Origin of the sequence: Massilia paldalensis, assembly GCF_044901715.1 — a bacterium.
GTDB classification, from domain to species: Bacteria; Pseudomonadota; Gammaproteobacteria; order Burkholderiales; family Burkholderiaceae_D; genus Telluria; species Telluria paldalensis.
Genome location: NZ_JBJCIU010000001.1, coordinates 1,483,913 through 1,596,471, shown reverse-complemented (window position 1 = coordinate 1,596,471; position 112,559 = coordinate 1,483,913). Strand labels below are relative to the sequence as shown.

The window sequence follows — 112,559 nt, the reverse complement described above, 5'->3', positions numbered from 1 at the left end:
ACCAGCTGATCAACCGCGAGGAAGGCGTCGAGTACCGCGGCTTCGCCTCGCCCGGCAAGACCCCGCGCGAGAAGGTGCTGGTCGAGGGCAAGGCGCTGGAAGCCACCTTCGATTTCGGCAAGCCGGCCGACAACACGATCCTCGTGAAGGTCGCCATCTCGCCGGTGAGCGAGGACAACGCGCTGGCCAACCTGGCCGAGATGCCGGGCTGGGACTTCGACGCGGAGCGCAAGAATGCCCACGACGCCTGGGAAAAGGCGCTGTCCGCCGTCGAGATCGAGGCGCCCCAGCCGATGAAGCGCATGGTGTACACGAGCCTGTACCATTCGCTCCTGGCACCCACGCTGTACATGGACCGCGACGGCCAGTACCGCGGCCCGGACAACCAGGTGCACAAGGCGGACGGCTTCCGCTTCCACTCCACGTTCTCGCTGTGGGACACCTACCGCGCGCTGCATCCGCTGCTGACGCTGATCCAGCCGCCCCAGCAGAACGCCGACTTCGTGCGCTCGCTGATCGAGTCGCAGAAGGAAAGCCCGTACGGCATCCTGCCCGTGTGGCAGTTCGCGGGCCTGGAAACCTGGTGCATGATCGGCTACCACGCCGTGCCCGTCATCGCCGACGCCTACATGAAGGGCATCCCGTTCAACGCCGACGAGGCGCTGCGCGCAATGACGGCCAGCGCCGAATACGGTCCCTACGGCGGCCTGCAGCACTACATGAAACTGGGCTACGTGCCGATCGACCTGGAGCCGGAAGCGGCGTCGAAGACCGTCGAGTATGCGTTCGACGACTGGACCATCGCGCGCATGGCCGAGAAGATGGGCCGCAAGGACGTGGCGGACAAGTACTTCAAGCGCGCCCAGAACTGGCGCAACGTGTTCGACCCGAAGACGGGCTTCGTGCGCGCCAAGAAGTCGAACGGCGAATTCCGCACCCCGTTCAACCCCGTGCAGTCGAACTTCGGCAGCGACTACACGGAAGGCAGCGCCTGGCAGTATTCGTGGTACATGCCGCACGATAATGCCGGCCTCGTGAAGATGCTGGGCGGTGACGCGGGCCTCGTCAACAAGATCGACCAGGTGTTCGACGCCAAGGTGGACGAGAACGTCTACGCCCACATGGAAGACATCTCGGGCCTCATCGGCCACTACGCCCACGGCAACGAGCCGTCGCACCACGTCGGCTACCTGTACAACTTCGCCGGCGCGCCGTGGAAGACGCAGCAGCGCCTGAAGCAGATCGTCGACAGCCAGTACAAGGATGCGCCGGACGGCCTGGCCGGCAACGACGACCTGGGCCAGACCTCGGCCTGGCTCGCGTTCACGTCGATGGGCTTCTACCCGGTAGCGCCGGGCAGCAACGAATACGTGATCGGCCGCCCGTTCGTCGAGCGCGCCACGCTGAACCTCCCGAACGGCAAGCGCTTCACCGTGCGCGCCGAGAACCTGTCGGACGCCAATGGCTACGTGGGCGCCGTCACCTTGAACGGCAAGCCGCTGGCGAAGAGCTTCATCCGCCACGAGGAGATCATGGCCGGCGGCGAACTCGTGTTCCGCATGCAGGCGACGCCGAACAAGGACTGGGGCAAGGAGCGCAGCGCGCGTCCGTACACCCAGACGGCCTACTGATGCGCGCCCTCGCCTTCTTCATGATGCTGGCCGCCGGCGCGGCCGGCGCCGCCGACAAGCCCGCGCCGCTCGACTACGTGAACACGCTGATGGGCACGCAGAGCAAGGTCGAGCTGTCGAACGGGAACACCTATCCGACCATCGGCGTCCCCTGGGGCATGAACTACTGGACGCCGCAGACGGGCAAGATGGGCAATGGCTGGGCCTACACCTACGACGCCGACAAGATCCGCGGCTTCAAGCAGACCCACCAGCCCTCGCCGTGGATGAACGACTACGGCCAGTTCGCCGTCATGCCCGTCACGGGCGAGAAGCGTTTCAGCCAGGACGCAAGGGCCAGCTGGTTCTCGCACAAGACGGAAGTGGCGCGGCCCGATTACTACAAGGTCTACCTGGCCGACAGCGACGTCACCACCGAGATCGCGCCGACCGAACGGGCGGCCCAGTTCCGCTTTACCTTCCCCAAGACGGACCAGGCCTGGGTCGTCATTGACGCGTTCGACCGCGGCTCGTACATCAAGGTGCTGCCGGAGCAGAACAGGATCGTCGGCTACTCGACGCGGTATGCGCGCGGGCCGCTGCCGAAGAACTTCCGCAACTGGTTCGTGATCGCGTTCGACAAGCCGTTCGCGTCGGCCGAGCTGTGGGACGGCGACAAGCTGCAGGCCGCCGCCGTGAATGAGCTGCAGGCCGGCCACGCCGGCGCCATCGTCGGCTTCGCCACGAGCAAGGGAGAACAGGTGCGCATGCGCGTGGCCTCGTCCTTCATCAGCCTGGAGCAGGCGGAGCTGAACCTGCAGCGCGAGATCGGCGGCGACGATTTCGACGCCACACGCGCCAAGGCCGCCAAGCGCTGGAACGAGGTGCTGGGCCGCGTCGAGGTATCGGGCGGCAGCGTCGACCAGCAGCGCACCTTCTATTCGAGCCTGTACCGCATGGCGCTGTTCCCGAACAAGCTGTACGAAGTCGACGCCGCCGGCAAGAACGTGCACTGGAGCCCGTACAACGGCCAGACGCTGCCCGGCACCATGTTCGCCGGCACCGGCTTCTGGGATACCTTCCGCGCCTTGTACCCGTTCCTGAACCTCGTGTACCCCGCGATCAACCGCGAGATGCAGGAAGGCCTGGCCAACGACTTCAAGGAAGGCGGCTGGCTGCCGGAATGGTCGAGCCCCGGCTACGCGAACGTCATGGTCGGCAACAACTCGGCCTCCGTCGTCTCGGAAGCGTACCTGAAGGGCTTGCGCGGCTACGACATCGACACGCTGTGGCAGGCCCTCGTCCACGGCGCCAACAATGCGGGGCCGATGGAAGCCGTGGGCCGCGCGGGCGTCGAGCACTACAACAAGCTCGGCTACGTCCCCTACGACGTCGGCATCAACGAGAGCGCCGCCCGCACGCTGGAATATGCGTACGACGACTTCGCGATCTGGCAGCTCGGCAAGGCGCTGGGCAAGCCCAGGGCGGAGACGGACGTGTTCGCGCGGCGCGCCCAGAACTACCGCACGCTGTTCGACCCGGAATCGGGCCTGATGCGCGGGAAGAACAAGGATGGCAGCTTCCAGTCGCCGTTCAACCCGTTCAAGTGGGGCGACGCGTTCACGGAAGGGAACAGCTGGCACTACACCTGGTCCGTCTTCCACGACGTGGAAGGCCTGATCCGCTTGATGGGCGGGCGGGACCAGTTCGTCGCCAAGCTCGATTCCGTGTTCACGATGCCGCCGATCTTCGACGAGAGCTACTACAAGGAAGTCATCCACGAGATCCGCGAGATGCAGATCGCCGGCATGGGCCAGTACGCGCACGGCAACCAGCCGATCCAGCACATGATCTACCTGTACGACTACGCGGGTGCCCCATGGAAGGCCCAGTACTGGACGCGGGAAGTCATGAACCGCCTGTACCGCGCCACCCCGGACGGCTACTGCGGCGACGAGGACAATGGCCAGACCTCGGCCTGGTACGTGTTTTCCGCGCTGGGCTTCTATCCGGTGACGCCGGCGTCGAACCAGTACGCGCTGGGCGCCCCGCTGTTCCCGCAGGCGCGCCTGCACCTGGAGAACGGCCGCACCGTGACGATCGATGCGCCCGGCGTCGGCGACGACAAGCGCTACGTCGACCGGCTGCGCGTCAATGGCGCCGCCGTGGACCGCAACTGGCTCGACCACCGGGAGCTGATGCAGGGCGCGAAGATCGACTTCCGCATGTCGGCCCAGCCGAACAAGCAGCGCGGCGTCAAGCCGGGCGCGGCGCCGTATTCGATGTCGACGGATCCGGACGCGCCGCCGGCACCTTGAACGGTTCGCTCACGTAGGGTGGGCACCACGTGCCCACCAGGCGTCGACGCCATGCGAACGTTCGGTGGGCACGTGGTGCCCACCCTACTTTTCCGTGCGCAGCTGCGGCAGCACGGCGCGCCTGCTGACCTCCAGGATCTCCTCCGCCAGCACGGAATCGTCCGGGCACGCCCGCGACAGCACCATCGCGCCCACGATCTGGGACATGGTCGCGATGCGCCGCGCGCGCGCCACCGGCTCCGGGCAGTCCGAGCCGCCATCCGCCGCCGCCAGCACGGCCAGCAGGCGTTCGATGCCGGATGCGAACGCCTCCTTCACGACCTCCGGCTGGCGCGCCGTGTCGCCGGCCAGCGCCGCCATCGCGCAACCGTGGCCGGGCGCGTCGCGGTGCGCGCGCGACAGGTACTCGTCCACGAAATCGGCCGCGTCGATGGCGGCGGCCTTGTCCGCCAGCTCGCCGAATCCCTTGCATGCCGCCTCGGCCATCAGGTCCGTCTTGGCCTCGAAATGCCGGTAGAAGCCGCCATGCGTGAGGCCGGCCGCCGCCATCAGGTCCGCCACGCCGACGCCGTCGTAGCCGTGCGCGCGGAACAGGTCCGTCGCCGCCTCCACGATGCGTGCCCGGTTCGCTTCCACCTTTGCCTTCGTGATCTTCATATCCCGCCTCTCCCGGAACCAACCATTCAGGCCGGATTATACGACGATGATAACCATCATCAAAAATCTTGACATCATTGATGCTGCATATCATCATTAAATCGTGCGGCTGCGCTGGCCGGCAACCTGATGAAAACAAAGGAGGAGTGAACAACATGAAGGCTTTCGTGATCGACCGTTACGGCCAGGACGTCCCCGGCCGGCTGGCGGATATCGCGCAACCGGAACCGGGCCAGGATGAAGTGCTGGTACGCGTCCATGCCGCCAGCGTCAACGTGCTCGACAACAGGATCCGCAGCGGCGCGTTCAAGAAGATCCTGCCGTATCCATTGCCGCTCGTGCTCGGCAACGATTGCGCGGGGACGGTGGTCGCCGCCGGCGCCCGCGCGCAGCGTTTCCAGCCCGGCGCCGAAGTCTATGCGCGGCTCGACCCGAAGCGTATCGGCGCGTTCGCGGAATATGCCGTCGTCCGCCAGGACGCGCTGGCGCGCAAGCCCGCCAACCTCGACATGCGGGAGGCCGCGGCCCTGCCGCTGGTGGGCCTGACGGCGTGGCAGGCGCTGGTGGAGATCGCCGGCTTGCAGGCGGGCCAGCGGGTGCTGATCCATGCGGGGTCCGGCGGCGTCGGCACCATCGCGATCCAGCTCGCCAAGTACCTGGGCGCCTTCGTCGCGACGACGACGGGCACCGACAACGTCGGCTGGGTCAAGGAGCTGGGCGCCGACGTCGTGATCGACTACCGCAAGGAGGATTTCACGACGCAGCTGGAAGGCTACGACGTCGTGTTGAACAGCCAGGACAAGGACGTGCTGGAAAAATCGCTGCAGGTACTCAAGCCGGGCGGCCACCTGGTATCGATCTCCGGGCCGCCGACGCCCGCATTCGCCGCCGAGCAAGGACTGTCGTGGCCGATGCGACTCGGCGTGCGCCTGATGAGCCGGCGCATCCGCGCCCGGGCGAAACGGCGCGGGGTGCACTACAGCTTCCTGTTCATGCACCCGGACGGGCTGCAGCTCGACAAGCTGGCGGCGCTGGCCGAACTGGGCGCGATCCGCCCCGTGATCGACCGCACCTTCCCGCTCGCGCAGGCGGCGGACGCCCTTGCCTACGTCGAACGTGGCCGCACGAAGGGCAAGGTGGTGATCACGGTCGACTGAGCGGCGCTCAGCGCTTGCGCATGCTGGACAGTGCCACGCCCGCGAGGATGATGCCGAAGCCGGCCGCGTGGTACAGGTGCGGCGCTTCCTTCAGCAGCGGCCAGGCGGCCAGCGTGGCGAACAGCGGGATCAGGTAGACGGACATGCTGGCGCGCGCCGGGCCGGCGATCGCGACCAGGCGGTCGAAGCAAAAATACGCGCCGAGGCTCGGCACCACGGCCAGGAAGGCCAGCGCGATGTAGACGCGCACGTCCCCGAAGTGCGGCACGTTGCCCGTCGCCGCTTCCAGCGCGGCGAACGGCGCCAGCACGATGGCGCCGCCGAGGATCATGGCCGCCAGCTTGACGGTGCCCGGCAGTGGCGGCAGCGGCAGGCGTTTGTTGAACACCGTGTACAGCGACCAGCCCGTGGCGGCCAGCACCACCCACAGGTCGCCGCTGCCGAACTGCAGCTGGCCCAGCGCCGTGACGTCGCCCTTGGACAGCACGACGAGCACGCCCAGGATCGCGAGGAACATGCCGCCGGCCTGGCGGCGCGACAGCGGGGCCTTCCAGACCAGCGTCTCGATCATCGTGACCAGGGCCGGGCAGGCGGCGAAGATGATCGCCACGTTGGCGGCCGCCGTGTGGCGGGCGCCAACGTATTGCGGCGCGACGGCCACGCCCATCCCGAGGCCGGCCAGCAGGAACAGGCGCTGCCAGTTCGCGGCCAGCACGTGGCGCTGCGCCCACAGGCGCGGGCCGACGGTGGGCACGAGGATCAGGAAGGCCAGGGCCCAGCGGCCGAAGGCAAGGAACACGGGCGGAATGTCGGCGCCCTGCGCCCAGCGCGCCACCACGAGGTTGGCGGCGAACAGCGCGGGCGTGACGAGCATCAGCGGCAATTCAGACTGCAAGACATCGCTCGAAACGCCTACTCCGGATCGTGAAACTGCTTCCGACACGAGAACTCCTGTTATGAATGCGGCAAGCCCGGCGTGGAACCGTCCTGAATGGGGACGGCGCGCCCGGGGCGGGGTCGCTTGATCAGCGAGCTGCGATGTTAAATGATGCGGCGCAGAATAGGCTTTTGTTTGATAGCGATAACAGCGCCCATTTTCGAAGAATCCTCTTCAGATAACCTATAATGAAGAAGGATTCTCTACATAACCTGGGCACTACAGATGGAAGGCTTGACATGAAAGACGGCCAGCTCGACGAGATCGACCGCCAGATCCTGCGCGCGATGGCCCGCGACGGTCGGATCAGCAACCAGAAGCTGGCCGAGACGGTGCACCTGTCGCCCACGCCGTGCTGGCACCGCGTCAAGGCGCTGGAGGAGGCGGGCTATATCACGGGCTACGCGGCGCTGCTCGACCAGCGCGCGCTGGGCATGCCGGACACGGTGATCATCGAGGTCACGGTCGATCGCCACGACGACGAGATCTTCAAGGCGTTCTCGGACGCGCTGGCCGAGCTGCCGGAAGTGATGGAAGCCTACCTGCTGTCCGGGGAATACGATTACCTGATCAAGGTGGCCGTGTCGGGCACGGAAGGCTACGAGCGCTTCCTGCGCCAGAAGCTGTACAAGCTGCCGGGCGTGAAGCACACCCGCTCGACGTTCACGCTGCGCTGCCTGAAGCGCGCGCCGTCGGTGACGCCGTCGTAGCGGGCAGCGCGGGCGCGCTGCCCCGCCAGGGATTTACTGCGGCGCGCGCTCGTCCGCGCGCAGGGTCAGCACGCGCACGCCGTGGCGCGTCACGGCGACCGTATGCTCGAACTGGGCCGACAACTGCCCGTCGCAGGTGACGACGGTCCAGCCGTCGTCCTCGGTGCGCACGGCGTGACGCCCCTGGTTGAGCATCGGCTCGATGGTGAAGACCATCCCCTCGCGCAGCACCAGGCCGGTCTGCGGCCGGCCCCAGTGCAGCACCTGCGGCGGCTCGTGCATCTCCCTGCCGATGCCGTGGCCGCAGTATTCGCGCACCACCGAATAACCGTGGCGGCGCGCATGGCGCTCGATCGCATGGCCCACGTCGCCGAGCCGGGCGCCCGGCCGCACGGCCTTGATGCCCTTCCACATCGCTTCGTAGGTCACCTGCACCAGGCGTTTCGGCGCCGGCGTCACGCTGCCCACCAGGTAGGTCTTGCTGGAATCGGCGATGTAGCCGTTCTTCTCCAGCGTGATATCGAAGTTGACGATGTCGCCGCTGCGCAGCACTTCCTCATGCGACGGCACGCCGTGGCAGACCACCTCGTTGCGCGAGGAATTCAGCGCATACGCATAGCCGTACTGGCCCTTGCTGGCGGGCCGCGCCTGCAGTTCGTGCACGATCAGCCCATCCACCAGGTCATTGACCTGCATGGTCGACATGCCGATCAGGTCGAGCTTGTCCAGGCGGCCGAACACGCCCGCGAGCAGGCGCCCTGCCTCGGCCATCAGCACGATCTCTTCCGGACGCTTGGTCATGATGCCACTTTCAATCCATGCGGCACCGCGCCCGGCACGCCCACGCCGGCAGAACGCAATTCGCGCGCCACGATCTCGTTGAAGCTGAGCGTCGGATTCATTTCGCACAGCATGCCGATGCGAATCCAGAACGCCGCCTGGGCGTTGATCGACCGGTAGGACACGGTGCTCGCCTTACGGATCTGGTCGTGCAGCTCTTCTTCGATATTGACGATACCCATCATACACTCCATATACTGACCATATACGAAGTATATATTCAGAACCAGCGCGTGCGCAACCACCGGGCACGGCGCGGCCGCCCCAGGAACAGGTGGATGGATGGGATTCGCCAGGGATGCAGCGCGGATCGCCGCTGCCCCGTCCCGCGCTCGGCGGGGGCACGGGCACGGGACGCTTCAGGCAGCGGGGCCGCGCGCGGCCGGCGCGCCGCCGCACACGCGGTTGCGTCCGTCCAGCTTGGCCTTGTAGAGCATCGCGTCGGCGCGCAGGAACAATTCGTTGTCGCTTTTCTGCTCCGGGAATGCCGCCACGCCGGCGCTGAAGGAAAAGTGCCGCACGTCTCCCGGCGCCACTTCGAACGGGATCGCACCGAACGCCTGGCGCAGCGCATCCAGGCGGCGCGCGCCTTCGTCCAGGCCGCAGCCGTCGAACACGACGACGAATTCCTCGCCGCCGAAGCGGCTCAGCAAGTCGCCCTCGCCCTGCTGCGCCTGCAGCACCAGCGACAGGCGCTTGATGACGATGTCGCCGAAGCTGTGGCCCCAGGTATCGTTGATGGTCTTGAACTTGTCGATGTCGATGACGCCGTAGGCGAACGGCCGCCCCTGGCGCGCGGCCTGGGCGACGAGGGCCTGGGTCTTGCGCTGCAGGCCGACCTTGTTCAACAGGCCGGTGGCGCGGTCCTTGCTGATCAAATCGCGGTTGATCCGGATCTTGTCGGCGCGCCGCACCAGCTGCCCGGCCAGCAGCGCGGGATCGCCGCCCGCCAGGATCGCGTCGAAGCCGCTGTCGAGCGCGCGCCGCGCCAGCGCCGGATCGTCGCGCCCCTGCAGCAGCACGATCTCGCGGATGGGATCGGCTTCCATGTTCTTCTTGAGCACGCGCACGAGCGCCTCCGTGCGCGCATACTCGGCATCGGTGATCAGCACGATGCTGGGCTGGCGCTCCTTCACCTGCAGGTGCAGCGTCAGCGGGTCCGCATGGTGGGCCACCTGCACCCGGCCTTCGCGCAGCAGCTCCTCGTCCCAGCCCGGCACGGCGCCGAGCAGGATGGCCTCGACGATCTCGCCGCGCTTCTTCTGCACGAACAGGTTGAACAGCTTGTCGACGAGGACGTCGTTGGCGATGGGCTTTTCCGCGTACGCCAGGCAATGCGTGTCCACGAGGCGCTGCTGCAGCAGGAAACGGCCGCCCTGGCGCGCGCTCTGCAGGTAGATGTAGTCGTGGTCGGCCGGCAGGCTCTGCAGCAGCTCGCCCAGCATCAGCGTGCGGCGCCCGTCGCCCTGGTCGGTCTGCATGTTGTGGATCGCGTCCAGGTCGATCACGAACAGCGCGTTGCCCTCTTCGGCGGCCACCGCCGCCACGAAGGCGCGCGCCTCGTGGAAGAAGCGGATGTCGAAATCGTACTTGTGCGCGTGCAGCTGGAGTTCGGCCTGGTTGTCCTTGATGAAGAAGCTCTGCGACAGCATCAATACGTGGTTCTTGTACAAGGTGGTGCCGCTTTTCATGGTTCCGCCGATCTCCGTGTCAGATGTGTGCCGACTATTGGTTTTACATTACCGCCACCGTGCCCCAACCGCAAGCCGGATCGGCAAGGCGCCGCCAGCCGGGCGATGGCCGCCGGGCGATGGCGGCCGCCATGATAGGGCCCGCACATGACAGGTCGATGTCGCGCGCGGCGGACTCAGTGCTCGTGCACGGCCGTTTCCGCGCCGGCCCGCGCCTTGGCGCGCCCTTCCCAGTAGGCGGCATTCGCGATGCCCAGCCTGGCCGGATCGAATTCCGGCTCCTTGCCCGCCTTCTGCTGCGCCTCGTAGTCGCGCAGGCAGGTAAAGGCGACGTTGCGCAGCAGGACGATGGCGACGATGTTCAGCCACGCCATCAGGCCCACGCCGATGTCGCCCAGCGCCCAGGCCACGTCGGCCGTCTTGACGCAGCCGTACACGGTGGCGGCCATCATGCACAGCTTGAGCACGACGCTCATCCACGGACGGTGCGCCGCGCGGTTGATGTAGGCGATGTTCGTTTCGGCGATATAGTAATAGGCGACGATGGTCGTGAACGCGAAGAACAGCAGCGCCAGCGCCACGAACAGCGAGCCGAAGCCGGGCATCACGTTCTCCAGCGCCGTCTGCACGTAGCCCGGCCCCGCGGCCACGCCATGCACACCCGTGTAGATCGCCGAGCCGTCGGCGCGTTCGACGTTGTACTGGCCCGTAATCAGCAGCATGAACGCCGTCGCGGAGCAGACGAACAGCGTGTCGATGTAGACGGAGAAGCCCTGCACCAGGCCCTGTTTCGCGGGGTGGCTCACCTCCGCGGCCGACGATGCGTGCGGGCCCGTGCCCTGGCCCGCCTCGTTGGAATACACGCCGCGCTTGACGCCCCACTGCACCGCCATGCCGACGATGGCGCCGAAGGCCGCGTCCATGCCGAAGGCGGAAGTGAAGATCAGCTTGAGGACGCCGGGCAGCTGCCCGATGTTGAGGCACACGATGACGCAGGCGACGAGGATATAGGCCAGCGCCATGAAGGGCACGACGATTTCGGCGAACTGCGCGATGCGCTTGACGCCGCCGAAGATGATGACGCCCAGCGCGATCGCCAGCACGGCACCCGTCACGGCCGGGTCGATGCCCGTGGCGGTCTTGAGGCTCTCGGCGATGGAATTGGCCTGCACGCCCGGCAGCAGCACGCCGGTGGCGAGGATGGTGGCGATGGCGAAGGTCCACGCGTACCATTTCATGCCCAGGCCCTTCTCGATATAGAAGGCGGGGCCGCCGCGGTATTCCTTGCCGATCTGCTCCTTGTAGACCTGGCCCAGCGTCGACTCGACGAAGGCGGAGCTGGCGCCCAGGAAGGCGACCGCCCACATCCAGAACACGGAGCCGGGACCGCCGAAGGTGATCGCCGTCGCCACGCCGGCGATGTTGCCGGTGCCGACGCGGCCCGCCAGCGTCATGGCCAGCGCCTGGAACGAGGAGACGCCCTGCTCCGAACTCTTCCCCTCCATCATCAGGCGCAGCATCTCGCGCAGGTGCCGCACCTGCAGGAAACGGGAACGTATCGAAAAGTACAGGCCCACGCCGAGGCACAGGGCAATCAGGGCCGGGCTCCAGATGATCCCGTTGATACTGCCGACCAGCTCTTCCATCGTCTCTTCCCGGGCGATGCGGACGGCGGGATGCCGTTCGCAGAACCGGTAAGATACCTGAGCCGTTGCAATATATCTATCCAAATTTCATAGGAAACCTGCGGGGGCACGGCGAACGCCTGCCACGCACGGACATGGACCGCCGACGCACCGCAGTGATGCCTGCAAGCACGCTCGCGGCGCATCCGCCGCTGCCGTCAGAACTTCGCGCGCAGCGACACCAGCACGTTGCGCGGGTCGCCGTAGTAGTTGCCGATCGTGTTCGGGCTGTACTTGGCGTAGTACACCTTGTCGAACACGTTGTTCACGTTCGCTTGCAGCGACCAGGTCGGGTTGAAACGGTAGGCCGCCATCGCGTTGTACACCGCATAGCCGCCCTGGCTCGCGGTCAGCGCGCCGGCGCGGACGTAGCTGTCGCCCTGGGCCTGCACGCCGCCGCCGAAGGTCCAGCCTGACAGCCTGCCGTCCGGACGCCAGGTCGCGAACACGCGCAGCTGGTGCTTGGGGTCGATGCTGCGCAGCGGCTGGCCGACATTCGACGACGTGCTGTCGCTCAGGTACTTGGTGCGGGTGTTGGTGTAGCCGCCCTGCAGCTCGACGCCCGGCCACACTTCGCCGGACACTTCCAGTTCCCAGCCCTGGCTGCGCTGCTTGCCGCCATCCACGTAGCAGTAACCGGTCGGGTACCACGGCAGGCACGGCATGCCGCCGGACAGGTCCTGGGTAGCCTTGCCCTCGTTATCGATGCGGAACAGCGACAGCGACCCCGTCAGGCGGCCGCCGAAGAACTCTCCCTTCAGGCCCGCTTCGTAGTCCTTACCGGTCACGGGCTTCAGGATGCCGCCGCCGGCGTCCTTGTAGTTCTGCGGGGTGAAGATTTCGGTATAGCTGGCGTAGGCGCTGACGTTACGGTTGATATCGTAGGTGAGGCCGGCATAGGGCGTGGTCTGGCGGTCGATCTTGTAGTTGCCGCTCGGTGCGGCCGGCACGGTGTATTCCCACCAGCTCAGGCGCGCGCCCACCAGCACCGCGAGCGGGTCCGTGATCGACAGTCGCGTGGTGGCGTACACGCCCTTCTGGCTCGTCTTGTTGCCCGGCGCGGAATACGGCGTCGTACCCACCGTGGTGATCGCCGGCTGCAGGTAGCTCGTGTAGGGATTCCAGGTCCGGATGTCGACATTGGTCATCGGGCCCAGGTTGAAGACCCCCGAGGTACCGATGGTGTCGTAGTCCACCTTTTCGGCGCCGACGACGAGCGTGTGCTTGCGGCCGAACGCCTCGAACGGGCCGTCCGCAGTCAGCAAATAGACGCGCTGGTTGCTGGTGTCGCCCGTGTACGCCGACGTGCTGACGTTGAACAAATAGGGGTTGGTGGCGCCCGCCGGACGGGTGAAATAGGACTGGAGGAAGCCCCACGGCTTGATCTTCAGGCCCGTGTACTGGGCGCCGGCCCGGAGGTTCCAGCCGCTCGCGAACCGGTGATTCAGCTCGAGCATCGCCTGGTCGTTGTAGCGGTTCCAGCGGTTCCAGTCCGTGCCCAGGTAGGTGGAGCGAGGGAGGTTCAGCGGGTTGCCGTCGAGGTTCGCCGGCAGGTTGCCCCAGGCCCCCGTGGCGTCCAGGTCGGTGTGCTGCAGGCTGGCGGTGAGCGTCGTGTCCGGCGTCAGGTCTGCATCGACGACGGCGTACAGGACTTCGCGGTCTTCCTTGCGCGCGTCCTGGAAGAAGTCCTTCTTGTCCTTGACGGCGACGACGCGGCCGCGGATCGTGCCCGCCGCGTTCAGCGGGCTGGACACGTCGGCCTCCAGCCGGCGGCGATCCCAGCTGCCCACAATGGCAGAGGCGCTGGCCTGGAACCCCTTCGTCGGACGCTTGCGCACCAGATTGACGGCGGCCGACGGATTGCCCGAGCCGCGCAACATGCCGGAGGCGCCGCGCAGCACCTCGATGTGGTCAAGCACGGCCGTATCGGGCTGGATGAACATGGTGCCGCCCTGCGTCATGGTCATGCCGTCGATCTGCAGCGCGTCGATCTGGTAGCCGCGCGAGTAATAGTTCACGCGTTCGCTGTCTGTATAGTCGACCGTTACGCCGGGAATATTGCGCATCACGTCGTGCAGGTCGGGCAGCAGGCGGTCGTCGAGAAACTGGCGCGTCAGCACCGTGACGGGCTGCGGCACATCGCGGATGTCGTCGATGCCCTTGAACACCGACGCCTTCCTGGCTGCGAAACCGTCCTCCTTTTCCGTGCTGCCCGTGATGGTGACGGTCGACACCGGACGGTCCGTCTCTTCCACCGCGGGCGCAGTTGCCGACGCGGCGTCGCCCGCATGGGCGGCATGCACGGCGAAGGCGGTAGCGCAGCCGACGGCGGCACGCAGCATCGCGGCCCGGGCAGTGCCGCGCAGGGGGAATGAATGGAAGGGAACGGCGGCATCGGCCCGCGTGCAGAACGTCATGGAACTCCTCGGAATAGCAAGAAAAAGCTTGGCAAGGCGAATGGGAATCATTCGCAAATGAGAATTTGTCGCAACTATAGCGATATCACTCAGGCATGTCCATGCTTTTCATTATTCGGTTCGACTATTTCCCGACCGGCGGCCACCTGTCTTGCAAGGCTTTCCAAGATGTTGAACACATGACTATAATGAGAATCATTCTCATTCCTAAGAGCCGACGACCATGCATTCCATTCCATCCGGCGAAGCGCGCGCCGCGCGAACGCTTCCCGCCCATGGCCTGCGCTACCGGGCGGCCGTCGCGTCGCGCGCCGTCGCGGCGATCGGCGGCGGCTACCTGCTGGCCACCCTGTGCACGCGCGCCCTTGCCCTGGGCCTGCCCATGGCCCCCGTCGACAACGTGATCGCGGCCACGCTCACCGGCTTGATCGTGTACGCCGTCGCCGCCATGTGGGCGTTCGCGGCGGCCAGTGCCTCGCGCGCATGGATGGGACTGGGCGTTGCCTGCGCGCTGTCGACCATCGTCGTGCTGGCCCTGCGCGCCGCTGGAGTTGGCGCATGAAGGAAGGGTTCCGCCAATCGATGGCATGGCTGCACACCTGGTCGGGCCTGCTGGTCGGCTGGATCCTGTTCATGGTATTCGCGGCCGGCACGGCCAGCTACTTCCGCGACGAGATGACGCTGTGGATGAAGCCGGAGCTGCATGCGGCCGCGCCGGCACGCGTGTCGCAGGCCGCCGCCATCGACCTCGCCCGCAAGACGCTCGAGGCCAAGGCCGGCACCAGCCGGCGCTGGTTCATCACGATGCCGACGCGCCGCAACCCGGCGCTGGAAGCGGGCTGGATCCCGGCACCACCCAAGGGTGCCGACCCCAACGCGCGGCCAAAGCGCCGCAACTTCGGCAGCGTGACGATCGACCCGGCCACGGGCCAGGAACTGGCGAAGGCACGCGCGACCCGCGGCGGCGACTTCTTCTTCCGCCTGCACTTCGACCTGCACTACATGTCGGCCCTGTGGGGCCGCTGGATCGTCGGCTTCTGCGCCATGTTCATGCTGGTGGCCATCCTGTCCGGCATCGTCACCCACAAGCGCATCTTCAAGGATTTCTTCACCTTCCGGCCGGGCAAGGGTCAGCGCTCCTGGCTCGATGCCCACAACGTCAGCGCCGTCCTGGCCCTCCCCTACCACCTGATGATCACGTATACGGGCCTCGTGACGCTGATGTTCATGTACCTGCCGGCCGGCGTGCAGGCCGTCTACCATGACCGGTCCGACGCTTTTTACGCGGACCTGAACGGCGGCCCGGCCGGCACCACCAAGCCTTCGAAGGAACTGGCGCCGCTCGCGCCGCTGGGCCCGATGGTGGCCGAAGCGAGCCGCCTGTGGCGGGGCGCGCCCGTGGGACGGATCACGGTCACGAATCCCGGCCATGCGAACGCCACCGTCAACGTCGTGCTGCAGGAAGGTCGCGACATGACGCAGGACCTGCCCAGCCTCGTCTTCGACGGCGCGACCGGCAAGCTGCTCTCCGACCCGGCGCACGCGAGCGGCGGCGCGGTGCAGACGCGCGGCGTACTGTACGGCCTGCACGTGGGCCGCTTCGCCGACCCGTTCGTGCGCGCGCTGTTCTTCGTTTCCGGCCTGGCCGGCTGCGCGATGGTCGCCACCGGCCTGTTGATGTGGGCCGTGAAGGAGCGCCCCAGGCACCTCAAGATGCGCAAGGACGGCAGCATCGGCTTCGGCCTGCGCCTCGTCGACGGCCTGAACGTGGCCGGCATCGCCGGCCTGCTGGCGGCCATGCCCGTCTTCTTCTGGGCCAACCGCCTGGTTCCGGTGGGCGACGTCGGCCGGCCGGAGGTGGAAATCGCCTGGTTCTTCGGCGCCTGGGCCCTCGCCGCCGTCGCCGGCCTGGCTTTCCCCGCGCGCTGGATGTGGCGCCTGCAGCTGGCCGTCGGCGGTGCGCTGTTCGCCCTGCTGCCGGTGCTGAACGCGGCCACCGGCGGCGCCGGCCTGGCGACGAGCCTGTCGCAGGGCCTGTGGGCCATCGCGGGCTTCGATCTCGTGAGCCTGCTGCTGGGCGTGCTGCTGCTGGCGGCCGCGTACCGGCTGCGCGCACGCACGGCGGCGGCGCCGCGTCTGGCGGAGCGCGCGGCATGAGCGGCATGCATGAATGCCTGCTGGCCCTGGCGGGCCTCGGCGCCGCGCTGGCCGGTTTCGTCTCCCTCAGCCTCGCGATGGACCGTCACTGGGAACAGCTGCACGGGCGGGGCTCGGAACCGCGGCCAGCGTTGAAGCGCTGGCTGCACGTGGGCGGGATCGCGGGCCTGGCCGTGTCGCTGCTGGCCTGCATTGCCTTGCGCGGCGCGGGACAGGGATGGGTGGCGTGGGCGGGGATGCTGACGGTGGCCGCGGTGGCAATGGCCATGATGCTGACGTACGCGACGCGCGGCGTGGCGAGACTGGGGATGGGGGCGGCGGCGGTGTCGCTGCTGTCCTTGATCGGAACGGCAGCAACCTGACATCGCCGCCGCCCAGGCAGGTCACCCCTGCCTGCACAGGGATGGCGCCGCCATGCTGCGGACCGGCGTTCAGATGTCGGTGAACAGCACGTCCTCCGCCAGGCGCGACTTGGGCAGCTTGGCATTGAAGTCGTCGTCGCCGCCATACCCCAGCGACACGATCACCGTCGCCGTGAAGCCCTTCTCGCGCAGGCCCAGCTCGCGGTCCAGGACGGCCGCGTCGAACCCTTCCATCGGCGTGGCGCCGACGTCCAGCGCCGCCGCGCCCAGCAGCAGCGTGCCCAGGGCCAGGTAGGTCTGCTTTTCGTGCCAGTGCGCCACGTCCTTGCGCTCGAAGCGGTGCAGGTTCGTGTACGACTTGCGCGAGCCGTCCTGGGATGCCTTCGCCGCGTCGTTGATGAAGCGGCCGTCGCGCTCTTCCTGCGCCAGCACCGCTTGCAGGTGGGCGGCATCGGGCTCGACGCGGCTGGCCAGCACGATCACGTGCGAGGCGTCGCGGATCTTGGGTGCGTTGTACTGGTAGCCGGCGTCGGCGGCCTTGGCGATGCGCTCCTTGCCCTCCGGCGTGGCCGCCATGACGAAGTGCCAGGGTTGCGAATTCACCGACGACGGGGCCAGGCGCAGCAATTCGCGCAGGCGTTCGACGATGCCGGCCGGGATGCGGCGCGCGCTGTCGTAAGCCTTGACGGTACGGCGCTCGCGCGCGAGGTGGACGATATCCATGGTGTTCTCCTTGTTGGACTGACTTCGGGCTTATTTGGTGGGGGCCGGCGCGCTGCCGATCTTCACGCGCAGCAGGCGGTACGGCTGCTGGCGCAAGTCCTTGCCGCCGTTGAAGCCGGCCTGGCGGTTCAACTGGTTGGCGGTGAAGTACAGGTAGCCGTCCGGACCGATGGACAGCGTGTCCGGCCACACGATGTCCGGCCCCTGCGCGATGGTGCTCCACTTGCCGTCCGCGGACAGCTTGCGGATCGCATTGTGTTCGTAGTCGCCGCCATAGACGTTGCCGGCGGCGTCGGCCTCGAGACCATCCGAGGCGCCCTTCTTGCCGAGGTTCTTGACGGCCTTGGCGATTTGCGCGTCGGTGACGGCCGGGTCGCGCAGCAGCGCCGTCGGCACCGCGTATAGCGTGCGCGCCGACAGCGCCGAGAAGTACAGCGTCTTGCCGTCGCCCGACAGGGCGATGCCGTCGGAGGCCACGTTGAACGGCTGCAGCTTGCCGTCCGGGCCCGTCGACGCCAGCGGCTTGCCTTCGACGCGCGCCATGAAGCCCTTTTCCGGGGCCGTGAGCGGGCTGCCGCTCAGGCGCCGCAAGGCCTTGCCCGACCCCAGGTCGAGCACGATCAGGCCGCCCGGCCCCTTGATCGACGAGTCGGTGACGTAGGCCACGCCTGCGCTGCCGACACGGAAGTCGAAGCGCATGTCGTTGACATAGGTGGTCGGCAGGATCACGTCGGCGGGGAACACGACCGTCTTGACGACCTTGTTCGTCTTCAGGTCGACGGCGACCAGCTTCGCGCCGCCGGCCTTGGGTGCCGCGAACCCCGGGGCGGCCGTATCGAGGATCCACACGCGTCCCTGGCCATCGGCGACGACGCTCTGCACGCTGATCAGGCCCTTGGCCGGGTCGGCGTTCTCCTGGTTGAAGGCGGCGTCCGGATAAGCGACCCGCTTGCCGTCCACGATTTCGGCCACGCTGAACTTCACGTCGTCGCCCCATTTCGGGTAATTCACGAAAATGCGGCCCGTCTCGGTGACGGTGACGCCGGTCGGCATCGCGCCGGTGAACTCGGCGACGCGCTCGACGGCGGCAGGCTTGCCGTCCGCGGCCCGGACGTGGCCCGTACCGGCGGCGACGAGCGCGGCGGCGGCCAGGATGGATAGATGCGAGCGTTTCATGGTGGACTCCTTCTCTATGGATGGGGTGAAGCATTGTTTTGTTGTACGTTCGCTCCGCCGTGTAAACTAGTGCTTTCTTGCGGATGCCACACGAAGGAGCCGGGTGCCATGATAGGAAGTGCCGAACTGATGAAAAACCGGTGGAATCGGTTAGCACTTTCACTCGCGGAGTGAAAATGGTCCGCTTCGACGATCTGGACCTGTTCGTCCGCACGGCCGCCTGCGGCAGCTTTTCCAAGGCGGCGCGCGAAGCGAACCTGCTGCCCGGCCAGGTCAGCGCGGCCATCATGCGCCTGGAGCGCGACCTCGAACTGCGCCTGTTCGCCCGCTCCACGCGCAGCCTGCGGCTCACGGACGAAGGGGAACGCTACCTGCCGTACGCCAGGGAAGTCATCGAACTGCTGCACAGCGGCCGCGAAGTGCTGCGCCGCGACGACGCCGAACTGACGGGCACGCTGCTGCTGGCCGCGCCGTCCGACTTCGGCCGCAACCTGCTGCTGCCGTGGATCGGCGAGTTCCGGCGCCGGCATCCGCGCCTGGAAGTGCGCCTGCAGCTCTCCGACCAGGTGACGGACGTGTTCCGCGACCGCGTCGACATCGCGCTGCGCTACGGCCAGCCGGAGGACGCCAGCTACGTCGCCCTGCCGCTGGCGCCGGACAACCGGCGCGTGCTGGTCGCCGCGCCCGCCTACCTGGAGCAATGCGGCATCCCCGCTTCGCTGGACGACCTGCAGCACCACAGCTGCCTGCTGTGGCAGCTGCAGGGGCGCGTCTACGACAAATGGGTGTTCCCGATCGGGAAGGCACGCCGGATCGTGCAGGTAAAAGGGGCGCTCGTGTGCGACGACTCCGACGTGGTGCGGCGCTGGGTACTGGCCGGCGAAGGGATCGCCTACCGCTCCTGGCTGGACGTCGGCACGGACGTGCGCGCGGGACGCCTGGTCGTCATCCTGCCCGACCAGCCGGGCGAACCGGCGCCGCTGAACATGGTCTGCCCGCACCGACGCCAGTTCTCGCCCGCCGTGCGCCAGCTGCATGCGCTGCTGGCCGAGCGCTGCGCGGCGCTGGCGCCCTGACGGCCGCTGCGATCGCACGGCGGGCACACCGTGCCCACCCTAGGCGGCAAGACTGCGCAGCGCTCCCAGCTTGTCCGGATTGCGGACGATGTAGACGGCGGCGATCCGTCCGTCCTCGACCAGGAAGGACGTGATGGAATCGGGCACGCCGCCGAGCCAGGTGAGGATGCCCGGCTCGCCGTTGACGTCCACGATGTCGCGCCGCACGTCGATCCCCCACTTGCGCTCGATGCCGACGACGAGGCGGGCGATGCGTTCGGCGCCGACCACGGTGCGCACGACGGTGGTCGCCTTGCCGCCGCCGTCGCCCGTGAAGGTGGCGTCGTGGGCGAGCAGCGCCTGCACCTTGGCCGGGTCGCCCGAGCGGCTCGCCTCGATGAAGCGCGCCAGCAGCGCCAGGTGGGCCTCGCGGTCGACGGCGAAGCGCGGACGTTCGGCGCGCACCCGCTCACGCGCCCGCTGCAGCGTCTTGCGGCATGCCGCCTCGCTCTTGCCCACCATGGCCGCCACCTGCGCGTGGTCGAACTCGAATACCTGGTGCAGCAGGAACACGGCACGCTCCTCCGGCGCCAGCCGCTCCATCATGACGAGGAAGGCGGTCGAGATGTCGCCGGCGGCTTCCAGCGCGCTTTCCGGCGATTCCACCGCCGCCTCGACGGCGCCGCCCACGAGGGGTTCGGGCAGCCACGGCCCGAAATAGTGTTCGCGTTCGGCGATGGCGCTGCGCAGGCGGTCGATCGACAGGCGCGTGACCACGGTGACGAGCCAGGCCTCGGGGTTCCTGGCGTCCGTGCTGCCGCCGCCCTGCCAGCGCAGCCAGGCTTCCTGGACGATGTCCTCGGCGTCGGCGCGGACGCCGAGCATGCGGTAGGCGATGCCGAACAGGCGCGGGCGCAGGCGCGTGAAGATCGCGACGGGGTCGGCGACGGCGTCGCCGGTGGGTGGAATTCGGGTGTCCATGTCCATAAGACGGCCATCAATGCCGTTGCGTGACAGGTGCCGGCAAAAAAACCGGCGCCACCCGATTCTACGACGTCAAACCGCCTCGCAGCGCATATCGGCCGCCAGCAAGTCCGCATCCATGCCCGGCTTGATCCGCCCGTGCGAGCGTCCGGGCCGCACGCGCAGCGGTGCGCGCGGCGTGTTGGTACGGGTCGGGGTCAGCGCGCCATCGTAGGACGGCATCTCCGCATCGATTTCGACGATGCCGTCGTCCACCTCCGCCAGGAAGCGGGCCACGGCGATCCGCACGATCGCGCGATTCGGCAGCTCGGCCTTCAATTGCACCTTGCGGTTGAAATACAGGTAGCTGTGCACGGTGCCTTCCGGCGTGGCGATGTCGACGCGCTTGGGCAGCGAGAAACCGTAGCGTCCGGTCGCCCAGAGCTTGACGATGCAAGTGCCGTGCAGTGGTGACGAGAAAGTGAAGTTCATGCATCGATGCTAACGTCCGCTACGGATGAGCACGCTTCGAAATTGTTTCACGCCGTAACGGCTGGAACACCTGTTTCCGTATGCATATATTAAGAGTGTCTTGCGGCAGTATCCGATGCTATCCACTAAACCCACGGCTGAAGGCATTGGCTCAGGACACCCGCCAGCTCGCCTGCGTTGGACAAGCGAGACAGCCGCGTGCCGACAACCGTCAGATCACGGCATAGACACTTGATTTTACGCAAGATTGCTAACCATCAAGCTATAATCGGCAGATTCCATCGAGGACACCCGCTGCCACCCTGCCATGCCGTTGCGCCGCCCGCCTTCCGTGCCGCTCTTCCTGCTCACGCGCCTGCTCGTGTTCATGCTGCTGTGCGCCGGCGGCACGGCGGCGCGCGCCGGCGACACCTACACCTTCGCGGGCAATGGCGTGACGGGCTGCTCCCTGTCCGGCAAGACCTATACCTGCCCGGCCCTGCCGCTGCCGAACTGGGACGACAAGGTGGTCATCGCCAACGGCTACACGGTCACCGCCAACGGCGACGTCAATTTCGGCTACGACCAGGGCCTGTCCATCAGCGGCGGCGGCACGCTCAAGATCAGCGGCAACCTCAACATCGGCAACATCCGTACCTCGCTGCTGCAGGTCAACGGCGCCACGCTCATTGCCGGCAAGACCTTCTCGATGGGCGCGCAGATCCAGACGATCGTGGCGGACATCTCGGCGGCATCGATGAACCTCGGCACCGGCTCGCAGACCAAGATCACGGGCAAGGTCACGTCGACGGGGGCAGTGAACATCGCCTCGTACACGACCATCGTCGGGCCGGTGAGCGGCACGACCATCGTTACCAATTCGCCGGTGACGCTGACGGGGGACATCACGGCGACGACCTCGCTGTCCCTCGCTTCCTACAGCACGGTCAAGGGCAATATCGTTGCGCCGACCATCACATCGGGTTCGCCCATCACGGTCGAGGGCAACGTCACCGCCAAACAGAGCTTCCAGATCGCGTCCGGCAGTTCCGTGACGGGCAACGTCACGACGGGCGAACGGACGCTGGACGCGTCGGAGGCGATCATCAACGGCAGCGCCACCGTCAACCACGCAACGCTGAACTGGCACGGCAGGGTCACGGGCACGATCGTCTGCACGGGCGGCACCGCGCCGGGCAAGTGCGATTGCGTGACCAACGAGAGCGGCTACGACATCCGCAAGAACGCCAACAGCAAGGCGGAAGGGCCGTATTGCGAAGGGAAGGCGCAGCCGGCGCCGGCGCTGGACCATTTCGTCATCAGCCACGACCAGAATGCCAGCATCTGCGCGCCGTCCACCGTCATCATCACGGCCTGCGCGAACGCGAGCTGCACCAGCACCTACACGGGAGGCGCCACCGTCTCGCTGCAGCCGCTGAACCAGTCGATCACCATCGACAGCAGCGGCACCGCAAAGGCGGCCGTCACGATGCAGCCGCTGGGGAACATCACGCTCTCGCTGTCCAGCAACGGCGTGCGCCAGTCCGCAACCTGCCGCGTCAGCGGAACGACGACGGCATCGAATTGCGGCGTTCAGGTCAGCGATATCGGCCTGTCGCTATCTGCTGGCACGGGCAATGCCTTCATCGCCAGCCGGGACAATGCCGCGACCCGCAGCAGCCTGACGGTCAGCGCGCTGCGCCATGACGGTACAACGTGCAGACCGCTGTTCACCAACGCCAGCCAGGACATCAACCTGTCCTTCGCCTACGACAACCCGGCATCGGGAACCGTCGCGCCCATCGTCGCCGGCAAGAAGCTCACGGCCCAGCCCCAGGCGATCAGCCTGTCCTTCGACGACAAGGGCACGGCGACGCCGTCGCTCGCCTACGCCGATGCGGGGCGGTTCACGCTCGCGGCGTCCTATGCGGGACAGGGCTCGCAGGCCAAGGGCAGCGTCACTGCCGTCGCGGTGCCGGCGCGGTTCGATGTCGCCGTCACCCTGCCGGCAAAGAAGATCGCGGGCAGCGCCATCACGGCGACGGTCACTGCCAGGAACGCCGACGGGGATGCCACGCCGAATTTCGGCGCGGAGGCGCAGGCGGTGACTCCTTGGCTGGACGGGCAAAAGTGCAACCCCATGAGCGGTGAGCACGGGTTGAAGTTCGCGGCCGACAACAACGCGGTCGTCAAGCCGAACCCGGTAAACAATGCCCTTCCCGTGAAGCCGACGACGAGCAAAGCCGGCGTGCAGACGTTCGCGCTGCGCATGGACGAGGCGGGCGGCGCCAACCTGGCGGCGAGCGTGGATAAGTATCTCGACACGCTTCCGATCGCCGGCGCCTCCGGCAGCGCCCCGTCGTGCGCCATCGCGACGTTCGTCCCGGCGTATTTCGAGATCGGCGTCGAATCCGTACCACGCACGACCCTGCAGGACGGCGTCAAGCTGCCCCAGTACTATTCGGGCGAGCGCGCCATCGAGCTGAAGGTAACCCCGAAGAACCTGCGCGATCAGCCAACGCTCAACTATACCAAGGACGCCAAGGACGTCGTCCACGACGTGAACCTGACCGTACTGGACGCCGCAGGCAATGTGGTGCCTTCCACCATCGGCAAGCTCGTGGGCCCAGAAAAGACTTGTGCGTCCAGCGCGACCTCGGCGTCGGTGGTCTGTGCCGAACAGTTCGGGGCCGAGCCGTTGAAGCCCGGTGTCGCGCGCTGGACCGGCGGCTATCAATTCGCGGCCCAGAAATCCGCCCCGCTGACCGCGACGCTACGCGCGACGGAGGCCGTCGCCGTCGATCCCGTGAGCTCGTCGGCGCATGCGCCGGAACCGCGTGTCGTCATCCGCACCGGCCGCGTGCGCCTGTCGAACGTCTACGGCAGTGCCAACAAGCCGCTCTCGATGCCGGTGAATGTCGAATACTGGAGCGGCAATGCCTGGCAGCGCAGCGTGGAGGACAGCACGCCCTCGTTCGAGCAGCCGGCGTTCGCGCTGGCCAGCGAGGCCCTGAAGGCGACGACGCGCACCTTCACAGCGGTCAAGAACGGCGTGGGTACCCTCCTCCTGCAGCCTCCTGCCGGTTCCGGACCGGGCACCGTCCTCGTCGCCCTGAACCTGGGCAGCGACGACAAAACGTTCTCCTGCCTCGCCAACGGCAGCACCGCGCCCGGCGCGCAGAAAGATTTCCTGCGCGCCGTCGATCCATCGTGCGACGCCACCAAACCCAAGGATCCGTCGGCGCGTGCGACCTTCGGCATCTTCGCGCCGGAGCGGCGCCGCGTGATCCACATGCGCGAGGTATTCCGTTGAAGCGCGGGGGCTTCACCATGGTCGAATTGATCGCCGTGCTGCTGGTGATCGGCGTCATGGCGGCCGTCGCGGTACCGCGCCTGGCGAACCGCAGCGACAGCGCGGCGCTGTCCTACGGCGACCAGGTCGTGAGCGCACTGCGCCTCGCACGGGCCACGGCCATCGCCCATCGCCGCCTGATCTGCGTGAGCGCCGGCCCCGACGCCATGGTGCTGAGGATGGCGACGGCGCCGGGGGCCACGGCGTGCGACGCCGCGCTGGCCGGCGTCGGCGACGACGATTACCGCAGCAGCGCCGACACCGTCGTCAGCGGCGGCCTGGCGGGCCTGGCGAACGGACAGCCCAGGCGCATCCTGTTCCAGCCCGACGGCACGATCACCGATGCGGGCGGCGCGATCCTGAACGGCGCCGTCACGATCCAGGTGGACGGGCTCGCCGCCCGTACCATCCAGCTGTTCGGAGCGACCGGTTATGTGGAATAAGCGCATGGAGACCGCGCGCATGCGGAACCGGCGCTGCGCCGGCGTCACCCTCGTCGAACTGATCGTCGCCCTCGTCATCGTCGGCGTCGCCCTCGCGGGCGCCGTCGCCGCGTTCACACGGACGGACCGCGCAAGCGTCGAACCCGTGATCGTCCGGCAAATGGCCACGATCGCGGACGGCATGATGGAAGAAATCCTGCTCAAGCCCTTCTCCAACGACGCGGATACGCCGGCGCAACGGATCGACTTCGCGAAGGTCGCCGACTACAACGGCTATGGCAAAGACGTGACGGGCATCCTTGACGTCGAGGGCGTCGCCGTGCCCGGTCTGGAGAAGTATCGCGTCGAGGTCACGGCCAGCAAGCCGCCTGCGGGCGAACTGCTGACGGGCGTTCCAGACAACGACACGTTGAAAATCATCGTCACCGTGTCCCACGATAGTGTCGACAAGCCGCTCACGCTGACCGGCTGGAGGACCAGGCCATGAAGCGCACCCATGGTTTCACCCTCGTCGAGATGATCATCACCATCGTGCTGGTGGGGATCGTCGGCGCCATCCTGACCCTGCAGATCAAGCCGGCGCTACAGTCCTACCAGTCCGTCGCCCGCCGCGCCAACCTCGTCAACCAGGCCGATACGGCGATCAAGCGCATGGTGACCGACGTGCGCTCGGCCGTGCCGAACTCGCTGAACATGACGGCGACGCCTGCGGGCATCTGCATGGAGATGGTGCCGACCGTCGCGGGCGGGCGCTACCGCGTCGAACCGGATACGACGAACCCGGACGCCAGCCGTGCCTACGACCCCGGCGCGACCGACAAGGTCTTCGACGTGCTGACCGCGCTGCCGAACGTCGCGCGCGGGGACATCGTCGTGATCGGCAACCAGAGTACCGACGATCTGTACAAGACGAGGAGCAATATGGCCCCCATCAAGGCCATGACCGCGCCCGACGCCAGCATCGGCGTGGTGCGCGTCGAGCTCGAGACGAGCGCCCCGTTTTCTGCCCGCGACGACGGCGCCCGCTTCGTCGTAGTGCCGCAGAACCAGCAGGTCGTCGGCTACCTGTGCGCGGGGGGCAACGGCCGCCTCGCCGGCGGCGACGGCAAGGGCACGCTGCTGCGCACCGTCCGCAAGCTCACCGATCCCGGCCAATGCCCAACGGCTGGCACGCCGGCCGTCGTCGCCAGCAAGGTGGCGGACTGCGGCTTCGTCTATCGCGAGAGCGAAGGCGCCACGCAGCAGAGCGGCTACCTGCAGTTGCGGCTGGGCCTCGCGAACGGGGACGAATCCGTGACCCTGACGGCTGGCGCCCACGTGGAGAACGTGCCATGAAGCGCGCGTCGCAGCAGGGCTTCGCCTACATCGCCGCCATCGTTTTCCTGCTGGTGCTGGCCGCGTTCGCGCTCGCCGCGCTGCGCCTGCAGACGGCGCAGCAGGCCACGGTCGACGGCAGCGTACTCGGCATGCGCGCCGAGCAGGCCGCGCGCGCGGGCCTCGAATGGGCGCTCTACCAGATTCGCGACAGCAAGGCCCAGTCCTGTACTGCCATCGCCACGCGCACGCTGAACGACTTCGTGACCGACACGGGGTTCAAGGTCACCGTAACCTGCACGGCGAGGACCTACAACGAGGGTCTCGACTACAACGGGGGCACGCCGCAGGCGCAGAAGAAGAACGTCTTCGAACTGACGGCGACCGCGTGCAACGGCACGGGCGCGAGCTGCCCCGACGCGGGCAGCGTGACGGCACGCGATTACGTCGAGCGCAAGCGTTCGGTGTCCTTGTGCGGCATCGAGGGGAATGCGTCGGACTGCTAGGCGCCGTCTATATCGCGTTTACGGCGGTCCACGCGCTTTTTACGCCGTCTTTGTCGCGCCGGTCCTAGACTGGCCGGGTTCCAACAGCACAAGGAATCCCATGCACCCCGACCCCGTCCCCCTTCCCTCGCGTCCTGCCCCCTCCGCCATCGGAGGTGCACGATGATCGTCGCCATCGCCGGCGGACATCCCGATCCGCTCCACGGACTGCTCGGCAAGACCCTCGCCGACCTGCGCCGGCAGCACGGCTGCCGCGTGCTCCTCGTCGACGCCGCCTGCGGGCAGCGCCTCGACTGCGCCGCCGACTGCTTCGACGACGTGCTGGTCGCCGCCGGCGACTGCGGCTCCGACGCCTGCCGCTCGGCGCTGGCCGCGGCCCAGGTCGCGCTCGTGCCCATTGCGCCGGAAGAAGCGGATGCGGCGCGCCACTACGCGTTGATCGCGCGCCTGAACGCGGCCCGCATGTTCAATCCGGGGTTACGGGTGCTGTTCGTCGCAACCCCTGACGGGGAAGGCACGGCGGCGGAGGATGGCGTGCATGCCGTGCGTGCCTACGCTGCGGAAGTCATGTCCGGCCACGTGGCCGCGACGGTGCTGGATCGCCGGGCCTTGCTGGCTGGCCCCGCCGTCGGCGTGGATGGCGGCCTGGCCGCGCTGAGCATGGAGGTGTTCGGCGGCACGCACGCGCGCCACCACGCTGCCCATCACTGAGTGCCGCCCCGCCATCGCGTGTCGCGCTCGCGCGTGCCGGCCGTTACGATCCGGCACGCTCGCGGCGATGGCTGCGGAGGGAAGTTTTGGAGAAAAGACACGCTGTGCCCCGGCTGCCGCCGATGCGCACGGGCGCGTCAAAGGGGCGTGGCGCGTGCCACGGCGACGCCGGCCTTGGCCAGCGCCACGGCGACGGGCAAGGCGCACAGCACCAGCATCACGCCGATGCGCACGCGGCGGGCGCGCTGTTTTTGTTCTGCCAGGCGCGAAATACGGATTCCTGCATCATGGTTCATGGACGCCTCGTTGCTGTGTAATGTTTATGTATGATGAATGAGTCAATCATAATACGGCCTGGCCGGAACCGACGACACGAATGGCCCGAGCGCCATGCGTACCATCTCTAATATTTACGCATGGAAAGTATCAGAGTACATCCGGCGTCATGACAAATCCATGCGCTACAATCAGGGGCTGGCAAGTTTTGCCGAAAATGTCTGTTTTTTCCAACGCCCCCCTGGTACCCGACCATGCCCACGCCGCAGGAACGCCTGAAATTCGATAGCCTCAAGGACGTCCTGTCCCGCGCGGTGCGCGGCGCGCCGTTCGACGACCTGCTGTCCGGGCTGCTGCAGGCCGCCCACGCGCTGACGGGCCCGGATACCCAGGCCGCCATCTACGTGGTCGACGACGCCGGGGCGCTACTGCACCTGAGTGCCGCCGCCGGCCTGGCACCGGGCTTCATGGAGGCCCTGCGCATCGTGCCGGTCGATGCGGACCAGGCAGCCTGCGGCCGCGCCGCCGCGTTGCGCACCACGGTGGTGGTGCCCGACGTGCTCGCCGAACCGCGCATGGCGCCCTACCTCGACCTGGCGCGCGAATACGGCGTGCGGGCCTGCTGGTCGTTTCCGCTGCATGCGCCGGACGGCCACGTGCTGGGCACCCTTGCCTTCTACCACGGCCATCCGCGCAGTCCGGACGCCCGCCTGTGTGCCGACCTCGGCTACTTCGCCGACATGGCGGCGCTCGTGATCGAACGCCACCTGCGCGAACAGCGCAACGCCCGCGTCCAGGCCGAGGCCGACCGCCGCCGCCGGCTGTACGAGGCCGTACTGGGCACCACGCCGGACCTCGTCTACGTGTTCGACCTGGAGCACCGCTTCACCTATGCCAATGCCGTGCTGCTGCAGATGTGGGGCCGCACCTGGGACGAGGCGATCGGCAAGAACTGCCTGGAGCTGGGCTATCCGGACTGGCACGCGGCCATGCACGGGCGCGAGATCGAGCAGGTCAAGGCCACGCGCAAGCCCATCCGAGGCGTGGTCCCGTTCGACGGCGCCTTCGGCCTGCGCTACTACGACTACATCTTCACGCCCGTGATCGGGCCGGACGGCGAGGTGGAGGCGGTCGCCGGCACCACGCGCGACGTCACCGAGATCAAGCAGGCCGAGGACGCGCTGCTGGCCAGCCGCCAGGAAGCGCTGGCGGCCGCGCGCGCCGCCGAGGCCGAGCGCCAGCGCCTGGACGCGTTCCTGCAGGCCGTGCCGGTCGGCATCGTGTACTGCGATGCGGACGGCAAGGTCGTGCTGGTCAATACCGCCACGCGCGAGCTATGGGGCAGCTGGGGACGCGACGACAAGGGCGCGGCGCGCGGATGGTGGGCCGACGGCTCCACGCGCGACGGCCAGCCGATCGGCGCGCACGAATGGGCGCTGGCGCGCGCGCTGGGCGGCGAGGACGTGGACGGCGACCTGGTCGAGATCGAACCGTTCACGCCGGCTGCCGCGCGCCGCCGCCTGCTGTTGCGCGCGACGCCCGTGCGCGACGGCGCCGGCGCCATCACGGGCGCCGTCGTGGCCCAGACCGACATCACGGAGCGCGTGCGCGTGGAAGCCGCGCTGCGCGAGAGCGAGCGGCGTTTCCGCACCATCACGAATGCGATGCCGCAGATGGTCTGGACGGCGCGCCCGGACGGCAGCATCGACTACCACAACGCCCAGTTCTACCGCTTTGCCGGCCTGGCGACGGGCGAGGCCGAGGGCCACGACTGGGCCGAGCGCGCGCTCCATCCCGACGACCACGCCGCCGCGCGCGCCGCCTGGGTCCACAGCGTGACGACCGGGAACCCGTACGAGATGACCTACCGGCTGCGCCACGCGACGGGCGACTACCGCTGGATCCTGGCGCGCGCGCTGCCGCTGCGCGACGACGACGGCGCCATCGTGCAGTGGCTCGGCACCGATACCGACATCCACGCCAACAAGCTGGCCGAGGACGCGCTGCAGGCGGCCAACCGGCGCAAGGATGAATTCCTGGCGATGCTGGCGCACGAACTGCGCAATCCGCTGGCGCCGATCAGCGCCGCCGCCCAGGTGCTGCGCATCGCGCCGAACGACCCGGCCAAGGTGCGCAACTTCGCGGAACTGATCGGGCGCCAGGTCAACCACATGACGGCGCTCGTCAACGACCTGCTGGACGTCTCGCGCGTCACCCGCGGCATGGTCCAGTTCGACAAGGCGCTGGTCGACCTGCGCGGCGTCGTCGCCAGCGCCGCCGAGCAGGTGCAGCCGCTAATCGAGGCCAGCCGACACTCCCTCGCCATCGATACCGGCGCCGCCACCCCGGCCGTGCACGTGTGGGGCGACCGCGCCCGCCTGATCCAGGTGGTGGCCAACCTCCTTGCCAATGCCGCCAAGTACACGCCGCCGGGCGGGCGCATCGCACTGGAGATGAGCGTCGAGCGCGACGCCGCGACCATCCGCGTGCGCGACGACGGCAGCGGCATCGAGGCGGGCCTGCTGCCGCACGTCTTCGAACTCTTCACCCAGGGCAAGCGCACGCCGGATCGCGCGCAGGGCGGGCTGGGACTGGGGCTGGCACTGGCGCGCACCATCGTCGCGGCGCACGACGGCAGCATCGCAGCCGACAGCGCCGGACCGGGCCAGGGCAGCTGCTTCACGGTGACGCTGCCGGTGTCCCTGCAGCGGGAGGCCGACGCACCCCTGCCCGCCGGCGCGGCCGCCGCCAACGCAGCGCCCATGCACATCATGCTGGTCGACGACAACGCTGATGCCGCCGCCACGCTCGCCGCGCTGCTGCACGCGGGCGGCCACCGGGTCGCCGCCATCGCCGACCCGACCCGGGTCGTCGCGGCCGCCCTGGCCGATCCGCCCGACGCCTTCATCCTTGACATCGGCATGCCGGGCATGGACGGCCACGAGCTGGCGCGCCGCCTGCGCCGCGAAGCGCGGCTGGAACATGCCCTCTACATCGCCCTGACGGGCTATGGCCAGCCGCACGACCGCGAGCTATCGCGCCAGGCCGGCTTCGACCATCACCTGGTCAAGCCGGTCGATGCGGACGAGCTGCTCGGCTTATTGCGCCAGCGCGCCGTCCCCCAGCCGGTGTCAGCTGCGGTCGACGATACGCACGATGCGTCCGCCGGCGAATCCGAATTCCGATTCCCCGCTTAGCGCCAGCTCCGTACCCGCCTGCGGGCCGCCGGGAATGTCGACCGCCAGCGTACCGCGCCAGTCGATGCGCGCCAGCAGGCCATCGCCGGCAACGGCCAGGCTGGCGATGCGCTGTTCGCGCTGCGAGAACATCTCCTTCGCCTGTTCCGCCAGCGCGCGGAAAGCGTCGATACCGTCGGACGATGCCGTCATCTCTCCACCGGCCCAGTTCTCGAAGCGGACATCGGGCGCGAGCACGGCCAGCATGCCGTCGATGTCGAAGGCGTTGTAGGCATCGATGTAGCGCGCGACGAGGCCGCGCTCAAGGCTGTCGTTCATGTTCCCTCCGTCCAGCTCGAACCGAAGCGCCAGGCCACGGCCGACGCATCGTCGGCGCGCTTGGCGGTGAGGCCCGCGGCCGCCACGGCTCCCGCCTCGAATGCGCGCAAGTCGTCGACCAGCGCGTCGAGGCCCCGCTCGCGGCAGGCGGCGGCGAGCGCGGCGTCGTCGTACAGGCCGTAGGTGTCGACCAGGCGGTAGAAGCCGTCCGTCATCGCCAGCAGCTGGCCCTGCGCCGGCGCGTCCAGCGCGTGGATGCGGGCGGCGAACGGCCCCCGCGGCGCGAGGCACAGGACCTGCGGGTGGGAGGCCGTGTTCTGGTCGTGGCGGCGCGCCTGCAGCATGGGCAGCAGCCGTTCCCAGCGCGCCGCGGCGTCGGTCACGCCTTCGGCCACGAGCGCCGCCACCGCCGCCTGCACTTCCCGTTCCACGGGATTGTCGAACGGGTCCAGGTCGCGCACGCCAGCGGCGTCCTGCAGCAGGATCTTGCTGTCGCCCAGGCAGTAGAGTTCGAGCCGGGCTGGCGCCGTGCGGCCGCCCTGCGCCCGTCCGCGGCGTGCGCGCACCCACGCGAGCGTCGCGACGGGCCAGTCGTGCGGGGGAACGTTCGTCGCGGCCGCCACGGCGCGGTACGCGGCGCGGGTGCCGACCAGCGCCTGCGCCACCAGGCTCTCCTGGCTGCCGGTCCGGTGCAGTACGGCCGCCAGGTCGGCAGCGAACTGCTGCACGAACCAGGAGGGGTCGCTGGCGCCGGCGCGCACGTGGCGCTGCGCGGACAGCGGCGTGGCACCGTCCATCACGATGATGTCGAGGACCCCGTCCCGCTCGTGCACGGTGACCAGGTCTTCGTTGATGTGGCCCTTGCCGGCCGATGTCACGAGGCTGTAACGCAATCCGCCCTCCTTGTCGAGAAGTCGTCGACTACTATAACCCGAGCGCGGCGGAAAGTGGCCGAATGCGGTCGCAAGCCGGCCTTACAGCAGGTCGATGCCGGGCAGCGTGCGCAGCGACGTCTCGCGCATCACCTGCACGAAGTCCGCAAGGTGGGTGTCGTCCGCATTGCGCTTGCGGGTCACCGCGTACAGCCGTCCCGTCAGGCCGGCGGCGCCGATGCGCTGGCGCGCCACGTAGCCGCGTTCCAGGTAGGTATGCACGGCCCATAGCGGCAGCGCCGCGAACCCGCGCCCGCTCGCCACCAGCTGCAGCATCGCGACCGTCAATTCCGTCGTACGCCGCGGCGGTTCGACGCCGGCCGGACGCAGTACCTGGCGCACCAGGTCCAGCATCTCGTCCGGCACCGGGTAGGTGATCAGGGTCTGGTCCGCGAAATCGCGCGCTTCCATGCAGGGCTTGTCCAGCAGCGCGTGGCCGCGCGGCAGGATCGCCACGATCTCGAAGCCGAACAGCGGGTGGAACACGACGTCCGTCTCGTCCTCGTCGATGTCGGACACGATGGCCACGTCGGCCCGGTCCTGGTGCAGCAGGCCGACCGGGTCCGACTGGAACCCGGATACGATGTCCTGCTCCACGTCCGGCCAGCGCAGGCGCAGCGCGTCCATCGACGGCATCAGCCAGTCGAAGCAGGTATGGCATTCGACGGCGATGCGCAGCTTGCCGCCGCCGTGGCCCGCCAGGCGCGCGACGTCGCGCTCGGCCTGCTCGACGGCCGGGATCGTGGCGGCGGCCAGCGCCAGCAGACGCCGTCCCGCGGCGGAAAACGCCACCGGCGCGGACTTGCGCTCGAACAGCGTCATGCCATAGAACTCTTCCAGCGTCTTGAGCTGGTGCGACAGTGCCGACTGGGTCACGTTCAACAGCGCCGCGGCGCGCGAGACAGTGCCCGCCTCCTGCAGCGCGAGCAGCGTACGCAGGTGCCGTAGTTCGAGGATCGAAGTGCTCATGAGGGAAATTCATCTGATCAGAAAAATAATTCGTTTGAATTATGACGCCTGGCCGCCGATGATTACAAGCATCTTTCATCCAGAACCAGAAACATCATGATCAAATCTCATATCCTCGGTTATCCCCGCATCGGCGCCCAACGCGAACTGAAATTCGCCCTGGAGAGGCATTGGCGTGGCGAGGTCGATGCCGGTGCGCTGGAAGCCGTCGGCGCCGCGCTGCGGGCGCGCCACTGGGCCGAACAACGGGACGCGGGCCTGGACTACGTGACCGTCGGCGACTTCTCGTTCTACGACCAGGTCGCCGACCATGTGCTGCTGTTCGGCTGCGCGCCGTCGCGCTTCCGTTTCGACGGCAGCGCGACGGCCCTCGCGCGCACGTTCACGCTGGCACGGGGCGTGGAGAGCGAGGCTGCAGCGGCCGCCTGTGGCTGCGGCCAGCCGCACGGCGGCGCCGCCGCGCTGGAGATGACCAAGTGGTTCGACACCAATTACCACTACCTGGTGCCGGAATTCGATGCGGCCACGCGCTTCACGCTGGACCCGGAACGGCTGCTGGGCCAGGTGGCCGAGGCCCGCGCGCTGGGCCATCCCGTCAAAGTGGCGCTGCTCGGCCCCTTGAGCTTCCTGTGGCTGGGCAAGGCGCAGGGGGCGGGCTTCGACCGGCTGTCGCTGCTCGACGCCCTGTTGCCGCACTACGCCGCGCTACTGGCCCGCTTGAAGGACGCGGGCGCCGAATGGGTGCAGCTGGACGAGCCGATCCTGGGCCTGGATTTGTCCGCCGCATGGGCGCTGGCCTACGAACGCGCCTACCACGTGCTGCACGCGGTTGGCCTGCCGATCCTGCTGGCCACGTATTTCTCGCCCCTGCAGGAACACCTGAGCATGGCCTGCAAGCTGCCCGTGGCGGGCCTGCATGTCGATGCCGTGCGCGCCCCCGAGGAACTGGCACCCGTGGCGGACTGGCTGCCGGCCCACAAGATCCTGTCGGTCGGGATCGTCGACGGCCGCAATGTCTGGCGCGCCGACCTGGACGACTGCCTCGCCCGCCTTGCGCCCCTGCTCGCGCGCCGCCCCGGTGCCCTGTGGCTCGCACCGTCCTGCTCGCTGCTGCACGTGCCGCTGACGCTGGCGCACGATGCCGCCGTCGATCCGCACGTGCGCCCGTGGCTCGCCGGCGCCGTCGAAAAGCTGGCCGAGGTGCGCACGCTCCAGCGCGCGCTAACCGAAGGCGAAGAAGCCGTCGCCGCTGACCTCGCTGCCGCCCGCGCCGCACGCGCCGCGCGCCGGGCCAGCCCGCGCGTGCACCGTCCCGAGGTCGCGCAGCGCCTTGCCGCCCTGCCGTCCGACGCCGACCGCCGCGCCTCGCCGTACGCGACGCGCATCGACCGCCAGCAGGCGCGCCTGCGCCTGCCCGCCTTTCCCACGACGACCATCGGTTCCTTCCCGCAGACGGCGGCGATCCGCGCCGCGCGTGCCGCCCATCGTCGCGGCGAGCTGGATGCGGCCGCCTACGCCGCCGCCATGCACGCCGAGATCGAACACGCCGTCCGGCAGCAGGAGGAACTGGGCCTGGACGTCCTCGTGCACGGCGAGGCCGAGCGCAACGACATGGTCGAGTACTTCGGCGAGCAGCTGGACGGCTTCGCGTTCACGGCGGGCGGCTGGGTGCAGTCCTACGGCTCGCGCTGCGTCAAGCCGCCAATCCTGTACGGCGACGTCGCCCGCCCCGCGCCGATGACGGTGTCATGGACGGGCTACGCCCAGAGCCTCACGCAGCGCCCGATGAAGGGCATGCTGACGGGGCCCGTCACCATCCTGCAATGGTCGTTCGTGCGGGACGACCAGCCGCGCGCCGCCAGCTGCGCCCAGCTCGCGCTCGCGATCCGCGACGAGGTGCTGGACCTGGAGGCGGCCGGCATCGGCATCATCCAGATCGACGAGCCCGCGCTGCGCGAAGGCCTGCCGCTGCGCAGGGCCGGCTGGGACGCCTACCTGGCCTGGGCCGGCCGCGCCTTCCGCATCGCCGCCGCCGGCGTGGCCGACGAGACGCAGGTGCACACCCACATGTGCTATGCCGAGTTCAACGACATCCTGCCCGCCATCGCGGCGCTGGACGCCGACGTGATCACGATCGAGACCAGCCGCTCCGGCATGGAACTGCTGCGCGGCTTCGGCGCGTTCGCCTACCCGAACGGCATCGGTCCGGGCGTCTACGACATTCACTCGCCGCGCGTGCCGGACGCGGGCGCCATGCTGGATCTGCTGCGCAAGGCGGGCGCCGTGATCCCGGCGCGGCAGCTGTGGATCAATCCGGACTGCGGGCACAAGACCCGCGCCTGGCCGGAGACCGTCGCGGCGCTGCGCAATATGGTGGAGGCGGCACGGCAGTTGCGCCTGGAGGCTGGCCGACACGGCGCGGCGGCGCCGGCTTGATCCGGGAGTGGCGGGCCATGGTCGCGCACCCGCGCAATGCGATGGCGCTGGCGAGGTCTGGACGAACGAGCAAATTATCGAGACGCACGGGCCTACCCGCGCGCTTCCGGGCGCCTACAATGGCGGGCATCGATTCCTTCAGCGAGCACACCATGTCCCGCCTCACCGTCCATACCAACGACAGCGCCCCGGAAGCCTCCCGTTCCTTCGTCGAGAAGGCCATTGCCAACAACGGCTACCTGCCCAACCTGATCGGCGTGCTGGCCAATTCGCCGCAGGCGCTCCAGACCTACATGACCGTGTCGGGCATCAATGCCGAGACCAGCCTCACGGTGGCCGAGCGCGAAGTCGTGCAGATTACGGCCGCGCGGCTGCATGGCTGCGACTTCTGCGTCGCGGGCCACACGGCCGTCGCGCTCAAGAAGGCGCAGCTGCCCGTCGAGCGCGTGCGCGCCCTGCAGAGGGGCCAGGACACGGGCGACGCCAAACTCGATGCCGTGCGCGCATTCGCGGAAGCCGTGATCGCGCGCCGCGGCGCCGTCGACGACCGGGTCTACCAGGCTTTCCTGGACGCCGGCTACGGCGAACGCCAGGCGCTGGAGGTCGTGCTGGGCATCAGCCTGGCCACCCTGTGCAATTTCGCCAATACGCTGGCCGGCAGCGCCATCAACCCGGAGCTGCAGCCGTTTGCCAGCGGGGCGATCTGATGGCGGCCGTTACCCCCGGCGCGGCGCTCCTGCCGGCCGGCCTCGCGGACTGGCTCGACGCCCACGCCGAGACGCTCGACACGGATACGGCGCTGGCGTCGGAGGTGGTGCCGCGCCTGGCCGGCGCCGGCCTGTTCGGCATTGGCGTGCCGGCCCGGTATGGCGGCTCGGGCGGCACGGTGGCCGACGCCATTGCGGCCATCGCCGCGGTGGCCGAACGATCCTTGACGGCCGCCTTCGTGTTCTGGGGCCAGCGCGCCTTCATCGAATTCCTGCTCCAGGGAGACAACCAGGCCCTGCGCGCGCGCTGGACGGCGGACCTCGTCGCGGGCGGCCGGGCCGGCGCGACCGGACTGTCCAACGCCATGAAATTCCTGTCCGGGATCGAGTCGCTGCGGATCGCCGCGACCCGCGCAGACGACGGCTGGCGCATCGATGGCGGCATCGCATGGATCACCAACCTGCGCAAGGAAGGCTTCATGGCCGCCGCGGCCGCGGACATGCCGGACGGCGCGCCGCCCGCGGTGATCGCCTTCACGGACGATGCGCCCGGCGTCGTGCGCAGCCCGGACCTCGACTTGCTGGCCCTGCGCGGCAGCAATACAGCGTCCGTTACGCTGTCCGGCGTGCGCATCGGCGAAGCGGCGATCGTCGCGGCCGACGCGCACGCCTGGCTGCCCGCGGTACGTCCCGCCTTCCTCGGCATGCAGTGCGGCCTGTCGATCGGCCTCGCGCGCGCCGCCCTCGGCGCGGCGCAGGCGCTTTCGGGCCGCATGGCCGGCCCGCTGCCGCCGCGCATCGAGGCGGCCCGCGTCGCGCTGGAAGGCCAGGAAGCGACGCTTGCCGAGGGCGTGCTCGACGGCCGCTTCGCGTCGAATGCACCGGACCTGTTCCGGCTCCGCATCGCGCTCGCCGCCAGCGTGCAACAAGCCGTCATGCTGGAGCTGCAGGCCAGCGGCGGCAAGGCCTACCTGCGGCAGCACGACGGCTTCGCCCGGCGCTGGCGCGAGGCGGCCTTCATCCCCATCGTCACCCCGAGCCTGACGCAGCTGCAGGCGGCGCTGGACAAGCTCGACGCGCGCTGACGGCGATCGGTGACGGCATCGCGGCACCCGACGGGCCTGCGCGGCGGCCGCACGCCTCAACCCGCCGTGCGCCAGACTGAGTGGGCCTCCGGCGCCGGCCGGATGGCGCGCGCACTGAAGTACGCCTGCAGCGCGGCCGGCTCGCCGGCCGGCTCTGCCAGCGCCACGTGGCCGTCCGGCCGCACCAGGTAGACGGCGTCGCGCGCCAGCCCCGCCGCGGCGCAGGCCGCATCCCAGTCGAAACGCCGCGCCGTCACGCCTGCTTCGAAGCACGCTGCCTCGAAGCCCGGCTGCGGCGCGCCGTACACGTGCGCCTGCCAGGCGGCCCCGTCGAAGGTCGCGTGGTTGTCCGGTCCCGCGTATCCGGTCCAGGGCAGGCGGTCGCCGCCATGCACCCGGCCCGCCTGGCCTTCGCTCAGGACGCTGTCGCGGTAGTGGATGCCCGTCTGCGACACTATCCGGAACAGCGTCGCGCGCACTGGCTCGATGCCGTAGGCGAGCGAGGCGACCAGCGGCGCGATGCGGGTGCGTACCATGTCGGCCAGGTTGCCCTCGGCCGTCACGACGGAAAACACGCGGTCGGTCGTGTCGACGAGCTTGCGCGCGAAAGCCATGCGCTCCCGTTCGTAGCTGTCCAGCAGCGCCTCGGGCGCGCGCCCCTGCACGACGGCGGCCAGCTTCCAGGCCAGGTTGACGGCGTCGCCGATGCCCGTGTTCATGCCCTGGCCGCCGGCCGGGCTGTGCACGTGGGCGGCGTCGCCGGCCAGCAGCACGCGCTCGACCCGGTAGCGGTTGCTGACGCGGTGGTGCACGCGGTAGGTGGAAAACCAGTTGACGCCGCGGATCTCCACGCCCAGCGCCCCGAGCGCACGCTGGCGCACGTCCTCGAACTGCAGCGCGTGCTCAGGCAAAGAACCGTTCGCGCCTTCCGGCTTGATCGTGCCGATCAGGCGCGCCATCGCATGGCCGTCCTCGGAACGGGTATACGACAGGAGCAGCACGAAGTCGGCGCGTTCGAACGAGGCGTGGATCTCGCCGTCGGCGGGCGGCCCGGCCACGTCGACGTCCGCCACGTAGAAGGTCTGGTCGTAGGTACCGCCCGCGAAATCCGTGCCCAGCAAGTGGCGCACCTTCGAATGGGCGCCGTCGCAGCCGACCAGCCAGGCGGCATCCAGCGGCCACTCGCGCCCGTCCGGTCCGCGCAGGCAGGCGCGCACGCTCCCGTCGCGCGGCTCGACACCGACCAGCTCCGTGTTCCGCTCGACGCGCACGCCAGCCCCTTCCAGGTGGTGCGCCAGCAGGCGCTCGTGGTGGTCCTGCGGATAGATGAGCACGAAGGGAAACGGTGTCAGCGCGCGACCGGCATCGCCGAACGCGAGGCGCGCGCGGCGCCGGCCCCGGGCCCAGACGTTCAGGGCCGGGTTCCGCAGGCCCGCCGCCGCCACCTCGTCGGCCAGGCCGAGCTGCCGGTAGAACTCCAGCGTGCGCGCCTGCACGGCCATGGCCCGCGAGCCGCTGCCCGGCTGCGCCGCGCGGTCGACGATGCGCACCGCCACGCCCTGGCGCGCCAGCCACAACGCGAGCACCAGCCCCGTCGGGCCGGCGCCCGCGATCAATACATCGGCCTGATTCATCATCGCCTCGTCCGTCGTGCCGCCCATCGGTTGACCACGGTGGCGCGGCCAAGTTCATGCCGTATTGATGGCGCGAATGGCGTATTGATGGCGCACGCTTGCGAAAAACGGTTTCGCGTGCCGATCTGTAGAATGGAATTGCCGAATTTAATGAAAGGACCGCCGTGAAGATCGCCTGTATCGCCTGGGGCTCGCTGCTGTGGAACCCGGGACCGCTGAAGCTGGCGTCCGGCTGGCGGCCGGACGGGCCGCTATTGCCGCTCGAGTTCGTGCGCGACAGCGACGACAGCGACGAGCTGGCGCTGGTGCTGCACGAACCGGCACCGCCGATGCCGACCTGGTGGGCACTGCTCGACACCGCCGACCTGGACACCGCGCGGGAGATGCTGCGCGAGCGCGAGAAGATCCGTCCGGAATATCCGCAATGGGTCGGCAGCATCCCGAATCCGCACGGCCCCGTCGACATGCGCGTGTCGGCCTGGATGGCCGATCGGGACATCGATGCCGTCGTCTGGACGGCGCTTCCGGCCAAGTTCGCCAAGATCAGCGAGCGCGCGCCGAGCCCGCACGAGGCGGTCGCCTTCCTGGCGGGGCTGCAGGGCGAGGTACGCGCGCATGCCGAGCAGTACGTGCGCAAGATTCCGAAGGAGATCGACACGCTGTACCGCCGCGTGTTCGAAGAGCGGCTGGGGTGGACGCCGCAGGGATGAACGTGATCGTCGGCCAATCGGCAACGATCGTTGCTTGGGAGATCAGCTGCTGAGGTTGGCCGGAGGTGGCATCGCGAAGTGCTTGCGCGACGACAGCGCGGGTCGGGGAAAACTCGACTAGCCAACTTGCGCGATGTTGGTCCGCTATCGACTGCGCATTCAATCGGTGCTCGCAACACGCTGCTTGAACCGCTGTGCTGGCGTTTCGTAGTTGAGCGTTTTCCGCGGGCGCTCGTTCAGTAATCTCGCTACTTCGACCAGATTCTTCTGAGAGTATGTCGACAGGTCCAGTCCTTTTGGAAAATACTGGCGTAAAAGCCCATTGGCATTTTCGTTCGATCCACGTTGCCAAGGATGGTGCGGATCGCAGAAATAGACTTGGATATGGGTATCCAAGGTGAAATGTTTGTGGTCAGCCATCTCTTTGCCTCGATCCCAGGTCAGCGATTTGTAGAGCTCTTGAGGTAGCTTTCGTGCGTTCATGATGAGCGCATTGACCACCGATTCGGTGTCTTTCCCGCCCACCTTTACCAGCATTACATAGCGAGTCTGGCGCTCGACGAGCGTAGCAATTTGGCTGTTGTGGCGGCTCCTACTAGTGCCCAGGCATCGCGCGATCCTCAACAGTAGCGGGACGTTCGTTGATGAAAACAGTGTCAACAATCCTGCCATGATTACCTGTCTTTTGTGTGTGATGACGCGATCGGCGCATATTTCGGCTACGTCGCAAGTGCTCCAGTAATTCCTTTTTCAGAGCACCGCGGGCCTGAATATAAAGGCTGCGGTAGATCGTTTCATGTGACACGTGATAGTCCTCGTCACTCGGGTATTTCTGCTTGAGCCAACCAGCGATTTGCTCCGGTGACCATTGGACTTGCAGCTTGCTGGCGACGACATCTGCCAGCTTTGGATTCGTAACGAGCTTACATGGTTTGGGACGTCGTGCCCGATCCCAGGCACGCTGGTCGACTTGCATGGCCCGGTAGCCGTCCAGGCCACCGTTACGCCTGATCTCGCGACTGACTGTTGACGGCGCGCGCCCGAGAACAGTCCTTGGCACCAATCTGACCATTACTTGTTGCGCCTCCTGGCAGACTCTTCATCGGCTTTTTTCAAGAACGGCCACACCTCGAAGTCGCCTGCTCCGAGGAAATTTTCCCAATCTCCCTGTTTCTTTTTGCTCCATTGCCCAGCGGTGAACAGGTCAGCTAAGAATCGGTTTAGGCTGGTTTCGCTCCGCCGAAAATCATAGTTTGGCCACGAGTATTCTAGCTCTGTTTGAAGGAAAAGTATCCATCGAGCTACAGACCGCCGGTCGTCTTTCCCTAACGCATGCGGGCCGTCTGCACGATGGCGGTACATGTCATCATAAAGTTGCCATGCCATGTCCTGAATGACCGTAACCCCTCGGTCATCCGATATCCGACCAACGGCATCTTCCAGTTCGTCGTTTGTAATTCTTTTGGCTGCGTAGCGACGAAGTGCTAACGCGAGCTTATCTCTTGCATGGCGGTCAATCACTGGATTTATTAGCGCTGTTTAGGAGTCGTATCTGTCCGCCAGCATTGCCGCTTTTGGCCAAATACAGTCTATGAGCTAACATAGCAGATTGCCGAGCTAAAAAAGTCGCAGACTGTCACAGGGGGGCTGCTTCCGCCCCGAAGCGGACGTAGCGGCGCCGTCGGAAACACCCTCCGGTCCATTGACGAGCGGGCAGGCTGGGCGATCAGATGACGTGGGCCACCGAGGTTATAAGGAGCGCTGCCGGCACGAGCAGCGCTTGCGCCATAACGGTCCCAGCTAGCCGGCTTCCCACCAGCCAGACAACAGCCTTCCTGAACTGTCCTTCTGTGACCTTGCCTTCGATGACATCGTCTGTCATTGCTGACATGTGAGGATCAATGAATACGGCCATCATGATGGTGGCGCCGCCATTGATGATCGATGACAGTGTGCTGGAGGTGACGCGAACCGAAGGATCAAGGACGCCAGCGTACAGCGAAGCGAACACCCCGACCGTCCACAGGGCAGTAGCGCCGACGTTCAACAGCGTAATCCTGCGCGAGACGCCGTGGCCGGATCGAAGGTCCGTCATATTTCGTACAGCGGGTACGGTGGCGACGTCGCGGACATAGGAAAGCCCGCCCTTGAAAAAGCCATGAAGGATCAACTTGGGAACCGAGCGGTGGACCTGAAAGTGCATCACCGCGCGGCAGAACACGCGTTGAAAAGTTGGAATCAATAACGCACCTGACACGGTCGCTAGACTTGCCGATACCAGCAACCAACGAAAATCATTGAGTAGCGACGCGCTTGCAAGACCGCCCAGGCTCGTCTCGACGCGTTTTGCTAGGAAGGGCCCTAGGAAGGAGTTAGAAGTTCGAGACACCAGCACGAGGATGCTGAATAGAGCGAGGGAAACGGCTATCCGCTTCGTTCGGATACCGGCGATGCGCACCGAGTAAGCAAGCGTGCCGATGAGATGGATTACGAACGTAAGGAAGCAGATGAAAAGAAGTTGCGTGTCCAAGTCTCGATTTCCAATAGATCCATCACTGACATTTGCTTGCAACCTTAGGGTATAAGCGCGTAGGCTACGACCGCTTCTGCCCGAACCCAGCCTTTCGCCTCAGATGGCAGGCTGCCGTCCGCGGTAGTCACGAACGGTAAAGACCGGCCCCAACCGACCCCAAGGGGACCTAGCGAGCAGCGACGTGAGGCGTCGACTGACCATTGCTGTCCCATCCATCACGAAAACCGTGGGCGAAATCGCTGCAGACACCCGAAGCGAGCCAGAAGCAAGACGCAAACGTGAGTAGAGCACGGTTATTTTTCTTGAAACCGAAGCTCAGCAGGAAAACACCTGCAGTGAAGAAGAACAGCGTGGTGAACGACATCTTTTCCTTATCTGGACCGATTTGTATTTGTTGAGCGTCTGCCCGTACTTTACAGAGCGCTTCGTGACCGTCTGCTACTGGCCGAATGCGGCCATCGCCTTAGAATAGCAGGTTGCCGCCTGGGAAAAGTCACTAATGGTAACGAACGGCCGCAATCGACCCAAAGCGGACATGCAACTCTTCGATTTCAGGTCTTGATCGTCACACGCTGAAGGTCTGGATATTCCTGGAGTGGAACAAAGTCGACCTTCCACATGTCGAGTTCATACAGCAGTCCATTTGTGTCCGCGTTGAGCGCAATACTTACTGGAACGCCGTCGCAGTCCAGATACTCGGCTTCTACAAGACAGCTACCGAAAGCTCGGCGCTCGCCTCCTGCAAACTGAACGCTACCCATTCCGCCGTCGTCCATGTCGCGGACTTGAGCACGCTCGAGCTGGCCGAGCAGCTGCTCGCCGCCCGTCACACGTTGGAGTAGAGCGCGTACGAGTGATTCCTCTTCGAAGCGGAGAGGACGCCAGTCGTTTTGATTCTGGTCTGACACTGCGTTTCTCCTTCAGCTTATGGGGTGTCAGCTTCTGGCCGAACTCCGCCTCTATTGTTGTCTTTTGTGATGTGGCCGTCATTTGCGGCGCGTCTTCGCGTCCCGGCTGCACAACGCTTTCAACCGCTGTTCGCCGAGCGAGTCTGGGATCACGTCGGCTATGTCCCGCGGTTCCGGGAACTGATACAGCATGCTACCGTCGGGCTGATAGCCCGTCTCAGACAGCGTCCGTTGCGTTCTTGCCCGACAATCCACCTCGACCCTGGCGACCCACCCACTCAGAGACCCGCCGTTGTAGTCCGTTGGTACCGCCTGTTCGACCCTGGTCCATGCGATCCGTCGGTCGCCCTTCACGATCACGGACTTCACGTCGAGGTAGGAGAGTTTGCCGTCATCCGAGGTCGAAAAGTGGACCCACTACGCAGCTCGGGCGGCCCCGTGCCCAACGACCAGCGCCACGAGTAGAAGCACGCGCATGAAAAATCGAATTTGGAATTTGAGCATAGCTTTAAGTGGTTATTCGCTCCATGCAGTTAGCGATCGATGAGTAGCAACCTTTAACCGGCACCACACCCGTGTTGGCTGTTCGGCAACGTCCATGCCTGCTCAGTACCTGAGTTGTATGACGGTCCGCTCCTGGCCGATTGCGGACGGTCGGTACGGCTCAGTGTACTCGGCTGTTGCCTGCTGAGAAACTAAAGGGTTTTGTTAGGCACTCTTAGTCCCACCAGAAGAACCAGACGGGAGCGTTCAGCAGCGTTGCGGCGAGGACCTCGATCGATTCGGTACCCTGATGGACAATGTCGGCGCAGTAGAGAAACTGTTCCTTCGCCAACGCAAGCGCGTCTTCCGTGGTCGTCGGTGGGCGCGCCACCGTCATTTCGATGACGTCGGATGTGATACAGACGACCCTGGCGTCATATTTTTCGCCCCAGTATCGGAAAATGGCGGCATGCTCTTCCGCGCTCGGGCATTCATTCCAGCCACCGATGCGCAGGTAGCACGGCACCATCCACGCTTCGGCAGCGGGGATCATGGCGATGTGCACTTCGGAGAGGGGCTGGCCGGTTCTCATGTCCACGTGCGACGTCACGCTTTGCGGGGTTTCGGGATCGCCATCCGGCCACCTGGTCTCTTCGATTTCGTAGTACTCGGGGTCTGAATCCTGACGCTCTGCAAACCAGCTCGCGGTATTGATTGCGCGCGCAGCTTCGATCAATTCTTCGTCGGATTGGCCGTTGTTCATCTCGAGCGTCTCGGCGACGCGCTCGAATTGATCGGTGTCGCCCAGAATGATCGGGAAGCCCTCGCCAGCCGTTGCAAGTTCACGCAAACTGGCCAATGCCTCGCTGCCTGGGACCTGGTGTACTTCGAAAGGAAATGTCATCTAAACTCCAAATCTGCAGAGAGTCTCGTTGCAAGACTTGATGGGGCCTTGCCCATAAACTCGGGAACGACCGATTCGGACCGAATTCGGCCGGTCGAGTGAGCATAGCATTTCGCTCAGTCGGAAAGCTCACTGACTTTCACGACGGGCTGCACTCGCTCCAAAAGAGACGTTCATGTCACTCAGTAAAACGAGTCAAATTTTGGCGGATACCCTGCCAGGATCTCGCACATTGCCTTACCCGTTTCGTCAACTCGGCGGCAAGCACGTATCCGCGCTGTAAAGCCCATCCAACCGTTTATGTCCGGATCTGCGCCGCACTCTAGGAGCAGAAGCACTATTCCGAGGTGTCTACCTTGCACAGCTAGCGATAGTGGTGTTTCACCAATGGTCGCATCGTCGTTGGCGTTGATGAGTGCGCCACGTTTAATTAGTATTTCAACTGCCTCCTTTTGCTGGCCTTCAACGGCATGGTGTAGCGGTGTGTAACCCATGTCATCGAACAGGTTCACGTCGTATCCTAAGAGGATAAGCCGTCCAATCTCTTGGATGTCGCCATCTCTACCAGCGCGATGCAAACGCTCAGCTTCGAACCAATCTTCGTGATTGTAAGTCGTCATTGTGTAGGCGGTCATTGGTATCGAACCCTAGAACATCATTGAAGCCACAGCCAACAACTGTTACTGCTGTCGAAGGTCCGGCTCTGGCCGAACCCGGCATTGCAACTCAGCTTAGCATTTTGTCGAGCGGGAAGAGTCACGAACAATCACGACAGGCCGAAATCGACCTGAAGCGGGCCTAACCAAGCTTATAACAGAGCGTTAGCGAGTCTGGCTCAACCATTTTTCGACCACCGTCGGAATGACGGTTGTAGCATTTCCGCGTAAAAAATTAAATCCGTACGGGACCTTGCCGATATAAAGACAGTTAAGGATCTTTTCAGCGCGCCCTCGGGCGACCTTGACCAGCGAAGCCGTAGGATAGACGGACAGTGAAGTTCCAACCACCAAGACCTTTGCAGCGGAAGCGACGTGCTGGCGTGCGTCTTCGATATGCTGAACATCTTCCCCAAACCATACGATATCTGGACGGAGCTGCGTACCATCTTCGCAAAGTTGCCCGAGAACGATCGGGGCCGAACCAATGCAATAGCGCTTCGGGGAATCCGATGTACCTCTTGCGTATGAAAGTTGACCATGGAGGTGAACTACTTTTGTTGATCCAGCCAACTCGTGCAACTCATCAACATTTTGTGTGAGCACTACGACGTCATATGCCGCTTCAAGGGCTGCGATAGCTTCATGAGCAGCATTTGGTAGAGCCTGCGACGCCTTTGCCCGGCGCTCATTGTAAAACGCCAGTACAGCTTCTGGCCGGGCCTTCCAGCCCTCCGGCGACGCGACTTCTTGCCAAGAGAACTCGTTCCAAAGTCCGTTCGAGTCACGAAAGGTCGGCAGCCCACTCTCCGCGCTCAGGCCCGAGCCAGACAGAACGACGATCTTGTTTGGTTGAATTTCGGGTTTCATTCACATTCCGCTGAGCATGACAGGACTTTGTTTAAAATTGCTGAGAGCCGAAACCGTCCCGTTTTCGGCGGGTGCTGCCGTCCAGTGTACGTCAGGACCCGACCCCAAGCGGACATTTCAACTTAACGACCAAGTTGCTTCATAACCTGGTCTCGCACTTCCTGCCACTCTTCCCATAAGCGAGTAGGATTAAGTCGCCCAATCGGCATCTGTGCATCAAGAGAAGCATAAAACTTCTCCGCTTGTTTCGGGGTCATATCAACCGCAACAGTGGTGTCCCGAACGAGTAAGACCTCAACCTCAGTAAGCGGCGACCCCTTCTTTTTTTCTGCCGCACCTAACATCGCGTGCAGCGGATTTAAGTAGACCCTGACGGTCTTATCATCCGAGTTTGCCCCCTCGTTCCTCCTCCGTCCAAACCATCCGAATACACTCATGCGTGCTCCAATTAGATGTCCGCTCCTGGCCGATCGCAGACGGTCAGCACGGCCCAGTGCGCCTCGCTCTCGCCACCCCAGCAGCCAGGCGGTCTTGCAAGTCGTACTCAACCCCCGGCTTTCAGCTTTTCACTGAGCCGCCGCGCCTCATCCGCCTGCGCGAACTGCATGTCGCCTGCCAGCACCGCATCAAGTTCCTTGCGCGCCGCATCGCGCTGGCCGGCTGCGGCCAGCGCCGCCGCCAGGTGGTAGCGGATCGCCTGGGCATCGGGCGCCATGCCCTGCGCCTTGCGCAGCAGCTCGACGGCGCGCGGGGCCTGGCCCTGCTCCACCAGGATCCAGGCGAGCGTATCGATCACGTTCGGCTGCGCCTGTGCCAGCTTGTAGGCCGCCTCCGCCGTCGGCAGCGCGCGCGCGTCGCCCAGCTTCTGGTAGGCGAGCGCCAGGTTGTTCAGTGCGACGACGTTCCCGGGCGCGCGCTGAACGAGCGCCTCCAGCTGGCCCGCGGCGCGCTTGACGTCGCCGGCGGCCGACCAGGTCTGGGCGCGGTATGCCAGTGCCCGCTGGTCGTCCGGATGGGCGGCCAGCCATGCCGCCAGGCGCTTTTCCGCCTCGGCCTGGCGGCCCGTCAGGCGCAGCGCGTTGTCGATCTTGATCGCCAGCTCGCTCGTCGGCCCCAGCGCCGCGGCACGTTCGAAGGCGGGCAGCGCGGCCGCCGGCTGGCGCTTGGCCATCAGGATGTCCCCCTGCAAATGGTAGCCGGCGGAGTCCTTCGGATGCAGGCGCTGCATGCGCTCGGCCTGCATCAGCGCCAGGTCGTAGGATCCCTTGCGCACATACAGCTCGGCCAGTTGCAACTGGGCGGCGGGAAAGTCCGGCTGCATCGCCAGCACGCCCTTCAGGTCCGCCTCGGCCTGCGCGGGATTCTTCATCAGCACGCGCAGCGCCGCCACCTGCATCAGCGCCTGCGCGGAGCGCGGCAGCGCCGCCGCCAGGGTCTTGTAGGTTTCCAGGGCGCCGTTCATGTCGCCGTTCGCCAGCTGGGCCTTGCCGAGCAGGTCGAGCAGGTCGACGTTCTCTGGATTGCTCACTTGCAGCTTCCTGGCCAGGTTGAGCGCCTTTTCCTTCTGGCCCGTACGCAGGTACTGGGCGCTCAGGTTGACGTTCGGGCCGATCGCCCGCGGGTCGATGGCGGCGGCCTGTTCCAGCCAACGCGTCGCGGCGGCGCTGTCGCCCTGGTGCTCGGCCAGCGTCGCCAGCGCCGACAGGCCGGACACGCTGTCCTTGTTGTGGCTGGCGAAGTCCAGCATGTGCTGGCGCGCGCGGTCCTGGCGGCCGGCCTGCAGCTCCAGGTCGACCAGGCCGGCGGCCGCCTCGAAGCTGCGCGCATCCAGCACCAGCGCGCGCTCGAAAGCGGCGCGCGCCCCCTCTTCCTTGCCGTCGGCAGCCAGCACGCGACCCTTCAGGGTCTCGACGCGGGCGTTGTCGGGATGGCGGCTTGCCAGGTCCTGCACGGCCTTCATGGCGGCACCGACGTTGCCCAGCTTCAGCTGGGCACGCACCAGTGCTTCGCCGGCGTCGGTCGTGTTCTTTTCGAGCGCGGCTGCAGCCTCCAGCTCGCGCAGCGCCTGGCCGGTGGCGCCCGTCTGCAGGCGCGACAGGCCCAGCGCCGTGCGCAGCGAGGCGGAGCCCGTGTCGAGCGCGCTGGCCCTGGCGTACAGGTCCGCTGCCTCGGCGTAGCGGCGCGCGCGCATGTTCGCCTCGCCCGCCAGCGCCAGCAGCTGCGGGTCGTCGCTGTCCGCTTCCAGCTGGGCGCCGATCACTTCGCGCGCCTCGTCCGCGTGGCCCGTGCCCAGCAACGCCGATGCCAGCATCTTGCGTGCGTGCAGGTTGTCCGGATTGCGCTCGAGGTAGTGGCGCAGGTGGTGTTCGGCCAGGTAGTAGTTTTCCAGGCGCAGGTCGACCGCGCCCGCCAGCAGCACGCTGGGCATGTGGTTCGGCGCGGCCTTGAGCAGCTTGTACAGCCCGTCGCGCGCGGCCTCGGGCTTGTTGCGCGAATAGTCCAGCAGCGCCTGCGTGTACAGGACCAGCAGGCTGCCCGGCTGGGCCTTGGCCGCCTTGTCCAGCTCCGCCTGGGCTTCGGCGTAGCGGCGCAGGCCGATGGCGAGATAGGCCTTCTCCACGCGCGCGGTGCGGTGCTGGGGACTGATCGCGAGCACCTGGTCATACAAGGTCAGCGAATCTTCCGGATGGGCGCCGGCGCGCGCCAGGTCGGCCTTGAACATCAGCGCGTCCGTATTGCGCGGATCCTTGTCCAGCACCTTCGCCGCGTACTCGGCGGCCGCCGCGGCGTCGCCCTGCACGTAGGCGAGGCGGCCAAGGCCGATCGTCGCCTGGGCCTGGCCCGGGGCGGCCTGCAGCGCGGCCTCGTAGGCGGCCCTCGCCTCGTCGCGCCGGCCCAGCGCCAGCAGCGCATCGCCGCGCGTGGCCAGCAGCGCCGGCGGCGGGTTGGCCATGACGGCATCGTCCAGCGCCTTCTGGTGCTGCCCCTGCAACACCAGGCTGGCCGCCAGCACGGGCATCGCATCGGCCGGAGGCCAGCCCAGGCGCAGCGCCTGGCGCGCCTCCTTTTCCGCCGTGATGCTGTCGCCCAGGTCGAGGTGGGTGCGCGCCAGCAGGTAGCGGGTCTGCGCATCGTTCGGCGCCGCCTGGGCCGCATTCTTCAGCACGATCAGCGCTTCCCGGAACTCGCCCTTGCGCTGCATCTCCGTCGCCTGGGCACGCGCGGCCTCGGGCGATTGCTGGCTGCAGGCGGCCAGCGTTCCGGCCAGGCAGGCGGCGAGGAGGCGCGAGGCGACGGGACGGGAACGCAGGATCGACGGGATGGGCATGGAAAACATCGCTTATAAGAATGCGACATTTTCAGTTGGCAATAGCAAATCTGCAAGTGGAATGTCGGCAACAGGACGGGCCTTCCTGCCGCGGTCGGTGACACGGACGAAAAAACGACAGGAAACCTGCAGTTTGCTAATTTATTTACAAGTTGCATTTATTCATGGCATGATTCTGCACAAACACAAGTACGTAAAATTAGAAATCGAAGAACGACTCGTCCAAAAGGGATTCCCATGAAACCATTTAGCATGTTTGTGGCGGCAGCGATGCTGGCGCTGGGCTTCGGCCAGGCCAGCGCTGGCGAGATCAGCGACACCGGCGCCAACGCCTACTGGGGCGGCAAGGGCTATGGCGCCGACGTCATCGGCAGCAGCATGTACGACATCCAGAACGCGGCCATCTCACGCGTGGGCTCCGTCCTGACGATCGTCATCAACACCAATTTTGCCGGCCACGCCGGCGCCGACGCGGGCGTCGTCTCGACCAGGGGCATCGGCTACGGCGACGTGTTCCTGTCGGACGTCTGGAACCCGTACGGCAGCGATGCCCACCACCAGTACGACAAGGCGTCGAACGGCACCAACTGGGATTACGCACTGTCGCTCGACAACCGCTACAGCAACACGGGCGGCACCTTCAGGCTGCTGTCGCTGGACGGCACCAACGCGAACGACATCCTGACGCCGAGCAGCTTCCTGAACAAGTGCACGCTCGACCGGACCTGTTCCTACCGCGACGGCGCCGCCGTCGCCGCCAACACCGCCTCCAGCACCGTCAAGGCGACCGGATTGACGGGTACCTGGAGCGTCTACAAGGACAGCGCCCTGACCTTCAAGATCGACCTGTCGGGGTCGGAACTGCTGAACTGGAACGCGTTCGCGATGCATTGGGGCGAGACCTGCGCCAACGACGTCATCGAAGGCATGACGTCGGCCAGGGTGCCGGAGCCGGCCAGCCTGGCGCTCGTGCTGCTGGGCCTCGGTTCCTTCGCCGCCCTGCGCCGCCGACGCGGCTGATTCCCCCTGCTCCAGCACGACGCCCGCCGGCCTGCCAGGTCCGCGGGCGTCGTCGCTTTCAGCGCCATCATGCTTAGGTATGAGTCGCTATCCCTTTGTATAACTAGACTGTCAACGCTGCTTTCCCGACAATGCAACCATGACGCATACGGCCGCAAGGCCGGCGCGGACACGGTTTCAACGCACGAGGAGCCCACATGAGCAGCCATCCATTCCCCTTCGTCCCCGGCCCCGCGCCCATGGCGCTCGGCCAGTTCGCAGCCTCCGTCGCGCACGAGGTCGACCAGCCGCTGGCCGCGATCGCGCTGCACGCGCAGGTGGCGCTGCGCGCCATCGAACGCGCCCAGGCGCCGGTACAGGCCCAGGTCGGGAATGCGCTGCGCGCCGTGCTGGAAGCGTCGGCACGCGCCAGCGACATCGTGCGCAGCATGCGCTCGCTGGCCAGCCAGGGACACGACGCGCCGCAGGACGCGCGCAGCGAGTGCCGCGTCGACCACGCCGTCGACGAGGTGCTGGACGCGCATGCGGCCGTCATCGAACGCCTGGGCGTGGCAGTGGACGTCGCGATCGCGCGCCCGGCGCGGCGCGTGGCGGCCAGCCCCGTGCAGCTGCACCAGCTGCTGCGCAACCTGGTGGCCAATGCGCTCGACGCCCTCGCCGACGCCCCGGCCGACCGCCGCCGGCTGCGCATCGCGGCGGCGCTGGACGACGCCGGCATGCTGGCTATCACCGTCGAGGACACGGGCAGCGGCCTGGATCCCGAACAGGCGCGCCGCGCGTTCGACCCCATGTTCAGCACCAAGCCGCACGGCATGGGCCTGGGGCTGGCGATCTGCCGCGCGATCGTCGCCGCGCACGGCGGCCGGATCTGGCTCGAGGCCACGCCCGACCAGGGGTGCGCCGCCCGCTTTTCCCTGCCCTGCGGCGCCGTCCGTCGCGCCGCGCCGGCTACCGTCCACCACCATGCCCTGGAGACCTGCCATGATTGACGAACGCCCGATCTCGCTGCTGATCGCCGACGACCACCCGCTAATCCTGGCCGGCCTGGCCGCGATGATCCGCGAGGAACCCGGCCTGGCGCTGGCCGGCCAGGCCACCGACGGCCCCACCGCCGTCGAACAGTACCTGCGCCTGCGCCCGGACGTGATGCTGATCGACCTGAACATGCCGGGCGGCGGCGGCGTGGAGGCGATCCGCCGCGTGCGGGCCGCCGTGCCCGACGCCCGCATCGTGATCCTGACCACCTGGGAAGGCGACGAGGACGTGCACCGCGGCCTGCTGGCCGGCGCCAGCGCCTATCTGCTCAAGCAATCGACGCTGGATCAGGTCGTGCACTGCGTGCGCCAGGTCGCCGCCAACCGCCGCTACCTGGCCCCCGGCCTGGCCGAGAAGCTGGCGGCGCGGGTTCCGGCCAACCGGCTGTCGCGGCGCGAGCTCGAGATCCTGGCGCACCTGAGCTCGGGCCTGTCGAACAAGATGATCGCGCGCACCGAGAACATCGGCGTGGGCACCGTCAAGTACCACGTCAACAACATCCTGTCCAAGCTGAACGTCTCGTGCCGCACCGAGGCCGCCTGCGTGGCCCTGCGCCGTGGACTGATCCACCACCACTGAAGGCCGCCAGTCGGCCGCGCGTACGCAGCGCATGACCGCGACCATCCGGCGGCACGCGGCACGGGAGCCCGTACGGCCCGTGCCGCGGTTCCGTTTTCCGTCAACCGTCGACCAGGTAGCGCGACAGCTCCGACTGGGGCAGCCCCGGCACGGCATTCGGCGCCAGCGCCGCCGCCCCCTGCGCCATCGACTTGAACAGGCGCCGCACCACGCGGCTGAGCGACATGTGGCAGCGCCCCTTGCGCAACAGCTCGTGGCAGCCGCGCAGGCGGTAGCCGTCGTAGAACAGTACTTCGTAATCGACCTGCAGGTCGCGCTGGCGTTCGGGCGCGGGCGCCGCCTGCGCGGCCTGGTCGGCCCAGTCGGCGAGCACCCGGTTCGCCATGCGGAATTCGCTCACCACCACGGTGGCGCGCGTGGAGCGGGTCAGGCGGATGCGGACGACGTCGATCGGTTCGGCCGCGCAGCTGGCAGCGAGGGCTTGGATGGTCATGGCGGGCTCCCGGTGGCGGTGGATGGATGCCGGTTGGATGGATAAAGCGGCGACTTTCCTCGATACTAGCGAAGCGCCTTGCGGCGCGCATATCCCATTGGACAGGGACGGTCCGCGGCCGATCGCGGACAGGTCCGCGGAACGCGCCCGGATGTTGTATGATTTTCAGTGTTTATGGCCCAAAAAGTTGTTTAGCATGGCAAGAGCCACTCCCAGCACGCCGATCCGCGTCATGATCGCCGACGACCACCCCATGATGCGCGAGGGGATCGCGGCCACGCTGACTGCCCACGGCGGCATCGAGATCGTCGCCCAGGCCAGGGACGGCGACGAAGCCATCCACTGCTTCTGCGCCCAGCGTCCCGACGTCGCCCTGGTCGACCTGCAGATGCCCGGCAAGGACGGCCTGGAAGCGATCCGCGCGATCCGCAGCCTGCATCCGGACGCGCGCCTGATCGTCCTGACCACCTATGACGGCGACGCCCGCATCGCCGCCGCCCTCAAGGCCGGCGCCTCGGCCTACCTGCTCAAGAACGTGCCGGGCCGCGACCTGGCGGCGGCCGTGCGCGAAGTGCACGAGGGCTCGCACGTGCTGTCCCCGGCGCTGCGGCGCGAAGTCGCGATCCACTACGCGGGCGACGCGCTGTCGCCGCGCGAGCTGGACGTGCTGCGCCTGGCCGCCAGCGGCCATTCGAACCGCGAGATCGGCGCCAGCCTGTCCATCGGCGAGACCACCGTCAAGACCCACATGAGCGCCATCCTGGTCAAGCTGGGCGCCAACGACCGTGCGCACGCCGTCACGCTGGCCGTGCAGCGCGGCTTCATCGACCTGTGACGATGGCCGCCCCGCGCGCCCAGCGACTCGTCCACCTTGCCGCAGCGGCGGCAGCACTGTGCCTGGCGTTGCCGGCCGGCGCCGCGCTGCCGCAGGAAGCCCCCGGCGGCTACCTGCATACCCGCTGGACGGCGAGCGAAGGCGCGCCGCTGCAGATCCTCGCCATGGCCCAGACCATCGACGGCTGGCTGTGGCTTGGCACCCACGACGGCCTGTACCGGTTCGACGGCGTGCGCTTCTACCGCTACCCCTTGCCTGCCCGCCTGGGCCTGAACCGCAACATGGTCAGCGAGGTCCACGCCGGCCCGGCCGGCGAACTGTACCTCGCCTATGCGGGCGACGGCCTGTCCGTGATCCGCGCCGACGGCCGCATCGAGCGCCTGCCGCATCCGCCCGCGTCGCCCCCGGTGCACACGATGGCGGTCGACGCGGACGGCAGCCTGTGGGTCATGGCCGGCGGCATCCACCGCTACAAGGACGGCGCCTGGCGCACGGTGGACACCGACCCGGCCTGGGAAGACACGCGGCGGCGCGGCTTCGCGGTGGACGGGCGCGGCCGCCTGTGGGCATCCAACGACGCGGGCACCTGGCGCCTGGACCGTGCTCGCGGCCGCTTCGAGCGCGTGCTGGACAGCGGCGGCGAGCTGGCGCTGGCCCCGGACGGGCGCCTGTGGACCGTGTCGGACCGCGGCGAGGTCCGGCTCGCGGCCGATCCGGGCACGGGGTCGCGCCCCGCCCTGCAGGCCCACGCGGAGGGCCGCTATTCGGCGCAGTTCGCGCCCGACGGCACACTCTGGTTGCTCGGTTGTCCGGAACGCGCCTGCCTCGTCCCGGATGCGGCGCGCAGGCAGGACGCGCGCTACGACATCGCGCGCGCTGCCAATTTGCGCTTCGGCGCGGCGGCGCCGATGGCGGGCGACGATCCGCGCAGCATCCTGGTCGACCGCGAAGGCAATGTCTGGGTCAGCACCGAACAGGGCCTGAACCGCTACGCCCGCAATGCGTTCGTCCCGTCGGGGCTGCCCGGCACCGGCGAAGACTACAGCCTCGCCACCGACGGCAACGGCCAGGCATGGGCCGCCAACATCGTCACGGGCAAGCTGTGGCGGCTGCGCACGGACGGCCCGCCCGAGCCGCAGCCGGGGCCGTACGCCGGCATCGTCGAGCCGGGCCGCGACGGCACGCTGCTCGTCGGCGGCAAGCGCACGATCCAGCGCCGCGGCGCCGGCGCCATCGAGGAAATCCCTCTGCCGCCGGGGCGGGATGGCAAGCCGGCCGACCTCACCATGCTCGGCATCCGCGACGACGGCAAGGTGCTCTGGACCGCCACCCTCGAAACGGGGCTGATCGGCTGGCAGGGGAGCCGCTGGCAGCCCCGCGCCGCCTTCCGCCTGCCCGCCAAGATCTACCAGTCGGCGTCCGGGGCCAGCGGACAGCTGTGGCTGACCACGGGCGACGGCGGCCTGTATGCCTACGACGCCGAGCACGGCGCCGGCAAGCCGCTGGACGTGAGCGTGCTGGGCATGGTCGGCGCCATCTTTCCCGGCCCGGAACTGGTGCTGAGCGGCGACGGCGGCTCCGGGGTCGTGCGCGACCGTAGGCTGCACCTGCTGGGCGCGGAAGAACCCGAGGTGCTGCGCAACGTCAGCGGCCTGGTCGCGACCGCGGACGGCGACCGCTGGCTGAACGGCAGCGCCGGGCTGGTGCACGTCCGCGCCGAGGACTGGCGCCGCAGCGTCGCCGATGCCCGCGTGCCGCTGCGCTACGAACTGTTCGGCCCGCTCGACGGCTATCCCGGCAAGGCCGCGGCCGAGCGGCGCTGGCCCAGCGCCTGGAGCGGCGACGGCCGCCACCTGTGGCTGGCCGCGTCGGGCGGCGTGGTGCGTTTCGACACGGCCGCGGTGCCCCGCAATCCGGTACGGCCGACGGCGGCGATCCTGGGCCTGGACACGGACGACGCGCACCATGCGCCGCAGCACGGCCTGCGCCTGCCCCCGGGGTCGGCGCGCTTTCGCATCGACTATACGGCGCCGGCGCTGCGCAAGCCCGAGCGGGTACGCTTCGAATACCGGCTCGATGGCGTCGACGCCAGCTGGCAGGACGGCGGCACGCGGCGCGCCACCACGTACACGAACGTGGGGCCCGGCAGCTACGTGTTCCGCGTGCGCGCCATCAACGAGGACGGCGTCCCCAGCGCCGCCGACGCCGAGCTGGCGTTCGACGTCGCGCCCACGCTCGTGCAGACCACCTGGTTCCGGGTGCTGTGCGGGGCCGCGCTCGCGTTGCTGGGCATGGGCGCCTACCGCTGGCGCGTGCGCTACCTGACGGGGCGCGTGGCCGAACGCATGCGCGTGCAGACCGCGGAACGCGAACGCATCGCGCGTACGCTGCACGACACCTTCCTGCAGACCGTGCAAGGCCTGATCCTGCGCCTGGATGCCGTCGCCGCCAGCCTGCCGCCGGGCGAACGCGCCCGCAACCAGCTGGAAGCCGTGCTGGACGACGCCGGCAAGGCGATCGGCGAAGGCCGCGACCAGCTGCAGGAACTGCGCGCGGGCGATGCGCTGGTACTGGAAGACGTACTGCAGGATGCCACCGCGCGTCTTGCGGCGGCCGGCGCACCGGCGATCGAACTGCAGGTGGAAGGCGAGCGCCGCGCGCTGCGCGCCGCCGTCGCGGCGGAAGTGGCCGACCTGGCGCGCGAGGCGCTGCGCAACGCCTGCCGGCATGCCGGCGCGACGCTGGTGCGGATCACGCTCGCCTATGGACGGCGCGCGCTGGTGGTGACCATCGCCGACGACGGCAAGGGCTTCCCTCCGGACGTGCTGCGCGACGGCGGGCGTGGCGGCCACTGGGGCATGGTCGGCATGCGCGAGCGCGCGGCCAGGATCGGGGCCCGGCTGGAATTTGCCAACGGCACCCGGGGCGGCGCCGTCGTGCTGCTCGACGTGCCGTCCGGGCGCGCCTACGCTGCGCGCTGAGTGGCGTGCCGAATGGCGTGCCGAGTGGTGTGCCGAGGGGCGTGCTGAGTTGCGTGCTCCGTTGCGTTCTGAGGTGCGCGCCAGCTCAGCGACGCGCCCGTAACGCGGGTCAGCGGTGCAGGACCGCCGCCTGCACCATCGGCCTTGCCCCCACGTCCGTCCCACGCAGCGCGAACTGGCCGCTCAGCAGGTCGTCCTGCGGCCGGTAGCCGCGCGCCTGGATGTCAAGCAGGCCGTACAAGGTGTGGTCGAGCACGTCGGTACGGTAGGAGCGCGCTTCCACGGCGGCCTGGTCCATGTGCGCCAGCTTGTCGGCACGGTTGGTCCAGACCAGCAGCGGCACCTGGTAGCCGCTCGCATCGAGGGACGAATGGCCGGCGAAATCGCGGTTGTGCCCCACTTCCTGGCCGTGGTCGGACACGTACAGCAGCGAGGTCGGATGGCTGGCCGCGCGCCGCGCGCGGGCGATGATGGAGGCGATCACGTGGTCGCCGTAGAGCATCGCGTTGTCGTACTGGTCGCGCGCCTTGACGATCCAGAACGGCCGGCCGGCGCCGCGCAGTGCGGCGTCGACGCCGTCCTCGGTGCGGGTGAACCGGTCGTACGCCTGCGGGTAGCGCAGGTCGTAGCGCAGGTGCGCGCCCTGCATGTGGACGACGACGAGCTTGCGCGGTTCCGGACGGGCGAGGATGCGCTCGATGTGCGGCAGCATGCGCTCGTCGAGGCTGCGCGCCTCGCGCCCGCGGCCCTCGTTGACGAACACCTGTTCGTGGGCATGGGCGGCCAGGAACTGGATCGGGCCGTCGGCGCGCTCCTGGTTGGACACCCAGAACACGCGGTAGCCCGCGGTGCGCGCCAGCGCCAGCACGTTGGGCTGGTCGTGCCACGCTTCCGGATCGTCCCTGGTGGCCGGCGTCAGCATCTTGAGCAGCGACTGCGCGGTGGCCGCATCGGCCGAATCCACGTTCTTGAACACGAGCAGCTGGTCGCGCATCGTCGCGCGCAGGCGTTCCAGTTCCGGCGTCGTGCGGCGCGGATAGCCGTACAGCGACCAGTTGCTGCGGTTGACGCTCTCGCCCAGCACCAGCACGACGGTCTGCTCGGCCGGCCCGGCGTAGCTGGCCTGGTCCTCGCGCGCCTTGTCCAGGTCGCGCTCGACCTTCAGGCGCACCTGTTCCATGAAGGCGCGCTGGTCGAGGTAATCGTCGACGTAGCGCGGCCAGAACACGAGCGGATTTTCCTTGGCCATGGTCGGATTGAAGTGCAGCGCGCCGAACAGCGCCGCCAGCGCCAGCCCGGCCCCGCGCATGCGCCGCGACGGCACTGCGGCAGGGCCGCCCGCGCGCGCCCAGCGCCGCTCGCACCACGCCATCAGCGCCACCAGGCCCGCGGGCACTGCTGCCACCAGCAGCATGTGGATGCCGTAGGTAGCGACGAATTCGCGCGCTTCTTCCGGATTGCTGCCCAGGATGGCGTCGGCGACGGCGATGTGCTTCGGGTTCAGGCCGTACAACCAGAACAGGAAGCCTTCGATGGCGGCGGTGGCCAGCACCAGCCCGTTGAGCAGCAGCGCGGCACCGGCGAGCAGCCGCGGCCGGGGCAGCAGCAGCGCCAGGCCGCCCAGGCCCAGGTTGGCGATGAGGACGAAGCCCGCCGCCTTGGTGAAATTGTGGGCATCCTGCATGCCGAGCTGCCAGAACGTGGCCAGGCCGGCGGCGGTAAAGAAGGCGCGCACTGCGGCCTGTCGCAATGCGAGCGGCATACGGGACTGCAAGGCATGCCGCAGCGCATGCGGCAGCGCGCCTCTGATACGGTCGATGGACATTCTCTCTCCAGTGGACTCGGCCGGGGGAGGCCGTTGGCGGCGCACGGATTCTGCGTCCGCGCTGCGCGCCAGCCCGCGGCAATGGCCACAGGCATGAACCGGACGAGCCCGCCGCGAATTGCTTGGCCGCGCCCTGTGCTCGTCAATACCGTGAGATTATGGCATACGGATCAGTTCCGACCAAGATGGCAAATCGATAGCGGCCGTGCGACCGCTCAACCGTTCACATGGAACCAAGCCGCTGTTCCTTGCGATACATGCGGCACTCGGCGGCCAGGGCCAGCAGGTTAGGGTCGCGCTCGCGGCTGCGCGGGAACAGCAAGGTGATCGCCTGGCGCGAGGCGTAGCGGGCGTCGAGCGGGATCAGGTCGACACGCGTGGAAAATTCGGCGATGCGTCCGGGCAGCAGGCTGTAGCCCATGCCACCGCCCACGAGGTTAATGAGCGAAAAGATATCGCTCACCCGCATGATCGTTTCCGGTACGTAGCCGGCCTGGCGGAATGCGTGGTCGAAGCTGTCGGACGTGACGAAACCGTCGTTCAGGGTAATGAATTTTTCCCCCTTCAGGTCGCGCAGGTCGGCCTGCGTGCGCCCCGCATACGGCGAGCCGAGCGGCGCAGCCAGGTGGACCTCGTCCTCGAACAGGGGCACCGCCAGCAATTGGGGATCGTCGAGCGACGCCTGCAGGCCGATCACGATGGCATCCAGGCGGCCGTCGTCCATGCTGCGCAGCAGTTGCTGGTTCGACCCCAGCGTCAGGTCGATCTGCAGCTCGGGACGGCGCAGCTTCAGCCCCATCAGCAGTTGCGGGATGCAGCGCAGCGTCAGCGAATACAGCGAGCCGATCTTGAGCCGGTTGGCATTCAGGCCGGCCAGGTCGCGCACCTTGCGCACGCCTTCTTCCGTCTCGCTGACGGCGCGCTGCGCATGCTTGGCGAAGGCATAGGCGGCCGGCAGCGGCGCCAGGTTGCGGCCCTCACGCCGGAACAGCGGGCAACGCAGGCCCTGCTCCAGGGAGTGCAGTGCGCGATGGATACTGACTGTCGATTGTCCCAGCTCGTCCGACACCCGGGCCAGGCTGTTCAAGCGCATGAAGGCGAGGAAAACTTCCAGTTTCTTTAGCGTAATTTCTTCATCGATCATGACAGCCTCAATCGCCTCTCTCATTCGGAAAGGATACCGCAATCGTTAGCCTGAGAGTAAACGTTCGCCGGCGGGGTTGATTGAAGCATCGTGTCTCGCTTCTTATGCTGGGTGAAACGGTTTCGATAACAAGGAGACACTATGGACACTACGACGTCCGCGCCGCGCCGCTGGGACACGCGGCGCCAGGAGAAGCGCCGCCGCCTCGATGCCGTGCGCCACCTGGCCGACGGTGCCGTGCTGCGCAGCGATCGCCTGGTCGAGGCGCTGGAATCCCTCGTCGTCAGCGGCGACCGCGTCGTCCTGGAGGGGAACAACCAGAAGCAGGCGGATTTCCTCGCCCGCGCCCTGGTACAGGTCGATCCCGGTCGCCTGAACGGCCTGCACATGATCATGCCCAGCGTGAGCCTGCCGGAACACCTCGACCTGTTCGAGCGCGGCATCGCCAGCAAGCTCGATTTCGCCTACGCGGGCGCCCAGAGCCTGCGCATCTCCCAGTTCCTGCAGGAGGGCTCGCTCCAGGTGGGCGCCCTGCACACCTATATCGAACTGTATGCGCGCCTGTACGTGGACCTGGCGCCGAACGTCGTCATGGTGGCCGGCTACAAGGCCGACCGCCAAGGCAACCTGTACACGGGTCCCAGCACCGAGGACACGCCGGCCCTGGTCGAGGCCGCCGCCTTCCGTGACGGCATCGTGATCGCCCAGGTCAACGAGATCGTGGACGACCCGAAGGACCTGCCGCGCGTCGACGTGCCGGGCACGTGGATCGACTTCGTGGTGCAGTCGGACAAGCCGTTCTACATCGAGCCCCTGTTCACGCGCGACCCGCGCCTGATCAAGCCCGTGCACATCCTGATGGCGATGATGGCGATCCGCGGCGTGTACGAGCGCCACCAGGTGCAGTCGCTGAACCACGGCATCGGCTTCAACACGGCCGCCATCGAGCTGCTGCTGCCGACCTACGGCGAGCAGCTGGGCCTGAAGGGCAAGATCTGCCGCAACTGGACGCTGAACCCGCATCCCACGATGATCCCCGCGATCGAATCGGGGTGGGTCGAGAGCATCCACTGCTTCGGCGCAGAGCTGGGCATGGAAGCCTACACGGCGGCGCGCCCGGACGTCTTCTTCACGGGCCGCGACGGCTCCATGCGCTCGAACCGCGCGTTCTGCCAGCTGGCCGGCCAGTATGCCGTCGACCTGTTCATCGGCGCCACGCTGCAGATGGACGGCCTGGGCAACTCGTCCACCGTCACCCACGGGCGCCTGACGGGCTTCGGCGGCGCCCCGAACATGGGCCACGACCCGCACGGCCGCCGCCACGCCACCCCGGCCTGGCTCGACCTCGTCGAGACGGACGATCCGCTCGCGCGCGGCAAGAAGCTCGTCGTCCAGATGGTGGAGACCTTCCAGGACGGCACGGCGCCGACCATCGTCGAGTCCCTCGACGCCGTCGAAGTGGGCAAGGCTTCCGGCATGCCGCTGGCGCCCGTGATGATCTACGGCGACGACGTGACGCACGTGCTGACCGAGGAAGGCATCGCCTACCTGTACAAGGCGCGCTCGCTCGAGGAGCGCAAGGCGATGCTGGCGGCGGTGGCCGGGGTGACGCCGATCGGCATGCGCCACGACCCGAAGCAGACGGCGCGCATGCGCGAACAGGGCCTGATCGCGCTGCCCGAGGACATGGGCGTGCAGCGCGCCCAGGCCACCCGCTCGCTGCTGGCTGCGAAGAGCATCGCCGAGCTGGTCGACTGGTCCGGCGGCTTGTACGACCCGCCGGCCAAGTTCAGGAGCTGGTGATGACGGCGCTGAACCCGGATCCGTTGCTGCCAGACCGCACGACCGCAAGCGCGAATGCAAACGCGGCGGCCGACAGCCTGCTCGCCCACGTGGCGGCGGACGCGCTGGCGCTCAATGCCGTCCAGGCCCTCGTCGACGAAGCCATGCTCACCCCCAAGCCGGGCCTGGTCGACATGCGCGGCAGCGGCGCCCACCACGACCTCACCTGGCCGCTGATGTGCGCGTCCGCGTGGGCGCTGCGTCCCGCGTTCACCGACATGGCGGTGGCCGGACGGACGCTGGCGGGCCAGGATACGCTGCTGCGCCGGCGCATCGGCGCCATCGGTCGCGAGGCCGAAGCCGCGATGCTGGCGGCGACGGGCGGCGTGAACACGCACCGCGGCGCGATCTGGGCACTGGGCCTGCTGGTCACGGCCGCCGCCGGCATCGAGGGCGCCTACGACGCCGCTGCGGTGGCCGCCCGTGCCGGGCTGCTGGCCCGCATCGACGACCCGGACGCGCCGCGCCGGACGGGCAACAAGGGCGAGCGCGCCTGCCGCCGGCACGGCGTGGGCGGCGCCCGCGGCCAGGCCCGCGCCGGCTTCCCGCAGGTAATCCAGCATGCGCTGCCGGCGCTGCGCGGCGCCCGCGCCCGCGGGGACACGGAGGCGCAGGCGCGCGTGAACGCCCTGCTGGCCGTGATGTCCACGCTCGACGACACCTGCCTGCTGGCGCGTGGCGGAGTGCCGGCCCTGCAGGCCACGCAGGACGGCGCGCGGCGCGTGCTGGATGCCGGCGGCGTGGCGACGCCCGTCGGCCGGCGCCTGCTGGCCGCACTGGAAGCGCAGATGGCGGCGCAGCACGTCTCGCCCGGCGGCGCCGCCGACCTGCTCGCGGCCGCCCTGCTGCTGGACCGGCTCGAAGGCCGACGGTAGCGCCGATACGCGGGCCAACGAACAACGACGATGGAGACGAACTAATCATGGAAAAACTGGAATTCGAGTTCGGCGCGGGCCAGAGCGCGCCGGGACGCACCGTCAGCGGCGTCGTCAGCTCGGGCGACCTGGAGGTGCTGCTGGAGCCCGCGGCCGCGGGCCGCACCACGGTCGCCGTGCAGACCTCGGTGGACGGCTACGGCGCCACCTGGACGGCGCTGCTGGAACGCGTGTTCGGCACTGGCCTGCTGCCGGCCGCGCGCATCGAGATCAACGACAACGGCGCCACGCCCGGCGTGGTGCGGATGCGCATCGAGCAGGCCTATGAGCAAGTCAATGCGCAGGCCAATACGCACGTCAATACGCAAGCGAACCACCAAGCCAAGGGAGGACAGCCATGAGCATCGAAGCCCTGCTCCAGCGTGACAGCTTCATCGAACGCGGCGCCCGCAGCCGCGCAGAGGCGCTGCTCGACCCCGGCACCTTCCGCGAACTGGTGGGACCATTCGAGCGCATCACCTCCCCCTGGCTCGCCATGCAGAACCTCGTGACGCAGGCCGACGACGGCGTCGTCGTCGCCAAGGGAAAACTGGATGGCCAGCCCACGGTGGTGCTGGCGATCGAAGGCGCGTTCCAGGGCGGCAGCATGGGCGAGGTGGGCGGTGCCAAGATCGCCGGCGCGCTCGAACTGGCGGCGCGCGACAACCGCAACGGCATCCCCACGCAGGCCGTCATCCTGTTCGAGACGGGCGGCGTGCGCCTGCAGGAAGCGAACCTGGGCCTGGCAGCCATCGCCGAGATCCAGTCCGCCATCGTCGACCTGCGCCGCTATCGACCGGTGGTCGGTGTCAGTGCCGGTACCGTCGGTTGTTATGGTGGCATGTCGATCGCGGCGGGGTTATGCTCCTACCTCGTATTGACGAGGGAGGCCCGCCTGGGCCTGAACGGACCGCAGGTGATCGAGCAGGAGGCGGGCGTGGCGGAATTCGACGCGCGCCAGCGTTCCCTGATCTGGGGCCTGACGGGCGGCGAGCAGCGCGTGGCCGCCCACCTCGCGGACCTGTGCGTGGCCGACGATACGCAGGAAGTGCGCAGCGCCGTCGCCGGCCTGTTCGCACGCGGCGTGCCGGCCGTGCACCGCAGCGAGCGCATCGACGATTTTCTTGCCTGCCTGGAGCGCGTGGACACCAGCGCCCAGCCCACGCCGGCGCAAGCCCGCGACCTGTTTGCGAAAGGACTCGAATGATGGATGCCGCTACCAACACCAGTGCGGACAAGCACGGCAAGGGCGCCATGTGGCTGCGCCTGCTCACGGGCGGCGCCCAGCCGGCCCACGACTGGGCTGCCGTGAAGGCGGTCGACGCCATCCTGGCCGGCCAGGACGCGCGCTACATCGCCGTGGTGCCGGACCCGGACAACCGCTTCCCGCGCGCCCGCAACGGCGAAGCGGGCCTCGTCGAGGGCTGGCAGCTGGCCCGTGCCGTGCACGAGGTCATGCAGCTGGACCGCGCCGCCGCCGTCAAGCGCCCGATCGTGGCGATCATCGACGTGCCCAGCCAGGCCTACGGCCGGCGCGAGGAAGCCTTCGGCATCCACCAGGCGCTGGCCGGTGCCGCAGGCGCCTATGCCCAGGCGCGCCAGGCCGGCCATCCGGTGATCGGCCTCGTCGTCGGCCTGGCCATGTCCGGCGCCTTCCTCGCGCACGGCTACCAGGCCAACCGCCTGATCGCCCTGGACGATCCGAACGTGCAGGTACACGCAATGGGCAAAGCGTCGGCCGCCCGCGTGACGCTGCGCTCCGTCGAGGCGCTGGAAAAGCTGGCGGCCAGCGTGCCGCCGATGGCCTACGACGTGCAGAGCTTCGCCTCGCTCGGCATCCTGTGGAAGATCCTGCAGCTGACCAACCTGGCGCTGCCGGACGAGCAGGACCTGGCCCTCGTGCACGGCGCGCTCGAGGCGGCGCTGGCCGACATCCTGGACGACCCGGCGCGCGACCTCTCGGGCCGCCTGCAGGGCCGCCACCGGCAGGCATCGCGCCGCGTGCGCGAACTGCTGCAGTCCGAATGGGAGGCCGCCGACTGACCAGACCCTGACCCCAAGCGGATGCTGCCGACGCCGCAAGACCAAGACACCAGAAGCACGCGGCGCGGCCTGCCAAATTTTTTCGGAAAGTTGGACACATAGAGGAGACAGCCATGATTATCTATGGAACCGCATTACTCGCAGTCTGCCACCTGCTCGGGATCTTCCTGGGCGACCTGCTGGGCGCCCTGCTCGGCGCCAAGACCAACGTCGGCGGCGTGGGCATCGCCATGATCCTGCTGATCTGCGCCCGCCTGTGGATGCACAAGCGCGGCCTGATGCCGCCCCAGACCGAGATGGGCGTGGGCTTCTGGGGAGCGATGTACATCCCCGTCGTCGTCGCCATGGCCGCCCAGCAGAACGTCGTCTCGGCGCTGCGCGGCGGCCCGGTGGCGCTGATCGCGGCGCTGGGCACCGTGCTCGTGTGCGCGCTGTGCATCAACCTGATCAACCGCAGCGAACGCAACGCGCCGGAGTGGGAGCCGGAAGCGGACGCCAAACGCGGCCAGCCGCAATCGATCTGAGGAGACCACCATGCTCGACCTCCTGGAAAAAACCGCGAAACACAATGGCCTCGTGCTGGCCTTCGCCCTCGTCGGCCTCGTGATGCTGGTATCGATGTGGATGTCCAAGCGCCTCACCATGGGCCGCGTGCACGGCTCGGCGATCGCCATCGTCATCGGCCTCATCCTCGCCTACTGGGGCGGCATCCAGACCGGTGGCCAGAAAGGCCTGGCCGACCTGTCGCTGTTCGCCGGCGTGGGCCTGATGGGCGGCGCCATGCTGCGCGACTTCGCCATCGTCGCCACCGCCTTCGAGGTGCAGGTCGTGGAAGCGCGCAAGGCCGGCTTCGTCGGCGCCGCCGCGCTGATCCTGGGCACCATCCTGCCCTTCATCGTGGGTGCCTGCGTCGCCTGGGCCTTCGGCTACCGCGACGCCGTGAGCATCACCACCATCGGCGCAGGCGCCGTCACCTACATCGTCGGTCCCGTCACGGGCGCGGCGATCGGTGCGAGTTCCGACATCATGGCCCTGTCCATCGCGACGGGCCTCGTGAAGGCGATCATGGTGATGGTCGGCACGCCGGCCGCGGCGCGCTTCCTGCGCCTGCGCACCCCGCGCTCGGCGATGGTGTTCGGCGGCCTGGCCGGCACCGTCAGCGGCGTCTCGGCGGGCCTGGCGGCCACCGACCGCCGCCTCGTGCCGTACGGCGCCCTCGTCGCCACCTTCCACACGGGCCTGGGCTGCCTGCTCGGCCCCTCGCTGCTGTTCTTCGCCACGCGCGCGCTGGTGGCCTGATGTACTACGGCGCGCACGACCTGCTGTTCCTGGGCGAGCCCGGCGCGTTCGAGCCCGTGGGCCCGCGCCCGGACTGGCTCGGCGGCGCCTGGCAAGCGCGGGCGCCGCTGGTCGTGCGCAGGGAAGCGACGTCCCATGGCCGACTCCCCGTCGGTGCCCGCGGCCCCCTGCGCAACCAGCGGCTCGCCGGCTACGTCGACGGCGCCGTGGTACAGCAGCGGGTGACGCCGGAAATGCTCGCGCAGGCGCCGGTCCCCGCCGGCCCGCCCTGCCTTGCCGCCCTCGCCCGCCTGGCCCCGCGCCTGGCGGGCCTGGGCCTGGCCTGGGGACCGATCGGCGGTGTGGGCTTCCAGCTCGCCAGCGGCCTGCCCGTGCTGCGCGAGACGAGCGACCTCGATCTGCTGGTGCGTGCGCCGCGCCCCCTGCCCGCCGGCACGGTCGCCGCCCTGGCCGCCTTGCAGCGCGATGCCGATTGCCGCATCGACATCCAGGTCGACACGGGCAGCGGCGGCTTCGCGCTGGCCGAGTACGCGCGCGGCGGCCGCGTGCTGCTCAAGACGGCGCACGGCCCCGTGCTGCTGGACGATCCGTGGCAAGGTCGGTGGCAGCAGGATCGGTGGCAGAAGGACGAGGCCGCATGAGCGTCCTGTTCACCTTCCCCGGCCAGGGCGCGCAAAAGCCGGGCATGCTGCATGCGCTGCCCGATCATCCGGAAACGGCGCGCACGCTGGCCGAAGCGTGGGAGGCGCTGGGCCGCGACGTGCTGCCGCTCGACACGGAGGCGGCGCTCGCGTCGACCGTGGCCGTCCAACTGTGCGTGCTCGTCGCCGGCGTCGCCATGGCGCGCGTGCTGGCCGCGCAGGAGGCGCGGCCGCAGATGGTCGCCGGCCTGTCGATCGGCGCCTGGCCGGCCGCCGTGATGGCCGGCGTGCTCGGATTCGCGGATGCCGTGCGCCTCGTCGCCCTGCGCGCCCGCCTGATGGAAGAGGCCTACCCGCGCGGCTACGGCATGACGGCCGTCGGCGGCCTCACGCGCCAGCAGCTGGAGCCGCTGGTGGCGCGCGTGCACGGCCCCGCCAGCCCCGTCTACCTGGCCAACCTGAACGCGGCGCGCCAGATCGTCATCGCCGGCAGCGACGCCGCGATGGCGGCCGTGGCCGACCTGGCGCTGCAGCACGGCGCCCAGCGCGCCGAACGCCTGGCCGTCGCCGTCCCTTCGCACTGCGAACTGTTCGACGCCCAGGCCCGCGTGCTCGCCGACGCCGTCGCCGCGGTCGCGCTGGCCCGCCCGCGCATCACCTACGTCAGCAGCAGCGCGGCGCGCGCCCTGTTCGACGGCAAGGCGATCGGCGCCGACCTGGCCGCGAACATGGCCCGGCCCGTCCTGTGGGCCGACACCGTGCGCCATGCCTGGGAACGCGGGGCCCGCCTGGCCCTGGAGATGCCGCCGGGCGCCGTGCTGACGCGGCTGGCGGAGACGGAGTTTGCCGGCGGATCCGCCATCGCGGCCGACGGGCAGCGCGTCGACAGCCTCGTGGCGCTGTTGCAGGACAGCCCGTATGGCGGATGAAGGGGAAACGCGCGGCGGGCGCTAGCCGCGCTCGGCGCGATGCCCCGGCCACGTGATCTCGAGCTCGTAGCCGATCGAGCGCGCCAATCCGTCCAGGTCGGGAAACAGCGTCGCGTGCGTGATGTTCATGCGGTACAGCGACAGCATCGCCTCGGCGCGCACGCTCGCCGGCAGCACGAACTTGCGCAGCAGCGGCGTGCCCCGCTCGTACTGCGTGATGATCTCGTCGAGCGGCTTGTCCAGCACGCCGGGCACGACGAAGGTACCCGATTGCGCCACCAGGCGCCGGTCCATCTCTTCCGGTTCGCCGACCCAGATGATGTCCTTGTTGTTGACGGCGAAGTGGCGCTCGAAGTTGCCGCGCACGCGCGGGTCGATCGCCTCGCGCCGCAGCGTCACGTCGTGGCGCGGCGCCGCGCTCCACAGCGTGGGCGTGTCCAGCGCGAACACGGCGGCGCTGCAGTTCGTGTTGTTCAGGGCGAAAAAGGCCGCCACGAACGGCGACTTGGTGAAGTCGATCATGCGCGTCGGGGCGCCGTGGTGCTGCATCAGCGCCAGGCAGCGAATGTCGTCCACCAGCAGGTTCGCATCGGCGAGATAGACGTGGGCCTTGCGGCGGAAGATGCGCAGCGCGCGCTCTTCGCGCTGGCGCCACGACGCCCTGTCCGGCACGAAGCTGTGCAGGTAGCGCGACAAGGCGCTCATCAAGTCCCACCCCGCGTCCGGCAGGCCGCGGAAGGCCCAGCCGTCGCATTCCGAGGTCAGGGCGACGAATTCGTTCCAGCTCTTGACGTGTACGATGTCCATTGCACGGCGCCGCGGCGCGGCGATTGGCTTGAGGTGAAAAATGCTCTCACAGGGGGCCGCCGCGCGTCAATCGAATCGGGAACCGTCCACGATCGCCAGCCGGTCCAAGCGCACCGCCGTGCCGTCGTCCAGCCGCGCATACTCGACACCATCCTGCGTGAACAGGTCGCGGATGCGCGTGTCCACCGTGCGCCGGACACCGTCTTCCCCCGTCACCTCTAGCCGCACGACGCGCGCGCGCGTGGCTGCCGCCTCGAACGCGTCGTAGAGCGCGCAGGCGATGGGCTGGTAGGGCGCGGTCATGCCTCCTCCCGGGCGAAGAAGGCGAGATCGGCATCGGCGTGGCGCTCGAAGTGCACGCGGTCGTGCCACGTGCCGCCCAGCTCGAAGCTGCGCCGCGAGCGTCCGTATTCGACGAAGCCGTTGCGCAGCAGGACCCGTTGCGAGGCCAGGTTGGCGACGCTGGCATCGGCTTCGAGGCGGCGCAAGCGCAGCTCGCCGAACGCGATGGCGAGCAGGCGCTGCACGGCGGCGCCGGCGATGCCCCGCCCGCCGAAGTCGGCACCGATGCGGTAGCCCAGCACGGCGCTGTGGGAGTGGGCGCGCTTGACGTGGCTTAAGTTGATGCGGCCGACCAGCGTGCCTTGCCCGTCGCGCACGAGGAACTGGTAGCCGCGGTCCGCCAGCGCATCCGCCTGCGCCGCCGCGATGGCGCGCGCCACGCCGTCGCGCGCGTAGTAGGCGGCTGGACGGGCATTGATGTGGGCCTCGAAAAAGGCGCGGTTGGCCAGCTCGAAGGCCAGCAGCGGATCGAGGTCGGCGGCGACGGGCGCGGCAAGGGTGACGGTCATCGGTGCGGAGCGGAGCGGTGGATAACGCATGCTGCCACGGCGGGGCCGGGCCGGCAAGGCCCCGCTCAACCGACGCGCTTGGACTTGGCCACGTTGTCCAGCTCGGCCATGATGTCGGCCGCCTTGACGGGCTTGACGAAGTGGCGGTCGAAGCCCGCCTCCAGCGCCTTTTCCCGGTCCTGGGCCTGGCCGTAGCCGCTCACGGCCACGAGGGGCACATGCTGCATGCCGGGCTGCATGCGCAGCCGGCGCGCCAGCTCGTAGCCGTCGAATTCGGGCAGGCCGATGTCCAGCACGCACAGGTCGGGCCGCTGGCGCGCCGCATGTTCCAGCGCCCTGCTCGGGCTGTGGCACACGGTGCAGTGGTGGCCCACGGCCTCGATGTACATCGCCAGGATCTCGGCCGCGTCGACGTTGTCGTCCACGATCAGCACGTCCAGCGCATCGGCCGGCGCCACCGTGCCGGCGCCGGCAGCCGTGTCGGCCGCGCCCTCCTGCCGTTCGTGGTAGCGCGGCAGCACGACAGTGAAACGGCTGCCCGCGCCCGGCCCGGCACTGTCGGCGGCCACGCTGCCGCCGTGCAGCTCGACGAGGCTCTTGACCAGGGCGAGGCCGATCCCCAGGCCGCCCTGCGAGCGGTCGGCGCTGCGCTCGCCCTGCGAGAACAGCTCGAACGCGCGCCCCGCCAGCTCGGCCGACATGCCGATGCCGTCGTCGCTCACCTCCACCTCGACCTCGTCCTCGGCCAGCCGGATGCGCACGTCGATGCGGCCGCCGTCGGGCGTGTACTTGGCGGCGTTGCCCAGCAGGTTGGCGAAGATCTGCACGAGGCGCTTGCGGTCGCCGTGGATCAGCGCCTCGTCGGGCGGCATGTGCAGTTCCAGGTGGTGGTCCTTCGCCTTGACGAGGGGGCGTACCTGCTCGACGGCCTCGCCGACGACGGCGGCCAGCTGCACGGGCCCGCTCTCCAGCGTGATCAGGCCGCGGGTGACGCGCGAGACGTCCAGCAGATCGTCGATCAGGCCCGTCATGTGGCTGGCCTGGCGCGCGATGATGGCCGTCACCTGGCGGATGCGGGCATCGTCGGCCTTGCCGATCTTGAGGAAGTCGGCCGCGGCGGCGATGGGCGCGAGCGGATTGCGCAGCTCATGCGCGAGCATGGCAAGGAATTCGTCCTTGCGCCGGTCCGCCTCGCGCAGCGCGTGCTGGGCGTCGCGGATCGGCGAGATGTCGACCACGTAGGCGATGCCCTCGCCGCCGCCGGCCGTGGCCGCGCCGATCTGCACGCTGGCGCGGCTGCCGTCCTTGCGGTAGTACTCCTTGACGTAGTTCTCCATCCTGCCGACGGTGCGCAGCCGCTCGATCACCTCGTCGTTGGACGGGCGCCACTCCGCCGGCGTGAGCCGCTGCGAAGTCATCTCGCCGCGCTCCATTTCCTCGCGCGTGTAGCCCAGCATGTCGAGGAAGGCCTGGTTGGCGTCGATGATGGTCCCATCGAGGCGGTAGCGGATGATGCCGATGACGTTCGACTCGGCCAGGCGGCGGAACCGCGCCTCGCTCTCGCGCAGCGCTTCCTCGGCTTCCTTCTGGCGCGAGACGTCGAGCACGATGCCCGGCAGCCAGGCCGCCCGGCCGGCCTCGTCGCGCGCGACCTTGCCACGGGCGAGCAGGTGGCGCCAGCCGTCGCCGGCCCGCACGCGGTAGTTGCACTCGTAGCCGTCGCCGCTCGTCACGGCCAGCTCGATCGCGGCGCGCGTCTGCGCCACGTCGTCCGGATGGATACCGGCCAGGTAGGCGCCCAGCTTCCCGCCCGCCGCCTCGCGCGGGTCGACGCCGAAGATGCGGGCCAGGTTACGGTCGGCATACACCCGGTCCTGCTGCAGGTCGTAGGTCCAGGTGCCGATGTCGGCGGCCACCAGTGCCGCCTCCTGGCGCAGGCGCGCGTCGAGCAGGATCTCCTCGTTGCGCTTGTGCTGGTCGATATCCGTGCAGGTGCCCATCCAGCGCACGATGCGGCCGCCTTCGTCGCGCACGGGCAGTGCCCGCCCCAGCACCCAGCGGTACTCGCCGCTGTGGTGGCGCAGCCGGTACTCCACCTCGTACTGTTCTCCCGTCTCGAGCGCATGGCGCCACAGCGACCAGGCTCGCTCGCGGTCATCCGCGTGGAACATCGTAGCCCAGCGCTCGCCGTCGGTCTCGCCCTCGTGCATGCCGGTGAAGTCGTACCAGCGCTGGTTGTAGTAATCGTGGTAGCCGTCGGGCAGCGTCGACCACACCATCTGCGGCATGGCATCCGTGATGGCGCGGAACTTGGCCTCGCTCTCGCGCAGCGGCGTGAGGTCGGCGATCGTGCAGGTGAAACCGTGGATGGTGCCGTCCAGGCCGCGCAGCGGGGCGAACGCCAGGTCGAGCCAGGCGTTCGCGTGCACCCCGGCGGCGCGCGGCAGTTCCAGCGCCGCCTGTTCGACGTGGAAGGACTCGCCGGCCAGCGCGCGCCGGATCGGCCCCTCCAGCGCGGCCCACGCCTGCGGCCAGGTCTCGCGCATGGGCTGGCCCAGGATGCCGGGATGACGGCGTCCCACGAGCGCCAGCGTGGCATCGTTGTACAGCTGGCACAGCTGCGGCCCCCAGCCGATGAACACGGGCGTGGCGGCATCGAGCATGAAACGTACCGCATGGCGCAAGGCCGGATCCCAGGCCTCGGGGGCGCCGAGGACGCCCACGGGGCGGCCCGGCGCGTTCAGCAGGCCTTCGACGCCATCGTGGATCATTACCCGGGAGATCTCGTTCATATTGCTCTTTCTGTAACGCGGCGAGGGAATCGCGTCCCACATTCTAGTCGCTTACGGAAAGAGCGTGCTGGGCCGCATTACTCCTTGACGCCGGAACCCGGCCTGGCCTGGCCGGCGTGCAAATCCGCCTTTACAGTATCGGGCGCCACGTTGTTGATGACGTTGCCGATGAATTTGCTACTCATCATGCCGGCGACGATGCGGTCCTTGCCATCCTTCATGGCGTCGTAACCCTCCTTCGCCACGTCGTCCGGCTTCGCCTTCTCGCCTACCCCCAGCTTGTTGTCGAGCATGCCGGCGCGCGGCCAGAAGTTGGTGTCGACCTGGCCAGGCATCAGCAGCGTGATCGACACGCCGCTGTCCTTCACCTCGGACTTCACCGCCTCCGCGAACGAGATGAGGAAGGCCTTGGTCGCGCCGTACACGGTTTCGTACGGGGTGGGCATCGTGCCGGAGATCGACGCCGTGTACAGCAGGCGCCCGCTGCCGCGCGCCACCATGTCCGGCAGCAGGCGCTTGGTCAGGTGGACCTGGGACACGGCGTTCAGCTGGATCATCGACAGCTCGCGCTGAAGGTCCGTGCCGCCGACGAAGTAGCCGCCGAGGCCGACGCCGGCATTCAGGGCGGCGGCGGCCAGCGGGCGGCCCGTCGCCTGCACTGCGGCGTACAGCGCCTCGACGCCGTCGTAGTCCGTCAGGTCGGCCTCGACGATGATCGCCTCGGCCCCGGCCGCGCGCAGCTCGGCGGCCGTGCGCTCCAGGCCGGCCCGCTGCGTGGCCGTGATGACGACGTCGTGACCGTCGGCCGCGAACAGCTTCGCCAGCTCGTAGCCGATGCCGCTCGAGGCACCCGTCACCAGGGCCAGCGGGCGGCCCGTCGTGCTCATCGTACTTGCCGTACTTGTGGTACTCGTTGCGCTCATGGCGATTCCTTTGTTCAGGCCGACTGCGGCATCTTCGGCAGCAGCTTGTCGAGCGTCACCGGATAGTCGCGCACGCGCACGCCGGTGGCGTTGTAGATCGCATTCGCGACCGCCGCCGCCACGCCGCAGATGCCCAGCTCACCCACGCCCTTGGCCTTCATGGGCGAGGAGATCGGGTCGGTCTCGTCCAGGAAGATCACGTCCTGGTGCGGGATGTCGGCGTGCACGGGCACCTCGTAGCCGGCCAGGTCGTGGTTGACGAAGAAGCCGACGCGCTTGTCGACGACCAGCTCTTCCATCAGCGCCGCGCCCGTGCCCATCGTCATGGCGCCGATCACCTGGCTGCGCGCCGACTTCGGGTTCAGGATGCGGCCCGACGCGCACACGGCCAGCATGCGGCGCACGCGGATCTCGGCCGTGTAGGCGTCGACGGCCACCTCGACGAAGTGGGCGCCGAAGGTCGACTGCTGGAACTTCTTGTCCAGGTCGCCGTACTCCATCTTGTCCTCGCCGATCACATCGCCGTCACGCGCCGCCTGCTCGAGCGCGACGGACTTGCCGCCCGCGCTCACCTTGCCGTCCGTGAAGTCGGCATTGGTCGGGTCCAGGCCCAGCTTCTTCGCCACGTTCTCGCGCAGCTTGACGCAGGCCGCGTACACGCCCGCCGTCGAGCTGTTGCCGCCCCACTGGCCGCCGGAACCCGCCGACACCGGGTATTCCGAGTCGCCCAGGCGCACGTCGACGCGTTCCAGCGGCACGCCCATCATCTCGGCCGCCGTCTGCGCGATGATCGTGTAGCTGCCCGTGCCGATGTCCGTCATGTCCGTCTCGACCGTCACGCGGCCGTCGCGGCCCAGGCGCACGCGCGCCGCGGACGGGGTGTTGATGTTGTTGCGGAAGGCCGAGGCCATGCCCATGCCGATCAGCCACTGGCCCTCGCGCACCTTGCCCGGCGTCGCATTGCGCTTGCTCCAGCCGAACTTTTCGGCGCCCAGGCGCAACGTGTCGACGAAGCGGCGCTGCGAGAACTTGCGCTCGCGCTTTTCCGGATCGACCGTCGTGTCGTTCACGATGCGCAGCATGACCGGGTCCATCTTGAGCTTTTCGGCCAGCTCGTCCATTGCGATCTCCAGCGCCATCATGCCCGGCGCCTCGCCCGGCGCGCGCATCGAGTTGCCCTCCGGGAGGTCCAGCGTCGCCAGGCGCATGCGCGTCATGCGGTCCTGGCCCGCGTACAGCAGGCGGGTCTGGTTGACGGCGGTTTCCGGCTGGCCGTCCGGCAGGTCGCCGGACCAGCTCTCGTGGGCGATGGCCGTGATGCGGCCCTCGCGCGTGGCGCCGATGCGGATGCGCTGGATCGTGGCCGGGCGGTGCGTGGTGTTGTTGATCATGATCGCGCGCTGCAGCGTCACCTTGACGGGACGGCCGGCCGCCTTCGCGCCCAGCGCCGCCATCAGCGCCTCGGAACGCAGGAACAGCTTGCCGCCGAAGCCGCCGCCGATGTAGGGCGAGACCAGGCGCACGTTTTCCTCGGGGATGCCGAGCGTCTTGGCCAGGTCCTTCTTGCCCCAGTTGATCATCTGGTTCGACGTGTACAGCGTGAGCTTGTCACCGTTCCAGACGGCGATCGACGCATGCGGTTCCATCATCGCGTGCGACTGGTCGGGCGTCGTGTAGGTCGCGTCCAGCTTCACGGGCGCGTTGGCATAGCCCTGCTCGAAATTGCCGGCCTTGGTGTCCGGCTCGTCCTTCTCGTCGGGCTTCTTGGCTGCGTTCTTGGCCGCCTCCAGGTCGTAGACGCCATTGACCTTGGCGTAGTCGACCTTCAGCAGCGAGGCCGCGGCGCGCGCCTGCTCGAAGGTCTCGGCGACGATCACGGCGACGGCCTGGTGGTAGTGCTGCACCTCGGGGCCGGCCAGCAGCTTCGCGGTGTTCTTCTCGCCCTTGCCCAGCTTGCCGGCATTCTCGTGGGTGACGACGGCGAGCACGCCGGGCGCCGCCTTGGCGGCGGCGGTGTCGATCTTCGTGATGCGGCCCTTGGCGATGCTGGAACCCACGACGTAGCCGTAGGCGGCGTTCGGCGCGGCCTTGTGCTGCTCGTAGGCGTAGGGAGCGGTGCCCGTGGTCTTCAGCGGACCGTCGATGCGGTCCGTGGGCTTGCCGACCACCTTCAGGCGGTCGATCGGATTGGTGGTGGCGGGTGTGGTGAATTTCATGTCGTCGGTCTCCTCGTCAGCCGGTGCGCTTGGCGCCGCGCGCGTCGGCCAGGATGGCGTCGAGCGTGCGCTGGACCAGCGGGACCTTGAATGCGTTGTCGTTGGTGGTGCGGGCATCGGCCAGCAGGCGGGCCGTCACGGCCTTGCCGCCCTGCGCCATCGCCTGCTCGGCGGCCGGCACGCGCCACGGCCGGTGCGCCACGCCGCCCAGCGCCACGCGGCCGCTGCCGTCCGGCTGCACGACGGCAGCCACGGACACCAGCGCGAACGCGTAGGACGCGCGGTCGCGCACCTTGCGGTAGTAATGCTTGCCGCCCAGCGGCTTGGGCAGCGTGACGGCGGTGATCAGCTCGCCCGGCTGCAAATTCGTCTCGATGTGCGGCGTATTGCCCGGCAGCCGGTAGAAGTCGGCGATCGGGATCACGCGCTTGGCGCCGTTCGGCGCCACCGTCTCGATCTGCGCGTCGAGCAGCTGCATGGCCACGGCCATGTCGCTCGGGTGCGTCGCGATGCACATCTCGCTCTGGCCGACGATGGCCAGCTGGCGCGAATAGCCGCCGATGGCGGAGCAGCCGCTGCCCGGCTTGCGCTTGTTGCAGGCCTGGTTGGTGTCGTAGAAATACGGGCAGCGGGTGCGCTGCAGCAGGTTGCCGGCCGTGGTCGCCTTGTTGCGCAGCTGGCCGGATGCGCCGGCCAGCAGCGCGCGCGACAGCACGGCATAGTCGCGCCGCACGCGCGCGTCGGACGCCAGGTCCGTGTTGCGCACCAGGGCGCCCACGCGCAGGCCGCCCTCGGGCGTCGGTTCGATCTTGTCCAGGCCCAGGCCGTTGACGTCGACGAGGTGGGCGGGCGTCTCGATCTCGAGCTTCATCAGGTCGAGCAGGTTGGTGCCGCCGGCGATGAAGCGGGTGTTCGGCTGGCGGCTGGCCGCCGCGGCCGCCTCGGCCGGCGTCGTCACGCGCTGGTAGGTAAATGCCTTCATGCCTTGCCTCCCACTTCGGTGATCGCCTCCATGATGTTCGAATAGGCGCCGCAGCGACAGATGTTGCCGCTCATGCGTTCGCGCAGCTCATCGACGGACAGCAGCGGCTTGGTGTTCAGGTCGCCCGTCACGTGGCTGGGGATGCCGCGCTTGATCTCGTCGAGGACGGCGACGGCCGAACAGATCTGTCCCGGCGTGCAATAGCCGCACTGGTAGCCGTCGTGCTTGACGAAGGCCGCCTGCATCGGGTGCAGCTTGCCCGGCTGGCCCAGGCCCTCGATCGTGGTGACCTCGTCGCCCTCGTGCATCACGGCGAGGCTCAGGCAGGAGTTGATGCGGCGGCCGTTGACCATCACCGTGCAGGCGCCGCACTGGCCCTGGTCGCAACCCTTCTTGGTGCCGGTCAGGTGCAGGTGCTCGCGCAGCAGGTCGAGCAGCGTCGTGCGGGTGTCGACCTGCTGCTCGTAGCGCTGGCCGTTGACGCGCAACGCCACCTTCGCCTTCACGGGCGCCGGCGTCGTGGCCGCGCCGCCTTGCGGGGACTCGACCTGCGCCACGGCCGGCAGCGCGGCCGCCGTCGCCGTCACGGCGCCGGCGACGAGCACGTCGCGCCGGCCGCGGTTGATGTTCTTCGAATGGTCCATTGTCGCTTCCTTTATTGGATGGGGGCCGGCGCTGGGGACGTGCACCGGGCGTTGTCGTCATGATAAGCGAATTATGGAACACCCCTGAACACTGTTCGGTCAACGCGACCACGCACCAAATATGTGCAATTCCTTCCGGCAATTAGTGCAAACAAGCATTGGTGTTGCTGCGCACAAATCGAAAAGCAAGTTTGTTATAAAAAGTTTACGATTGGCCTAAATCAAACAGTCGTTTAACTAAATGAACCCAGACGATCAGTTGCCCGTGCGACGGCAGCGCAGCGACGGCATCCAGGCGCGCGAACGGATCCTCGCTGCGGCACTGCGCCTGTTCGTCGAACGCGGCTACGCCAGCACGCCCGTGCGCGACATCGCCCAGGCCGCCGATGCCAACGTGGCCGCCATCGCCTACTATTTCGGCGACAAGGCCGGCCTGTACCGTGCCGCCCTGTATGAACCAGTCTGCGCGCTGGCCGGCGACGATGCCCTGTCCGCGGCCACCGACCTGCCCTTGCGTGCGGCCCTGGCGGCGACGATACGGGCGTGCCTGGCACCATTGGGCCAGGGCCGCAATGCCCTGCTGTGCGTGCGCCTGCGCCAACGTGAGGCCTTCGAGCCGACCGGCATGCTCGACGACGAGCGCCCGCAACGCGAGCGGCTGCAGCGCCACCTCACCGCCATCGTGGCGCGGGCGCTGGGTTTCGAACCGGGCACGCCCCCCGACCCGGACCTGCACGCGCTGGCGTTTTCCATCCGGGCGCTGGTCGTCTACCCCTACATCGGCCACGAACATATCCACGCGGCCGAACCCAGGCTGTTCGATGCCCCCGGCGCCCTCGACGCCTGGGTCGAGCGCCTGACCGCCTATGCCGCCGCCATGGTCGACGCCGAACGCGCGCGCCGGCGTCCCTGATTGCAGCCCGATTTATCAACCCTCCTCCACATCGCAAACGACAGAAAGAACGACATGAGCGACCAAGCCATCACCGACAAGGAAGAAGACAGCACCGACGACAGGCCGGACGACAACGACAAGAACAAGGACCCCAAGGGCGGCGACAAGAAGGACGACAAAAAAGACGACAACGAGAAGGACGGCAAGGACGACAAGAAGGACGAGAAGATGTCGCCCGAGCGCAAGCGCAAGATGCGCATCGTGCTCGTCGTGGTCGGCATCCTCGTCCTGCTGGGCGTGCTGGGCTGGGTCCTGTACTACAACCTGCACGGCAAGTTCTTCGAGAAGACGGACGACGCCTACCTGCAGGCGGACGCCGTCACCATCTCGCCCAAGATCGGCGGCTACGTCGAGGAAGTGCTCGTCCGGGACAACCAGGACGTGCAGGCGGGCCAGCCGCTCGTGCGCATCGACCCGCGCGACTACCGGGCCCAGGCCGAGCAGTACCAGGCCCAGATCGACATCGCCCATGCGAACGCGGACGCGGTGCGCGCGCAGATCGCCGAGCAGGAATCGGCCGTCGACCAGGCCCGGGCCCAGCTGGCGGCGGCGCGCGACAATGCCGCCTTCGCCGCGGGCGAGGCGAGACGCTATGCGCCGCTGACGGAGATCGGGGCGGAAAACGCCCAGACGCTGGCCGCGCGCCGCAACGACGCCGACCAGAGCGCGCGCCAGGTTGCGGCGCAGCGTGCGGCGCTGGCCAACGCCCAGAAGCGCATCCTCGCGCTGCAGGCCCAGGTGCGCCAGGCCGAGGCGCAGGCCGGCGCGGCCCAGGCCCAGCTGAAGGCGGCCGACGTCAACCTGCAGTCGACGACGCTCACGGCCAGCGTGGCCGGCCGCGTGGGCGATTCCAGCGTGCGCGTGGGCCAGTTCGTGCAGCCGGGCACGCGCCTGATGAGCGTCGTCCCCCTCAACACGATGTACGTGGGGGCGAATTTCAAGGAAACGCAGATCGGCCGCATGCGCGTGGGCCAGCCCGTCGAGATCGAGGTCGATGCCCTGCCCGGCCTGAAGCTGCACGGCCACGTGGACAGCGTGTCGCCGGGCACGGGCGCCCAGTTCTCGCTGATGCCGCCGGAGAACGCGACGGGCAACTTCACCAAGATCGTGCAGCGCGTCCCCGTGCGCGTGGCGCTCGAAGCCGGCCCCGATGCGCGCCGCGTGCTGGTGCCTGGTCTGTCGCTGAAGGTCGTCGTCGATACGCGCAACGCCAAGGACGCCATCAAGGACATCAAGAAGAAGGAAAAGGAGCGCACCGAGCGCCGCGAAGACGGAGCGCAGCAATGAGCGAACAGAAAGCCGATACCGGCGCCTGGCTCGCCGTCGCCGCCGGCACGCTGGGCGCGCTGATGGCGACGCTGGACATCTCGATCGTCAATTCCTCGCTCCCCACGATCCAGGGAGAGATCGGCGCCTCGGGCACGGAAGGCACGTGGATCGCCACCGGCTACCTGGTCGCCGAGATCGTCATCATCCCGCTGTCCGGCTGGCTCGAGCGCGTCTTCGGCCTGCGCACCTTCCTGCTGGTGGTGGCGGCGCTGTTCACGGGCTTTTCCGTGCTGTGCGGCCTGTCGACCACGCTGGGCATGATGATCGCCGGCCGCGTGGGCCAGGGCTTCACGGGCGGCGCCATGATCCCCACCGCCCAGACCATCATCGCGACCCGGCTGCCGCGCAGCCAGCAGCCGATCGGCACGGCGATGTTCGGCGCCACCGTCGTGCTGGGGCCCATCATCGGCCCCCTGATCGGCGGCTGGCTGACGGAAAACCTCAGCTGGCACTATGCGTTCTTCCTGAACGTCCCGATCTGCCTGGGCCTCATCATCCTGCTGCTCGTCGGCCTGCCGCACCAGAAGGCGGAACCGGACGAGCTGCTGCGCGCCGACTGGATCGGCATCCTGGGCCTGGCGGCCTTCCTCGGCGGCCTGACGGTGGTGCTGGAAGAAGGCCAGCGCGAGCAGTGGTTCTCCTCGTCGACGATCGTCTGGCTGTCGGTCGTGTCGGCGTGCGGTTTCGTGCTGCTGATGATCGGCCAGTGGACGGCACGGCGGCCCGTGATCCGGCTGAAACTGCTGATCGACCGCCAGTTCGGCGCCGTCGTCATGATGGGCATCGTGGTCGGCATGGTCATCTACGGCACCTCCTACGTGATCCCGCAGTTCCTGTCCCAGATCTCGCACTACAACGCGCTGCAGTCCGGCAAGATCGTCGCCCTGATGGGCATCCCGGCGCTGACGCTGATGGGTTTCGTGCCTCTCCTGATCCGCTACGTCGACATCCGCGTGGCCGTGGGCTTCGGCCTGTCGATGCTGGCCCTGTCCGCCTGGATCGACACCGACCTGACGTCGCAGGCGGCCGGCGGCGACTTCGTGGCCGGCCAGCTGATCCGCGGCGTCGGCACCATCTTCGCGATGATGTTCCTGAACCAGGCGGCGATCCAGTCGGTGGGCCCGGAGCACGCCAGCGATGCCGCCGGCCTGTTCAACGCGGCCCGCAACCTGGGCGGCTCGTTCGCGCTGGCGGGCATCACGGTGCTGCAGGACAAGCGCCAGTGGTTCCACGAACGCCGCATCGAGGAAACCCTCAGCGCCAACCGCGGCGCCGTGCAGGATTATCTCGCCGCCCAGGCGCACGGCCTGGACGGCCTGCCGCGCGCGCTGCGCAGCCTGGGACAGATGATCCAGGTCCAGGCGCTGACCATGACCTACAGCGACCTGTTCTGGGTGCTGTCCGTGTTCATCGGCTGCGCCATCCCCCTGGTGCTGTTCCTGCGCCCGCTGGGCAAGGGCGCGCCCGTGGCGACCCACTGAGTATGGAGAAATGCACATGAAAACCAAGACTTCCGCCATGCTGCTCGTGCTTGCCGCCCTGGCCGGCTGCAAGACCGTGGGCACGGATTACACCGGCCCCAGGCCGGCCGTGCAGCCGGGTGCGTTCGCGCGCGGCGCCGGTCCGGACATGCCCTCGCCCGGCCAGCCCGTGCTGGCCCACTGGTGGACGGCGCTCGACGATCCGACCCTGGACCGGCTCGTCGACCGTGCACTGCGCGCCAGCCCCAACCTCGCGGTGGCGCGCGCGCGCCTGCGCCAGGCCCGCGCCGCACTGCGCAGCGAACGGGCGAACCGCCTGCCGAACGGCAACGCGACGCTGCTGGCGGCCCATGCCCACCTGCCGCCGCTGGGCGACCTCGCCGGCCAGGCAGGCCAGGCCGGCCAGCAGGACGCACAGGCGGGCGCCGCGGGCGGCGGCCAGGGCCTGAACCTGCCCTCCAGCCTGAACCTGTACAGCCTGGGCTTCGACGCCACCTGGGAAATCGACCTGTTCGGCGGCCAGCGCCGCGCCACCGAGGCGGCCGCCGCCGCGGCCGACGCCGCCGAGGCGCAGCTGGCCGACGCCCAACTGAGCCTCGTGGCCGAGGTGGCGCAAGCCTACGTGAACCTGCGCGCGACCCAGGCCCGGCAGGCGCTGAGCGCCGCCGCCGTCGAGCGCCAGCAGCGCTCCGTCGACCTGACGGCGCGCCGCGTCGAAGGCGGCACGGCGTCGCGGCTTGACCTGGAACGCCTGCAGGGGCAACTGGAATCGACGCGCGCCGATGCGGAACCGCTCGCCGCCCAGCTGGACGGCTTGCGCGACGAGCTGGCCGTGCTGGTCGGCGTGGCGCCGGGCGCACTCGATGCCGACCTGGGCGCGCCGGTGCAGGATGCGGCTGCCGTCCCGCTGCCGCCGCCCAGCGTGGCCGTCGGCGACCCCGCGGCCATGCTGCGCCGCCGGCCGGACATCCGCGCCGCCGAACGGACACTGGCGGCGCGCCATGCGCAGGTCGGCCAGGCCGAAGCGGCGCGGTTCCCGCGCCTGACGCTGCTGGGACTGATCGGCATCGGCGGCACCCACCCGCGCGACCTCACCCACCTGGGCGACTATTCCGCAATCGCCGCGCCGCAGCTGAGCTGGAACGTGCTCGACTTCGGCCGCATCAACGCCGGCATCGAGCGGGCCGAAGGGGTGCGCGACGAAGCCGAGGCGCAGTACCAACTGGCCGTGCTGGGGGCGCTGCGCGACGCCGAGGATGCGCTGTCGCGCTTCCGCCAGCGCCGCACGACGCTGGCCACGATCGCCCGCGCCAAGGCCACGGCGGACCGCGCCGCCGCGCTGACGGTGGCGCGCCAGAAGGCCGGCACCGCCAGCCTGATCGACGTGCTCGACGTCGAGCGCCAGCAGCTGGCCGCCGAGCAGAACCTGGCCCAGGCGCAGGCCGCGCTGACCAATGACTTCATCGCCCTGCACAAGGCGCTGGGGCTCGGCTGGGAAGACGCGGGCGAGCGCACGGCGGCGCGCTGACGCCGCCCGCTCCCATCCGTCACTTGGGACGGCTGGTCTCGTACGCGATCCGGTGCGCCGTGATCTCGCGGTTGATCGTTCCCGGCGCGTGCAGCTCGCGCTCGGCGAGCGCACGCAGTTCCGGCGACTCCAGGCCGTCGAGCAGCGCGGTCCGCAGCGCTTCGGCCTCGTCCGCGCGGCCCAGGCCGCGCAGGACGGCCATGCCGATGCGCACGTCGTTCGTCAGGTTCATCATGTCCGCCGCCAGCCGCGGCGCGCCGCCGGCCGGCGGGAACAGGTGCAGCGTGCGTGCGTCCAGGTTCACGCCGTCGAGCAGGCGCAGCGGATCGCCCCGATACCGGTCGGCGCGGGCGAAGTCCCCGGTGTCGACCAGCGCCTTCATCACTTGCCAGGAGCGCCGCGCCGCCCGTACCGGATCCTGGCGCTCCAGTTCGATGAACATGGCGCGGGTGGAGGCGGGGTCGCCGAGGATCTCGTTCATGTCGACGACGATGGCAAACCGCTCGCGCATGTGCGCGTAGCCGGAATCCCCTTCGGCATCGACGCCGAAGCGCTCGTCGCCGGCCAGCAGCTTGCGCACCTGCTCGTCGCGCAGCGCCGCCAGCGCGTCGCGCGCGGGGGCGTAGTCCGGCGCCAGCCGGCTCCACATGAACATCGTGAAGAACACGCTGATGCCGGCCGATGCGCCGGGACCGTCCAGTTCCGCGAACACCTCCAGCAACGCCGCCAGCGCCTCGTCATGGCGTCCCGCCTCGCATGCGTCGGCCGCGCGTTGCAGGCGTGGGTCGGTCTTCCTCATCGAAGTATCCCTCCCTCGCTGCCCGGCGCGACGCCGTGGCACGCCCGCTTCGCGAAGCGGTACGGCGGCTCCGGCAGGCAGAATCCGTAACGGGTGAACGCGGCCTCGCGCCCGTCGCGCAGGGCGAAGGCGACGGTGAGCCGGTAGGGGTCGCCGACGGCGCCGAAGCGCTGCAGGTTGGCCGGCGGCGCGGCGTCGAAGGCGATGCGCACCTCGGCTGCCGCCATGCGTTCGAGCGGCAGCGCCAGCTTCGCGAGCGCCGCGCGCACGTGGTCGCCATACTTGCGGGCCAGGGCGTCGGCATCCGGCGACGCCGGCACGGCCTGGCCGTCGAGGAGGCGCAGGACGACGGTGTTGCTCTCCGGGTCGGCCAGCGCATACAGGATGCCGAGCGCCCAGCTGCCGCGCACGTCGTTTTCGCGCGCAACGAAGGCATCGCGCAACCCGGCCGCCACGTGATGCAGCTTTCCCATCGTCCGCACGCAGGTTCCCCTCATTCGCTGTCAAAAAGGCGAGTGTGCCACAGCGGGAACCCCTGCAAATACGCGCTTTGTCACGCGTCGGTGGAAAAGGCGAGCTCCTTCTGCGCGTCCAGCGCGGCCAGGCGCTCGGCCAGCTGCGTGCGCATGGCGTTGAAGGCGTCGCCGCCCAGCGCCAGGCGCAGCGGGGCCGGCTGCTGGTCGACGCTGGCGATCATGTGCGCGACCATCCTGGCCGGGTCGCCCGGCGGCACGCTGGTGCCCTCCTCGATCATGCGGCGCGCGTGGCTGGCCGGCGACGCGTCGTAGGCCGCGATGCGCGGCGCCAGGCGCGAGCCGCCGTAGCGGAAATTGGTGCGCGCACCGCCCGGCTCCACCAGCGTGCAGCCGATGCCGAAGGCCGCCACTTCGCGCGACAGCGAGTCGATGAAGCCTTCGATGCCCCACTTGCCCGCGTGGTACAGCGAGGCGCCCGGGAACGCGGCCTGGCCGCCCACGGTCGACAACTGCAGGATGCGTCCGCCGCCCTGGGCGCGCAGGTGCGGCAGCGCGGCGCGGATCAGCTGGATCGGTCCCAGGAGGTTGGTGGCGATCTGGTGCTGCACGTCCTCGTCGCTCGTTTCCTCTGCCGCGCCGAACAGGCCGTAGCCGGCATTGCTGACGACGACGTCGATCCGCCCCAGTTCGGCGAAGGCGCGGTCGACCACCGCACGGATGCCCGCCATGTCCGTCAGGTCCAGTTGCGCCAGCCACAGGCCGGCGCCATGCCGGGCCTTCAGCTCGGCCAGTGCCGCCTCGCTGCGCACCGTGCCGGCCACGCGTTCGCCGCGCGCCAGCAATTGTTCCGTCATTTCCTTGCCAAAGCCGCTGTTCACGCCGGTGATCAGCCAGGTCCTTGGTGCGTTCGCTTGTTCCATTGTCTGCTCCTGTTGGTGAGCGGGCACGCTGGTGCTGCCCGACGAACGAGAGCATAATCGGGCTAAGGCAGACTTTGAATGCATGAAATTCGGAAAACCATGATCGAAAATCCAGACGCCATCGATGACCTGTTTTCGGACTTGCTGGAACTGGTGCGCGCCCGCTCCGCCCTGTCCGGCGGTTTGCGCGCGGGCGGCCGCTGGGCCGTCGCCTTCCCGGCCACGTCCCGGGTGAAATTCTGGGGCATCCGCAGCGGCGCCGCCTGGATCGATCTCGGCGACGGCGCGCCGTTGCTCGCCCAGGCCGGCGACGTGTTCCTGTTCCACGCGCCGGGCCCGCATGTGCTGCGCACCGACGGCGCCGGCCTGCCCGTCGCCCTGGACACGCTCGCCGCGGGACGCCGCGGCGCCATCCTGCAGCTGGGCGACGGGGACGATTTCTTCATGATCGGCGGGAAGGTCGACCTGGACGAAGGCAGCGCGCCGCTGCTGTTCGGCGGCCTGCCGCCCGTGCTGCGCCTGCCGGCCGCGTCGCCACGCGCGCCGGGCGTGCACTGGATCCTGGACCGCCTGGTGGCCGAACGCGAGGCCGGCCTGCCGGGCAGCGGCGCCGCCAGCGCCCAGCTGGCGCAGCTGATGCTGATCGAGATCCTGCGCGCCCACATCGCCGAGCCTGCGCTGCTGGGCAGCGGCTATTTCAAGGCGCTGGCCGACCGGCGCCTGGCACCGGCCCTGCGCCTGATGCACGGCGAGCCGGGACGCGCCTGGCGCCTGCCGGAGCTGGCCGCGGCCTGCGCCATGTCGCGCGCCGGCTTCGCCGACCATTTCAAGCGCGTGGCCGGGGCGTCGCCGCTGCACTACCTGACGGAGTTGCGCATGCGCCTGGCGCGCCGGCGCCTGCGCCAGGGCGGCGTGGGACTGGCGCGGCTGGCGGGCGAATACGGCTACGGTTCCGAAAGCGCGTTCAGCCACGCATTCAAGCGCGTGTTCGGCGAATCACCGAAGGCCTTCCGCGACGGCGCCGCCGCGTGACGCGTCACGCCAGCTTGCCGCGCACGCGGGCGCGGTCCAGCGGCAGGTCGCGCAGGCGCTCGCCGCAGGCATCGAACACGGCGTTCGCGAGCGCCGCCGCGGCCGGACCCTGGGCCGCTTCGCCCGTGCCCAGGAAAGGCTGGCCGGGACGGTCGAGCAGGTGCACCTCGACCCGGTCCGGCACCTGGTCGAAGCGCAGGATCGGGTAGGCGCCCCAGTCGCGCGTGAGTACTCGCGCCGGCTCGAAGCGCACCCTCTCCAGCAGCGTCCAGCTGCTCGACTGCAGGATGCCGCCCTCGATCTGGTTGCGCACGCCGTCCGGGGTCACCACCTCGCCGCAGTCGACGGCGGCCACTGCCCGCACGATGCGCACCCAGCCCGTCTCGCGCGCCACTTCGACTTCTAGCGCCAGCGCGCAATACGCGGCCAGGTTCTTGTAGCGGGCGAACGCGAACCCGCGTCCGCGCCGCGGCCGGCCGGGCGCGGGCTTGCGCCACGCGTCCCAGCCGAAGCGCGTTGCCGCTTCCTTCACCACGGCGACGGCGCGCGGATCGTCGAGGTGGCGCAGCCGGAACGCCACCGGGTCGGCACCGGCGGCATGGGCCAGTTCGTCCATGAAGCTCTCGATGGCGAACACATTGCAATAGGCGCCCAGCGAGCGCAGGGCGGAACTGCGCAGCTGGGGCACACCCAGGAAATGGTGGTCGACGCGCGCATTCGGCAAGGCGTAATACGGTATCGCGTTGCGATCGCCCGCGCCTTCCGGCTGCGGCGCCGGCCTGGCGGGCGGCGGCACGAACGGCCGTTCCAGCAGCGTGCCCGCCAGCAGGTTGCCGGCCTTGCCCGGCCGCGTGTTGTGCGTGGGGCTGTGCACCGTGTAGCGCCAGTCGGCGATCCGGCCGTCGGCACCCAGCGTTGCCTGGGCCTCGCACAGCATCGGCGGACCGGCCGGCTCCCAGCCGTGTTCGTCCTCGCGCATCCACTGCACGCGCACGGGCCGGCCCGGCAAGGCGCGCGCCAGCAGCGCCGCGTCGGCGGCCACGTCGTCGGCGCCGTTATGGCCATAGCAGCCGGAACCCTCGACGTGCATGCAGCGGATCGCTTCCTTCGGCGCGCCCAGCAGCTCGGCCAGCGCCGCGCGCAGCGGGAACACGCCCTGGGAATGGGTCCACACGGTGTACCGGCCGCCGTCCAGGCGCGCGATGGCGCAGGACGGGCCGATCGAGCCGTGCAGCTGGTAGGGCTTCGTGTAGGCGGCGCGCAGCGTGCGTCCGACGACGCCGGCGCCCGGGTCCACGCTGCCGCGCGCCAGGATCGTGTCCGTCTCGCCGGAAAGCGCCTTCACCAGCGCCACCGGGTCGTTCGTGGCGGGCAGCGCCGCCGGCACCTCCCAGCGCGCGGCCTGCTCGAGCACGGCCGCGGCCTTGATCGCGCGCCACTCATGGTCGGCGATCACGGCCAGGAAGCGGCCGTCGCGGACCACCTTCAGCACGCCCGGCAGGCGCGCGACGGCCGCGACATCCAGGCCGACGAGGCGCGCCGCCGGCGCCGGCGGGCGCACCACCCGCGCATGCACCATGCCGGGCAGGCGCAGGTCCTGGACGTAGGCGGCGCCGCCCGCGACCTTGGCCGGGATGTCGAGCCGGGCCAGGGACTTGCCCGCGATGGTGTGCGCAGCCGGGTCGCGCGGCGGCGCCTTGCCGTCAGCTTGCAGGTGCAGCTGGCGGCCGGCCAGCAGTTCGCCGTAGGTGGCGCGGCGCCCGTCGGGGGCCAGCATCGACCCGCCGGCTGCCTTGACGGCGCTCCGGTCGATGCCGAAACGCCCGGCCGCCAGGTCCGCGAGCACCAGCCGCACCTGGGCCGCGGCGTGGCGCAGCGCCGTGCCGCTGTCCTGCATCGAGTGGCTGCCGGCCGTGTAGCCCTCGTCGGGCGTGCGCGCCGTGTCCGCCGTCACCATGCGCACGGCGCCGGGCGCCACCATCAATTCCTCGGCCGCCACCTGCAGCAGCGCCGTGCGGATGCCCTGCCCCAGCTCGGCCTTGCCGGTGAACACCGTGATCGTGTTGTCGGCAGCGATACGGATCCAGGCGTCCAGCCACGGCGCCTTGTCCAGGCTGCCGGGCAGCTTGCCCTTGCCCGGCGCGGTTTCGGACTGCGCCCAGGCCGGGCGCAGCGCGAACGCCAGCGTCAGGCAGCCGGCGCCGAGCAGGCGGCGGCGGGCGGGATCGCGCGGGCCCGTACTCACGCCTTGCCTCCGGATGGACGGGCGCCTGATGTTCCGGCGCCCAGCGCAGCGGCGGCGCGACGCACGGCGCGCAGGATGCGCATGTGCGTGCCGCAGCGGCACAGGTTGGTCTGCATGTGCTGGCGGATCTGGGCATCGGTCGGTGCCGGGTGCCGCGCGAGCAGGCTGTCGGCGCGCATCAGCATGCCCGCGATGCAGTAGCCGCACTGGGCCGCCTGCTCGTCGATAAAGGCCTGCTGCAGCACGCCCGGGCGGCTGGTGCTCCCGAGCCCCTCCACGGTGCCGACGGGGCGCGCGCCGACGGCGGACACGGGTACGAGGCAGGACATGACGGACGCGCCGCCCAGCGTCACCGTGCAGGCGCCGCACTGCCCGAGACCGCAGCCGAACTTGGCGCCGTTCAGGCCCAGGTCGTTGCGCAGCACGTACAGCAGGGGCGTGTCCGGGTCGGCATCGACGGCATGCTCGGCGCCGTTCACGCGCAGGCGGTAGGTGGTCATGGCTCGCTCGCTTTCTTGACGCTCTGTTCGAGATGGTTCCAGGGGGCCTGGCCCGCGGCGTGGCGCAGGTAGGCGGCCAGCGCCGTGGTCTGGCCCTCGTCCAGGATCGCGGCAAAGCCGGGCATCCAGCGACCCGGCTCGCCGTCCGGCGGGTGGATGCCCTCGCGCACGATGCGCACGAGGCTGCGCGGGTCCGGGTCGTACAGGGCCACGGCCTTCTGCAGCGGCAGCGCGCCGCCCGAGGTGGACGCACGGCCCGCTTCATGGCAGCGGGCGCAGGCGCCGGCATACACGGCGTAACCCGCGCGCACTTGCGCCGGCGCGTCGGCGCCCGGAACCGGCAGGCTGCCCGCGCGGGCAGCATTGCCTTTCGGCGCGGCGGGCGCCTTGGCCAGCCAGGCATGGATCCAGGTCGCCAGCGCCTCGACGTCGGCCGGATCGGCCTTGGCCAGGCCCTGCACGACACCCTGCATCGGCCCGCCCGCCGCGGCGTGGTCCGGGGCGATGCCCGTGCGCAAGTAGGCGGCCAGCTGCGCTTGCGTCCACGGCAGCGGCGACGGCGCGTTGCGGTTCAGCGCGGGCACGTACCAGCCCTCCGCCTCGCCGCCATCGAGGAAGCGGCGCCGGTCTTCGCCGCCCAGCCGGGTGCGCGGCGAATGGCAGGCGCTGCAGTGCGCGAGGGCGTCGGCCACGTAGGCGCCGCGGTTCCAGTCGGCCGGGCGCGCCGGATCGGGACGCCACGGCGTGCGGTCCAGGTACAGGACGTTCCAGAAGCCCACCAGGGGCCGGAAGCCGAACGGGAAGGTCATCGCGTTCGGGCGCGCCGGCGCATCGAGCGGGGTGCGCGTCATGACGTAGGCGTACAGCGCCTGCACGTCGGCCTGCGTCAGGCGTGTGTAATGGTCGTAGGGGAAGGCGGGATACAGCAGGTGGCCGTCGCGCGACACGCCTTCGCGCAGGGCCCGTGCGAAGGCCGCTTCGCTCCAGTTGCCGATGCCGGTACGGCCGTCCGGCGTGATATTCGTGCTGTGGACGGTGCCGAACGGCGTCTGCATGGCCAGTCCGCCCGCGTGGGGCCTGGCCGGATCGACCGTATGGCAGCCCGCGCAGTTGCCCAGGGCCGCCAGGCGCGCGCCCTTCTCCACCAGGGCCGGTTCGAAGCGCAGCGCCTGCGCTTGCGGCGCGATCGCGGGCCGCCACATGATCGCGACAGCGGCGCCGGCCAGCAGCACGATGGCCAGCGCCGCCAGCCACGGCACGATGGTGCGGCGGCGGGCTGGCTGTCGGGGGCGGATCGGATCCATGCGCATGCTCCGGTTGGGATGGCGCGATGATGGCGCCGGGGCGCCCGTTCCCTCTGTACGGCAGCGCGCATTGTGCGCGTCAATACTACTGAAAAGGCGTTGTTCGCGTTAGTTATGTGAGGTGCCGGCAGCCTGGCGGCAGCGCAGCGCCGCGCGCAGTAGCAAGGCCGGTGTCGTCAGGCACATGTCGTCCAGGATGCGCTGCCATCCGGAGTAATGGACCAGATAGCGGCTGGCCACGCCACGAAAGCGCAGCAGCCACGTCTTGAAGCGGCTGTGCCATCCGTTCACGTTCTGGATGTGAAGCGCGCCACGTGCGCGGACGCCCGCTTTGACGTTCACCGCTTCATGGCTCAATCCTGCCTTCGCCGCGAAGGTCCGGTAGGCCAGCGCCGCATCGCTGACGAGCAGCACATCCTGAGCCAAGACCGGTCCGAGGCACCGCGCCAGCTGGCTTGCCGTGACGGGGCCCCGGCCCGTATGAAAATCCAGCGTGTGGCCGCTGCGGTCGCGCGCCACCAGCAGGCAGTCGTGCTCGCGATTGATTCCGCGATGCCGGGCCACGCCACCCCGTCTCCTCGGCGGCCGAGTCAAGTGGCGCGAGCCCTTCTGAGATTCGAGCAGGTACGTTTCATCCGCTTCGACGATGGCCGACAATCGCACGGGTCGCTCGTGCATGGCACCCGGCAGAAAGCGATGACGCCAGCGAAAGCTGGTCGTACGGTGTACGCCGGTGACCGTGGCGGCATCGCGTACCGTGCGCGACTCCAGCAAGCACTGCAGATATGGCAGCCATTTCTCCTTCTTGCGCAGCCGCGCGAGCGGCGTTCCCGTCAAGGCGTTATAGCTGCGCCGGCAGCGGCAACAACGAAAGCGTTGCAAGCCGCTGGCGTGGCCGCAGCGGTGTACGCGGGGGCAGGCGCAATGGGGACATGGGGGCGTGCCGGCCGCGCCTGCGATCACGGCCAGGCACTCGCCCGGATGCGCGATGGAGGCCAGCCAGTGGCGCAGCCGCGCCAGCTCGTCGATACCTAGTGACAAGCGCTCCAGGGCAGCGAACAAGTCATCGAACGGCATGCTGCGCATTGCGTTCTCCCCATGAGTTACCTCGACCGTGGGTAAGACCGCAGAGATAGCGTCCGGTTCACATAATTAATGCGAACAACGCCACTGAAAAACCGACCTCGCCTTCCCGAGCGGATTTATACTCGGCATTTCGCCCAACCACCGCCAAGGAACCATGATCCGCCGTCCCCTGTCCTCGATCGCCCTGCTGCTCGCGCTTGCCCATGCCGGCGCGCCGGCCCTCGTCCACGCCGCCACCGCCGACCATGCCGCCGCCGACGCCGCCCCGGCCGCGCGCGACCTGCGCGAAACGTACACCAAGTACGAATACCGCATCCCGATGCGCGACGGCACGCGCCTGTTCACCGTCGTCTACGTGCCGAAGGATGCGTCAAAACGCTATCCCTTCCTCGTGCAGCGCACGCCGTACAGTGCCGGCGTGCAGGCCGACGGCGAGCTGCACTACGGCCAGGACTGGTACCCGAAATCGATCGGCCCGTCGAAGGAATTCGAGGACGCCGGCTACATCTTCGTCAAGCAGGACGTGCGCGGCCGCTACATGTCGGAAGGTAAATGGGTCGAGGCGACCCCGCACGTGAACCCGCAGCGCGGCCCCGGCGAAGGCCAGGAAAGCCAGGACATGTACGACACCATGGAATGGCTGCTCAAGCACGTCCCGAACAACAACGGCAAGGCCGGCATCCTGGGCATCAGCTACCCGGGCTTCTACACGTCGGCATCGATCATCGATTCGCACCCGTCGATCAAGGCCGCGTCGCCGCAGGCGCCCGTGACGGACCTGTTCATGGGCGACGATTCCTACCACGGCGGCGCGTTCATGCTGGCCGCGAACTTCGGCTTCTATTCCAGCTTCACGGAACAGCAGAACCCGACGCCGCTGCCCAAGACCTGGTCCGCGTTCGACTACGGCGCGGCCGACGGCTACGACTTCTTCCTGAAGCACAAGACGCTGCAGAACATCCTGTCGACCCTGACGCCGCAGCAGCGCGCCCTGCTGCAGCCGACGATCGAGCACGACACCTACGACCAGTTCTGGCAGATGCGCGCCATCGCGCCGCACCTGAAGAACATCAAGGCCGCCGTGCTCACGGTCGGCGGCTGGTTCGACGCCGAGGACCCGCAAGGCCCGCTCACCACCTACCACGCCGTCAAGAAATACAACCCGTCGATCTTCAACGGCCTCGTGATGGGACCATGGGTCCATGGCGGATGGGCGCGCTACGACGGCAAGCGCCTCGGCAACGTCTCGTTCGACAGCAGGACGGGCGAGTACTTCCGCACCCAGATCCAGTTCCCGTTCTTCGAGGAGCACCTGAAGGGCGTGAAGCCGGCGCGCGCGATCGCCCCCGTGACCGCGTTCGAGACGGGCTCCAACGTCTGGCGCCAGTACGACGCCTGGCCGCCCGTCCAGGCCAAGCCGCGCACGCTGTACTTCGGCGCGGGTGGCACCCTCACATGGCAGCAGCCGGCGGCGGCAGCGGCGCCCGCCTATGACGAATACGTGTCCGATCCGGCCAAGCCCGTCCCCTACATCGCCTACCCGGCCACCGGCGTGCCGCAGGAATACATGGTGTCGGACCAGCGCTTCGCCAGCACCCGTCCGGACGTGCTGACCTACCAGAGCGAGGTGCTGGAAGACGACGTGACCGTCGCCGGCCCCGTGCAGCCGAAGCTGTTCGTGTCGACCACGGGCACGGACGCCGACTGGGTGGTCAAGCTGATCGACGTGTACCCGCAGGAGTATCCGGCCGGCGAACGCGCGCCGCGCGGCAACGACGTGGGCGCGCCCGGCACGACGCTGGCCGGCATGCAGCAGCTGGTGCGCGGCAATCCGCTGCGCGGCAAGTTCCGCCACGGCTTCGAGAAACCGGAACCCTTCGTGCCCGGCAAGGTGGAAGCGGTCGACTTCCAGCTGGGCGACGTCAACCACACCTTCCGCCGCGGCCACCGCATCATGGTGCAGGTGCAGAGCTCCTGGTTCCCGCTGGTCGACCTGAACCCGCAGACCTTCGTCTCGATCCCGAAGGCCAGGCCGGAGGACTTCCAGAAGGCGACCCAGCGCGCTTACCACGCGCCGGAGACGCCGTCCGGCCTGCAATTGCTCGTATTGCCGCAGCGTTGAGTCTTGGACGCGGCCTCCCGAGGCCGCGTCCAGGCCCCCTCATGCCGCGTTGAGCAGCGCGGCAGCCTCGGCGCGCGTCGGCGTCACGTGCTCCAGGCGCACGCTGGTGATGCCGGCCGCCGCCAGCCGCCCGTCGACGAGGAAGCCGCAGTGCCGTCCCGCGTCCTTCGCACGGTACAGCGCGTGGTCCGCGAACACGAGGGCCTGCTGCCAGTCGAGCAACGCGGCGCCGTCCGCCGGCATCGACAGAGCGCCGGCGCTGATGGTGACGTGCGCCACCGCGTCCTCCGCGGCCACGACGGGACACGCCGCCACCGCGTCGAGCAGTTCGCGCACGACGCCCGCGTGCCGCGACGGCGCCATGCCGTCGAGGTGCACGAGGAACTCCTCGCCGCCCCAGCGCAGCACCGAGCCGCGCGTGCCGACGGCCGCCTGCAGCCGCCGCGCCACTTCGACCAGCACGGCATCGCCGGCGGCGTGGCCGTGGCGGTCGTTGATCGACTTGAAATGGTCGATGTCGAGCAGGACGAAGCACTGGTCGGCCCGGGTGCCGGCCCGGGCGCGCGCCGTCATGGCGTCGCGGAAGGAGCGGCGGTTCAACAGGCCCGTCAGCGTGTCATGCGTCGAGTGGAAGGCCAGTTCCTCGTTGAGCACCTGCAGGCGCCGCGCGCCGCGCGCCGAACGGCGATACAGCACGCATGCCACGGCGCACAGCAGCAGCGCCGCGGCGGCGCCGGCCGATGCGACGATCTGCCACAGGCGGCGCTTGCGCAATTCCGTGTCCTTGGTCGCATTCTCGCGCCGCAGCGCATCGTTCTCCGCGGCGCGGCGCTGCACGTCGAACTGCTCCTGCAGCACCGTCACGGCATTGGCCCGCTCGGCGGCGCTGAGGCGGTCGCCGATGTCCTGGCGTTCCCGCAGTGCCGCCAGGGCCTGGCGGTAATCGCCCGCCTCCTGCAGCAGGCGGCTCTTTTCCTCGAGGGTGTTGACCAGGTCAGGCCAGGACGAGTCCGCGCGCATCGCGGTCGCGGCCTCGTCGATCTGGACCATGCCGTCCGCCAGCCTCCCCTGGCCGACCAGCGCGATGCCCAGGTTGACTTTCGCCATGCGGGCGATGGGCACGTTGCCGGCGCGCTGCGCGGCCGCGAAACCGGCGCGGGCGCTGCGCTCGGCGTCCTGCCAGCGCTTCTGCAGCAGGTAACCGTCGGCCATGTTCGCCAGCGCGCTCGCTTCCAGCATCGTCAGGCCGTTGGCGCGCGCGATCGCCAGCCCGTGTTCATAGGCCTGGAGGCTGCGTCCGGCATGCCCGAGCATGCCTTCGGCGATGCCTTCGATGACATGCTTGCGCACCTGCCGCCCCGGCGACAGCGTGCCGCCGGCGGGCACGATGGCGTGCAGCGCGGCCAGCACCTGCTCGGGCGATCGGGTATAGACCTTCAGCTTGGCGATCGCCAGCCGCAGGGCGTTGGGCGTCGGGCCCGCCAGGCCGGGCCGGCGCATCGCCATGTCGAGTGCGCGCAGGTAGTGGCTGAGCGCGAAGTCGTACTGGCCCAGTGCCAGGTAGATGTCGCCGTAGGCCTGCTGCAGCGATGCCGTGAACTCGGGCGCGCTCAGCATCGCTTCGCGGCTGTCGAGCGCATTGAGCGCGGTGAGCGCCGCCGCCGGCTGCGAGTCCGCCATGCTCGCGATGCGCGCCAGCGCCCCGTAGGCGGCATTCGCCTCGTCGCCCTCCGCGCTGGCCAGACGCTCGATCTGCGTGGCGGCATCGGCTGCCGCCGCGTTGTCGCCCACGTCGGCCTTGGCCTGGCGCAGCTGCTTCAGGTAGGCGATGCGGTGCGCGTACGGGGAGCCGGCTTCGTAGCCGCCTTCCGGCTCGGACGCCGCCGGCGCGGCATGGCCGTTGCCGGCCAGCGCGATCGCCGCCGCGACGAGGGCGGCCGCGCACAGGCGCAGGCTTCGGGGGGTGCGTGCTTCGTTGAACCGCTTCATGTCCGTGTCCCTTCGTCGGTTGGCAGACGGCGTTGCTAATCGAGCTTGAGCGTGGCGTCGAGCACGCAGGCCGCGGGGTCGAGCGGGCGCCCGAACCAGAACCCCTGCATCTCGTGGCAGCCGTCTTCCAGCAGCAGGCGCGCCTGCTCCGGCTGTTCGATGCCTTCCGCCACCACGCCCAGCCCCAGGCAGCGTGCCGCCGTCACGATCGCCTGCACGATGGCGCGCGATTCGGCGCTCTGGCCGAGATCGGACACGAACGCGCGGTCGATCTTGACCTTGTCGATCGGCAGCCTCTTGAGATACGCGAGACTCGAGTACCCCGTGCCGAAATCGTCGATGCTCAGCACGACGCCCGCTTCCTTCAGCCGGTTCATCACGGTGACGCTGCGCTGCACGTCCTGCATCGATGTGGACTCCGTCAGCTCCAGTTCCAGCGCGCCGCGCGGCAGGCCGTGGCGCGCGAGCGTGGCCACGACGCGCGCCGCGACGTCCTCGTCCAGGAACTGGCGCGCCGACAGGTTGACCGCCATCGTCAGGTCCGGATGGCCCGCGTCGCGCCAGGCGCGCAGCTGCGCGCAGGCCTGGTCGAGCACCCAGGCGCCGATCGGGATGATCAAGCCGCTTTCCTCGGCCACAGGAATGAACTCGGCCGGCGACACGGGTCCGTAGCACGGGTGGTGCCAGCGCAGCAGCGCCTCGAAGCCGGCGACGCGGCCGCTGAGCAGGTCCACCTTCGGCTGGTACACCAGCGTGAGCTCGGAACGTGCCAGCGCCCCGCGCAGATCATGTTCCAGGTTGCGGCGCTGCGGCTGCCACTGGCTCGCCTCGAATTCGCGCGCCATCCCGTGCCCCTGGGTCTTGGCGTGGCGCAGTGCTGCCTGCGCCTTGCACAACAACGACTCGGCATCCGTGCCGTCGCGTCCGAAGACGCTCCAGCCCAGCGTCACGCTGCCGTGGATGGCCTGCACGCCGACCTGCACCGGTTCGTTGAGCACCTGCTGCAGCGTGTGCAGGCGCGCGCAGCAGCCTTCCGCGCCGGGACGGAGCCACAACAGGAAGGTGCTGCCCCCGGCCCGGGCCACGACATCGTCTGCACCGGCATGACCGCGCAGGCGGTCGGTGATCTCGACCAGCACGGCGTCGCCGCAGGCATGGCCGTCCTGTTCGTTGATGGCGCCGAGCGCATCGATGTCGATCGCCACCAGCAAGGCGCTGGCGGCCGCGTTCCCGCCCTCATCGGCCTCGGCGCCGGCATGGCGACCGATCGCCTGTTCCACGGCCTGGCGGTTGGGCAGGCCCGTCAGCGGGTCGCCGGCCAGGCGAGCGCCGCGCTGCCGGTGCTCCGTCCGCGCACCGTGCGCGTTCAGCCGGTTCAAGGTCGACAGGGCCGCCTCGCGCAAGGCGACCAGCTCCTCGACGGCGCGCGCCAGCTGGCACAGCAGGTCGAGTTCCTGGAACGTGGGCACGCGCGGCACCGTGTCGATCACGCACAGCGTCCCGATGCGCCGGCCGTTGGCGCAGATGGGCATCCCCGCATAGAAGCGGATGCCGGGCGTGCCGGAGACCAGCGGATTCGTGGCGAAGCGCGGATCGGCGCTCGCGTCGGCGACCACGAACGGCTCGTCGCCAAGGATCGCGTAGGCACAGAACGAGATGTCGCGCGAAATTTCCCGCCCTTCCAGGCCGCAGCGCGCCTTGAACCACTGGCGTCCGTCGTCCAGGAACGAGACGAGGGCGATGGGCGCGGCCAGGCTGGCGCAGGCGATGCGGGTGATGCGGTCGAACAGTTCGTCCGGCTCGCTGTCCAGCAAGCCCGTCGCGCGCAGCACGCGCAGGCGTTCCGGCTCGTCGGGCGGTAGCGGTGCAACGTGCGCGCACGACATGCTGGATGCCACCGCCTGCGCCTGGTACACGACGACACCGCCGTTCTCGGTGCGCATTGCCTCCTGCAAGGCCATGCCGGCTTGCGCCAGCAAGTCTGCGCCGCACATGCCGTGGCGGTGCACGGCGATGCCGATGCCGGCCGGGGCTCGCGCGTCCAGGCCCGGCGCGGACGCCGCCAGTTCGGCCAGGATGCGTCCCGCCGCCGCGCGTCCGGCCTGCCGGGCAGCGTTGCCATCGCCACCGTCGACCAGGGCCACCAACTCGCCGTCGAGACGTGCCGCATAGCCGGCGGGGCCCAGGACGGCCGAGATACTTGCCGCGGTTGCCCGCAACTGCGCCTCGTCCCTGCCCGCGTCCGCCAGTCCGACGTGCAGCACCGCCACGCCGCCGTACGGTCCCTCCACTCCCGCGGCGGCGATCCGGCGTTCGAGCTCGCTCACGAACGCGTAGCCGTTCGGCAGGCCCGTGAGCAGATCGTGCGTCGCCTCGAAATGCATGCGCCGCTCGATCGACTTGCGCGCCGAGATATCGCGCAGGAACAGCGCGAAGCCCGTGCCTTCCGGGCGGTGGATGGGACCGACCCACAATTCGACCTCGCATTCGGCGCCGTCGCTGGCGAGCATGGCAAGCTGTGTCGGGCAATCCGAGACGCCACCGTCCACGTCGAGGAAGCGCTCGATGCCCGTTATGCCGCCGGAACCGGGCGTCCGCGGCGCCAGCAACGCCGAGAAGTCCTGGGCCAGCGCCTGCGCGCGAGTCCAGCCGAACATCGTCTCGGCCTGGGCGCCCCAACCGGTGATGCGCCCGCGCGCATCGACCTCCACGAAGGCATCATGGGCCTGGTCGAGCAGCTGGCGCAAGCGGCGCGCCTCCGCGCAGCGCCGGTCCGCCTCTTCGCGCTCGGCCGTGATGTCCGTCATCAGCCCCGTATAGACGACACGGGTGGGCGAGGCGACGGTGCGCGTGGTGCGCATGCGTACCCACACGATGCGGCCATCCCTGCGCAGCAGGCGGCAGCTATGACGCCAGTCGGCGCCGGTGGCCACGGCTTCCTCGATCGACGCGGCCCAGGCAGCCCTGTCATCCGGATGCACCGGCATGACGGTCCAGTCGGCACGGATCGCTGCGGCGCTGACGCCCGTCATCTGTTCCCATCGCTCCGACAGGTACAGCAGGCCCCGGCGGCCGTCCGCATCGACGAACCACTGGTACACGGCGGCCGGCTGGCCCGCCGCGCGGCGCCGTGCCGTATCCATGGCTGCCGTGGCGGGATGGTGCTGGTCTGCAAGACTGAATATCATCGATGTTTGCCTGTCGCGAAGTAGCGGTGCCCAGAGCACCGGGGAGGCACGCCAGGCTTGGTCGGCCCGTGACTCGACTATAGCACCGTTTTTACTGAGTTTCCTACTGGAATTATTGCGGAATCCTCGTTTTCATCATTTTGTATCCGGCAAAACACATGCAGGTTTTCGTATTTGATGATGTTCAGTATCGTTTTTATCGTTTCAACTGGTATTCGGTAGCGATGCACCCCAGCTGACATCCCTAACACTGCATGTTAGTCTTGCCAAACTTGCCATAGCACTGGAGAACTGCCTTGTCCATGATCCGCCGTCTCACCGCCCTCCTCCTGTCCGCGGGCCTCGCGTCGGGCACGCAGGCGAACGCCCAGTCCCCTGCCGGCGCCGCCCCGCTCAAGCAGCAGGTTGCCGCACGCGTCGACGGCATGTACCCCTGGCTGGACGGCGTCTACAAGGACTTGCACGCGCATCCCGAGATCTCGTTCCAGGAAATCCGCACGGCCGGCAAGCTGGCCGGCGAGATGCGCAAGCTGGGCTTCACGGTCACGGAAAAAGTGGGCAGGACGGGCGTGGTGGCGGTGCTGCGCAACGGCGCCGGGCCGACCGTGCTGGTGCGCACGGAACTCGACGGCCTTCCCATGGAGGAAAAGACGGGCTTGCCGTATGCGAGCCGCGCGCGGGTCCAGTCCGGCGGGCGCGAGACCTATGCCACGCACAGCTGCGGCCACGACGTCCACATGGCCAGCTGGCTGGGCGCCGCGCGCACGCTCGTCGAATTGAAGGGGCAGTGGCAAGGCACGCTGGTGTTCATCGCGCAGCCGGCCGAGGAAACCGTGTCCGGCGCGCGCGCCATGCTCGATGACGGGCTGCTGACGCGCTTCCCCAAGCCGGACTATGCGTTCGCGCTGCATTCCTGGCCGCTGGCTTACGGGAAGGTCGGCTTCGAGGCCGGTCCGGTGTCGTCGAACTCGGATGCGATCGAGATCGTGTTCAAGGGCCGCGGCGGCCATGGCTCGGCGCCGGACAAGGCCATCGATCCCATCGCCATCGCGGCGCGCTTCGTCGTCGACGTGCAGACGGTCGTCAGCCGGGAAAAGGATCCGAAGGAATTCGGCGTGGTCACGATCGGCGCGATCCAGGGCGGCACGGTCGGCAACATCATCCCGGACAGCGTGCAGGTGCGCGGCACCATCCGCTCGTACAGCCCCCAGGTGCGCGACAAGCTGCTGGCCGGCGTGCGCCGCGTGGCCGAGGCGTCCGCCCTGATGGCCGGCGCGCCCGCGCCCGACGTGGAGCTGGTCAGCGGCGGCAAGGCGATCGTCAACGATGCGGAGCTGGTGCGGCGGACGGAAGCCGTGTTCCGCGACGCGTTCGGCGCCGAGAACGCGAAGCGCATGCCCGCCATGACGGCCAGCGAGGATTTTTCCGCCTACGCCGACCAGGGGATTCCGTCGATGTTCTTCTTCACGGGCGTGTACGACCCGAAGGACGTGGCGGCCGCGGAGGCGCCGGGCGGCAAGCCCCTCGCCTTCAACCATTCGCCGTTCTATGCGCCGGTGCCGGAACCGTCGATCAAGACGGCGGCCCAGGCCATGAGCCTGGCCGTGCTGAACGTCGTGCGCAAGTGAACCGGAAATGAGCCGGAAGTGAGCCGGAAGTGAGCCGGTTCAGCGGCCCCGCTTGAGGCCCGCGACCATGTCCAGCAGGCTGGCGCGCGCCGCCGTCCACGGCGTGCCGGCCAGTTCCGCCGCGCAGGTGGCGCAGGGCTCGAAGGGATTGCAGTCGTGCGCCAGTTCCACGTAGTTGGTCCCGACGGCCAGCTTGGCCGCGGCGCTATCCTTGCGGCCTGCGCCCGCGCCGGCCGGGGCGCCGTCCTTGGCCAGCCACTTCTCGAACGGCTCGAGCGCGACGCCGGCCGGCACGTACCAGCGCTTGCGGCCGGGGTTCCAGCGTGCGCCCAGGGCGCGGGCTTCGTCTTTTTCGGCGTAGGGGACGTTCAGGAAGGTCATCGGTGGCGGCGCGGCGGGATTGCTGGGGGCACCGATCCTAACCCATCCGCATCGGATGCGCAATCGCGCCCGGCCGCCGAAAAAAAAGGTCCCGGGCGCCTTGCGGCGACCGGGACCAGGCACAACCCCCTTGAAAAGCAAGCCCCTAGCGTTGCATGCCCCAGCGGCGCACGGTCAGGCGCTCGACGTACTGGAACACGATGTTCTCGAACAGCAGGCCGATCAGGATCACGGCGGCCAGGCCCGCGAACACGCGGTCGGTAAACAATTCGTTACGGCTCTGGAAGATGTACCACCCGAGCCCGCCCTTGCCGGACGTGGCGCCGAACACGAGTTCGGCCGCGATCAGCGTGCGCCAGGCGAAGGCCCAGCCGATCTTGAGTCCCGACAGGATCGCCGGCAACGCCGCCGGCACCAGGATCTGCGTGACCATGCGCACGCCCTTGAAGCCGTAGTTGCGGCCGGCCATGCGCAGCGTCTCGGGCACGGCCCGGAAGCCCGCGTACGTGGACAGCGCCAGCGGCCAGGTCACGGAATGCATCAGCACGAAGACGAGGCTGCCCTTGCCCAGGCCGAACCACAGCAGCGCCAGCGGCAGCAGCGCGATGGCCGGTAGCGGGTTGAACATCGCGGTCAGCGTCTCCAGCAGGTCGCGCCCGACGCGGGTGGAGATCGCCAGCGACGTCAGGACGAAGGCGGTGGCGACCCCGGCCAGGTAACCCTGCACCAGCACCCACAGCGACACCCCGACGTAGCGCGGCAATTCGCCCGAGACGAGCCCCTCCACGAAGGCGCGCGCCGTCTGCAGCGCGCCGGGCAGCAGCAGGTCGTTGTCGGTCCAGCGCGCCGCCAGCTCCCACACGACGGCAAGCACCAGCAGCAGCACGGCCTTGCGCAACCAGCCGGACTGGCCGAGCCGCTGCGCCGCCGTGAACGGCTGGACGGCGTCCGGGGCGGCCGTGAAGGCCAGCGCCGCCGCCGGCAATTCGATCTCGGGACGGATCGGCGGATCCCATTGCGCGCTCATGACTGCACCGCCAGCGTCGCTCCCGGTCCTGCGCCGGGCAGGCCAGGTTCGCCATCCGCGCCGAACAGCAGCCGGTGGATGCGCGCGGCCGCGGCCTGGAATTCGGTGCCGCCGGCGCTGTGCAGGCCGAACTGGTGGCTGTTGATCTCGGCGCGCACGCGCCCCGGATGCGGCGACAGCAGCAGGATGCGGTTGCCGACCACCAGCGCCTCCTCGATCGAGTGGGTCACGAACAGCATCGTGAAGCGGGCTTCTTCCCACAGGGCCTGCAGCTCTTCCTGCATGCGCCGGCGCGTCAGCGCGTCAAGCGCCGCGAACGGCTCGTCCATCAGCAGGATCTCGGGCTGCATCGCCAGCGCGCGGGCGATGGCCACGCGCGCCTTCATGCCTCCCGACAGCGTGTGCGGATAGGCGTCGGCGAAGCGGGCCAGGCCCACCTTGCCGATCCAGTGCAGCGCGCGCGCCTCGGCCTCCCGTTTCGGCACCTTGTTGGCCAGCAGCGGAAACATGACGTTCTGGCGGACGGTCTTCCACGGCGGCAGCTGGTCGAATTCCTGGAACACGACGATACGGTCCGGCCCCGGCCCCGCGATGGGTCGGCCGTCCAGCGCCAGGCTGCCCGCGCGCGGCGCGATGAAGCCGCCGACGGCCTTGAGCAGCGTCGACTTGCCGCAGCCGGAGGGTCCGAGCAGCACGAAGCGGTCGCCGCGCCAGACGTCGAAACTGACCTCGTGGGTGGCGCGCACGGTGCCCTTGTCGGAAGGGTAGTCGATGGTGACGCCGCGCGCGCGCAGCAGCGGTTCGTTCTGCACCACCTGGAACGGTAAGACGGTCATGGAAGCCTCCTGTCCTTGCACCTTCGGTTCAACTGCCGGAGGCGAGCGCCGGGTGCGCGAAGAAATAGTCGCGCCAGCTCGCCGGCTTGTTGCGGATCGCCCCGGCCTGGCCCATGAACTGCGCCAGGCCCAGCGTGTTCTGCGGCGCGACCTTGAACTGGTTCTTCGGGTCGCTGATCACTTTCAGCAGTAAGGCGCGGTCGATCTTCGCCTTCGTCACGCGCAGGTAGGCGTCGGCGGCCAGGGCCGGGTTCGCGGTCACCAGCTTCGCGGCCTCGTCCAGGGCGTCCACGAAGGCACGGTAGGTCTTCGGATTGTCCTTGACGTACTTCTCGGTGGCGTACAGCACTGTCGACGAGCTGGGGCCGCCCTGCACGTCATAGGAATTCAGCACGATGTGGGCGGCCGGGTTGCCGGCCAGTTCCTGGTCCTGGTACGGCGGCGTGGCGAAGTGGCCATTGATCTCGGTGCCGCCCTTGATGATCGCGGCGGCGGCGTCCGGATGGGGTACCGCCTGCGTCAGCCGGTCCAGCTTCGCGAATTCCCCGGCGCCCCACTGCCTGGCCGCCGCCATCTGCAGGATGCGCGCCTGCACGGAAACGGTAACGGCGGGCAGCGCGATGCGGTCCTTGTCCGTGAAGTCGGCGATCGTCTTGACGTTCGGGTTCGTCGAGACGAGGTAGTACGGGAAGTTGCCGAGCGACGCCACGCCCTTGACGTTCTGGCGCCCTTTCGTGCGGTCCCAGATCGTCAGTAGCGGACCGACACCGGCGCCGGCCACGTCGATGGCGCCGGACAGCAGCGCGTCGTTGACGGCGTTGCCGCCCGAAAGCTGGATCCACTCCACCTTGATGGGCACGCCCTGCTTCTGGCCGTGCTTCTCGATCAGCTTCTGGTCCTGGGCCACGTTCAGCAGCAAGTACACGACGCCGAACTGCTGCGCGATGCGCAGCTGGCCCTCGGCCCGCGCCGAGGCCGGGGCAAACGCGGCGGCGAACATGGCGGCCAGTGCCGCGGTGGCGCCCAGCTTCTTGAAAATCACACGCATTGGTATCCTTGTCGTTTCGGTGTCAGAAAGGCGCGTCGCCTTCGATCGTCGTGCGGTACAGCTTGCGGCGCTGGTCGTCCGGGCAGCCGGCCGCCAGATGCATCAGCGAGCGGTTGTCCCAGAACACCATGTCCTGCGGCTGCCACTGGTGGCGGTAGATGTGTTCGGGCCGCGTGCTGTGGTCGAACAGCTGGTCGAGCAGGTCGCGGCTCTCGTCTTCGGGCAGGCCGACGATGCGGGTCGTGAAGTGCTCGCTCACGAACAGCGCGCGGCGGCCCGTCTCCGGATGCGTGCGCACGACCGGGTGCACGACGGGCTTCACTTCGTCGATCTGCGCCTGCGTCAGGTTCGGCCGCCATGGATTTTTCTTCTGCAGGTCGGCATAGCGGCACAGGTAGCTGTGCTCGGCCTGCGCGTGTTCCACGGCGCGCTTCAGGTGGCCCGGCAGGCGGTCCCAGGCCGTGTGCTGGTTGGCAAACAGCGTGTCGCCGCCGTCGCGCGGCAATTCCTGGGCATGCAGCATCGAGCCCAGGCTCGGCTTTTCCTTGTACGACAGGTCGGAATGCCAGAAGTGGCCCGCATCGCCCAGGCCGATCGGCTGGCCGTTCTCGCGGATGTTTGACACGACCAGCACTTCCGGCTGGTTCGGCAGCTGGAACTGGCGCAGCACGTGGATCTGCAGGGGACCGAAGCGGCGGCTGAACGCGACCTGCTGCGCGGGCGTGATGTGCTGCTCGCGGAACACCAGCACGTGGTGCACGAGGTGGGCGCGGTGCAGGCGTGCGAAATCGGCGTCGTCGATGGGCAGCGACAGGTCGAGGCCGAGGACCTCGGCGCCCAGCGGCGCATCGAAGGGCCGGATGGCGAACTGCTGGCGGGTGTTCAGTACGGCGGACATGGGTGCTCGCGGATGAGTCTTGGAGCGCCCAGAGTAGTCAGGCGTGGCCAGGCCGACAACGAAGGTTTTCGAGGATCGACATGCGAAATTCCGCGATGGCGGTCGATCGCGGGGCATGCAGGGGGCATGCGGCCCCCTGCTGCGGCCCCGGGGTTATATCGATATCATCAAACTGTCTGATGAAGACGGCGTCTCAGCGGCAGAGCTGCCCGAAGTCGCCGACGGGAGGGACGGTGGGCACGCCGTCCAGGTCGGTGCGCCGCTCCTGTGCCTTGCGCTCCATGAGCGCGCCGTTGCCGGCGCCGGGGCTGTCGTCGCGGTAGGCCGCATCCGCCTGGGCCTGGGCCAGCGTCACGTAGCGCGCGCCGGCCGCGTCGAGCCGGTCCAGCACGGTCGGCAGCGTCGCCGCGCTCCAGGCGCCCAGGTGGGTCAGCAGCACCTGCGGCACCACGCGTCCGTACAGGCGCTCGGACAGCGCCTTGTTGCGGGCGATCTGCGCGTCGATGCGCGCCAGGTAGCCCTCCTTCATCCGCGCGATGGCCGCCTCGTCGCCCTTGTCCAGGCAGCGCGCGTAGGCGTCCGTATAGGCCCAGTCGTCGAAGCCGAGGGCGACGTCGGCCACCCGATAGCCTTGCGCCTTCAGGCGCGCGAGCGCCTGGTCGTGGCGCTCGCCCTTGCCGCCCGCGTCGAGGAAGGGATAGCGCAGCCAGTGCCAGTCGTCCTCGCCCATGCGCTCGCCCAGCAGCGCTTCGTTGGCAGCCGCGTCGTCCAGCCAGGCCTGCAGCGACGGCGCCTGGGACAGGCCCAGGTGGCTGAACGTGTGGTTGCCCAGCGGGTAGCCGGCCTGACGCCAGCGCACCAGCACCTCCGAGCTGTCGGGATGCTCGCGCAGTCCCTTGCCGTTGACGAAGCCATAGGCCTCGGGCACGCCATGGCGCTTCAGCGTCTCGATATAGGACCGGGCGATGCCGGCGCGGGTCAGGCCGCGCGGCAGCGGGCCGTGCACGGGCAGGTCGTCGACGGTGACGGCGACGTCGAAGCGGTCGGCGGCAGTGTCGGCCGCAGCGTCGGCGGCGGCCGAAGGTCCCGCGGCGAACAGCGCGCCGCACAGCAGCGCAAGCAAACGAAGGGTTGGTTTCAAGCGTCGGTCTCCCGTGATCGGATGCCTCGATTATTCCCCGAACCATGCCGATCATGCAATCGGCACACTGGATGAGCGGGCACGAATGGCCGTATCATGGACGCATCGCCAACCGACCGGACCTTCCCGCATGCGCCAGCTCCTCGCCCTCGCCGTCCTGACGGCATCCGTTTCCCTGGTCGTCCACGCCGCGCCGGCCGCGTCGCCCGCCACCCCGCGCGCCGTGGTCGCCGATCCCGCCTTCGACGCGACCTACCCCGCGTCGAACCGCCAGGTGCTGATCCTGAACCAGGGCAGTGGCATGAACGCCCTGTTCCTGCTGGCAGCCGGCGGCGGCCCGAAGCCCACCATGCTGCTGCTGCACGGCCTGCCCGGCAACGAGCAGAACCTGGACCTGGCGCAAGCCGCACGCCGCGCCGGCTGGAACGTGTTGACAATGCACTACCGCGGCAGCTGGGGGTCGGCCGGGCGCTTCTCGCTGGCCGGCGCGGGCGCCGACGTCGATGCGGCGATGGCCTTCCTGAAGCAGGACGAGAACGTGCGGCGCTTCCGGATCGACACCGGGCGCCTCGTCGTCGCCGGCCACAGCATGGGCGGCTTCTTCGCCGCGCGCTACGCCGCCACCCACGACGACGTCGCCGGCGCCATCCTGCTGGATCCGTGGAACATCGGCGCCTCGGGCAAGGAAGTGCGCGCGCATCCGGAAACGCGCCAGGACCGCATCGCCGCCATGGGCGAGGATTTCGGCACCAGCCTCGCCGGCACCGATGCCGCCGCCCTGATGCGCGAAGTCGAGGCGCATGCGGACGACTGGGACCTGGCGGGCTTCGCCGACGGCCTGGCGCGCAAGCCCCTGCTCGTGATCGGCGCCCAGCGCGGCCTGGCGCCGGGCCTCGTCCCCGTGGTGGCGGCCGTCAAGGCCAGGCCAGGCGCCCAGCTGCAGTCGATCACGCTGCCGTCGGACCACGCGTTTGCCGACCACCGCATCGCGCTGGCCGCCGCGACCGTGCGCTGGCTCGATGCGCGCGCCAGGCCTGCGAAGGGGCGCTGAGGGACCGCCTGGCGTGCGACGGTTGACCATGCCGCACGCCGTCGGTATCGTCCGTGGACGAGTGACACCCATTCCAACAAGACGATGACCGGAGACCGCATGACCCGCATGACCCGCATGCTTACTACCCGCCCGCGCCTGCTCGCCGCCTGCGCGCTGCTGCTCGCGGCCACCCAGGCAGTCCAGGCAGCCGACATCATCCAGGTCAACCAGCTGGGTTTCCTGCCCGGCGCCCGCAAACTGGCGCTGGTGCCGGCGACGGCGGCCGACCGCTTCCAGGTCAAGGATGCCGGCGGCAAGGTGGTATTCGAGGGACCGCTGGGCAAGGCGGCGACGTGGAATGCTTCCGGCCAGGCCGTGCGCGTGGCCGATCTGTCGGCCCTGCGCGCGGGCGGCACTTACCGCATCGCCGTGGCCGGCCTGCAGGAGTCCACGCCCTTCCCCATAGCGCCGGACGCCTACCGGCTGCTCGACGCCGGCGCCATCCGCGCCTACACGCATAACCGTGCCGGCATCGCGCTGGATGCGCGCGTGGCCGGCGCCTGGGCCCGCCCGGCGGGCCATCCGGACGACCAGGTGCGCGTGCATGCCTCCGCCGCCTCCGTCACGCGACCCGCGGGCACCGTCATCGCCAGTCCCAAGGGCTGGTACGACGCCGGCGACTACAACAAGTACGTGGTCAATTCCGGCATCAGTACCTACACGCTGCTGGCCGCCTACGAGCACTTTCCCGCTTGGTTCGACGGGCTTGCCGTCAACCTGCCCGAAAGCGGCAACGGCCTGCCGGACCTCGTCAACGAGACGCTGTGGAACCTGGACTGGATGGCCACCATGCAGGACCCCGAGGACGGCGGCGTGTACCACAAGCTGACGAACCTGTCGTTCGACGGCATGGTCATGCCGGACAAGGCGACGGCGCCGCGCTACGTGGTGCAGAAGACGACGGCAGCGGCCCTCGATTTCGCCGCCACGCTGGCCGCAGCCAGCCGCGTGCTGGCGCGCTTCGACGCCCAGGCGCCGGGCCGTTCGCAGCGCTGGCTCGCGCAGGCGGAAAGCGCATGGCGCTGGGCCCTGGCGCACCCTGCCGTGCGCTACCGCCAGCCGGCCGACGTCAGGACGGGAGAGTACGGCGACGACAAGCTGGACGACGAATTCGCCTGGGCCGCGGCCGAACTGCTGGCCGCCACCGGCAAGGCCGCGTACCGGAATCCGGCACAGGCTTCCGGCGACGCCCGCAAGACGGAACCCGACTGGGGCGACGTGCGCGCCCTGGGCTGGATCACGCTCGCCGGCCAGCAGGGACGGCTGCCCGACGAAGCGGCGGCGGCGCGGTCCCGCATCGTGGCGGCCGCCGACACGCTGCTGGCGCGCTGGCAGGCATCGCCCTACCGCCTGGCGATGGCCGACAAGGACTTCACCTGGGGCAGCAATGCCGTCGTGCTGAACCAGGGGATGATGCTGGTGCAGGCCTACCGCATCACGGGCAAGCGCGACTACCTGGACGCGGCCCAGTCCGCGCTCGACTACACGCTGGGCCGCAATCCGCTGGGGGTCTCGTACGTGACGGGCTTCGGCACGCGATCCGCCATGCATCCCCACCATCGCCCGTCCGTGGCGGACGGCGTCGCTGCTCCGGTGCCGGGCTGGCTGGTGGGCGGTCCGAACCCGGGCCAACAGGACGCGAAGGATTGCAAGGCCGCGTACGGCGCGAAACAGCCGGCGCTGTCGTGGCTTGACGACGCGTGCAGCTATGCGAGCAACGAGGTGGCGATCAACTGGAATGCGCCGCTCGTGTACGTGGCGGCGGCCTTGCAGGTGCTGGAGCGCTGACCGAAAGAACAACGTTCACCAAGAAATCGTCGTCCCTGCGGAGGTAGGGACCCAATGTGGCTGGCGCTGCGTTGACGCATACAACAATTGGGTCACTGCCTGCGCAGGGGCGACGACCTTACATTACCAACCCATCTTCTGCTTGATGAACGCCGTCAGCTTCTGCGCGTTCTGCTGGTGATGGAACACGCGCGGATGGTGAGTGTAGCCCGTGAACGGGAAGAACACCGTATCGATCCGCTTGTCGCCGTCTTCCTTGCGCATGCGCTCCACCGCCGTCGTCACGTAACCGGGCCAGGGCGACCCGGGGCGCGTGGCATCCATGCTGCCCAGCGCGCACACGATGTAGGCGTTCGGATACAGCGCGCGCACCCGCGTCACGAACTTCCGGTAGGCGGCGATGCGGCCCTCGTCGTCGGGCTCCGGCTGCAGCTTGTGGTCGCGGCCGATGAGCCAGGAATCGTTCTGCATCAGGTTGACGACGACCACGTCCGGCGTCCAGCGCTTGAAATCCCAGTGCGTGTCGTTGTCGCCGACGGCGCTCAGCTGGTCGTAGAAGTCCGGCATCGTGAACGGGAACCAGCTGATCATCACGCCGATGCCGCTCTGCGTGGTCATGTGCAGCTCGGCGTTCAGCTTGCGCGCCGTGATCGCCGCGTAGGACAGGTAGCTGTTCTTGTCGCGCTTGACGGCGTCGTCGCCGTTGAATGGCGCCTCGTTCCCCATGCCGCTCGAAATCGAGTCGCCGAAGAATTCGATGTGGCGCTTCGGGCGCGGCGGCGGCGGCAGCAGCGACGCGCCGTCGTCGAGCGCCAGGCCGCGGAAGGTCGTGGTGCCCTCCTCGCCCTCGGTGCGCTTGAAGATCAGGAAGCTGTGCTTGCCGGGCGCCAGGCCCTGCGCGACCTCGTAGGTCTGGCTGCCCTTCGCGGCCTGCAGGATCAGCGGGCTCGCGTCCTGGCCGTCGATGATCACGTTGAAGTAATTCAGGCCACGCTCGTCGTCCAGGGTGACGGACAGCGACGTGCCCGTGAAATTGCCGGCGATCTGGGTCGCGGGCCAGGAGATGACGGGCGCCTGCGGGTCGGCGAAATCGACGCGGCCCGTATATTGCAGGTGCTTGTCGCTCGGTGCGATCTGCGTGGCCGCGAATGCGGATCCGGCGCACAGCAGGCCCGCCAGCAGCGCCGCGCAGGTGTTCAGGGTAGTCTTCATGCGTTTCCTTCCAAATAAACATCCGGCCGCCTGGGCGGCCGGGCTGCATTAGCGTCGTGCAGATGATCTCGCGATTACAGCTTGATCGTCACGGCCTTGCCATCATAGTCGACCGTCTTGTCGGCCGCGTCCAGGTCCGCCGCCGGCACCACGCCCTGGCGCAGCACGCGCACCTTGAACTGGCGCTTGGCGACCATGCCCTTGTACTGGCCGGCGCGCGCGCCGATCGTCACCGTGCCCGCCTTGTCGTCATAGCGGATCGGGATGCGGCTTGCCTCGCCGCGCTCGTAGGCGTTGCTGACGCCATCGTCCTCGTACAGGCTGGCCTGGCCGCTCGCGCCGGCGACGACCTGCAGCACGATCGGAGCATCCGGCTTCTCGTCGACGTATTGCGTCACGGGTCCCGTCGTCACGATGCTGCCCACGCGCATGAACAAGGGGATGCGGTCCAGCGGGGCGTCGACCGTGGCCGTCGTGCCGCCCTTGTGGCGCATGCCGGTGTCGAAGTCGACCCAGTCGGCGCCGGCCGGGAACACCACGGTGCGGCGGCGCGCCTCGTAGGCCGTGACGGGCGCCACCATGAAGGCATGGCCGAACAGGTACTGGTCCTTGACGTCCTTGACGCGCTCGTCGTGCGGGAAGTCCATCACCAGTCCCCGCATCATGGTACCGGACGCGTAGTGCGTGTCGGCCGCCATCGTGTAAATGTACGGCATCAGCTGGTAGCGCAACTTCAGGTAGCGGACTAGGTTGTCGCGCATGGCCGCATCGTCGCCGGCGATATTGTAGATCTCGCGCTTGACGACCTCGCCGTGCGAGCGGAACAGCGGGGAGAACGCGCCGAACTGGAACCAGCGCCAGTTCAGTTCGCGCCATTCGCGCATGTCTTCCGGCTTGCCCTGGTTCGAGGTGGTGGCGCGGTTTTCCTGGGCCGATCCCACGTCGCCGCTCTGGAAGCGGTTCTCCTGCGCATAGCCCCCGATGTCGTGGGTCCAGTTCGGGATGCCGGACATCGACATGTTCACGCCTGAGGCGATTTGGTCGTACAGGTTGTTCCAGCGGCCCGCCGTGTCGCCGCTCCACACGGCCGTCGAGTTGCGCTGGATGCCGGCGAAGCCGGAACGCGACAGGATGAACTGGCGGGTGTCCGGCTGGTCGCGGCGCAGGTGTTCGACCATCCCACCCGAGTGCACGAGGCTGTAGGGGTTGAAGGTGATCTCGCCGGGGCCGTAGACCGTGGGACCGATCAGCTTCTTAAAGTCCTCCAGGCGCGAGTTCGACAGCACGTCCGGTTCCGTATTGTCCATCCACCAGGCGTCGAAACCAAGGTCCACCACCTTCTTGATCTGGCGGTAGTAGATGTCGCGCGCTTCCTGGGTGTACGGGTCGTAGTGGCTGTTCTTGTAGCCCGGGCCGACCCAGTCCAGCGCGCCGTCCTCGACGTTCTTGGTCCACATGTATCCCTTGGACGCCAGTTCCTTGTAGTTCGCCGTGTTGGCGTAGAACTTGCCCCAGATGGAGATCATGATCCTTGCGTGCTGCTTGTGGACGGCATCGACCATGCCCTTCGGATCCGGGAAGCGGACCTTGTCGAAGTCGTGCGAACCCCAGCCGTCTTCCGGCCAGTAGAACCAGTCCTGCACGATGTTATCGAGCGGCCAGCCGCGCTTGCGGTACTCGGCCACCGTGTCCAGCAGCTGCTGCTGGGTCTCGTAGCGCTGGCGCGATTGCCAGAAGCCGTACGCCCATTTCGGCATCATGGGCGCCTGGCCCGTGAGGTGGCGGTAGCCGGCGATCACGCGGTCCATGCTGTCGGCGCTGATCACGTAGTAGTCGATCGCCTCGGCGATCTCGGACGACATCGTCAGCGAATGGCGTTCCGGCGCCGGCAGCGGGTCGTTGTGGGTCATGGCGACCATGCCGCCCGAGGCCTTCCATTCCAGGTGCAGCTTGACCGGCTTGTCCTTCTCGAACTTCACTTCGAAGTTGTGATACCACGGGTTCCAGCCCTGGCGCCACACGTCCATGACCTGCTTGCCGTCGATCGACAGCGTCGCGTAGTCGGACGAATACAGCTGCATCTTGTGCACGCCGGCCTTCGGGCTCGCCATCGCGCCGTCCCACACGACCTTCACGTCCTTGCCCGCCAGGTCCTTCATGGGCGGCAGTTCCTTCGGCCAGTACTCCGTCAGGTCCTTCAGGTACTGGTAGCGGATGTCCTGCTCCTGGCGCGTCAGCGCCAGCTTGCCGTCGATGTAGTAGCGCGCCGTCAGGCCGCCCGGCTTGCCGTCGGCATCCGTCAGCGCCAGGTCGCGCGACAGCCAGGCATACGGCCTGGGATCGCCGAAACGGCTGATGCCGTTGTTGTCCCACAGGACGCCGTAGTTCTTGTCCGAGACGACGAAAGGCACGGCGGCGATCATATTGTGCTGCTGCAGCAGCACATCCTCGCCGTTGTAGTTCATCTGGGCGTTCTGGTGCTGGCCCAGGCCGTAGTAGGCGTCCTTCGTGCCGTGGTTGAAGCCCTGCCTGATCGCCAGGTAGGGCTTGCCGCCCACGGTGACGGGCGCCATGGTTTCCGACGCCTGCACCAGGAAGGCCTTGCCGGCCGCGTCGAAGAAGCGTACCTGGCCATCCTTCAGCGACACCTCCGCGGCGATCTTCGCCGCCTTCAGGCGCACGGTGCCGGCGCTGCCGCCCTTCGCATCCACGCTGAAGCTGCAGCCGCACGGCTTGGCCACCGTCATCAGCGATGGCGTCAGCTTCTTGCCGGCCTGGTCGAGTTTCAGCACCTGGACGATGTTATCGCTCATCAGGTTCAGGCGCACCACCTTCGCGGCGCCCGCGTCCGGGGTCACCTCGATGCCGGTGGCGGTCTTCTGGTAGCTGCCGGCCAGTGCCGGGCTGCCGGCCGCCAGCAGCATCACGGCTGCAGCGAGTCGGGTTATTTGCATATGTCTTCCTCCAAATGGTCGGCTGCGCGCACAGTACGCTGCGCCTGCACCGTCGCCCCTGCGCAGGCAGGGGTCCAATGTCGTGCCGCTCTCGAAAAATCGGGTCCCCGCCTGCGCAGGGACGACGTAACATCCGTATGTACTGAACGTGTCAATACGTTCCCATCCGGACCTTCAGCACCGTCGGCGTCGCCGGCAGGTTCAGCCCATAGTCGGTCTGGTCGCCATTCCAGTTGCGCTCCATGACCCAATTGCCCCTGGCGTCGAAGTGTCCTTCTTCCACGCGCGCAAACATCGCAGGCTTGCCGGCATTGGCGCCCGTGCCGGACAGCTTGACGCGGATCTGCTGGCCCACCAGCACGAATTCGTTCGGCCCCGTCTGCGCGATCGCGACGCCGCCGGACGGCTGCTCGGTGCCGGCCATGTACTCGTTCTTGTCGCGCAGGTATTCGCGCTCGCCGAACTGGAATTCGCGGAACGACAGCGTCGCCTTCCAGCCGTCCATCTCCACGTGCTGGGCCGCGCGGTCGTCCCCTTCGGACACGCCGTACGTGCGTCCTTCGAACGCCCACTGCGCCCACTGGCGCTGCAGCGGCGCGAACACGCCGTAGATCCTGGCGAACGGTTCGACCATGCGCTTGTCGGTGAACTTCGATCCGAGCGGATAGTTGCTGTACTCGGCATAGTCGATGCCGAACGGCGCGACGCCCAGCGCGCCCTTGCCGATGATCTGGTAGACGTAGCGCGCGTACTGCGCGGCATTGCCCATCTCCGGCACCATCAGCGCGTTGTCCGGACGCTGGAACTGGCGCAGGATGGCGTCGACCTTGTTCGACTCCGGCATGTAGATGTCCGGGCCCGCGAACGCGATGTGTGGGGCCGCCGCGCGCCAGATGCCGAGCACGTCGTGCGTCGGACCGCCGCTGGCGAAGTCCTTCTTCCACGGCGCCGCCTGCTCGCCCGGCTGCACGCCGGCCGGGTCGCGCAGCGCGTTGTTGACGAACATCGGCAGGTCGTAGACGGCGCGGCCGGCCTTGGCGATCTCCTCGATGTAGCTGGCGATCGCCCAGGTGTGGAAATACTGGTCGGCATACTCGCCGTAGACGTCGGACCACGTGCCGGACGTGGGATGCGATGCGGGCGGCTTCTGGCGCGCCAGCACGGCGGCCGGCACCGGCTGGCGGAACGCGCTTTCCGCGCGGGCCCCGTAGTCGCGCGCGACGCCATAGGTGCCGACCTCGTTCTCGACCTGCACCATGATGATGGTCTTCTTGTCGGCGTCGATGCGCTTGATGTGCTCCATCAGCGCGACGAAGGCCTTCTTGTCGGCGGTCAGCGTCGCTTCGCCGTGCGGCGAATGGCTGTAGCTGGTCTTGCCGTCCTTGTCGATCATGCGCGGAAAGCGCGCGTTGTCGAACTTGACCCATTCCGGGGTATAGGCGGCGCCCGTGTTCTTCCAGGTGCCGAACCACAGCAGCACGAGCCGCATGTCGTTCTTGCGCGCCTCGCGCACCAGGGTGTCGACGTAGGAAAAGTCGAACGTGCCCTCGCGCGGCTCGATCTGTTCCCAGGCGACGGGGATCTCGAGCGTATTGGCGTGGAT

General features: G+C 68.6%; 97 protein-coding genes and 2 pseudogenes (2 of these 99 running past the window's edge). 43 read left to right on the top strand and 56 right to left on the bottom strand.

The window, feature by feature from the left end; all coding sequences use genetic code 11:
* Positions 1-1,631, top strand: the 3' portion of a protein-coding gene (locus tag ACI1V7_RS07035; protein ID WP_404531031.1) for a GH92 family glycosyl hydrolase. The gene continues 727 nt to the left of window position 1, outside the view; only the last 1,631 of its 2,358 coding nucleotides appear in the window; its start codon lies beyond the left edge, outside the window; it ends in the stop codon at positions 1,629-1,631.
* A complete protein-coding gene (locus ACI1V7_RS07030) occupies positions 1,631-3,928 on the top strand; it encodes a GH92 family glycosyl hydrolase (protein ID WP_404531030.1) in 2,298 nt (765 codons plus the stop codon). The genes ACI1V7_RS07035 and ACI1V7_RS07030 overlap by 1 nt, the downstream gene beginning before the upstream one ends.
* Before the next feature lie 84 nt (positions 3,929-4,012).
* Here ACI1V7_RS07030 and ACI1V7_RS07025 read toward each other — a convergent pair whose 3' ends face one another.
* On the bottom strand, positions 4,013-4,585 hold the full coding sequence (locus ACI1V7_RS07025) for a TetR/AcrR family transcriptional regulator (RefSeq protein ID WP_404531029.1): 573 nt from the start codon (positions 4,583-4,585) through the stop codon (positions 4,013-4,015).
* Between the two features lie 155 nt (positions 4,586-4,740).
* Between ACI1V7_RS07025 and ACI1V7_RS07020 the strand changes: the two genes are divergently transcribed.
* Positions 4,741-5,742: an NADP-dependent oxidoreductase gene (locus ACI1V7_RS07020; protein ID WP_404531028.1), complete on the top strand. Its 1,002-nt coding sequence runs from the start codon at positions 4,741-4,743 to the stop codon at positions 5,740-5,742.
* Positions 5,743-5,749: 7 nt separating this feature from the next.
* Here the strand turns inward: ACI1V7_RS07020 and ACI1V7_RS07015 are convergent, their stop codons facing one another.
* Positions 5,750-6,637: a DMT family transporter gene (locus tag ACI1V7_RS07015; RefSeq protein ID WP_404531027.1), complete on the bottom strand. Its 888-nt coding sequence runs from the start codon at positions 6,635-6,637 to the stop codon at positions 5,750-5,752.
* A gap of 281 nt (positions 6,638-6,918) precedes the next feature.
* On the opposite strand from ACI1V7_RS07015, the gene ACI1V7_RS07010 reads away from it, so the two are divergent.
* Positions 6,919-7,389: an Lrp/AsnC family transcriptional regulator gene (locus tag ACI1V7_RS07010; protein WP_404531026.1), complete on the top strand. Its 471-nt coding sequence runs from the start codon at positions 6,919-6,921 to the stop codon at positions 7,387-7,389.
* Positions 7,390-7,422: 33 nt separating this feature from the next.
* Here ACI1V7_RS07010 and map read toward each other — a convergent pair whose 3' ends face one another.
* From map to ACI1V7_RS06985, 5 genes are all read right to left on the bottom strand, one after another.
* Entirely contained in the window at positions 7,423-8,190 is a 768-nt protein-coding gene (gene map / locus ACI1V7_RS07005; RefSeq protein ID WP_404531025.1) for a type I methionyl aminopeptidase, read from the bottom strand.
* Positions 8,187-8,411 carry a ParD-like family protein gene (locus ACI1V7_RS07000; RefSeq protein WP_404531554.1) on the bottom strand — a complete coding sequence of 75 codons (225 nt, stop codon included), beginning with the start codon at positions 8,409-8,411 and terminating at the stop codon, positions 8,187-8,189. Before ACI1V7_RS07000 ends, map begins: the two co-directional genes overlap by 4 nt.
* Positions 8,412-8,588: 177 nt before the next feature.
* Positions 8,589-9,920 (bottom strand): GGDEF domain-containing protein, encoded by a 1,332-nt coding sequence (locus tag ACI1V7_RS06995; protein ID WP_404531024.1) that lies wholly within the window; start codon positions 9,918-9,920, stop codon positions 8,589-8,591.
* A gap of 176 nt (positions 9,921-10,096) precedes the next feature.
* Positions 10,097-11,566, bottom strand: coding sequence for an alanine/glycine:cation symporter family protein (locus ACI1V7_RS06990; protein WP_404531023.1), 1,470 nt, complete (start codon positions 11,564-11,566; stop codon positions 10,097-10,099).
* Positions 11,567-11,763: 197 nt separating this feature from the next.
* On the bottom strand, positions 11,764-14,022 hold the full coding sequence (locus ACI1V7_RS06985; protein ID WP_404531022.1) for a TonB-dependent siderophore receptor: 2,259 nt from the start codon (positions 14,020-14,022) through the stop codon (positions 11,764-11,766).
* 223 nt (positions 14,023-14,245) lie between these two features.
* On the opposite strand from ACI1V7_RS06985, the gene ACI1V7_RS06980 reads away from it, so the two are divergent.
* Genes ACI1V7_RS06980 through ACI1V7_RS06970 form a run of 3 tightly spaced genes read left to right on the top strand, consistent with a single transcriptional unit; the run spans position 14,246 to position 16,541 of the window.
* Positions 14,246-14,584 carry an iron transporter gene (locus ACI1V7_RS06980; RefSeq protein WP_404531021.1) on the top strand — a complete coding sequence of 113 codons (339 nt, stop codon included), beginning with the start codon at positions 14,246-14,248 and terminating at the stop codon, positions 14,582-14,584.
* On the top strand, positions 14,581-16,179 hold the full coding sequence (locus ACI1V7_RS06975) for a PepSY-associated TM helix domain-containing protein (protein ID WP_404531020.1): 1,599 nt from the start codon (positions 14,581-14,583) through the stop codon (positions 16,177-16,179). The genes ACI1V7_RS06980 and ACI1V7_RS06975 overlap by 4 nt, the downstream gene beginning before the upstream one ends.
* Positions 16,176-16,541 carry a DUF3325 domain-containing protein gene (locus tag ACI1V7_RS06970; protein WP_404531019.1) on the top strand — a complete coding sequence of 122 codons (366 nt, stop codon included), beginning with the start codon at positions 16,176-16,178 and terminating at the stop codon, positions 16,539-16,541. The genes ACI1V7_RS06975 and ACI1V7_RS06970 overlap by 4 nt, the downstream gene beginning before the upstream one ends.
* Positions 16,542-16,610: 69 nt before the next feature.
* On the opposite strand, the gene nfsB is transcribed toward ACI1V7_RS06970, so the two are convergent.
* Both nfsB and ACI1V7_RS06960 read right to left on the bottom strand, forming a co-directional pair.
* Positions 16,611-17,264, bottom strand: coding sequence for an oxygen-insensitive NAD(P)H nitroreductase (gene nfsB, locus ACI1V7_RS06965; RefSeq protein ID WP_404531018.1), 654 nt, complete (start codon positions 17,262-17,264; stop codon positions 16,611-16,613).
* Between the two features lie 30 nt (positions 17,265-17,294).
* Complete coding sequence (locus ACI1V7_RS06960) at positions 17,295-18,440, bottom strand: L-dopachrome tautomerase-related protein (RefSeq protein ID WP_404531017.1); 1,146 nt, start codon at positions 18,438-18,440, stop codon at positions 17,295-17,297.
* Positions 18,441-18,616: 176 nt separating this feature from the next.
* Between ACI1V7_RS06960 and ACI1V7_RS06955 the strand changes: the two genes are divergently transcribed.
* The gene (locus tag ACI1V7_RS06955) at positions 18,617-19,516 is read left to right on the top strand and encodes a LysR family transcriptional regulator (RefSeq protein ID WP_404531016.1); all 900 of its coding nucleotides are present in this window, start codon (positions 18,617-18,619) and stop codon (positions 19,514-19,516) included.
* Positions 19,517-19,555: 39 nt separating this feature from the next.
* On the opposite strand, the gene sigJ is transcribed toward ACI1V7_RS06955, so the two are convergent.
* Positions 19,556-20,476, bottom strand: coding sequence for an RNA polymerase sigma factor SigJ (sigJ, locus tag ACI1V7_RS06950; protein ID WP_404531015.1), 921 nt, complete (start codon positions 20,474-20,476; stop codon positions 19,556-19,558).
* A 75-nt stretch (positions 20,477-20,551) separates the two neighbouring features.
* Positions 20,552-20,950: a hypothetical protein gene (locus ACI1V7_RS06945; protein ID WP_404531014.1), complete on the bottom strand. Its 399-nt coding sequence runs from the start codon at positions 20,948-20,950 to the stop codon at positions 20,552-20,554.
* Between the two features lie 307 nt (positions 20,951-21,257).
* Here ACI1V7_RS06945 and ACI1V7_RS06940 point away from each other — a divergent pair, with 307 nt between their 5' ends.
* The 6 genes from ACI1V7_RS06940 (at position 21,258) to ACI1V7_RS06915 (ending at position 27,255) form a co-directional block, all read left to right on the top strand.
* Positions 21,258-24,242 carry a DUF6701 domain-containing protein gene (locus ACI1V7_RS06940; protein ID WP_404531013.1) on the top strand — a complete coding sequence of 995 codons (2,985 nt, stop codon included), beginning with the start codon at positions 21,258-21,260 and terminating at the stop codon, positions 24,240-24,242.
* Positions 24,140-24,724 (top strand): pilus assembly FimT family protein, encoded by a 585-nt coding sequence (locus ACI1V7_RS06935; protein WP_404531012.1) that lies wholly within the window; start codon positions 24,140-24,142, stop codon positions 24,722-24,724. Before ACI1V7_RS06940 ends, ACI1V7_RS06935 begins: the two co-directional genes overlap by 103 nt.
* A gap of 4 nt (positions 24,725-24,728) precedes the next feature.
* Positions 24,729-25,211 (top strand): type IV pilus modification PilV family protein, encoded by a 483-nt coding sequence (locus ACI1V7_RS06930; protein WP_404531011.1) that lies wholly within the window; start codon positions 24,729-24,731, stop codon positions 25,209-25,211.
* Positions 25,208-26,059, top strand: coding sequence for a type II secretion system protein (locus ACI1V7_RS06925; RefSeq protein WP_404531010.1), 852 nt, complete (start codon positions 25,208-25,210; stop codon positions 26,057-26,059). Before ACI1V7_RS06930 ends, ACI1V7_RS06925 begins: the two co-directional genes overlap by 4 nt.
* Positions 26,056-26,544 (top strand): MSHA biogenesis protein MshP, encoded by a 489-nt coding sequence (locus tag ACI1V7_RS06920; RefSeq protein WP_404531009.1) that lies wholly within the window; start codon positions 26,056-26,058, stop codon positions 26,542-26,544. The genes ACI1V7_RS06925 and ACI1V7_RS06920 overlap by 4 nt, the downstream gene beginning before the upstream one ends.
* Positions 26,545-26,706: 162 nt before the next feature.
* Entirely contained in the window at positions 26,707-27,255 is a 549-nt protein-coding gene (locus tag ACI1V7_RS06915; protein WP_404531008.1) for a hypothetical protein, read from the top strand.
* Positions 27,256-27,392: 137 nt separating this feature from the next.
* Here ACI1V7_RS06915 and ACI1V7_RS06910 read toward each other — a convergent pair whose 3' ends face one another.
* Positions 27,393-27,551, bottom strand: a complete 159-nt coding sequence (locus ACI1V7_RS06910; RefSeq protein WP_404531007.1) for a hypothetical protein — start codon at positions 27,549-27,551, stop codon at positions 27,393-27,395.
* Positions 27,552-27,785: 234 nt separating this feature from the next.
* On the opposite strand from ACI1V7_RS06910, the gene ACI1V7_RS06905 reads away from it, so the two are divergent.
* Positions 27,786-30,728: a PAS domain S-box protein gene (locus tag ACI1V7_RS06905; RefSeq protein ID WP_404531006.1), complete on the top strand. Its 2,943-nt coding sequence runs from the start codon at positions 27,786-27,788 to the stop codon at positions 30,726-30,728.
* Here ACI1V7_RS06905 and ACI1V7_RS06900 read toward each other — a convergent pair.
* The 3 genes from ACI1V7_RS06900 to ACI1V7_RS06890 all read right to left on the bottom strand — a co-directional run bounded on the left by ACI1V7_RS06900 (position 30,663) and on the right by ACI1V7_RS06890 (position 32,947).
* Entirely contained in the window at positions 30,663-31,046 is a 384-nt protein-coding gene (locus ACI1V7_RS06900; RefSeq protein WP_404531005.1) for a nuclear transport factor 2 family protein, read from the bottom strand. The two genes, ACI1V7_RS06905 and ACI1V7_RS06900, sit on opposite strands and share 66 nt — an antisense overlap.
* The gene (locus ACI1V7_RS06895; protein WP_404531004.1) at positions 31,043-31,939 is read right to left on the bottom strand and encodes a hypothetical protein; all 897 of its coding nucleotides are present in this window, start codon (positions 31,937-31,939) and stop codon (positions 31,043-31,045) included. The genes ACI1V7_RS06900 and ACI1V7_RS06895 overlap by 4 nt, the downstream gene beginning before the upstream one ends.
* Positions 31,940-32,020: 81 nt before the next feature.
* On the bottom strand, positions 32,021-32,947 hold the full coding sequence (locus ACI1V7_RS06890; protein WP_404531003.1) for a LysR family transcriptional regulator: 927 nt from the start codon (positions 32,945-32,947) through the stop codon (positions 32,021-32,023).
* Between the two features lie 96 nt (positions 32,948-33,043).
* Between ACI1V7_RS06890 and metE the strand changes: the two genes are divergently transcribed.
* The 3 genes from metE to ACI1V7_RS06875 all read left to right on the top strand — a co-directional run bounded on the left by metE (position 33,044) and on the right by ACI1V7_RS06875 (position 37,175).
* Complete coding sequence (metE, locus tag ACI1V7_RS06885) at positions 33,044-35,383, top strand: 5-methyltetrahydropteroyltriglutamate--homocysteine S-methyltransferase (protein ID WP_404531002.1); 2,340 nt, start codon at positions 33,044-33,046, stop codon at positions 35,381-35,383.
* Between the two features lie 152 nt (positions 35,384-35,535).
* A complete protein-coding gene (locus ACI1V7_RS06880; RefSeq protein ID WP_404531001.1) occupies positions 35,536-36,090 on the top strand; it encodes a carboxymuconolactone decarboxylase family protein in 555 nt (184 codons plus the stop codon).
* Positions 36,090-37,175, top strand: a complete 1,086-nt coding sequence (locus ACI1V7_RS06875; RefSeq protein ID WP_404531000.1) for an acyl-CoA dehydrogenase family protein — start codon at positions 36,090-36,092, stop codon at positions 37,173-37,175. Before ACI1V7_RS06880 ends, ACI1V7_RS06875 begins: the two co-directional genes overlap by 1 nt.
* Before the next feature lie 56 nt (positions 37,176-37,231).
* Here ACI1V7_RS06875 and ACI1V7_RS06870 read toward each other — a convergent pair whose 3' ends face one another.
* The gene (locus ACI1V7_RS06870) at positions 37,232-38,812 is read right to left on the bottom strand and encodes an FAD-dependent monooxygenase (RefSeq protein ID WP_404530999.1); all 1,581 of its coding nucleotides are present in this window, start codon (positions 38,810-38,812) and stop codon (positions 37,232-37,234) included.
* A 161-nt stretch (positions 38,813-38,973) separates the two neighbouring features.
* On the opposite strand from ACI1V7_RS06870, the gene ACI1V7_RS06865 reads away from it, so the two are divergent.
* A complete protein-coding gene (locus ACI1V7_RS06865; protein WP_404530998.1) occupies positions 38,974-39,519 on the top strand; it encodes a hypothetical protein in 546 nt (181 codons plus the stop codon).
* Between the two features lie 159 nt (positions 39,520-39,678).
* On the opposite strand, the pseudogene ACI1V7_RS06860 reads toward ACI1V7_RS06865, so the two are convergent.
* The 11 genes and pseudogenes from ACI1V7_RS06860 to prsT form a co-directional block, all read right to left on the bottom strand.
* Positions 39,679-40,564, bottom strand: a pseudogene (locus ACI1V7_RS06860) (IS30 family transposase); the annotation flags it as partial.
* A 26-nt stretch (positions 40,565-40,590) separates the two neighbouring features.
* Positions 40,591-41,040 carry a hypothetical protein gene (locus tag ACI1V7_RS06855; protein WP_404530997.1) on the bottom strand — a complete coding sequence of 150 codons (450 nt, stop codon included), beginning with the start codon at positions 41,038-41,040 and terminating at the stop codon, positions 40,591-40,593.
* Between the two features lie 205 nt (positions 41,041-41,245).
* Complete coding sequence (locus ACI1V7_RS06850) at positions 41,246-42,049, bottom strand: lipid II flippase Amj family protein (protein ID WP_404530996.1); 804 nt, start codon at positions 42,047-42,049, stop codon at positions 41,246-41,248.
* Positions 42,050-42,218: 169 nt separating this feature from the next.
* Positions 42,219-42,416 carry a hypothetical protein gene (locus ACI1V7_RS06845; RefSeq protein ID WP_404530995.1) on the bottom strand — a complete coding sequence of 66 codons (198 nt, stop codon included), beginning with the start codon at positions 42,414-42,416 and terminating at the stop codon, positions 42,219-42,221.
* Positions 42,417-42,603: 187 nt separating this feature from the next.
* Positions 42,604-42,960 carry a DUF6984 family protein gene (locus tag ACI1V7_RS06840; protein ID WP_404530994.1) on the bottom strand — a complete coding sequence of 119 codons (357 nt, stop codon included), beginning with the start codon at positions 42,958-42,960 and terminating at the stop codon, positions 42,604-42,606.
* 78 nt (positions 42,961-43,038) lie between these two features.
* Positions 43,039-43,365: pseudogene (locus tag ACI1V7_RS06835) on the bottom strand (surface-adhesin E family protein); the annotation flags it as partial.
* A 313-nt stretch (positions 43,366-43,678) separates the two neighbouring features.
* Entirely contained in the window at positions 43,679-44,347 is a 669-nt protein-coding gene (locus tag ACI1V7_RS06830; protein WP_404530993.1) for a DUF4253 domain-containing protein, read from the bottom strand.
* Positions 44,348-44,529: 182 nt separating this feature from the next.
* The gene (locus tag ACI1V7_RS06825) at positions 44,530-44,982 is read right to left on the bottom strand and encodes an ankyrin repeat domain-containing protein (protein WP_404530992.1); all 453 of its coding nucleotides are present in this window, start codon (positions 44,980-44,982) and stop codon (positions 44,530-44,532) included.
* 186 nt (positions 44,983-45,168) lie between these two features.
* Entirely contained in the window at positions 45,169-45,873 is a 705-nt protein-coding gene (locus ACI1V7_RS06820) for an SIR2 family NAD-dependent protein deacylase (protein ID WP_404530991.1), read from the bottom strand.
* A 122-nt stretch (positions 45,874-45,995) separates the two neighbouring features.
* Positions 45,996-46,310, bottom strand: coding sequence for a hypothetical protein (locus ACI1V7_RS06815; RefSeq protein WP_404530990.1), 315 nt, complete (start codon positions 46,308-46,310; stop codon positions 45,996-45,998).
* Between the two features lie 107 nt (positions 46,311-46,417).
* Positions 46,418-49,201: an XrtA/PEP-CTERM system TPR-repeat protein PrsT gene (gene prsT / locus ACI1V7_RS06810; RefSeq protein WP_404530989.1), complete on the bottom strand. Its 2,784-nt coding sequence runs from the start codon at positions 49,199-49,201 to the stop codon at positions 46,418-46,420.
* Here prsT and ACI1V7_RS06805 point away from each other — a divergent pair.
* The 4 genes from ACI1V7_RS06805 to ACI1V7_RS06790 all read left to right on the top strand — a co-directional run bounded on the left by ACI1V7_RS06805 (position 49,200) and on the right by ACI1V7_RS06790 (position 51,835).
* Entirely contained in the window at positions 49,200-49,442 is a 243-nt protein-coding gene (locus tag ACI1V7_RS06805; protein ID WP_404530988.1) for a hypothetical protein, read from the top strand. The genes prsT and ACI1V7_RS06805 overlap by 2 nt on opposite strands.
* Entirely contained in the window at positions 49,439-50,221 is a 783-nt protein-coding gene (locus ACI1V7_RS06800) for a PEP-CTERM sorting domain-containing protein (RefSeq protein ID WP_404530987.1), read from the top strand. The genes ACI1V7_RS06805 and ACI1V7_RS06800 overlap by 4 nt, the downstream gene beginning before the upstream one ends.
* 197 nt (positions 50,222-50,418) lie before the next feature.
* Positions 50,419-51,210: a sensor histidine kinase gene (locus ACI1V7_RS06795; protein WP_404530986.1), complete on the top strand. Its 792-nt coding sequence runs from the start codon at positions 50,419-50,421 to the stop codon at positions 51,208-51,210.
* Entirely contained in the window at positions 51,203-51,835 is a 633-nt protein-coding gene (locus tag ACI1V7_RS06790) for a response regulator (RefSeq protein ID WP_404530985.1), read from the top strand. Before ACI1V7_RS06795 ends, ACI1V7_RS06790 begins: the two co-directional genes overlap by 8 nt.
* 100 nt (positions 51,836-51,935) lie before the next feature.
* On the opposite strand, the gene ACI1V7_RS06785 is transcribed toward ACI1V7_RS06790, so the two are convergent.
* Positions 51,936-52,328, bottom strand: a complete 393-nt coding sequence (locus ACI1V7_RS06785) for a hypothetical protein (protein ID WP_404530984.1) — start codon at positions 52,326-52,328, stop codon at positions 51,936-51,938.
* 196 nt (positions 52,329-52,524) lie between these two features.
* Here ACI1V7_RS06785 and ACI1V7_RS06780 point away from each other — a divergent pair, with 196 nt between their 5' ends.
* Positions 52,525-53,163 carry a response regulator gene (locus tag ACI1V7_RS06780; protein ID WP_404530983.1) on the top strand — a complete coding sequence of 213 codons (639 nt, stop codon included), beginning with the start codon at positions 52,525-52,527 and terminating at the stop codon, positions 53,161-53,163.
* A 2-nt stretch (positions 53,164-53,165) separates the two neighbouring features.
* Positions 53,166-56,144: a sensor histidine kinase gene (locus tag ACI1V7_RS06775; RefSeq protein ID WP_404530982.1), complete on the top strand. Its 2,979-nt coding sequence runs from the start codon at positions 53,166-53,168 to the stop codon at positions 56,142-56,144.
* 109 nt (positions 56,145-56,253) lie between these two features.
* Here the strand turns inward: ACI1V7_RS06775 and ACI1V7_RS06770 are convergent, their stop codons facing one another.
* On the bottom strand, positions 56,254-57,969 hold the full coding sequence (locus ACI1V7_RS06770; protein WP_404530981.1) for a phosphoethanolamine transferase: 1,716 nt from the start codon (positions 57,967-57,969) through the stop codon (positions 56,254-56,256).
* Between the two features lie 223 nt (positions 57,970-58,192).
* Positions 58,193-59,113, bottom strand: a complete 921-nt coding sequence (locus tag ACI1V7_RS06765; RefSeq protein ID WP_404530980.1) for a LysR family transcriptional regulator — start codon at positions 59,111-59,113, stop codon at positions 58,193-58,195.
* 141 nt (positions 59,114-59,254) lie between these two features.
* On the opposite strand from ACI1V7_RS06765, the gene mdcA reads away from it, so the two are divergent.
* The 9 genes from mdcA (at position 59,255) to mdcH (ending at position 66,781) form a co-directional block, all read left to right on the top strand.
* Entirely contained in the window at positions 59,255-60,916 is a 1,662-nt protein-coding gene (gene mdcA, locus ACI1V7_RS06760; RefSeq protein ID WP_404530979.1) for a malonate decarboxylase subunit alpha, read from the top strand.
* Positions 60,916-61,830, top strand: a complete 915-nt coding sequence (locus ACI1V7_RS06755) for a triphosphoribosyl-dephospho-CoA synthase (protein ID WP_404530978.1) — start codon at positions 60,916-60,918, stop codon at positions 61,828-61,830. Before mdcA ends, ACI1V7_RS06755 begins: the two co-directional genes overlap by 1 nt.
* 47 nt (positions 61,831-61,877) lie before the next feature.
* Positions 61,878-62,231 carry a malonate decarboxylase subunit delta gene (locus ACI1V7_RS06750; protein WP_404530977.1) on the top strand — a complete coding sequence of 118 codons (354 nt, stop codon included), beginning with the start codon at positions 61,878-61,880 and terminating at the stop codon, positions 62,229-62,231.
* Positions 62,228-63,076, top strand: a complete 849-nt coding sequence (locus ACI1V7_RS06745; RefSeq protein ID WP_404530976.1) for a biotin-independent malonate decarboxylase subunit beta — start codon at positions 62,228-62,230, stop codon at positions 63,074-63,076. Before ACI1V7_RS06750 ends, ACI1V7_RS06745 begins: the two co-directional genes overlap by 4 nt.
* A complete protein-coding gene (mdcE, locus tag ACI1V7_RS06740) occupies positions 63,076-63,912 on the top strand; it encodes a biotin-independent malonate decarboxylase subunit gamma (protein ID WP_404531553.1) in 837 nt (278 codons plus the stop codon). The genes ACI1V7_RS06745 and mdcE overlap by 1 nt, the downstream gene beginning before the upstream one ends.
* A 113-nt stretch (positions 63,913-64,025) precedes the next feature.
* A complete protein-coding gene (gene madL / locus ACI1V7_RS06735) occupies positions 64,026-64,436 on the top strand; it encodes a malonate transporter subunit MadL (protein WP_404530975.1) in 411 nt (136 codons plus the stop codon).
* Between the two features lie 10 nt (positions 64,437-64,446).
* Positions 64,447-65,211 (top strand): malonate transporter subunit MadM, encoded by a 765-nt coding sequence (gene madM / locus ACI1V7_RS06730; protein ID WP_404530974.1) that lies wholly within the window; start codon positions 64,447-64,449, stop codon positions 65,209-65,211.
* The gene (locus tag ACI1V7_RS06725; RefSeq protein ID WP_404530973.1) at positions 65,211-65,852 is read left to right on the top strand and encodes a malonate decarboxylase holo-ACP synthase; all 642 of its coding nucleotides are present in this window, start codon (positions 65,211-65,213) and stop codon (positions 65,850-65,852) included. The genes madM and ACI1V7_RS06725 overlap by 1 nt, the downstream gene beginning before the upstream one ends.
* Positions 65,849-66,781, top strand: coding sequence for a malonate decarboxylase subunit epsilon (gene mdcH, locus ACI1V7_RS06720; protein WP_404530972.1), 933 nt, complete (start codon positions 65,849-65,851; stop codon positions 66,779-66,781). Before ACI1V7_RS06725 ends, mdcH begins: the two co-directional genes overlap by 4 nt.
* A 21-nt stretch (positions 66,782-66,802) precedes the next feature.
* Here mdcH and ACI1V7_RS06715 read toward each other — a convergent pair whose 3' ends face one another.
* The 8 genes from ACI1V7_RS06715 to paoA all read right to left on the bottom strand — a co-directional run bounded on the left by ACI1V7_RS06715 (position 66,803) and on the right by paoA (position 75,996).
* Positions 66,803-67,588 carry an FRG domain-containing protein gene (locus ACI1V7_RS06715; protein ID WP_404530971.1) on the bottom strand — a complete coding sequence of 262 codons (786 nt, stop codon included), beginning with the start codon at positions 67,586-67,588 and terminating at the stop codon, positions 66,803-66,805.
* A 66-nt stretch (positions 67,589-67,654) separates the two neighbouring features.
* Positions 67,655-67,891, bottom strand: coding sequence for a hypothetical protein (locus tag ACI1V7_RS06710; RefSeq protein WP_404530970.1), 237 nt, complete (start codon positions 67,889-67,891; stop codon positions 67,655-67,657).
* Positions 67,888-68,439 (bottom strand): GNAT family N-acetyltransferase, encoded by a 552-nt coding sequence (locus tag ACI1V7_RS06705; protein ID WP_404530969.1) that lies wholly within the window; start codon positions 68,437-68,439, stop codon positions 67,888-67,890. Before ACI1V7_RS06705 ends, ACI1V7_RS06710 begins: the two co-directional genes overlap by 4 nt.
* 65 nt (positions 68,440-68,504) lie before the next feature.
* Positions 68,505-71,231, bottom strand: coding sequence for a hybrid sensor histidine kinase/response regulator (locus ACI1V7_RS06700; protein WP_404530968.1), 2,727 nt, complete (start codon positions 71,229-71,231; stop codon positions 68,505-68,507).
* A 77-nt stretch (positions 71,232-71,308) separates the two neighbouring features.
* The gene (locus ACI1V7_RS06695; RefSeq protein ID WP_404530967.1) at positions 71,309-72,154 is read right to left on the bottom strand and encodes an SDR family NAD(P)-dependent oxidoreductase; all 846 of its coding nucleotides are present in this window, start codon (positions 72,152-72,154) and stop codon (positions 71,309-71,311) included.
* A gap of 14 nt (positions 72,155-72,168) precedes the next feature.
* Positions 72,169-74,370, bottom strand: coding sequence for an aldehyde oxidoreductase molybdenum-binding subunit PaoC (paoC, locus tag ACI1V7_RS06690; protein WP_404530966.1), 2,202 nt, complete (start codon positions 74,368-74,370; stop codon positions 72,169-72,171).
* A 16-nt stretch (positions 74,371-74,386) separates the two neighbouring features.
* Complete coding sequence (locus ACI1V7_RS06685; RefSeq protein WP_404530965.1) at positions 74,387-75,352, bottom strand: FAD binding domain-containing protein; 966 nt, start codon at positions 75,350-75,352, stop codon at positions 74,387-74,389.
* Positions 75,349-75,996: an aldehyde dehydrogenase iron-sulfur subunit PaoA gene (paoA, locus tag ACI1V7_RS06680; RefSeq protein ID WP_404530964.1), complete on the bottom strand. Its 648-nt coding sequence runs from the start codon at positions 75,994-75,996 to the stop codon at positions 75,349-75,351. The genes ACI1V7_RS06685 and paoA overlap by 4 nt, the downstream gene beginning before the upstream one ends.
* A gap of 241 nt (positions 75,997-76,237) precedes the next feature.
* Here paoA and ACI1V7_RS06675 point away from each other — a divergent pair, with 241 nt between their 5' ends.
* The 4 genes from ACI1V7_RS06675 to ACI1V7_RS06660 are packed head-to-tail and all read left to right on the top strand — an operon-like array spanning position 76,238 to position 81,289.
* Positions 76,238-76,909, top strand: coding sequence for a CerR family C-terminal domain-containing protein (locus ACI1V7_RS06675; protein WP_404530963.1), 672 nt, complete (start codon positions 76,238-76,240; stop codon positions 76,907-76,909).
* A 54-nt stretch (positions 76,910-76,963) separates the two neighbouring features.
* Positions 76,964-78,238: an HlyD family secretion protein gene (locus ACI1V7_RS06670; RefSeq protein WP_404530962.1), complete on the top strand. Its 1,275-nt coding sequence runs from the start codon at positions 76,964-76,966 to the stop codon at positions 78,236-78,238.
* Positions 78,235-79,761: an MDR family MFS transporter gene (locus tag ACI1V7_RS06665; RefSeq protein WP_404530961.1), complete on the top strand. Its 1,527-nt coding sequence runs from the start codon at positions 78,235-78,237 to the stop codon at positions 79,759-79,761. The genes ACI1V7_RS06670 and ACI1V7_RS06665 overlap by 4 nt, the downstream gene beginning before the upstream one ends.
* Before the next feature lie 16 nt (positions 79,762-79,777).
* The gene (locus ACI1V7_RS06660) at positions 79,778-81,289 is read left to right on the top strand and encodes an efflux transporter outer membrane subunit (protein ID WP_404530960.1); all 1,512 of its coding nucleotides are present in this window, start codon (positions 79,778-79,780) and stop codon (positions 81,287-81,289) included.
* 19 nt (positions 81,290-81,308) lie between these two features.
* Here the strand turns inward: ACI1V7_RS06660 and ACI1V7_RS06655 are convergent, their stop codons facing one another.
* The 3 genes from ACI1V7_RS06655 to ACI1V7_RS06645 form a co-directional block, all read right to left on the bottom strand.
* On the bottom strand, positions 81,309-82,088 hold the full coding sequence (locus ACI1V7_RS06655; RefSeq protein WP_404530959.1) for a hypothetical protein: 780 nt from the start codon (positions 82,086-82,088) through the stop codon (positions 81,309-81,311).
* Positions 82,085-82,561 (bottom strand): hypothetical protein, encoded by a 477-nt coding sequence (locus ACI1V7_RS06650; protein WP_404530958.1) that lies wholly within the window; start codon positions 82,559-82,561, stop codon positions 82,085-82,087. The genes ACI1V7_RS06655 and ACI1V7_RS06650 overlap by 4 nt, the downstream gene beginning before the upstream one ends.
* A gap of 80 nt (positions 82,562-82,641) precedes the next feature.
* The gene (locus tag ACI1V7_RS06645) at positions 82,642-83,484 is read right to left on the bottom strand and encodes an SDR family oxidoreductase (RefSeq protein WP_404530957.1); all 843 of its coding nucleotides are present in this window, start codon (positions 83,482-83,484) and stop codon (positions 82,642-82,644) included.
* Between the two features lie 99 nt (positions 83,485-83,583).
* Between ACI1V7_RS06645 and ACI1V7_RS06640 the strand changes: the two genes are divergently transcribed.
* Complete coding sequence (locus tag ACI1V7_RS06640; RefSeq protein WP_404530956.1) at positions 83,584-84,516, top strand: AraC family transcriptional regulator; 933 nt, start codon at positions 83,584-83,586, stop codon at positions 84,514-84,516.
* A gap of 4 nt (positions 84,517-84,520) precedes the next feature.
* On the opposite strand, the gene ACI1V7_RS06635 is transcribed toward ACI1V7_RS06640, so the two are convergent.
* The 4 genes from ACI1V7_RS06635 to ACI1V7_RS06620 all read right to left on the bottom strand — a co-directional run bounded on the left by ACI1V7_RS06635 (position 84,521) and on the right by ACI1V7_RS06620 (position 89,651).
* On the bottom strand, positions 84,521-86,761 hold the full coding sequence (locus ACI1V7_RS06635) for a xanthine dehydrogenase family protein molybdopterin-binding subunit (protein ID WP_404530955.1): 2,241 nt from the start codon (positions 86,759-86,761) through the stop codon (positions 84,521-84,523).
* Positions 86,758-87,261, bottom strand: a complete 504-nt coding sequence (locus tag ACI1V7_RS06630) for a (2Fe-2S)-binding protein (RefSeq protein WP_404530954.1) — start codon at positions 87,259-87,261, stop codon at positions 86,758-86,760. Before ACI1V7_RS06630 ends, ACI1V7_RS06635 begins: the two co-directional genes overlap by 4 nt.
* A complete protein-coding gene (locus tag ACI1V7_RS06625; RefSeq protein ID WP_404530953.1) occupies positions 87,258-88,565 on the bottom strand; it encodes a c-type cytochrome in 1,308 nt (435 codons plus the stop codon). Before ACI1V7_RS06625 ends, ACI1V7_RS06630 begins: the two co-directional genes overlap by 4 nt.
* A gap of 108 nt (positions 88,566-88,673) precedes the next feature.
* Positions 88,674-89,651, bottom strand: coding sequence for an IS1595 family transposase (locus ACI1V7_RS06620; protein WP_404530952.1), 978 nt, complete (start codon positions 89,649-89,651; stop codon positions 88,674-88,676).
* A gap of 154 nt (positions 89,652-89,805) precedes the next feature.
* On the opposite strand from ACI1V7_RS06620, the gene ACI1V7_RS06615 reads away from it, so the two are divergent.
* On the top strand, positions 89,806-91,773 hold the full coding sequence (locus ACI1V7_RS06615; RefSeq protein ID WP_404530951.1) for a CocE/NonD family hydrolase: 1,968 nt from the start codon (positions 89,806-89,808) through the stop codon (positions 91,771-91,773).
* A gap of 39 nt (positions 91,774-91,812) precedes the next feature.
* On the opposite strand, the gene ACI1V7_RS06610 is transcribed toward ACI1V7_RS06615, so the two are convergent.
* Together ACI1V7_RS06610 and ACI1V7_RS06605 are read right to left on the bottom strand one after the other, a co-directional pair.
* Positions 91,813-93,762 (bottom strand): diguanylate cyclase, encoded by a 1,950-nt coding sequence (locus ACI1V7_RS06610; RefSeq protein ID WP_404530950.1) that lies wholly within the window; start codon positions 93,760-93,762, stop codon positions 91,813-91,815.
* 35 nt (positions 93,763-93,797) lie between these two features.
* Complete coding sequence (locus tag ACI1V7_RS06605) at positions 93,798-96,950, bottom strand: bifunctional diguanylate cyclase/phosphodiesterase (RefSeq protein ID WP_404530949.1); 3,153 nt, start codon at positions 96,948-96,950, stop codon at positions 93,798-93,800.
* A gap of 302 nt (positions 96,951-97,252) precedes the next feature.
* Here ACI1V7_RS06605 and ACI1V7_RS06600 point away from each other — a divergent pair, with 302 nt between their 5' ends.
* Complete coding sequence (locus tag ACI1V7_RS06600; protein WP_404530948.1) at positions 97,253-98,578, top strand: amidohydrolase; 1,326 nt, start codon at positions 97,253-97,255, stop codon at positions 98,576-98,578.
* Between the two features lie 39 nt (positions 98,579-98,617).
* Here ACI1V7_RS06600 and ACI1V7_RS06595 read toward each other — a convergent pair whose 3' ends face one another.
* From ACI1V7_RS06595 to ACI1V7_RS06570, 6 genes are all read right to left on the bottom strand, one after another.
* The gene (locus ACI1V7_RS06595) at positions 98,618-98,959 is read right to left on the bottom strand and encodes a DUF5710 domain-containing protein (RefSeq protein WP_404530946.1); all 342 of its coding nucleotides are present in this window, start codon (positions 98,957-98,959) and stop codon (positions 98,618-98,620) included.
* A 145-nt stretch (positions 98,960-99,104) separates the two neighbouring features.
* On the bottom strand, positions 99,105-99,986 hold the full coding sequence (locus ACI1V7_RS06590) for an ABC transporter permease (RefSeq protein WP_404530945.1): 882 nt from the start codon (positions 99,984-99,986) through the stop codon (positions 99,105-99,107).
* Positions 99,983-100,822: an ABC transporter ATP-binding protein gene (locus tag ACI1V7_RS06585; protein ID WP_404530944.1), complete on the bottom strand. Its 840-nt coding sequence runs from the start codon at positions 100,820-100,822 to the stop codon at positions 99,983-99,985. Before ACI1V7_RS06585 ends, ACI1V7_RS06590 begins: the two co-directional genes overlap by 4 nt.
* 28 nt (positions 100,823-100,850) lie before the next feature.
* The gene (locus ACI1V7_RS06580; protein WP_404531552.1) at positions 100,851-101,822 is read right to left on the bottom strand and encodes an ABC transporter substrate-binding protein; all 972 of its coding nucleotides are present in this window, start codon (positions 101,820-101,822) and stop codon (positions 100,851-100,853) included.
* A 70-nt stretch (positions 101,823-101,892) separates the two neighbouring features.
* Positions 101,893-102,768 (bottom strand): TauD/TfdA dioxygenase family protein, encoded by an 876-nt coding sequence (locus tag ACI1V7_RS06575; protein ID WP_404530942.1) that lies wholly within the window; start codon positions 102,766-102,768, stop codon positions 101,893-101,895.
* 193 nt (positions 102,769-102,961) lie between these two features.
* Positions 102,962-103,909, bottom strand: coding sequence for a polysaccharide deacetylase family protein (locus ACI1V7_RS06570; RefSeq protein WP_404530940.1), 948 nt, complete (start codon positions 103,907-103,909; stop codon positions 102,962-102,964).
* A 130-nt stretch (positions 103,910-104,039) separates the two neighbouring features.
* Between ACI1V7_RS06570 and ACI1V7_RS06565 the strand changes: the two genes are divergently transcribed.
* Both ACI1V7_RS06565 and ACI1V7_RS06560 read left to right on the top strand, forming a co-directional pair.
* Positions 104,040-104,960, top strand: coding sequence for an alpha/beta hydrolase family protein (locus ACI1V7_RS06565; RefSeq protein ID WP_404530939.1), 921 nt, complete (start codon positions 104,040-104,042; stop codon positions 104,958-104,960).
* 99 nt (positions 104,961-105,059) lie between these two features.
* A complete protein-coding gene (locus ACI1V7_RS06560; protein WP_404530938.1) occupies positions 105,060-106,790 on the top strand; it encodes a glycoside hydrolase family 9 protein in 1,731 nt (576 codons plus the stop codon).
* Positions 106,791-106,913: 123 nt separating this feature from the next.
* Here ACI1V7_RS06560 and ACI1V7_RS06555 read toward each other — a convergent pair whose 3' ends face one another.
* From ACI1V7_RS06555 to ACI1V7_RS06545, 3 genes are all read right to left on the bottom strand, one after another.
* Positions 106,914-108,002 carry an SGNH/GDSL hydrolase family protein gene (locus ACI1V7_RS06555; protein WP_404530937.1) on the bottom strand — a complete coding sequence of 363 codons (1,089 nt, stop codon included), beginning with the start codon at positions 108,000-108,002 and terminating at the stop codon, positions 106,914-106,916.
* Between the two features lie 74 nt (positions 108,003-108,076).
* Positions 108,077-110,956: a TIM-barrel domain-containing protein gene (locus tag ACI1V7_RS06550; protein WP_404530936.1), complete on the bottom strand. Its 2,880-nt coding sequence runs from the start codon at positions 110,954-110,956 to the stop codon at positions 108,077-108,079.
* 151 nt (positions 110,957-111,107) lie between these two features.
* A protein-coding gene (locus ACI1V7_RS06545; RefSeq protein WP_404530935.1) for a GH35 family beta-galactosidase crosses the window boundary here: on the bottom strand, positions 111,108-112,559 show its 3' portion. 225 nt of this gene lie beyond the right edge of the window; only the last 1,452 of its 1,677 coding nucleotides appear in the window; the start codon falls outside the window, past its right edge — the gene reads right to left on this strand; it ends in the stop codon at positions 111,108-111,110.

What these genes read in the sequence shown, in the direction of transcription:
- ACI1V7_RS07030 (WP_404531030.1), top strand. Translation starts at nt 1,631, where the DNA reads ATGCGCGCCCTCGCCTTCTTCATGATGCTGGCCGCCGGCGCGGCCGGC.
- ACI1V7_RS07025 (WP_404531029.1), bottom strand. Translation starts at nt 4,585, where the DNA reads ATGAAGATCACGAAGGCAAAGGTGGAAGCGAACCGGGCACGCATCGTG.
- ACI1V7_RS07020 (WP_404531028.1), top strand. Translation starts at nt 4,741, where the DNA reads ATGAAGGCTTTCGTGATCGACCGTTACGGCCAGGACGTCCCCGGCCGG.
- ACI1V7_RS07010 (WP_404531026.1), top strand. Translation starts at nt 6,919, where the DNA reads ATGAAAGACGGCCAGCTCGACGAGATCGACCGCCAGATCCTGCGCGCG.
- map (WP_404531025.1), bottom strand. Translation starts at nt 8,190, where the DNA reads ATGACCAAGCGTCCGGAAGAGATCGTGCTGATGGCCGAGGCAGGGCGC.
- ACI1V7_RS07000 (WP_404531554.1), bottom strand. Translation starts at nt 8,411, where the DNA reads ATGGGTATCGTCAATATCGAAGAAGAGCTGCACGACCAGATCCGTAAG.
- ACI1V7_RS06995 (WP_404531024.1), bottom strand. Translation starts at nt 9,920, where the DNA reads ATGAAAAGCGGCACCACCTTGTACAAGAACCACGTATTGATGCTGTCG.
- ACI1V7_RS06990 (WP_404531023.1), bottom strand. Translation starts at nt 11,566, where the DNA reads ATGGAAGAGCTGGTCGGCAGTATCAACGGGATCATCTGGAGCCCGGCC.
- ACI1V7_RS06985 (WP_404531022.1), bottom strand. Translation starts at nt 14,022, where the DNA reads ATGACGTTCTGCACGCGGGCCGATGCCGCCGTTCCCTTCCATTCATTC.
- ACI1V7_RS06980 (WP_404531021.1), top strand. Translation starts at nt 14,246, where the DNA reads ATGCATTCCATTCCATCCGGCGAAGCGCGCGCCGCGCGAACGCTTCCC.
- ACI1V7_RS06975 (WP_404531020.1), top strand. Translation starts at nt 14,581, where the DNA reads ATGAAGGAAGGGTTCCGCCAATCGATGGCATGGCTGCACACCTGGTCG.
- ACI1V7_RS06970 (WP_404531019.1), top strand. Translation starts at nt 16,176, where the DNA reads ATGAGCGGCATGCATGAATGCCTGCTGGCCCTGGCGGGCCTCGGCGCC.
- nfsB (WP_404531018.1), bottom strand. Translation starts at nt 17,264, where the DNA reads ATGGATATCGTCCACCTCGCGCGCGAGCGCCGTACCGTCAAGGCTTAC.
- ACI1V7_RS06960 (WP_404531017.1), bottom strand. Translation starts at nt 18,440, where the DNA reads ATGAAACGCTCGCATCTATCCATCCTGGCCGCCGCCGCGCTCGTCGCC.
- ACI1V7_RS06955 (WP_404531016.1), top strand. Translation starts at nt 18,617, where the DNA reads ATGGTCCGCTTCGACGATCTGGACCTGTTCGTCCGCACGGCCGCCTGC.
- sigJ (WP_404531015.1), bottom strand. Translation starts at nt 20,476, where the DNA reads ATGGACACCCGAATTCCACCCACCGGCGACGCCGTCGCCGACCCCGTC.
- ACI1V7_RS06945 (WP_404531014.1), bottom strand. Translation starts at nt 20,950, where the DNA reads ATGAACTTCACTTTCTCGTCACCACTGCACGGCACTTGCATCGTCAAG.
- ACI1V7_RS06940 (WP_404531013.1), top strand. Translation starts at nt 21,258, where the DNA reads ATGCCGTTGCGCCGCCCGCCTTCCGTGCCGCTCTTCCTGCTCACGCGC.
- ACI1V7_RS06930 (WP_404531011.1), top strand. Translation starts at nt 24,729, where the DNA reads ATGGAGACCGCGCGCATGCGGAACCGGCGCTGCGCCGGCGTCACCCTC.
- ACI1V7_RS06925 (WP_404531010.1), top strand. Translation starts at nt 25,208, where the DNA reads ATGAAGCGCACCCATGGTTTCACCCTCGTCGAGATGATCATCACCATC.
- ACI1V7_RS06920 (WP_404531009.1), top strand. Translation starts at nt 26,056, where the DNA reads ATGAAGCGCGCGTCGCAGCAGGGCTTCGCCTACATCGCCGCCATCGTT.
- ACI1V7_RS06915 (WP_404531008.1), top strand. Translation starts at nt 26,707, where the DNA reads ATGATCGTCGCCATCGCCGGCGGACATCCCGATCCGCTCCACGGACTG.
- ACI1V7_RS06910 (WP_404531007.1), bottom strand. Translation starts at nt 27,551, where the DNA reads ATGAACCATGATGCAGGAATCCGTATTTCGCGCCTGGCAGAACAAAAA.
- ACI1V7_RS06905 (WP_404531006.1), top strand. Translation starts at nt 27,786, where the DNA reads ATGCCCACGCCGCAGGAACGCCTGAAATTCGATAGCCTCAAGGACGTC.
- ACI1V7_RS06900 (WP_404531005.1), bottom strand. Translation starts at nt 31,046, where the DNA reads ATGAACGACAGCCTTGAGCGCGGCCTCGTCGCGCGCTACATCGATGCC.
- ACI1V7_RS06890 (WP_404531003.1), bottom strand. Translation starts at nt 32,947, where the DNA reads ATGAGCACTTCGATCCTCGAACTACGGCACCTGCGTACGCTGCTCGCG.
- metE (WP_404531002.1), top strand. Translation starts at nt 33,044, where the DNA reads ATGATCAAATCTCATATCCTCGGTTATCCCCGCATCGGCGCCCAACGC.
- ACI1V7_RS06880 (WP_404531001.1), top strand. Translation starts at nt 35,536, where the DNA reads ATGTCCCGCCTCACCGTCCATACCAACGACAGCGCCCCGGAAGCCTCC.
- ACI1V7_RS06875 (WP_404531000.1), top strand. Translation starts at nt 36,090, where the DNA reads ATGGCGGCCGTTACCCCCGGCGCGGCGCTCCTGCCGGCCGGCCTCGCG.
- ACI1V7_RS06870 (WP_404530999.1), bottom strand. Translation starts at nt 38,812, where the DNA reads ATGATGAATCAGGCCGATGTATTGATCGCGGGCGCCGGCCCGACGGGG.
- ACI1V7_RS06845 (WP_404530995.1), bottom strand. Translation starts at nt 42,416, where the DNA reads ATGTCGTTCACCACGCTGTTCTTCTTCACTGCAGGTGTTTTCCTGCTG.
- ACI1V7_RS06830 (WP_404530993.1), bottom strand. Translation starts at nt 44,347, where the DNA reads ATGACATTTCCTTTCGAAGTACACCAGGTCCCAGGCAGCGAGGCATTG.
- ACI1V7_RS06825 (WP_404530992.1), bottom strand. Translation starts at nt 44,982, where the DNA reads ATGACCGCCTACACAATGACGACTTACAATCACGAAGATTGGTTCGAA.
- ACI1V7_RS06820 (WP_404530991.1), bottom strand. Translation starts at nt 45,873, where the DNA reads ATGAAACCCGAAATTCAACCAAACAAGATCGTCGTTCTGTCTGGCTCG.
- ACI1V7_RS06815 (WP_404530990.1), bottom strand. Translation starts at nt 46,310, where the DNA reads ATGAGTGTATTCGGATGGTTTGGACGGAGGAGGAACGAGGGGGCAAAC.
- ACI1V7_RS06805 (WP_404530988.1), top strand. Translation starts at nt 49,200, where the DNA reads ATGGAAAACATCGCTTATAAGAATGCGACATTTTCAGTTGGCAATAGC.
- prsT (WP_404530989.1), bottom strand. Translation starts at nt 49,201, where the DNA reads ATGCCCATCCCGTCGATCCTGCGTTCCCGTCCCGTCGCCTCGCGCCTC.
- ACI1V7_RS06800 (WP_404530987.1), top strand. Translation starts at nt 49,439, where the DNA reads ATGAAACCATTTAGCATGTTTGTGGCGGCAGCGATGCTGGCGCTGGGC.
- ACI1V7_RS06795 (WP_404530986.1), top strand. Translation starts at nt 50,419, where the DNA reads ATGAGCAGCCATCCATTCCCCTTCGTCCCCGGCCCCGCGCCCATGGCG.
- ACI1V7_RS06790 (WP_404530985.1), top strand. Translation starts at nt 51,203, where the DNA reads ATGATTGACGAACGCCCGATCTCGCTGCTGATCGCCGACGACCACCCG.
- ACI1V7_RS06785 (WP_404530984.1), bottom strand. Translation starts at nt 52,328, where the DNA reads ATGACCATCCAAGCCCTCGCTGCCAGCTGCGCGGCCGAACCGATCGAC.
- ACI1V7_RS06780 (WP_404530983.1), top strand. Translation starts at nt 52,525, where the DNA reads ATGGCAAGAGCCACTCCCAGCACGCCGATCCGCGTCATGATCGCCGAC.
- ACI1V7_RS06775 (WP_404530982.1), top strand. Translation starts at nt 53,166, where the DNA reads ATGGCCGCCCCGCGCGCCCAGCGACTCGTCCACCTTGCCGCAGCGGCG.
- ACI1V7_RS06770 (WP_404530981.1), bottom strand. Translation starts at nt 57,969, where the DNA reads ATGTCCATCGACCGTATCAGAGGCGCGCTGCCGCATGCGCTGCGGCAT.
- ACI1V7_RS06765 (WP_404530980.1), bottom strand. Translation starts at nt 59,113, where the DNA reads ATGATCGATGAAGAAATTACGCTAAAGAAACTGGAAGTTTTCCTCGCC.
- mdcA (WP_404530979.1), top strand. Translation starts at nt 59,255, where the DNA reads ATGGACACTACGACGTCCGCGCCGCGCCGCTGGGACACGCGGCGCCAG.
- ACI1V7_RS06755 (WP_404530978.1), top strand. Translation starts at nt 60,916, where the DNA reads ATGACGGCGCTGAACCCGGATCCGTTGCTGCCAGACCGCACGACCGCA.
- ACI1V7_RS06750 (WP_404530977.1), top strand. Translation starts at nt 61,878, where the DNA reads ATGGAAAAACTGGAATTCGAGTTCGGCGCGGGCCAGAGCGCGCCGGGA.
- ACI1V7_RS06745 (WP_404530976.1), top strand. Translation starts at nt 62,228, where the DNA reads ATGAGCATCGAAGCCCTGCTCCAGCGTGACAGCTTCATCGAACGCGGC.
- mdcE (WP_404531553.1), top strand. Translation starts at nt 63,076, where the DNA reads ATGGATGCCGCTACCAACACCAGTGCGGACAAGCACGGCAAGGGCGCC.
- madL (WP_404530975.1), top strand. Translation starts at nt 64,026, where the DNA reads ATGATTATCTATGGAACCGCATTACTCGCAGTCTGCCACCTGCTCGGG.
- madM (WP_404530974.1), top strand. Translation starts at nt 64,447, where the DNA reads ATGCTCGACCTCCTGGAAAAAACCGCGAAACACAATGGCCTCGTGCTG.
- ACI1V7_RS06725 (WP_404530973.1), top strand. Translation starts at nt 65,211, where the DNA reads ATGTACTACGGCGCGCACGACCTGCTGTTCCTGGGCGAGCCCGGCGCG.
- mdcH (WP_404530972.1), top strand. Translation starts at nt 65,849, where the DNA reads ATGAGCGTCCTGTTCACCTTCCCCGGCCAGGGCGCGCAAAAGCCGGGC.
- ACI1V7_RS06715 (WP_404530971.1), bottom strand. Translation starts at nt 67,588, where the DNA reads ATGGACATCGTACACGTCAAGAGCTGGAACGAATTCGTCGCCCTGACC.
- ACI1V7_RS06710 (WP_404530970.1), bottom strand. Translation starts at nt 67,891, where the DNA reads ATGACCGCGCCCTACCAGCCCATCGCCTGCGCGCTCTACGACGCGTTC.
- ACI1V7_RS06705 (WP_404530969.1), bottom strand. Translation starts at nt 68,439, where the DNA reads ATGACCGTCACCCTTGCCGCGCCCGTCGCCGCCGACCTCGATCCGCTG.
- ACI1V7_RS06700 (WP_404530968.1), bottom strand. Translation starts at nt 71,231, where the DNA reads ATGAACGAGATCTCCCGGGTAATGATCCACGATGGCGTCGAAGGCCTG.
- ACI1V7_RS06695 (WP_404530967.1), bottom strand. Translation starts at nt 72,154, where the DNA reads ATGAGCGCAACGAGTACCACAAGTACGGCAAGTACGATGAGCACGACG.
- paoC (WP_404530966.1), bottom strand. Translation starts at nt 74,370, where the DNA reads ATGAAATTCACCACACCCGCCACCACCAATCCGATCGACCGCCTGAAG.
- ACI1V7_RS06685 (WP_404530965.1), bottom strand. Translation starts at nt 75,352, where the DNA reads ATGAAGGCATTTACCTACCAGCGCGTGACGACGCCGGCCGAGGCGGCC.
- paoA (WP_404530964.1), bottom strand. Translation starts at nt 75,996, where the DNA reads ATGGACCATTCGAAGAACATCAACCGCGGCCGGCGCGACGTGCTCGTC.
- ACI1V7_RS06675 (WP_404530963.1), top strand. Translation starts at nt 76,238, where the DNA reads ATGAACCCAGACGATCAGTTGCCCGTGCGACGGCAGCGCAGCGACGGC.
- ACI1V7_RS06670 (WP_404530962.1), top strand. Translation starts at nt 76,964, where the DNA reads ATGAGCGACCAAGCCATCACCGACAAGGAAGAAGACAGCACCGACGAC.
- ACI1V7_RS06665 (WP_404530961.1), top strand. Translation starts at nt 78,235, where the DNA reads ATGAGCGAACAGAAAGCCGATACCGGCGCCTGGCTCGCCGTCGCCGCC.
- ACI1V7_RS06660 (WP_404530960.1), top strand. Translation starts at nt 79,778, where the DNA reads ATGAAAACCAAGACTTCCGCCATGCTGCTCGTGCTTGCCGCCCTGGCC.
- ACI1V7_RS06655 (WP_404530959.1), bottom strand. Translation starts at nt 82,088, where the DNA reads ATGAGGAAGACCGACCCACGCCTGCAACGCGCGGCCGACGCATGCGAG.
- ACI1V7_RS06650 (WP_404530958.1), bottom strand. Translation starts at nt 82,561, where the DNA reads ATGGGAAAGCTGCATCACGTGGCGGCCGGGTTGCGCGATGCCTTCGTT.
- ACI1V7_RS06645 (WP_404530957.1), bottom strand. Translation starts at nt 83,484, where the DNA reads ATGGAACAAGCGAACGCACCAAGGACCTGGCTGATCACCGGCGTGAAC.
- ACI1V7_RS06640 (WP_404530956.1), top strand. Translation starts at nt 83,584, where the DNA reads ATGATCGAAAATCCAGACGCCATCGATGACCTGTTTTCGGACTTGCTG.
- ACI1V7_RS06630 (WP_404530954.1), bottom strand. Translation starts at nt 87,261, where the DNA reads ATGACCACCTACCGCCTGCGCGTGAACGGCGCCGAGCATGCCGTCGAT.
- ACI1V7_RS06625 (WP_404530953.1), bottom strand. Translation starts at nt 88,565, where the DNA reads ATGGATCCGATCCGCCCCCGACAGCCAGCCCGCCGCCGCACCATCGTG.
- ACI1V7_RS06620 (WP_404530952.1), bottom strand. Translation starts at nt 89,651, where the DNA reads ATGCGCAGCATGCCGTTCGATGACTTGTTCGCTGCCCTGGAGCGCTTG.
- ACI1V7_RS06615 (WP_404530951.1), top strand. Translation starts at nt 89,806, where the DNA reads ATGATCCGCCGTCCCCTGTCCTCGATCGCCCTGCTGCTCGCGCTTGCC.
- ACI1V7_RS06610 (WP_404530950.1), bottom strand. Translation starts at nt 93,762, where the DNA reads ATGAAGCGGTTCAACGAAGCACGCACCCCCCGAAGCCTGCGCCTGTGC.
- ACI1V7_RS06605 (WP_404530949.1), bottom strand. Translation starts at nt 96,950, where the DNA reads ATGATATTCAGTCTTGCAGACCAGCACCATCCCGCCACGGCAGCCATG.
- ACI1V7_RS06600 (WP_404530948.1), top strand. Translation starts at nt 97,253, where the DNA reads ATGATCCGCCGTCTCACCGCCCTCCTCCTGTCCGCGGGCCTCGCGTCG.
- ACI1V7_RS06595 (WP_404530946.1), bottom strand. Translation starts at nt 98,959, where the DNA reads ATGACCTTCCTGAACGTCCCCTACGCCGAAAAAGACGAAGCCCGCGCC.
- ACI1V7_RS06590 (WP_404530945.1), bottom strand. Translation starts at nt 99,986, where the DNA reads ATGAGCGCGCAATGGGATCCGCCGATCCGTCCCGAGATCGAATTGCCG.
- ACI1V7_RS06585 (WP_404530944.1), bottom strand. Translation starts at nt 100,822, where the DNA reads ATGACCGTCTTACCGTTCCAGGTGGTGCAGAACGAACCGCTGCTGCGC.
- ACI1V7_RS06580 (WP_404531552.1), bottom strand. Translation starts at nt 101,822, where the DNA reads ATGTTCGCCGCCGCGTTTGCCCCGGCCTCGGCGCGGGCCGAGGGCCAG.
- ACI1V7_RS06575 (WP_404530942.1), bottom strand. Translation starts at nt 102,768, where the DNA reads ATGTCCGCCGTACTGAACACCCGCCAGCAGTTCGCCATCCGGCCCTTC.
- ACI1V7_RS06565 (WP_404530939.1), top strand. Translation starts at nt 104,040, where the DNA reads ATGCGCCAGCTCCTCGCCCTCGCCGTCCTGACGGCATCCGTTTCCCTG.
- ACI1V7_RS06560 (WP_404530938.1), top strand. Translation starts at nt 105,060, where the DNA reads ATGACCCGCATGACCCGCATGCTTACTACCCGCCCGCGCCTGCTCGCC.
- ACI1V7_RS06555 (WP_404530937.1), bottom strand. Translation starts at nt 108,002, where the DNA reads ATGAAGACTACCCTGAACACCTGCGCGGCGCTGCTGGCGGGCCTGCTG.
- ACI1V7_RS06550 (WP_404530936.1), bottom strand. Translation starts at nt 110,956, where the DNA reads ATGCAAATAACCCGACTCGCTGCAGCCGTGATGCTGCTGGCGGCCGGC.